90 protein-coding genes, 1 tRNA gene, 2 pseudogenes and 2 riboswitches (1 of these 95 only partly in view) are annotated in these 98324 nt (G+C 55.6%); of the genes and pseudogenes, 46 read left to right on the top strand and 47 right to left on the bottom strand.

Annotation, left to right across the window (positions count from 1 at the left end; genetic code table 11):
- Positions 1-358 precede the first annotated feature (358 nt).
- Positions 359-583: a helix-turn-helix transcriptional regulator gene (locus V8J85_RS18285; RefSeq protein WP_339955214.1), complete on the bottom strand. Its 225-nt coding sequence runs from the start codon at positions 581-583 to the stop codon at positions 359-361.
- A 457-nt stretch (positions 584-1040) separates the two neighbouring features.
- Positions 1041-1289, bottom strand: a complete 249-nt coding sequence (locus V8J85_RS18280) for a helix-turn-helix domain-containing protein (RefSeq protein WP_339955213.1) — start codon at positions 1287-1289, stop codon at positions 1041-1043.
- Between the two features lie 73 nt (positions 1290-1362).
- Between V8J85_RS18280 and V8J85_RS18275 the strand changes: the two genes are divergently transcribed.
- The 8 genes from V8J85_RS18275 to V8J85_RS18240 all read left to right on the top strand — a co-directional run bounded on the left by V8J85_RS18275 (position 1363) and on the right by V8J85_RS18240 (position 6575).
- A complete protein-coding gene (locus tag V8J85_RS18275) occupies positions 1363-1671 on the top strand; it encodes a hypothetical protein (RefSeq protein ID WP_339955212.1) in 309 nt (102 codons plus the stop codon).
- Between the two features lie 44 nt (positions 1672-1715).
- Positions 1716-2123 carry a hypothetical protein gene (locus V8J85_RS18270; protein WP_339955211.1) on the top strand — a complete coding sequence of 136 codons (408 nt, stop codon included), beginning with the start codon at positions 1716-1718 and terminating at the stop codon, positions 2121-2123.
- A gap of 54 nt (positions 2124-2177) precedes the next feature.
- Positions 2178-2417 carry a hypothetical protein gene (locus tag V8J85_RS18265; RefSeq protein ID WP_339955210.1) on the top strand — a complete coding sequence of 80 codons (240 nt, stop codon included), beginning with the start codon at positions 2178-2180 and terminating at the stop codon, positions 2415-2417.
- A 64-nt stretch (positions 2418-2481) separates the two neighbouring features.
- Complete coding sequence (locus tag V8J85_RS18260) at positions 2482-2679, top strand: hypothetical protein (protein WP_339955209.1); 198 nt, start codon at positions 2482-2484, stop codon at positions 2677-2679.
- A 374-nt stretch (positions 2680-3053) separates the two neighbouring features.
- Positions 3054-3271, top strand: a riboswitch (cobalamin riboswitch).
- Positions 3272-3390: 119 nt separating this feature from the next.
- Complete coding sequence (locus tag V8J85_RS18255) at positions 3391-3786, top strand: DUF1636 domain-containing protein (protein ID WP_339955208.1); 396 nt, start codon at positions 3391-3393, stop codon at positions 3784-3786.
- Positions 3783-4583: an ABC transporter ATP-binding protein gene (locus V8J85_RS18250; RefSeq protein ID WP_339955207.1), complete on the top strand. Its 801-nt coding sequence runs from the start codon at positions 3783-3785 to the stop codon at positions 4581-4583. Before V8J85_RS18255 ends, V8J85_RS18250 begins: the two co-directional genes overlap by 4 nt.
- On the top strand, positions 4580-5515 hold the full coding sequence (locus tag V8J85_RS18245; RefSeq protein WP_339955206.1) for an ABC transporter substrate-binding protein: 936 nt from the start codon (positions 4580-4582) through the stop codon (positions 5513-5515). The genes V8J85_RS18250 and V8J85_RS18245 overlap by 4 nt, the downstream gene beginning before the upstream one ends.
- 52 nt (positions 5516-5567) lie before the next feature.
- On the top strand, positions 5568-6575 hold the full coding sequence (locus V8J85_RS18240) for a FecCD family ABC transporter permease (RefSeq protein ID WP_445285928.1): 1008 nt from the start codon (positions 5568-5570) through the stop codon (positions 6573-6575).
- 397 nt (positions 6576-6972) lie between these two features.
- On the opposite strand, the gene V8J85_RS18235 is transcribed toward V8J85_RS18240, so the two are convergent.
- The 12 genes from V8J85_RS18235 to V8J85_RS18180 form a co-directional block, all read right to left on the bottom strand.
- Positions 6973-7854 (bottom strand): energy transducer TonB family protein, encoded by an 882-nt coding sequence (locus V8J85_RS18235; protein ID WP_339955204.1) that lies wholly within the window; start codon positions 7852-7854, stop codon positions 6973-6975.
- A gap of 2 nt (positions 7855-7856) precedes the next feature.
- Positions 7857-8255 carry an ExbD/TolR family protein gene (locus V8J85_RS18230; protein WP_339955203.1) on the bottom strand — a complete coding sequence of 133 codons (399 nt, stop codon included), beginning with the start codon at positions 8253-8255 and terminating at the stop codon, positions 7857-7859.
- Positions 8255-8626, bottom strand: coding sequence for an ExbD/TolR family protein (locus tag V8J85_RS18225; RefSeq protein WP_339955202.1), 372 nt, complete (start codon positions 8624-8626; stop codon positions 8255-8257). Before V8J85_RS18225 ends, V8J85_RS18230 begins: the two co-directional genes overlap by 1 nt.
- The gene (locus V8J85_RS18220) at positions 8616-9209 is read right to left on the bottom strand and encodes a MotA/TolQ/ExbB proton channel family protein (RefSeq protein ID WP_339955201.1); all 594 of its coding nucleotides are present in this window, start codon (positions 9207-9209) and stop codon (positions 8616-8618) included. The genes V8J85_RS18225 and V8J85_RS18220 overlap by 11 nt, the downstream gene beginning before the upstream one ends.
- Positions 9206-9589 carry a hypothetical protein gene (locus tag V8J85_RS18215; RefSeq protein WP_339955200.1) on the bottom strand — a complete coding sequence of 128 codons (384 nt, stop codon included), beginning with the start codon at positions 9587-9589 and terminating at the stop codon, positions 9206-9208. Before V8J85_RS18215 ends, V8J85_RS18220 begins: the two co-directional genes overlap by 4 nt.
- Positions 9586-9981: a bleomycin resistance protein gene (locus V8J85_RS18210; RefSeq protein WP_339955199.1), complete on the bottom strand. Its 396-nt coding sequence runs from the start codon at positions 9979-9981 to the stop codon at positions 9586-9588. The genes V8J85_RS18215 and V8J85_RS18210 overlap by 4 nt, the downstream gene beginning before the upstream one ends.
- Positions 9978-10793 (bottom strand): heme ABC transporter ATP-binding protein, encoded by an 816-nt coding sequence (locus tag V8J85_RS18205; RefSeq protein ID WP_339955198.1) that lies wholly within the window; start codon positions 10791-10793, stop codon positions 9978-9980. The genes V8J85_RS18210 and V8J85_RS18205 overlap by 4 nt, the downstream gene beginning before the upstream one ends.
- A gap of 2 nt (positions 10794-10795) precedes the next feature.
- Positions 10796-11875 (bottom strand): FecCD family ABC transporter permease, encoded by a 1080-nt coding sequence (locus V8J85_RS18200; RefSeq protein ID WP_339955197.1) that lies wholly within the window; start codon positions 11873-11875, stop codon positions 10796-10798.
- A gap of 3 nt (positions 11876-11878) precedes the next feature.
- Complete coding sequence (locus V8J85_RS18195) at positions 11879-12739, bottom strand: heme/hemin ABC transporter substrate-binding protein (RefSeq protein ID WP_339955196.1); 861 nt, start codon at positions 12737-12739, stop codon at positions 11879-11881.
- Positions 12739-13785: a hemin-degrading factor gene (locus V8J85_RS18190; protein WP_339955195.1), complete on the bottom strand. Its 1047-nt coding sequence runs from the start codon at positions 13783-13785 to the stop codon at positions 12739-12741. The genes V8J85_RS18195 and V8J85_RS18190 overlap by 1 nt, the downstream gene beginning before the upstream one ends.
- A 57-nt stretch (positions 13786-13842) precedes the next feature.
- Positions 13843-15909 (bottom strand): TonB-dependent receptor domain-containing protein, encoded by a 2067-nt coding sequence (locus tag V8J85_RS18185; protein ID WP_339955194.1) that lies wholly within the window; start codon positions 15907-15909, stop codon positions 13843-13845.
- 579 nt (positions 15910-16488) lie between these two features.
- Positions 16489-17514: an extracellular solute-binding protein gene (locus tag V8J85_RS18180; protein WP_339955219.1), complete on the bottom strand. Its 1026-nt coding sequence runs from the start codon at positions 17512-17514 to the stop codon at positions 16489-16491.
- Positions 17515-17872: 358 nt separating this feature from the next.
- On the opposite strand from V8J85_RS18180, the gene hemP reads away from it, so the two are divergent.
- From hemP to V8J85_RS18155, 5 genes are read left to right on the top strand one after another with little or no spacing between them, the layout of a single operon-like run.
- Positions 17873-18040 carry a hemin uptake protein HemP gene (gene hemP / locus V8J85_RS18175; protein ID WP_339955193.1) on the top strand — a complete coding sequence of 56 codons (168 nt, stop codon included), beginning with the start codon at positions 17873-17875 and terminating at the stop codon, positions 18038-18040.
- Positions 18037-18516, top strand: a complete 480-nt coding sequence (locus V8J85_RS18170) for a hypothetical protein (protein WP_445285924.1) — start codon at positions 18037-18039, stop codon at positions 18514-18516. Before hemP ends, V8J85_RS18170 begins: the two co-directional genes overlap by 4 nt.
- Before the next feature lie 15 nt (positions 18517-18531).
- Positions 18532-19794 (top strand): imelysin family protein, encoded by a 1263-nt coding sequence (locus V8J85_RS18165; protein WP_339955192.1) that lies wholly within the window; start codon positions 18532-18534, stop codon positions 19792-19794.
- Between the two features lie 56 nt (positions 19795-19850).
- Positions 19851-20108, top strand: a complete 258-nt coding sequence (locus V8J85_RS18160) for a DUF1289 domain-containing protein (protein WP_339955191.1) — start codon at positions 19851-19853, stop codon at positions 20106-20108.
- Positions 20105-20542, top strand: a complete 438-nt coding sequence (locus tag V8J85_RS18155; protein ID WP_339955190.1) for a hypothetical protein — start codon at positions 20105-20107, stop codon at positions 20540-20542. The genes V8J85_RS18160 and V8J85_RS18155 overlap by 4 nt, the downstream gene beginning before the upstream one ends.
- Positions 20543-20557: 15 nt before the next feature.
- Here the strand turns inward: V8J85_RS18155 and V8J85_RS18150 are convergent, their stop codons facing one another.
- A complete protein-coding gene (locus V8J85_RS18150; protein WP_339955189.1) occupies positions 20558-21028 on the bottom strand; it encodes a Dps family protein in 471 nt (156 codons plus the stop codon).
- Positions 21029-21133: 105 nt separating this feature from the next.
- The gene (locus V8J85_RS18145; RefSeq protein ID WP_339955188.1) at positions 21134-21562 is read right to left on the bottom strand and encodes a hypothetical protein; all 429 of its coding nucleotides are present in this window, start codon (positions 21560-21562) and stop codon (positions 21134-21136) included.
- A gap of 135 nt (positions 21563-21697) precedes the next feature.
- Here V8J85_RS18145 and V8J85_RS18140 point away from each other — a divergent pair, with 135 nt between their 5' ends.
- From V8J85_RS18140 to V8J85_RS18130, 3 genes are read left to right on the top strand one after another with little or no spacing between them, the layout of a single operon-like run.
- A complete protein-coding gene (locus V8J85_RS18140; protein ID WP_339955187.1) occupies positions 21698-23179 on the top strand; it encodes a di-heme oxidoreductase family protein in 1482 nt (493 codons plus the stop codon).
- Complete coding sequence (locus V8J85_RS18135) at positions 23176-24159, top strand: imelysin family protein (protein WP_445285923.1); 984 nt, start codon at positions 23176-23178, stop codon at positions 24157-24159. Before V8J85_RS18140 ends, V8J85_RS18135 begins: the two co-directional genes overlap by 4 nt.
- Entirely contained in the window at positions 24159-25235 is a 1077-nt protein-coding gene (locus V8J85_RS18130) for a DUF1513 domain-containing protein (protein ID WP_339955185.1), read from the top strand. The genes V8J85_RS18135 and V8J85_RS18130 overlap by 1 nt, the downstream gene beginning before the upstream one ends.
- Here the strand turns inward: V8J85_RS18130 and V8J85_RS18125 are convergent.
- Positions 25232-26044, bottom strand: coding sequence for a GNAT family N-acetyltransferase (locus V8J85_RS18125; RefSeq protein WP_339955184.1), 813 nt, complete (start codon positions 26042-26044; stop codon positions 25232-25234). The two genes, V8J85_RS18130 and V8J85_RS18125, sit on opposite strands and share 4 nt — an antisense overlap.
- The gene (locus tag V8J85_RS18120) at positions 26034-26495 is read right to left on the bottom strand and encodes an Rrf2 family transcriptional regulator (protein WP_339955183.1); all 462 of its coding nucleotides are present in this window, start codon (positions 26493-26495) and stop codon (positions 26034-26036) included. Before V8J85_RS18120 ends, V8J85_RS18125 begins: the two co-directional genes overlap by 11 nt.
- A gap of 341 nt (positions 26496-26836) precedes the next feature.
- On the opposite strand from V8J85_RS18120, the gene V8J85_RS18115 reads away from it, so the two are divergent.
- Positions 26837-29908, top strand: a complete 3072-nt coding sequence (locus V8J85_RS18115; RefSeq protein WP_339955182.1) for an RCC1 domain-containing protein — start codon at positions 26837-26839, stop codon at positions 29906-29908.
- A gap of 143 nt (positions 29909-30051) precedes the next feature.
- The gene (locus V8J85_RS18110) at positions 30052-30387 is read left to right on the top strand and encodes an antibiotic biosynthesis monooxygenase family protein (protein WP_339955181.1); all 336 of its coding nucleotides are present in this window, start codon (positions 30052-30054) and stop codon (positions 30385-30387) included.
- 477 nt (positions 30388-30864) lie between these two features.
- On the opposite strand, the gene V8J85_RS18105 is transcribed toward V8J85_RS18110, so the two are convergent.
- Entirely contained in the window at positions 30865-31077 is a 213-nt protein-coding gene (locus tag V8J85_RS18105; RefSeq protein ID WP_339955180.1) for a hypothetical protein, read from the bottom strand.
- Positions 31070-31570: a hypothetical protein gene (locus tag V8J85_RS18100; protein WP_339955179.1), complete on the bottom strand. Its 501-nt coding sequence runs from the start codon at positions 31568-31570 to the stop codon at positions 31070-31072. The genes V8J85_RS18105 and V8J85_RS18100 overlap by 8 nt, the downstream gene beginning before the upstream one ends.
- A 198-nt stretch (positions 31571-31768) precedes the next feature.
- Here V8J85_RS18100 and V8J85_RS18095 point away from each other — a divergent pair, with 198 nt between their 5' ends.
- A complete protein-coding gene (locus tag V8J85_RS18095) occupies positions 31769-32611 on the top strand; it encodes an ATP-grasp domain-containing protein (protein WP_339955178.1) in 843 nt (280 codons plus the stop codon).
- Positions 32612-33500: 889 nt separating this feature from the next.
- Here V8J85_RS18095 and V8J85_RS18090 read toward each other — a convergent pair.
- The 7 genes and pseudogenes from V8J85_RS18090 to V8J85_RS20105 all read right to left on the bottom strand — a co-directional run bounded on the left by V8J85_RS18090 (position 33501) and on the right by V8J85_RS20105 (position 40428).
- Positions 33501-33866: a hypothetical protein gene (locus V8J85_RS18090; RefSeq protein ID WP_339955177.1), complete on the bottom strand. Its 366-nt coding sequence runs from the start codon at positions 33864-33866 to the stop codon at positions 33501-33503.
- A gap of 80 nt (positions 33867-33946) precedes the next feature.
- Entirely contained in the window at positions 33947-34921 is a 975-nt protein-coding gene (locus V8J85_RS18085; protein ID WP_339955176.1) for a hypothetical protein, read from the bottom strand.
- The gene (locus V8J85_RS18080; RefSeq protein ID WP_339955175.1) at positions 34918-37113 is read right to left on the bottom strand and encodes a hypothetical protein; all 2196 of its coding nucleotides are present in this window, start codon (positions 37111-37113) and stop codon (positions 34918-34920) included. Before V8J85_RS18080 ends, V8J85_RS18085 begins: the two co-directional genes overlap by 4 nt.
- Positions 37110-37868: a hypothetical protein gene (locus V8J85_RS18075; protein WP_339955174.1), complete on the bottom strand. Its 759-nt coding sequence runs from the start codon at positions 37866-37868 to the stop codon at positions 37110-37112. Before V8J85_RS18075 ends, V8J85_RS18080 begins: the two co-directional genes overlap by 4 nt.
- Entirely contained in the window at positions 37865-39391 is a 1527-nt protein-coding gene (locus tag V8J85_RS18070) for a hypothetical protein (protein ID WP_339955173.1), read from the bottom strand. Before V8J85_RS18070 ends, V8J85_RS18075 begins: the two co-directional genes overlap by 4 nt.
- A 12-nt stretch (positions 39392-39403) precedes the next feature.
- A pseudogene (locus V8J85_RS20110) lies at positions 39404-39805 on the bottom strand (TniQ family protein); the annotation flags it as partial.
- 386 nt (positions 39806-40191) lie between these two features.
- A complete protein-coding gene (locus tag V8J85_RS20105) occupies positions 40192-40428 on the bottom strand; it encodes a helix-turn-helix domain-containing protein (RefSeq protein WP_445285922.1) in 237 nt (78 codons plus the stop codon).
- Positions 40429-40842: 414 nt separating this feature from the next.
- On the opposite strand from V8J85_RS20105, the gene V8J85_RS20100 reads away from it, so the two are divergent.
- Together V8J85_RS20100 and V8J85_RS18065 are read left to right on the top strand one after the other, a co-directional pair.
- Complete coding sequence (locus V8J85_RS20100; RefSeq protein WP_445285927.1) at positions 40843-41151, top strand: SH3 domain-containing protein; 309 nt, start codon at positions 40843-40845, stop codon at positions 41149-41151.
- Positions 41061-41387: pseudogene (locus V8J85_RS18065) on the top strand (SOS response-associated peptidase family protein); the annotation flags it as partial. The gene V8J85_RS20100 and the pseudogene V8J85_RS18065, both read left to right, overlap by 91 nt.
- 375 nt (positions 41388-41762) lie before the next feature.
- Here the strand turns inward: V8J85_RS18065 and V8J85_RS18060 are convergent.
- The 4 genes from V8J85_RS18060 to V8J85_RS18045 all read right to left on the bottom strand — a co-directional run bounded on the left by V8J85_RS18060 (position 41763) and on the right by V8J85_RS18045 (position 46825).
- Positions 41763-42482 (bottom strand): trypsin-like serine peptidase, encoded by a 720-nt coding sequence (locus tag V8J85_RS18060; protein WP_339955172.1) that lies wholly within the window; start codon positions 42480-42482, stop codon positions 41763-41765.
- Positions 42483-42501: 19 nt separating this feature from the next.
- Positions 42502-43197, bottom strand: a complete 696-nt coding sequence (locus tag V8J85_RS18055; protein WP_339955171.1) for a hypothetical protein — start codon at positions 43195-43197, stop codon at positions 42502-42504.
- Positions 43198-43283: 86 nt separating this feature from the next.
- Positions 43284-45119, bottom strand: a complete 1836-nt coding sequence (locus V8J85_RS18050) for a peroxidase family protein (RefSeq protein ID WP_339955170.1) — start codon at positions 45117-45119, stop codon at positions 43284-43286.
- Positions 45120-45208: 89 nt separating this feature from the next.
- Positions 45209-46825, bottom strand: coding sequence for an AfsR/SARP family transcriptional regulator (locus V8J85_RS18045; protein WP_339955169.1), 1617 nt, complete (start codon positions 46823-46825; stop codon positions 45209-45211).
- 263 nt (positions 46826-47088) lie between these two features.
- Between V8J85_RS18045 and V8J85_RS18040 the strand changes: the two genes are divergently transcribed.
- A complete protein-coding gene (locus tag V8J85_RS18040; protein WP_339955168.1) occupies positions 47089-48159 on the top strand; it encodes a phosphatase PAP2 family protein in 1071 nt (356 codons plus the stop codon).
- 63 nt (positions 48160-48222) lie between these two features.
- Here the strand turns inward: V8J85_RS18040 and V8J85_RS18035 are convergent, their stop codons facing one another.
- The 5 genes from V8J85_RS18035 to V8J85_RS18015 form a co-directional block, all read right to left on the bottom strand.
- Entirely contained in the window at positions 48223-50409 is a 2187-nt protein-coding gene (locus V8J85_RS18035; protein WP_339955167.1) for a S8 family serine peptidase, read from the bottom strand.
- A 536-nt stretch (positions 50410-50945) separates the two neighbouring features.
- Positions 50946-51170 (bottom strand): hypothetical protein, encoded by a 225-nt coding sequence (locus tag V8J85_RS18030; RefSeq protein ID WP_339955166.1) that lies wholly within the window; start codon positions 51168-51170, stop codon positions 50946-50948.
- A gap of 17 nt (positions 51171-51187) precedes the next feature.
- A complete protein-coding gene (locus V8J85_RS18025; protein WP_339955165.1) occupies positions 51188-51415 on the bottom strand; it encodes a hypothetical protein in 228 nt (75 codons plus the stop codon).
- Between the two features lie 170 nt (positions 51416-51585).
- On the bottom strand, positions 51586-52152 hold the full coding sequence (locus V8J85_RS18020; RefSeq protein WP_339955164.1) for a metallophosphoesterase: 567 nt from the start codon (positions 52150-52152) through the stop codon (positions 51586-51588).
- Positions 52153-52335: 183 nt separating this feature from the next.
- Positions 52336-53229 carry a hypothetical protein gene (locus V8J85_RS18015; protein WP_339955163.1) on the bottom strand — a complete coding sequence of 298 codons (894 nt, stop codon included), beginning with the start codon at positions 53227-53229 and terminating at the stop codon, positions 52336-52338.
- Between the two features lie 111 nt (positions 53230-53340).
- Between V8J85_RS18015 and V8J85_RS18010 the strand changes: the two genes are divergently transcribed.
- The 10 genes from V8J85_RS18010 (at position 53341) to tcmP (ending at position 70691) form a co-directional block, all read left to right on the top strand.
- Positions 53341-53592 carry a helix-turn-helix domain-containing protein gene (locus V8J85_RS18010; RefSeq protein WP_339955162.1) on the top strand — a complete coding sequence of 84 codons (252 nt, stop codon included), beginning with the start codon at positions 53341-53343 and terminating at the stop codon, positions 53590-53592.
- A 457-nt stretch (positions 53593-54049) separates the two neighbouring features.
- Positions 54050-54961 carry an HNH endonuclease gene (locus tag V8J85_RS18005; protein WP_339955161.1) on the top strand — a complete coding sequence of 304 codons (912 nt, stop codon included), beginning with the start codon at positions 54050-54052 and terminating at the stop codon, positions 54959-54961.
- A 156-nt stretch (positions 54962-55117) separates the two neighbouring features.
- Complete coding sequence (locus tag V8J85_RS18000; RefSeq protein WP_339955160.1) at positions 55118-60736, top strand: RecQ family ATP-dependent DNA helicase; 5619 nt, start codon at positions 55118-55120, stop codon at positions 60734-60736.
- 440 nt (positions 60737-61176) lie between these two features.
- Complete coding sequence (locus V8J85_RS17995) at positions 61177-62814, top strand: RNA-directed DNA polymerase (RefSeq protein WP_339955159.1); 1638 nt, start codon at positions 61177-61179, stop codon at positions 62812-62814.
- A 49-nt stretch (positions 62815-62863) separates the two neighbouring features.
- Positions 62864-63556 (top strand): hypothetical protein, encoded by a 693-nt coding sequence (locus V8J85_RS17990; protein ID WP_339955158.1) that lies wholly within the window; start codon positions 62864-62866, stop codon positions 63554-63556.
- A gap of 522 nt (positions 63557-64078) precedes the next feature.
- The gene (locus tag V8J85_RS17985; RefSeq protein WP_339955157.1) at positions 64079-66775 is read left to right on the top strand and encodes a hypothetical protein; all 2697 of its coding nucleotides are present in this window, start codon (positions 64079-64081) and stop codon (positions 66773-66775) included.
- A 157-nt stretch (positions 66776-66932) separates the two neighbouring features.
- Positions 66933-67226 carry a hypothetical protein gene (locus tag V8J85_RS17980; protein WP_339955156.1) on the top strand — a complete coding sequence of 98 codons (294 nt, stop codon included), beginning with the start codon at positions 66933-66935 and terminating at the stop codon, positions 67224-67226.
- Between the two features lie 40 nt (positions 67227-67266).
- Entirely contained in the window at positions 67267-68574 is a 1308-nt protein-coding gene (locus V8J85_RS17975; protein WP_339955155.1) for a hypothetical protein, read from the top strand.
- Between the two features lie 209 nt (positions 68575-68783).
- On the top strand, positions 68784-69539 hold the full coding sequence (locus V8J85_RS17970) for a DUF5131 family protein (protein ID WP_339955154.1): 756 nt from the start codon (positions 68784-68786) through the stop codon (positions 69537-69539).
- A 12-nt stretch (positions 69540-69551) separates the two neighbouring features.
- Positions 69552-70691 (top strand): three-Cys-motif partner protein TcmP, encoded by a 1140-nt coding sequence (gene tcmP / locus V8J85_RS17965; protein WP_339955153.1) that lies wholly within the window; start codon positions 69552-69554, stop codon positions 70689-70691.
- 474 nt (positions 70692-71165) lie between these two features.
- On the opposite strand, the gene V8J85_RS17960 is transcribed toward tcmP, so the two are convergent.
- A tRNA-Lys gene (locus V8J85_RS17960) sits at positions 71166-71241 on the bottom strand.
- A 97-nt stretch (positions 71242-71338) separates the two neighbouring features.
- Here V8J85_RS17960 and dapF point away from each other — a divergent pair.
- The 4 genes from dapF to V8J85_RS17940 are packed head-to-tail and all read left to right on the top strand — an operon-like array spanning position 71339 to position 74666.
- The gene (dapF, locus tag V8J85_RS17955; RefSeq protein ID WP_339955152.1) at positions 71339-72157 is read left to right on the top strand and encodes a diaminopimelate epimerase; all 819 of its coding nucleotides are present in this window, start codon (positions 71339-71341) and stop codon (positions 72155-72157) included.
- The gene (mtaB, locus tag V8J85_RS17950) at positions 72154-73410 is read left to right on the top strand and encodes a tRNA (N(6)-L-threonylcarbamoyladenosine(37)-C(2))-methylthiotransferase MtaB (RefSeq protein WP_339955151.1); all 1257 of its coding nucleotides are present in this window, start codon (positions 72154-72156) and stop codon (positions 73408-73410) included. The genes dapF and mtaB overlap by 4 nt, the downstream gene beginning before the upstream one ends.
- A 3-nt stretch (positions 73411-73413) precedes the next feature.
- Entirely contained in the window at positions 73414-74070 is a 657-nt protein-coding gene (locus tag V8J85_RS17945) for a glutathione S-transferase (RefSeq protein ID WP_339955150.1), read from the top strand.
- Positions 74067-74666 carry a glutathione S-transferase gene (locus V8J85_RS17940; RefSeq protein WP_339955149.1) on the top strand — a complete coding sequence of 200 codons (600 nt, stop codon included), beginning with the start codon at positions 74067-74069 and terminating at the stop codon, positions 74664-74666. Before V8J85_RS17945 ends, V8J85_RS17940 begins: the two co-directional genes overlap by 4 nt.
- A gap of 59 nt (positions 74667-74725) precedes the next feature.
- On the opposite strand, the gene V8J85_RS17935 is transcribed toward V8J85_RS17940, so the two are convergent.
- Positions 74726-75373 (bottom strand): outer membrane protein, encoded by a 648-nt coding sequence (locus tag V8J85_RS17935; protein ID WP_339955148.1) that lies wholly within the window; start codon positions 75371-75373, stop codon positions 74726-74728.
- A 391-nt stretch (positions 75374-75764) separates the two neighbouring features.
- Here V8J85_RS17935 and petA point away from each other — a divergent pair, with 391 nt between their 5' ends.
- From petA to V8J85_RS17920, 3 genes are read left to right on the top strand one after another with little or no spacing between them, the layout of a single operon-like run.
- Positions 75765-76334: a ubiquinol-cytochrome c reductase iron-sulfur subunit gene (gene petA, locus V8J85_RS17930; protein WP_339955147.1), complete on the top strand. Its 570-nt coding sequence runs from the start codon at positions 75765-75767 to the stop codon at positions 76332-76334.
- A 12-nt stretch (positions 76335-76346) separates the two neighbouring features.
- The gene (locus V8J85_RS17925; RefSeq protein ID WP_339955146.1) at positions 76347-77690 is read left to right on the top strand and encodes a cytochrome b; all 1344 of its coding nucleotides are present in this window, start codon (positions 76347-76349) and stop codon (positions 77688-77690) included.
- 17 nt (positions 77691-77707) lie between these two features.
- Positions 77708-78565, top strand: coding sequence for a cytochrome c1 (locus V8J85_RS17920; RefSeq protein WP_339955145.1), 858 nt, complete (start codon positions 77708-77710; stop codon positions 78563-78565).
- Between the two features lie 45 nt (positions 78566-78610).
- Here V8J85_RS17920 and V8J85_RS17915 read toward each other — a convergent pair whose 3' ends face one another.
- From V8J85_RS17915 to V8J85_RS17900, 4 genes are all read right to left on the bottom strand, one after another.
- Positions 78611-79318, bottom strand: a complete 708-nt coding sequence (locus V8J85_RS17915) for a thiamine ABC transporter ATP-binding protein (RefSeq protein ID WP_339955144.1) — start codon at positions 79316-79318, stop codon at positions 78611-78613.
- Positions 79305-80834 carry a thiamine/thiamine pyrophosphate ABC transporter permease ThiP gene (locus V8J85_RS17910; RefSeq protein WP_339955143.1) on the bottom strand — a complete coding sequence of 510 codons (1530 nt, stop codon included), beginning with the start codon at positions 80832-80834 and terminating at the stop codon, positions 79305-79307. The genes V8J85_RS17915 and V8J85_RS17910 overlap by 14 nt, the downstream gene beginning before the upstream one ends.
- Positions 80810-81799: a thiamine ABC transporter substrate binding subunit gene (gene thiB, locus V8J85_RS17905; protein WP_339955217.1), complete on the bottom strand. Its 990-nt coding sequence runs from the start codon at positions 81797-81799 to the stop codon at positions 80810-80812. The genes V8J85_RS17910 and thiB overlap by 25 nt, the downstream gene beginning before the upstream one ends.
- A 36-nt stretch (positions 81800-81835) precedes the next feature.
- Positions 81836-81937: riboswitch (TPP riboswitch) on the bottom strand.
- Positions 81938-81993: 56 nt separating this feature from the next.
- Positions 81994-83319: a dicarboxylate/amino acid:cation symporter gene (locus V8J85_RS17900; protein ID WP_339955142.1), complete on the bottom strand. Its 1326-nt coding sequence runs from the start codon at positions 83317-83319 to the stop codon at positions 81994-81996.
- Positions 83320-83468: 149 nt separating this feature from the next.
- On the opposite strand from V8J85_RS17900, the gene aroC reads away from it, so the two are divergent.
- Positions 83469-84581: a chorismate synthase gene (aroC, locus tag V8J85_RS17895; RefSeq protein WP_339955141.1), complete on the top strand. Its 1113-nt coding sequence runs from the start codon at positions 83469-83471 to the stop codon at positions 84579-84581.
- A gap of 63 nt (positions 84582-84644) precedes the next feature.
- The gene (locus tag V8J85_RS17890; protein ID WP_339955140.1) at positions 84645-85766 is read left to right on the top strand and encodes a polysaccharide biosynthesis/export family protein; all 1122 of its coding nucleotides are present in this window, start codon (positions 84645-84647) and stop codon (positions 85764-85766) included.
- A gap of 1 nt (position 85767) precedes the next feature.
- On the opposite strand, the gene V8J85_RS17885 is transcribed toward V8J85_RS17890, so the two are convergent.
- Positions 85768-87972 (bottom strand): calcium-binding protein, encoded by a 2205-nt coding sequence (locus V8J85_RS17885; protein ID WP_339955139.1) that lies wholly within the window; start codon positions 87970-87972, stop codon positions 85768-85770.
- 321 nt (positions 87973-88293) lie between these two features.
- On the opposite strand from V8J85_RS17885, the gene V8J85_RS17880 reads away from it, so the two are divergent.
- A complete protein-coding gene (locus V8J85_RS17880; RefSeq protein WP_339955138.1) occupies positions 88294-89685 on the top strand; it encodes a phosphomannomutase in 1392 nt (463 codons plus the stop codon).
- Here V8J85_RS17880 and galE read toward each other — a convergent pair.
- The 4 genes from galE to gmd are packed head-to-tail and all read right to left on the bottom strand — an operon-like array spanning position 89673 to position 94214.
- Positions 89673-90686 (bottom strand): UDP-glucose 4-epimerase GalE, encoded by a 1014-nt coding sequence (gene galE, locus V8J85_RS17875; protein WP_339955137.1) that lies wholly within the window; start codon positions 90684-90686, stop codon positions 89673-89675. The genes V8J85_RS17880 and galE overlap by 13 nt on opposite strands.
- Positions 90687-90694: 8 nt before the next feature.
- Entirely contained in the window at positions 90695-92107 is a 1413-nt protein-coding gene (locus V8J85_RS17870; protein ID WP_339955216.1) for a mannose-1-phosphate guanylyltransferase/mannose-6-phosphate isomerase, read from the bottom strand.
- A gap of 13 nt (positions 92108-92120) precedes the next feature.
- The gene (locus V8J85_RS17865; RefSeq protein ID WP_339955136.1) at positions 92121-93089 is read right to left on the bottom strand and encodes a GDP-L-fucose synthase family protein; all 969 of its coding nucleotides are present in this window, start codon (positions 93087-93089) and stop codon (positions 92121-92123) included.
- 3 nt (positions 93090-93092) lie between these two features.
- Entirely contained in the window at positions 93093-94214 is a 1122-nt protein-coding gene (gmd, locus tag V8J85_RS17860; protein WP_339955135.1) for a GDP-mannose 4,6-dehydratase, read from the bottom strand.
- A gap of 165 nt (positions 94215-94379) precedes the next feature.
- Between gmd and V8J85_RS17855 the strand changes: the two genes are divergently transcribed.
- From V8J85_RS17855 to V8J85_RS17840, 4 genes are all read left to right on the top strand, one after another.
- A complete protein-coding gene (locus tag V8J85_RS17855; RefSeq protein WP_339955134.1) occupies positions 94380-95135 on the top strand; it encodes a DUF2793 domain-containing protein in 756 nt (251 codons plus the stop codon).
- Positions 95136-95434: 299 nt separating this feature from the next.
- On the top strand, positions 95435-96001 hold the full coding sequence (locus V8J85_RS17850) for a F0F1 ATP synthase subunit delta (RefSeq protein ID WP_339955215.1): 567 nt from the start codon (positions 95435-95437) through the stop codon (positions 95999-96001).
- Entirely contained in the window at positions 96002-97540 is a 1539-nt protein-coding gene (gene atpA, locus V8J85_RS17845; protein WP_339955133.1) for a F0F1 ATP synthase subunit alpha, read from the top strand.
- Between the two features lie 22 nt (positions 97541-97562).
- A protein-coding gene (locus V8J85_RS17840) for a F0F1 ATP synthase subunit gamma (protein ID WP_339955132.1) crosses the window boundary here: on the top strand, positions 97563-98324 show its 5' portion. Its footprint extends 111 nt past the window's final position; the window shows 762 of its 873 coding nt (coding positions 1-762); its start codon is at positions 97563-97565; its stop codon lies off the right edge, out of view.

Genomic DNA, 98324 nt, shown 5'->3' with positions numbered 1-98324 from the left:
CCGCACCGTGATCTGATGCACCGCATCCCGCTTGAAATCGTCGCTGTAATTGCTTGTCCCCATGTCGGCCTCCTCGCCTCAAAGTTAGGGGGCAAAGCGTCTACAAATCTAGGGGCACCTCAGTGTTAGGCGTGAGGCCATTGGTTCGTGCGGGGCACAAGACATCTTGGTGATTCAACATGGTGTTTCCACTTCATTCTAGCTGTTGTTTGCCAACTGCTCCGCAGGGCCGCTGGCGGCTGCAAAACAGTTGACTTTTGAGGCTGAATGAGCGACCAAAGCGTAGAGATGGAAGTGGCTTTTGGTCACTCTTTGGGGGCTCAACTGTTGGCGCAGTCGAGCCTTCATTTTTTCTAACTCATCTTTTTTCCTCCTTGTCATAGCGCTCGGGAAACAAGCTCTCTGGTGTTGTGTCCAATAGACCCGCCAGATGGGATTGGACGCGGTGAGACGTACGTAAGCCGGCAATTACAGTTGAAACAGTTGGTCGAGATACGCCGATCTCATCCGCCAGAGCCTGAATTGTGTATCCCAAGTCCAAAAGTTGTTTCTTAATTCGAGAATGGCGGGCTTTGGGATCCATTTTCTCTCTTTCGATTGGATGCGTAGACTACGGAAGTAACGCCTTTGGCTATCACGAATCAGCTAGATAGAAGATGGCACAGACCGAATCATCGGGTCATCAGCGATGTTTCGAGATCGAGGCTGATGGCGTTAAATTTACTTCGAGGGTAATTGAAGTGATGCATTTGGTTGCATTTATTCTTCGTCTAATAAAGTTGACGATGAGACTTATCTCAGTAGGAATAAAATGAAAAAATGTCTGCAAAAAAGTCTTTATTGTAGTAGGCAATAAACTCGAAAAGATGGTTTATCGAAACCGATATAGTAAGCGGATTATCGCCGGTATCATTTTTGCTGCTAGTCACAAAAGTAACAGCATAAAATAAATCTCTACCACTAGTGTTATCTTTTTTAGATAGAGGCGCTATTGCCTGTGGAGGATAACCGTAGCTTTACACGTTGGCGGCGCATACATGCTAACAACCTTCATCTGCAGGGTTGCTTTCCGGTGACTGGCTGAAAAGATCAGAGGCCGGTACATTCAAGGTCTCGGCAATCTTAAGAATGACCTTTAAACCGGGGTTCCGTTCGCCGCGCTCAATCCCGCCTACATACGTTCGATCAAGTTCGACCAGAAGGGCAAATCCCTCTTGGGAGTGCCCCCGCTGTTTGCGTAGCGCCCTTAGTCGCTCGCCGAAGTCCTGAACTGTGAACCGCTTGTCCATACGTTTGTAGCGCAGGAAAGAGGTTTAATCGTCCACGGACTTATCGTATCATTTTGCGGTGGAGGCGCGTAAAATGAATGAAAGTGAGCAAACCTGCCCATTCTGCAAGTCTCAAATCGACCCGCAGGCAGTGGTCTGCCCTCAATGCAATGCCGTCAAAGGTTTCAAGACGCGTAACGGGATGCGCAGCAAGGCATATGTGATGGCCTATGCTGTCCTGCTGGGAGCCGTGTCTGTCTTCATATGCGTGTTGATGGTGCAGCTATCGCCAGCCGCGCCGCTGATGTGGGGAATGGCCGTAATGGCGCTCACCAGTGCGTTCGGCGGCTTCGTCACGTTTCGCGAAGCATCAAGTGGGCCACATTGGTACAAGGGCACTTAGGAAAAATCGATACGAGATGAGACTGATCAAAAATGGAGGTAGGCATGAGGATGTATGGTGATGTAGTGTTAGCAGCCGGCGCAGCAAAAACAGCTGTCCGTGTCTTGGGTGCCGAACTTGCCGATACGGATGTTGGCGCTGACAGAGCGCTGGACAATCTCCGCACCACGTTGGCGAGTGTTGATGCCGAGATGCATCCATTGAAAGGCCCCGAGGAATTCATGTTCGGTGACTTTAGGTGGCCGCACCGCAATCATTGGGACCAGTGGGCCTGGTCAATCGAACGCATTGCTGAGGCCTGCGGCGCGAAGGTGCGCCTAGAGGAGAAATATGATTATTTGCAGGTCGAGGTTGTTGAGAAACCGCAGTCTGAATTGCGGAGCAGAGCGCTTGGCGATCTGGCCAATTATGTCGAGTTGATTTCTGACTATGAAGTGCTTGCGGAAATCTAGAGACCCTGTGACGTTGAACTGATTTCCTCGGGCAAGGGATGCGGGCACCGCTGTATGGAGCAGAACAAGTCGATGACACCGATCAACGCAGACCATGGATCGATCCTGCCAGAGGGTGCTTCCGCCTTGATCGTGGATGAGGCCGGTGGGCTGAGCTTTTATATGCCAACCGACGATCCCGATAGCGATATGGCCCCAATGGCGCAGTTTCCAGCAGCCGTACTCATCAAGAGCAAAGACTCGAGCTGGGTGGACGAAATGATTGCTTCGTTCGAAGAGATCAATTGGAACTAGGACAAGCCCTATCTCAGATCTTTGGTATGAGATAAGAAAATAAAGACATATTTCGGAGGCATTCATGACATCAGACACTGACGAGTTTGCTCTGGCCAACGATGCTGATGCGCAGTTGGAGCTTATAAAGCGCAGCTATGCTTCCGGTGATGCCATGCAGATTGACAGAGCAATCGCAGAGGTGACCTGGGCGCGTCGTATGAAAAAACAAGGCATTGATGATTTCCTTGAAGAGGCCGACACCGCTGAAAGGGCGGGCTAGTGGGTCTATCCATCAGGGGCTGTTCCCTCAGCCACGGGAAATAGATCGGATCTGAATGCCAATCTCGCAGGAACGCACTGATCAGATCAAAGCCCAGCTCCGTGATCGCCTCGAGAACGGCAACGTAAACGAATGGGAGCGCTCTTTTTTCTCCGACATGCTGGAACGTTTCGAAAGCTACGGAACCTAGCTTAAGAGACATTCGTCGCAGTGACCGGTGCCGCACTGCAGCTTCACCAGACCGGCCATTCGCCGCGAGCGCAAAGTCTTACCACGGTCGAATATGCAGTTGGCGGACAAAGCGGGCTTTGCCATCGATAGCTCAAGTGGCAGCATCGCGATCCATTCCAGACATTGACCATCTGCATATTTTACGATTTTTTGACGCTGATGGTTCTCGGACGCCCCAAGTGCTGATGAGATGAAAAGGGAACACGGTGCGGCGTAGCCTTGTAGGCACCAAATCCGTGACTGCCCCCGCAACTGTGAGCGGAGAGCGACCCCGATGTTAACCACTGGACCCAGCGTCCGGGAAGGTTCGGGGAAGCCGTGACCCGCAAGTCAGGAGACCTGCCATCACCGGCATGTGTTGCATGTCGGCGTTTCAACACGATGCAGGCGGGGTGCCTGGTCAGGAGCATATGATGGCAAAGCGGTCTTTCCGCCCACAAAATGGTTCTTCCTTCGCCCGTCTGAGAGGCGGAGGGCCTGATGAATCATCGCATTACAATTTGTACATCCTGTCGGCACAAAGGGACTGAGTGTCGCCCCGGCTATGAACTGATCGAACGTCTTCGGCAGGCCATTGCCGAAGCTGGAGATGCCGTTCCGGAGGCGTTCGAGATATCCGGGGTCGCCTGCATGGCGGGCTGCGATCACCCGTGTACGGTTGCCTATCACGGCACGAAGAAGGCGACGTATCTCTTCGGCGATATCGACCCCGATACCGACATCAACGACCTTGTGACCTTCGCCAAGCAATATGCCTATCTGCATGATGGCTGGTGTTCGTCTGTGGATCGCCCAGGAAGGCTGCGGAAGTCCACACTGGCCCGCGTGCCCGCCGCGATCATGGCCATCGAAGAAGACGAGGTTCGGGCCTCGTGAGCGCTGCCACCCTTTCTGTGAAGGACCTTTCATGGTCACCAGGACGCGGCGCTGGTCCGCTGCTGCGGTCAACAAGTTTTGCGTTGGAGGCGGGGCGTGTACTCGGCATCGTTGGGCCAAATGGTGCCGGGAAAACGACGCTGCTGCGGTTGCTCTACCGGTTTCACCGCCCGACGACTGGCACAGTGTGCGTGGACGGAGAGGACATCTGGACGCTATCGGCACGGTCTGTTGCGCAACGCATCGCCGCTGTATTGCAGGAGCAGCCCAGCGACTTTGCCCTGACCGTGGGCGAGATCGTGGCCTTGGGTCGCACACCGCACAGGCGAGGGTTCGGTGCAAACACTGGCTCCCGTGACAAAGACATTATCAATGATGCATTGGACCGCCTGGACCTGCGTGGTCTGGCTGACCGCCATCTGGGCACCCTATCAGGCGGGGAACGTCAGCGGGTGATGGTTGCGCGGGCCTTGGCGCAAGAACCGCGCCTTCTCATCCTTGATGAGCCGACCAACCATCTCGACATTCGTCATCAGTTGGAGGTGCTGGACCTGATCCGCAACTTGCCACTGACCATCGTGACATCGCTGCATGACCTGAACCTCGCGGCAGGCGTATGTGACGATGTTCTGCTGATCCAACTCGGCCAAACTGTCGGCTTCGGTCCTCCAGAACAAGTGCTGTCAGAGGCCGCCGTCTCTGATGCTTTCCAAGTCGTCGCGCAGCGGGAACAGCTTTCCCGCAGCAATACTGATCACCTGACATTCCATCTTCAGAACAAAGGACCACACACATGAAGACGCTCTTCTTGGCATCGACCACACTGATTATTGCTGCCGGTGCCGCCGCTGCCGAAACGACCGTGCAAAGCTGCGACCGTACTGTCACTTTCGATGCGCCACCCGAACGGGCGATATCGAACGATGTGAACCTGACCGAGATGATGCTGGTGCTTGGCCTTGCTGATCGGATGGTCGGCTATACGGGTATCTCTGGATGGAAAACTCTTGATGAAGAAATGCGGTCTGGCGTTGAGGAACTGCCCGAACTGTCCGCGCAATATCCATCAAAGGAAGTGTTGGTCGGAGCCGATGCCGACTTCTTCTTTGCAGGGTGGAACTACGGCATGAAGGTGGGCGGTGAGGTCACACCAGAGACCTTGGCACCCTTCGGCATTGAGGTCTACGAACTGACCGAATCCTGCACCCACATTATGGAGACCGAAAAGGCCAGCATTGATATGATGTATGCTGACCTGATGAACCTTGGCGCTATCTTCGATGTTGAAGACAAGGCCGCCGAACTCGTGGATGGCTACCGTGCGGACCTCGCCGCTTTCACAGATGGATTGGAAACCGGTGAACCCCTGCGCGTGTTCGTCTATGACAGTGGTGAAGACACGCCCTTCACCGCTGGCCGCTACGCCATGCCGACCGCGTTGATTGAGGCAGTAGGTGGCGTCAACATCATGGACGATTTCGAGAAAAGCTGGGCGACCGTGACGTGGGAAGAGGTTGTCGAGCGCAACCCACAGGTCATCATGATCGTGAACTATGGCGAAGTGACCGCCGAACAGAAGCGCGAGTTCATGATGTCAAACCCGGCCTTCGCTGATCTGGACGCGGTTAAGAATGATCGCTTTGTGACCTTGGAATATGTCGAAGCCACACCTGGGCCGCGTAACATCCAGGCGATCAAGACCTTGGCCGAAGCTTTCTGGGTCGAATGATCTGATGAGTGAGATCACAAACCGCGTACAGGTTTCCCGCAGATTTGGCGGTATGTTCGCCTTTCTTGTCGGTGGGGTAATCCTGCTTGTGATCTCGCTCTCCCTCGCCATTTCAGTCGGAGCAGTCCCAGTTCCGTTGGGCACAGTGTGGGGCGTCATCCTCAACAAACTTTCACCGGGGATCATCGAAGAAACATGGTCGCGTAGCCGGGAGGCCATTGTCTGGGAAATCCGGTTCCCACGGGCATTGCTGGCCATGATGGTCGGGGCTGGTCTGGCGATGGTGGGGGCCAGCCTTCAGGCTGTGACACGCAACCCGCTGGCCGACCCGCATCTCCTGGGCATCTCCTCTGGCGGTGCGTTCGGGGCGATCCTGGCACTCTTGCATACTGGGCTGTTCATTGGCCTGCTGACCGTCCCGTTGCTGGCCTTTGTTGGCGCACTTGGCGCAACATTCATTGTCCTCGGTGTGTCACGGTTTGCAGATGCGACAAGCGCCGATCGTCTGGTCTTGGCCGGGGTGGCCGTATCATTCATCATCATGGCCTGCGCGAATGTCCTGATCTTTCTCGCCGACCCCAAGGCCACCCATATCGTTGTCTTCTGGATGCTTGGCGGTCTCGGCCTGGCGCAATGGAGCCAACTGATCTACCCACTATTTATCCTTGCCTTATGTGCAGGATGGCTGATGTGGAAAGCCCAAGACCTGAATGCCATGACAGTTGGGGACGAAACCGCATCAACACTTGGCATCCCGGTCTCCCGGTTCCGAATGTCAGTCTTTGTCGTCGGTGCACTGATCACCGGTGTCATGGTCGCGTTTTCCGGCATCATCGGCTTTGTCGGTCTCATGGTGCCCCATGTGGTGCGTATGGTGGTGGGCGGCGACTACGCCCGTGTGCTGCCCGGCTCAGCCCTGATCGGGGCTGTGTTCCTCCTTTGGGCGGACATTACCGCTCGCACAGTCATGGCCCCGGAAGACATGCCGATTGGCATCGTGACAGGACTGGCTGGCGGGGTGTTCTTCGTTTGGCTTCTGGGACGTAAACGTGGCAGCTGACAAAGAACCGAAAGCCTTGTTGGACGGATTAAACCAGACTTTTCTGGCGACCTCTCACATCAGAAATTGTGATTGAGAGCTTGGTTTGGCCCGGCGTTGTACAGGTGACCAAATGACCACTCTGGACTGCGAACGGCAGCTTCTTTGAGCGGGATAAGCTTCTTCTTACCAAAGACACACCACCCTTCCGCCGTAACACAACTGGGCTGGTTAGATCGGCCTTTTGGTGATGACAAGGACAGGGCTGTATTGACCTTCGCGTATTCAGAATAGGCGTGGTTTCTTCGTTGAACTCATCGTTGAGCATTCTTCTCAAGAAGCTGACGCTCCAATGTCGCAATCATCAGTTGGCAGCATCTAAGGTGTCAGTTGCCGGTCAATCTGGCCATCGGCTATCTCATCTTGAGACAAGTTGAACTGCGAAGGCAACCGACAGGCCTTGGCCAGTCGGTGTTGGATCAAAGGGCGCTGCGCGGCGGATCGCATCGAGTGCGATAGCGTCGGCTGTTGCATTACCCGAACTTTGGGCGATGGTCGCGGCTGCTAACCCACCGTTCGCCGAAATCTGCATGTTCACAACGACATTGCCCACAGAGCCCCTCGACCGCATTCGCTCGGCTACGCGGATGACGCGAGCTGCGACCCGAGACTTGTAGTCATTGATTGCGCCCTGACCAACGACCCGCGACGTCGTTTGTCGGGTCGCTGAGGATTGCGCTGTCGATCTGGTCTGATTGCCGGATTGTTGGCCGCTGGCTGCGCTAGCCTCAGCATTGCCCCGCCGCACCTGAGCCTCTTCGGTGGCGCGTTCGGCATTCTCCGCTGGCAATGGTCGTGCGGTCGGTCGTTGGCTAGTCGCAACGGCAAGCGCGTCCCGCGCTTCTGTTGGCCTGTTGGTATCCGTTGATGCGCGCGGGCTGATTGTTTGAAGTGCCACTGTATTTGCGACTTTAGGTGATCTGATCTGTTGCGTATTCTCAATTGTTTCTGCGTTCGCAGCGCTGATAGGTTTTATTGTTGCAGTAACATGCGGTCTTACGATCTCCCGCGGTTGCGGCTGAACCGGTTGGGCGGTCGTCGCGATGGGTGATATCTCACCATCGGGTGTCGCGCTTTCTAATGTGCCGGCGACGAGGTCTGCAAAGCTGGTGCCAAGCGCGACTTCACCTGCAACGTCGCCGCCAGCGACGACCATTTCATCATCTGACCACATACCGGCGATGACAGTGTGAACGCCAATGGATGCCAGAACGGCCAGAGCGAAGATCACCCGCCCCATGGCTAAAGCGCCTGTTCCGTTACGATAAACACGCTCTGCGCGCCTGCGCCCCGCAATTCCTGTGCGACTGAAATAACAAGCTCTGCAGGCGCCCGTCGGTCAGGCAGGATGCGCGCGTTGATATCGCCATCACGTTCCGCTTGCAAAATCGCTAGAACTGCATCGGCTGATAACGGCTGGCCACGAAATGTGATGTCGCCAGCGGCATCAATCACGATCGCATCTGGCGGAGGGACAAAGGCCGGGTCATCTGTGTTAATGAGTTGGATATCCGGGTCAAGCGGGCGCGCCATTTGCGCGGTGACGAGAAAGAAAATTAACATCAGAAAGACGATGTTAATCAGTGGAAGCGTTGGCTCCCCTTTCTCTCGGGTCGCTCTTATTGCCGATGGGGAGTACATTAATTGAGCACCACAATTTGCGCATCCGGGATCGCGCGCAACGCATGCAAAGTCTCGGCCAGTGATTGCGCCGATGCCTCTGATGTGGCCGTGACTAATATGCGGGGTGGGCTGTCTGATCGCTCCGATATCTGATCCGCCAGATCAGCGGAAGCGACGTTAGTGCCATTGAGGCTTGGGCCATTTACCGTGATGCGCACGAATAGAGGCGCGGTGTCGCTCGACGCTGCATTGGCGCCGGTCCCCCCAAGCGTGATCGGGATCTCGCCAAACCGCGAAAACGTTGAGGTCAGCATAAAGAATAATAAGAGCAGGAAGATAACATCGATCAGCGATGTCATCGGCAGGCGCGCGCGTGGTCTAACCTGCATGTTGCAAGGCCTGCCTGGCTGCGGATGGCGTTGGATTGCTGCCGCCCAACCGCGCCTCTAACGCGACATTCGCAGCAAGCCGATGTCGCATGAGGCTCGCATCGAACCACGCCAGTAGAACCGAGGCCGGGATGGCCACGCAAAGGCCCACGGCTGTTGTCATCAACGCAACCCAAATGCCCCCGGCCAACAGCGACGGATCGGCAGTGCTGCCGGCCGCCTGCAACTGCTGGAACGCCTCGATCATGCCCAAGATGGTGCCGAACAGCCCTAAAAGCGGGGCAAGTTGCGCCGTGAGATCAAGCACGCGCAGACCGCGTGCGACCTCACCAAATGCCGCATCAAGCCGGGCCGTCGCATCGGCACGGACGGTTTCCGTTTGGCCCGAGACAACGCGTAAGCTGTCCAAAATCTCAGCGACAAAGCCTTGCTCCGCGCCCCGCCCGACACCCACCATGAGGAAAACGATGGCTTTCCAGATGGCCACGGCCAAAGCCAAGATCGATAGTCCGACCAGAACCGCCACAACGGGCCCACCAAGTTCCAGCAGCTGCGCGAAACGCTCTTGCGCAAGTTTAATCATCCCAGCACCTCCACACTGTCGACGCGGGAAACGACCGATAATGGTTCACCGCATCCGACGCCTTCACAACTGTCGACCCCGTTGAACAGGATACGCCCCACCTCGGTGCAAGGTTGACCCGCAATATCGAACTGCCGCACGCGCAGATTGCCAGCGGGCAGATCAATGAAGTCAAACAGCGTCAGCATCATGACCGCGCCAGAGGTATCAAAGAGTGCCGTTTCCAGGACCAACCCATCGACGCCCGACGCGGATTGCGCCGTAAAGACAAAGCGACAGGCGTCATCTTGGGGTTGCAGACTGTTCAACTCGATGGTGACCCCATCTGCCAAGGCAAATCCTGGCAATAGGCAGGCGATGGCAAGCAAGAGCTTTCTCATGTGGCGTCTCCAGGATGGTTAGGCAGGAAAGATTGCGGCGGCGCTCCTTCGCTGTCCGACCGGCCGAATTTCATCAAACACCCATGCGGATCGCTGATATAAAACTCGTACATCCCCCATGGGCGATGATAGATCGGTGAAAGCGCCTTGATCCCAGCTGCGGTCCATTCCGCATGCAAGGCGTCGATGCCGCCGCCGCGGATATAGCAGCAGCTTTCCGTCTCGCGCCCGTCATCGTGATCAGGCGGGCAGAAATGCAGTTCGATCCCTGGCCTGCGCAGGATCAGGTAATCGCCAAAGCGCTCGGGCGTGAAACCAAGCGTGCCGTAAAAGGCCGTTGTCTCATCCAAATTCCGCGATCGCATGATCGGTATGGCTTCAACGTTAGTCATATCGCTGCTCCGTGATGGGTGAGTTGCGCGGCATGGGGCAAAAGCCACGGCGTCCCGTTTGCCGGCGCCGTATTGACCGCCAGCGCGCAGCCATAGGCGGTGCTGAGCGTTGCATCGGTCAGCACCTCGCGCGGTGAGCCGGATGCAAGGCAGCGACCTTGCGACAAAAGCGTGACGCGCTGGGCAAACATGGCCGTCAGGTTCAGATCGTGCATCACGGCGACAACACCGCCACCAGCCTGCGCGTAGTCGGCGGCGATCTGCATCACCATCAACTGGTGCCCGATATCGAGGGACGACACGGGTTCGTCTAGAAACAACCAACGGGGCTTGCCATCCAGGACCGGTAACCAAATCTGAACGAGGACACGGGCAAGCTGCACCCGCTGCTTCTCACCACCAGACAGCTCCGCATAGAACCGCCCCTCAAAGCCACCTAAGCCAACGCGGTCCAAGGCCTTGAATGGAAGATCACCGGCATGGGTTGGGTCCTCGGTCGCGACCCCGGCGGTTTGGCCCAGCCGGACGACCTCGAGCACGGTAAAGGGAAAGGCAAGCTGGGTGGATTGCGCGAGCACGGCGCGCTGCTTGGCGAGCACATCAGCGCTTGTTTCCCTGATATCCTGGCCATTGACCGACACAGCGCCGTCATACGCTATCTCCCCGGTCATCGCCCGCAAAAGCGTGGTTTTGCCCGACCCGTTCGGCCCTATGATCGCTGAGAATGCGCCAGCCGCGGCCTCGAAATCGACCGCGTCCAGGATCTGCGTTGTGCCGAAATGGACGCTGATATCTTTTGCAACCAACACCATAGTCAAAGGTCCACCAATGATCGATTGCGCATCAAAATCCACAGGAAGAACGGGCCGCCGATCACGGCTGTGATGATACCGATTGGCATTTCGGCGGGCGCGATAACACTGCGTGAAATGGCATCGGCAAACAGCAACATCACACCACCCAGCAAGGCCGAATTGATCAAAAGGCCGTTGTGATCCGGCCCCTGGACAAGGCGCAGAAGATGGGGCACGACGATGCCGACAAAGCCGATCCCACCGGTGACGGCGACTGCGGCGCCGACACTGCAGGCGACTGTCAGGATCGCGACCCGCTTCATCAATTGTACGCGGATGCCTAAATGACCCGCTGCGGCTTCGCCCAAGGCAAGGGCGTTGAGGCTGCGCGCGAGAAATGGCGCGGCGACAAGGCAGATGATGATCAAAGGTGCTGCCGACCAGAACTTTTGCCAATTGGCTCCGGCAACCGATCCTAACCCCCAAAAGGTCAGGTCGCGCAGTTCATCATCCGTCGCGTAGTAGACCAAGATGCCAGTAAGCGCGCCGGTCAACGCCGCAAGGGCGATACCCGCCAGCAGCATCGTCGCGACCGATGTCCGACCGTTTCGTGTGGCAACGCTGTAAAGCAACAAGGTCGTGATCCAACCGCCAAAGAAGGCGGCCAGTGGGACCATGTAGTATCCCACAATCGCCTGAAACCACAAAGGTGCGGAGCCGCCTAGAACGATAGCCAGAACGGCGCCGAACCCCGCGCCTGCGCTGACGCCGACAAGCCCCGGATCGGCAAGTGGGTTGCGGAAAAGGCCCTGCATGATCGCCCCTGACACGGCCAAGGCCGCGCCGACCAGCAACCCGGTAAACACACGCGGCAGGCGGATATCCCAGACAATCGTTTGATCGCGCAAAGAGACGCCATCGCGTCCCAGCATCGCACCAATCACATCCGTATCAGACGCCGCACCCCAGCCAAGACTGAGGAGAGCGGTGAGCAGTAAAAATACCGCCAGGAAAAGCGTTAGCAGACGCGCCAAAACCCGACGGTCGCCGCCACGTTTTGGCGCGTGTGATCGCGCGGAGAGCACTGAAGTCACTGCCACGCCCTACTCTCCGTTCGCCACGGTTTCCAATTGCGCGAGAAGTTCGCCAGCCAATTGCGGTGTGCGCGGCCCGAAGCCCAACGCGGCCCCGGGGATTGTGATAAACGCCTCGTTTTCCCCCGCAGGCGTTGATGACACAGCGGGTAGCGCAAGCACTTCCTCGGCCCGCCCACCATGGTCACCGCGCCCATCCATCATGATGATCACATCCGGCGCAGCCGTGATAATGGCCTCATCATTGACCAGCTTGTAGCCCTCAAAGGCGTCGGCCATCACGTTCACGCCACCAGCCAAGGTGATGATCCCGTCAGCGCCGGTTCCACTACCCGACGCATTTAGACGGCCACCGTCAATAGACAGTGCAAAGAGAACGCGAATGGGGGTGTCGCTGGCATCCCTTTTTTGTTCAAGGTCGGCGAAATCCGCCCGAAGTTGCGAGATCAAAGCGTCGGCTTTGTCTTCAACGCCCAAGGCCTCGCCCACGGTCCCGACCGATGCGATCACAGCATCAGGCGTAAAGCCATCTTCCACAAACACGATAGGGACAGCCGCCCCCCGCAGTTGGTCCAAAGCCTCTACCGGGCCCGAGGTTGACCGGGCGATGATCAGGTCAGGACCGACCGACAAAACACCCTCTGCCGAGAGGCGTCGCATGTAACCGACATCGGGCAAATCACTGACTTCATCGGGGAACACTGATGTCGTGTCGCGGGCGATGATGCGGTCCTCTTCGCCCAACGCATAGATGATTTCCGTGATTGGCCCGCCGACAGAGACGATGGCATCTGCTGACGGATATCGCTCGGCAAGGCTCATGACAGGCAGGCTGACCAAGATCGCAGCGAATGACGTGATACGGATCATCAGACTGTCTCCAACGTCTTCGTGGGTAAGGCGTCAACGATGGCCTCCCAGGCCTTGAGGTCATCATCTTCTCCGGCGCGCTGACCAAAGACCTGCGCGATCAGCATGCCCGCCGCATCGAACATCTCAATCGAAAGCGCGGCACCACGCTTGGTCGGTTTGGTGACGGCATAGACCTCAGCGACGTGGTCACCACGCAGGTGCAGATCAAACCGCTCATCCAGCACGTTCAGCCAAGGCCCCATTGGCTTGATGTTGATCAGCGGCCCCCAATGGATCTGGATCATCCCGCGATTGCCCACGAAAAGGATGACCTCTTGCCCGGCATCCGCGACCGCGTTCAGCAGTTGAGACGGTGCATCAGTCGACAACGGCCTGACCCAATCCGTGCCTGCGACGGTGCGGTACGCCCCCAACCGATTTATGCCCAGCTTTGACGTCAGCCGCATGAACTGATGCGTGTCAGTCATCTTGACCCATTCAGTCAAAAGCGCATCGCGCTTGGCTGGCTTCTCAATCGCCGCCTCGGTCGGTGTCCGCGCGGCCACGTCAAGCGTGTCGCTGCCTTCAACGGCAAGACTGTCAACGACCGACGCCCAGGCGTCGTGACTCGAGGTCTCCCGTAAAAACACTTTGTGAACAGCGTCCCCAGCTGCATCAAAGACCTGTAATGTCCGACGCCGCCCTTTGTCGGTCTCTTGATCAATCGCGAAACCATAGGTCCAGTGTTTGGGGAAGATACGCAGGTCAATCTCTTTCCCCAGCACCATCGCGGCATGGGCACCGCTGTGATATTCACCATAAGTCCCCACCCGCTCGTGAACGGCGCTTTCATTGCGGGTCAGCGCCATGACCTCGCCAAGCTGACTGATGGCGGGCATCAACTGATCTGGATTTGGCGAAATAGCCCGAACACCATCACCAAGATGAGCGGCGACAAGCTGCGCCTCGCTGATCCCTAGCCGGTCAGCAAAGTCCCGATCACGGGACTTTGGGTCTTCCTTGCGCGCCGCGCGGATCGCGTCTGCTGTCTGCTTTTGCGCCATGTCTTAACTCCCGTTTGCATGTGATGGCGAAGGGCCATCGTTCTTACGTCGCCTCAGTCAGAATGTGCGGGCGACCGACAAAGTGATGTTGCGGCCCTCGCCATTGCGAGAAGAGCCATATTGCCGGTAGCTTTCGTCAAAGATGTTATCGATGGATGCGCGGAACTCTGTCGCAGCAAGCGGACCGCGCGTCGGCGTGTATCCGATGCCCAGATCATAAAGCGTATAGGCATCCGATGGGGCCGTAGGACCGTCTACAGCCTCTGTTCGGTCATTTTCAAAGCTATGATCGATGGTGAAGAAAACGTTCAGCTCATCATCCAGAAAGCGCCGGCCAACCGTCAGTTCGATGTTGTCAGCGGTGCTTTCTTCGAAGAAATCATCGACATCTGTGCCGTCGGACAGTTCTTTAACATCGCCCCGGTTCGCAGCGGCTGCCAAATCCAGATAGAACTGCGGATGGACATAAGACGCCTCAATCTCGACGCCCTGCAGCTCAATCTCTGACTGAAAGCGGCCCATACCTGCCGAATAAGTCCGGCCATTACTGATCATCGTCTGATAAACCGTCAGCTTGGCCGCAAAGCTGTCGTCGCGGGCAAAAACATCAAACCCGTCATAAGAAACACCGACCTCAACCGTATCCGCCTGTTCGATTGTGTTCAGCGCAACCTCGTTATTGGCATCGTCAAGAACCGGAAGGTTTTCATTGCGCGCAACGGTTCCAAAGACCGCAAATGTCTCGGTGATGTCGTACATCGCGCTGATGCCGCCGGTCCAGCTTGTGTCCTCAACCTCGGTTCCGTTCGGAACAAGCGGAGAGCCGAAGGCGGTCGTTGGCGGGTTATTCTCGAATGTCAAACGTTGTGCTTCGAAGCGCAGCGCAGGGGCAACTGTCAGCCTCTCTCCGATCTGCATCTCGTTTTGGAGGAAGAGTGCAACGAAATCATCGGTGCCCCCGGGCGCGCTACCGTCATTGGTACCTGCATCGACGACAGAGCTACGCTCGCGGCGACCGACCTCAAGTCCGGTCAAAAGTTCGTGGCCAACAGCGCCCGTGTCAAAGCGGGATGTGTTTTCAAGCAAGAGCGACGTTGTCTCGGTCAGGTGGTCCGCTTGCAAAAGACCAGACGTTGAAGTGGGGTCGATCGGATCAATCGCGACCTCTTCCCGCTTGAATTGCAGGCGAGCAGTCAGGTCGATCAGAGCATTATCAACCGGATCAAATGCATATTCCAGATATGCCGTCGTATCCTCAATATCCCGATCGACACGCCCGAACGCACTGTCGATGTCCGGATCGAAGACATTGTAGTTAACGTCCCGCTCAGGGATCTGGTTTTGCTGATAGGCCAGGGTGAAACGGCTCGCGCTGCCTATCTGATAGGACAGCTTGGCCAACGCTGACGCTTGTTCGAATTCCGTCCCAAAGATGTCGTCGCCATCCCCGTCTTCGCGGTTTTCAGACTTGCGCCCACCCAAAAACAGCAGGGCCTCAAAGTCTTCTGTGGGCGCAAAGGACAGGATCGACGTCGCAAGCGGCGACTCGCCATTCACCTCGTATCCCAGCTTTTGCCGGAACGAGAACGTGTCGCCGTCTTCCAGAAAGTCGCTGGCATCCTTCGTTGTCAGTTCGATCGTGCCACCCACAGCGGAACTCGAATAACGGAACCCGCCTGACGGGCCACGGGTCACCTCGACCTCTTTGAACAGCTCAGGTTCCAGGGCGAGGATAGATCCATTGCGGTAAATCTCTTCCGACCCGCTGCGCACACCATCCACAACAATCGAGACCGTGCCGTCGCTCGAATACAGCCCCGCTTGGCTGCCCAAACCGCGGATCGACACACCGCCACCCTGCGGCGTGTTGCCGTTCAACAAGGTCACATTTGGAACGGTATCTAAAAGCTGCCCGGTCGTTGTGGCCTGCCGCGCATCCAGTTCTTCCTGATCGATGACGGTCTCCGGCGCCGCAGTATCCGTCGCGACACCGCGTAAACTGTCACCAATGATGGCCGTCCCGATCAGCTCTCCTTCTGGAGCGATCAAGTCCTGCGCGGCTGCACCGTATGGGCTCGCGACAGAAAGCACGGCAAATGCCGTAACCTTAATACTATTTTCCATTATTCCCTTCCAGCAACTGCCTCGTGGCAGTTTTCTCTGCAGACTTGGCTATCTTTATGAGTGCTTGGCTGGCGTGAACGCGGGCTCTGACCGATTGTATCTCTTACCTTACTTTTTTTGTCAAGATATTGAGCTTGGAGTCAGAGAGGTGTGAGAAGGCTTAGAGATTTGGCTAAAGCCAATCTCATTTTGGTTCATTGTCATTGCTAGGACACAAGCCCACATTCCGACCACAAAAGGACAAGTGCATCAAATGTTTGGTTGTGGGTGAACGGATGAAATCGCAACATGATCTTAAAACACATCTGCGAGCGTTAGCGTGTCGCTGCAAAGGACCCGGATATGGTAAGAGCCCATTGGTGGACATAGTAGGTGGATTGTTCGCTAAGAACCCGATCCAATAGAATGCCTTAGATATCTCCAGTCATCGGCGGGTCAATACTTCCACGGATGAGCAACAGGATCTCTGGGAAGATAGTGCTCAATCCTAGCACCGATATCGACAATTGAGTTAGGTATTGGGTAGCCAATTAAAGAGTAAGGGGCGTCGCCTGAGCCAACGCCCCGCTGGGGTCAGGATTACTCCCAACCGACTTCGTTAAAGATGGTCTGTGCCTCTGGCACGTTCTTCGCCACCTTGGTCAGATCCACCGCGTCGGGCCGGAACAGGCCAAGCGTCGCGACGGACTCGGACAGACCAACGCCCGGAACAGCCGGATATTCGTCGTTACCAGCGCTGAAATATTGCTGCGCCTGGTCAGAGGCGAGGTATTCGAGAAACGCGATCGCATTGTCCCGGTTCGGTGCATTCGCCGCCACACCACCGCCGGACAGGTTCATATGTGCGCCTTCGGCGTTCTGCGCAGGAAAGACCCAGCCGATATTGGCCAGCGCATCAGCGCTCAGCCCATCGACATCTTTTCGCAAAGCGCGGGCGAAATAATAGGTGTTCGAAATCGCGATATCGCATTCGCCCGACACCAGGCCGCGCAGCTGGTCGGTATCGCCACCTTGCGGATCACGGGCAAAGTTGTTGACCACGCCTTCGGCCCAGCCCTTGGCCGCTTCGGCCCCATGGTTTTCGATCACCGCTGACAGAAGCGTCTGTGAATACACGTTTGTCGATGAACGGTGGCAGACCTGACCCTCATAAGCGGGATCAGCGAGGGCAACATAGTCCATGGGCGGGTTGGTCACGTCGGTCTTGTCGTAAAAGATGATCCGCGCGCGTTGCGAAAAGCCGAACCACTGGTTGTCGGCATCCTGCAGGCTGACCGGGATGCGGGCTTCAAGCACTTCGCTGTCGATCGACTGCAGCACACCAGCATCCTTGGCACGCTCAAGACGCGATGTGTCAACGGTCAGCAGCACATCGGCGGGAGAGTTCGCACCTTCGGCTTCCATCCGGGCGATCAGCTCATCGGCGTTGCCCTCAATGCGGTTGATGGTGATGCCTGTCAGCTCGGTGAAGTCTGAATAAAGACGTTCATCGGTGTCATAATGGCGCGAGGAGTACAGGTTCAATTCCCCTTCGGCGATGGCCGTCGTGGCGATCACCGACGCAGTAGCGGCGATTACAAGCTTTGTCGAAGTTTTAGTTATCATCATACACTCCCCATTTTGAGCGTTTCGCTCAGGAAAGGGTTTTAGTCGCGCTAACACAGATGTCCAGCTATCTGACAGAAATTGTCGGATTGACATGACTTATTAAATCACTCAGGATTGCAGCCAGCAGTCTAGCCACCCCGCCGTTTGCATGGGGGAGCCCGATCTTCGACAGATTAGGAGGGACTCCTGAAATGCGACAACCGATACGTTCGTTTGCAGAAAAGCCGCGCGAGGATGCCTCAACCATTCCCAGTAAATCCGAGATAATTGCTGCGTTGGACCAGGACGGTAGCCGCGGTGGTTTGCAGCTCGAATGGGTCCTTGATCATTGTGACACGCGGAAGGGAGACCTGTGATGGCGACACATTCAATCGCACAGACGACCCAGCCGACCGCACCAAAACTACCCACCTACGATGCCGTTGATCTGACCCAAGATGGAGATCTTGCGCAGATCGTTCTAGGCAATCAAGTCTATGTCTTACGCATTACGCGCGCCGGAAAGCTGATCCTGACAAAATGATGACCGACGTAGAGAAGCGCGGCGGAGCGCCCGTTGGTTTGATTGCCGATCTTGAGGCGATACCGGCCGCATCAGTGATGTATCTGCGTATGTGGTTCAGTGGTCCCGATAAGCAGAGTGCTGTCTGGAATGATATGGCGCGCACCCTCGGATCCGATAAGGGCCGCCGGGCACTGCAGGCGTTTGAGTCGATCTGCAGTCTTTGCGGCCGCCATGGACGCAGGCCGTTGGTACGACATGCTATGTGCTGCAAATGTGTTGGCTCTGACGAGGCCTGTTTTGCCAATTTTATTTCAACTGCTGCTGATGGCGAACGCGAAGACACGTTGTTGATGGCAACCTTACTGGTGCGCCCGGATATGGCGCCAGCTCTTGCCTCGCTCGCCGTAGAATTTGGCATAGCACTTAAACAAATGAACCTCGCATCGCCGAAAGAGGCGGCTGCGATCCGTCCACTACAAACCACACTTCACTAAACAGGGAACGAGTATATGAAACCCAATTTATCAGCGTCAACAGCACTTTGTTTGGCGCTTGCGACGCCTGGTTTTGCCGTCGAAAAGGCCGAGGTCTTGGATAATTACGCCAATATCGCCGCCGCAAAATATGCGGACAGCCTCACAACCGCGCAGGAACTGCAAACGGCTGTGAACGCATTGGTGGCCGCACCATCTGCCGAGAACCTGCAAGCGGCAAAAGATGCCTGGCTGGCCGCGCGCGTGCCATATCAGCAAACCGAGGTCTACCGCTTTGGCAACGCCATCGTTGACGATTGGGAGGGCAAGGTGAACGCCTGGCCATTGGATGAAGGGCTGATTGACTATGTCGACACGTCCTACGGCGGTGCCACGGACGAAAATAGCTCTGCCGTGTTGAACGTCATCGCGAACCCGACATTCACCCTGTCCGGGACCGAGATTGACGCGTCTGCGATTACCACCGCCCTTTTGGAGGATACCCTGCACGAGGCGGACGGGGTCGAGGCAAACGTCGCCACTGGCTATCACGCCATCGAATTCCTTCTGTGGGGGCAGGATTTGAACGGTCACGGTGACGGGGCGGGCAACAGGCCATGGACTGATTACGCCAGTGGCGACGCTTGCACGAATGGCAATTGTGACCGCCGTGCTGAGTATCTTGTGGCCGCGACGGATTTGTTGGTCGCTGATCTGGAATGGATCACCGCACAATGGGCTGAGGGTGGCGATGCGCGGGCAGAACTAATGGCCGATGAAGATGCCGGGATTTCAGCGATGCTGACCGGGATGGGATCGCTGTCCTATGGCGAAACCGCCGGTGAGCGGATGCGCCTGGGTCTGATGCTGAACGATCCTGAAGAAGAGCATTCATGCTTTGCCGACAACACCCACAATGATCATTTCTTCAACGGTGTGGGCGTGCAGAACGTCTACATGGGTGAATATGTGCGGATTGACGGCACGGTGGTGTCGGGCCCGTCACTGTCCAACATGGTGGCCGAAACCGATGCCGATCTGGATGCTGAGATGAAAGCAAAGTTGACCGACACCGTTCTGGCTTTGGGCCGGATCAAGACAGCCGCCGAAGCAGGCTTTGCCTATGATGAGATGCTGGAACGCGGCAATGATGGCGGCGAGACCCTGATCATGGGCGGCGTGAACGGCTTTATCGAACAGACCCGGTCGATTGAGCGCGTCGTTGCCGCCTTGGGGGTCGCTCAGATCGAATTCGAAGGATCAGACAGCCTTGATAACCCGGATGCTGTTTTCCAATAATCATCATGACCAAGATAAGGGGCAGCCTTTCTGGCTGCCCTCTCCACGTAGATAGAATGGCCAAAACACCCAGTCCCTGTATCGATGTTTGTAAATTCAGACGGGAAGGTCATTGCATCGGTTGTTCGATGACAAAGGCTCAGAAGTCGCTCTTTAAATCCTTGAAAAAAGGAAAACATCGCGAAGCATTTGTCCAGATGCTGATGGGTCAGCAATCCCGACTTGGCAAGTATGGCCACTGGAAGGTGGCGTACCTTCGAAAATGCCTGAAGAAAAAGGTTAAGCCGATTCCAGCTGTGCGAGATGCCGCATGACCCGGCTGACAGACAAGCGACAGTTATTCGCCTTTCTATGCTGTGTATGGGCATCGGGGTCGGCTTTCGGTGATTATGCTCTGGACCTTATTGAGACGGGTAAGCGCGACTACTACTGTACAATCACCGTTGCGCTCACCAATGACAGCAGTGAAATGTTGACCGAAATCAACGCGTTCTTCCTGAATTACGTAGGTGCCGAAGAGGTGGGTAGATCAAAGGGCGCGTCGTTTATGAATGTGGCGCCGGGCGAGACAGTGGAAGCCACATTTGAAACCCCCAATGCGCCATGTTCATCGACCGAAACCCTGGTTGAAAGCTACCACATGGTCATTGGAGCATGCCGACTTGACAGCGGGTTTGCCGACAAGTCGTTTTGTTTGGAGCGGATGGACCTCGCTCCACCATTCGTCGGTGCATCCGCTTTTAACTGAATACCAATTGTTCTGTCAGGATAAGTGCGACCGCAAGAACCATGCGAATTTTTCATGCGTTTGGCCACGGGCAATGCAAAGGTCCTCGGTCAGGGTATCGCCATGATTAGCAGCCAGTTCCCCGCAGCCCGCCAGCGTGGCCGCAAGCGTTTCTTGCGCATCAAGCATTGTCTTGATCATCTCTTTGTCTGACGCCGTGCCCTCGAATTCATTGACCTTTGACCGGTTCAGCATCCCTGACAACGTGCCATCGGCATGTGCATCAAGGGCTTTTACACGTTCGGCCAAGTCATCTTGCGCTTCAAAATGATCCTCGTAGATCTTCTGGAACAGTTCGTGCAGAGGGCCAAATGCCATACCTGTTACATTCCAGTGGAAATTCTGTGCCAGCATCGTCGTCACGGCGGTTTCCGCGACGGATTGGTTTAGCGCTTCGGCAATGGCTGATTTGGCATCGGTGTCCAGCGACATCGCTGTCTGGGTCATTCATTCTCTCCCGTATCCAATATTCTGCTGGCTGGCTTCATGCTGGCTTGCTCACCAGACACATAAGCCATCAATTTAGCGGGGCAAGAACTTTTTAGAATTATTCTAATTCTGATCGAGCTGCTCGGATATGCCTTTGATCAGAAACGCGATGTTCCGCTGATACAGTTTCGGAACGCGTGACCGGATCAGGAAGGACAGGCTATCCGCATCGCCCGATTGGGCCGCAGTGATCGCCCGCATGAGCCACGCTTCGTCGAACGAGATGTCGGTCACGCCAGGCCGGAAGAATACCGGTCGTGTGTACACCGCCTGCCGCAGGCATTTCAGCAAGGCCCGCGCATGGGCGTCGCGTGCAGTGTCTTCCTTGATTGAGAGCATCGCGCAGGCTTTGAACAGGTCCGCGCTGGCGGCGGATCGACACTCTAACGCGATCAGGCGGAGCGTATTCAGCGGTTCACGCCAAGCCGCAGGTAATTTTGGCGCCTCTTTTGGCTGAACCACTGTGTTGGTAAGCAATGCCAGTGACGCCATGTCGCAACTTTCATCTTCTCTGCCAGCAAGGAAAGACTCGCTGTTGTGATATCCTGAGTATAATTATAGGGATTGTAGGGAAATGAAAGTCTTGGTTTGCGCAATATACTGAAAAGACACGCCATTGTGGTTCTAATGCTATCTTCGGCTGCGCACGCTAAGCCGCTTGAAGATGTGCATCTGAACGTCGTGCCCCGGACAGCGGATGAGATCGCCCGCATCACAGCGGTCACGACGCCGACGACGGATTTCTCAGACGTTGCTCGGTTTGAGGAAATGCCAGCAGGGGCCGCCACTGTCCGCGCCAGCCGCACGGCAGATGCGTTTTCGCAACCGTCGGGCAACATCCCGTTTGAGGATGAGTTGACCTTTAGGGTCGGCAACGGTCTTTTCCGCAAGATATGGGTGTCGGCTCCGTCATCGACGCTTGCCTCGGATGGGTTAGGGCCGCTCTTCAACGCACGATCCTGCCAGCGCTGTCACATCAAGGATGGACGCGGTCATCCGCCTGAACCCAACGATGACAGTTCCGTTTCGATGTTCCTGCGCGTGTCGATCCCGGGCAGCTATGAGGACAAGATCGCTGATATCGAAGGCTATATCGCCACCTTGCCCGACCCGCATTACGGTAAGCAATTGCAGGACTTTGCCTTGCCCGGCCACGCAGCGGAGTATGAGCTGGGGATCACCTATAAAGAGGAGGTGATTTCGCTGTCTGAGGGGGAAACTGTCAGTTTGCGCCACCCTACCTATACAACGGAAGAACTGGGTTACGGGCCGCTGCATCCCGATGCGATGCTGAGTCCTCGTGTAGCCAATCAGATGATCGGGCTTGGCCTGCTCGAGGCGATTCCTGCTGCGGATATTCTGGTTGGTGCTGATCCAGATGACGCGGACGGTGATGGGATCTCGGGACGGCCGAATATCGTCTGGTCCCACGAGTTCGACCAACCCATGCTGGGCCGCTTCGGTCACAAGGCCGGCAATCCGACGGTGCGGCAGCAATCGGCAGAGGCGTTTGCAGGGGATATCGGGATTTCTTCTCCGCTTTTCCCGAATGGTGCCGGCGAATGCACTCTAGCACAGACGACGTGTCAGACCGCGCCGCATGGGGACGGCGACGATCGGGGCTTTGAGATCGATGATGAAATCCTCGATCTGGTCACCTTCTACAGCCGCAATCTGGCCGTGCCTGCACGGCGCAACGCGGATGATCCGGATGTGTTGCGGGGGAAACAGGTCTTTTATGAAACGGGCTGCATAGCCTGTCATACGCCGAGCTTTGTAACCCATCGGTTGGAGGATCAGCCAGAACAGAGTTTCCAGCTGATCTGGCCGTATACGGATATGCTGCTACACGATATGGGCGAAGGCCTGGCTGATCACCGCCCCGAGGCGCGGGCGACGGGGCGCGAATGGCGGACGCCGCCCCTTTGGGGGATTGGGCTGACGGAACAGGTCAGTGGGCATACATATTTTCTTCATGATGGGCGCGCGCGGTCTTTGCTGGAGGCCGTCATTTGGCACGGCGGCGAAGCGCAAACGCAGCGCGATGCGGTGATTGCAATGCCGAAAGCGGATCGTGAAGCGCTCATCAAATTCTTGGAAAGTCTATGAAACATATAATTTTATCCGTAGCTCTTAGTTTCACTTCTTTCCCGGTGATGGCACAGACGCAGGATATCGTTGACGGTCATATCCTGCCGCGTTTCGCGGCACTTGCCGAAACGGGTGCGGCATTATCAGACGCGGCAACAGCCGATTGCGCCGCGACATCAGCGCCTCTGCGCGACGCCTACAATACCGCTTTTGACGCATGGATCGCGGTCAGCCACCTGCGCTTTGGCCCGGCAGAGGTCGATGATCGTGCCTTTGCTATGGCGTTTTGGCCGGACAGTCGCGGATCGACCCCGAAGGCGCTTGGTGCTTTAATCCGCGCCGCGGACCCGATTGCTGAGAGTGCGGAGGCTTACGCTGATGTCTCAGTTGCGGCGCGTGGGTTCTATGCGATGGAATTTCTGCTTTATGATGAGCCGATCAGCACTGCCGGTGATGATGCCTATCGCTGCCAACTGACACAGACGGTTGCCGATGATATCGCGCAGGTGACCGCGGCGATCTATGCCGATTGGGAGGCGGATTACACGGCGAACCTGACCGGCCCGTCGGATCTCTATCGGACAGAGACCGAAGCGCTGCAAGAGATGTTCAAGGCTCTCAGCACCGGCCTGCAATTCACTTCAGAAAGCCGGTTAGGCCGTCCTTTAGGAACATTTGACGCGCCGAAGCCGCGCCGGGCCGAGGCTTGGCGGTCGGGCCGATCTGCACGGAATGTGGAGCTGTCGTTGGTGTCATTGCGCGACTTGGCGGAGCGGTTGTCGGAAGGTGATGCGACCTTGCTTGCGGCCTTTGATGTGGCGCTGACCCGGTTGGAGACGTTGGATGATCCGATATTTGCGGGTGTGGCTGAACCACAGAACCGCTTTAAAGTCGAAGTCATACAGCAGGCGGTCAATGATATCCGCGACATCGCCGCGCAGGACCTTGGTCCAAAACTGGGTGTCGCGGCCGGTTTCAATTCGCTGGACGGTGATTGATGGCCAACCGGCGGCAGTTTCTGGCGGGGCTACTCGCGACAGGCCTCACCCCGAAGACCACTTGGGCGGATGCGGGTGGCCCGACCTATCTGTCTGCCGCCGCAAAGCCGGACGGGTCGTTTGTGCTGTGTGGGATTGATGCTGCCTGCAACATCCTGTTTGAGCTTCCTTTGCCGACCCGTGGCCATGCCGCTGCCGCTCATCCATCGCGGCCCGAGGCTGTGGCTTTTGCCCGCCGCCCCGGCACCTTTGCGATGATCATCGATTGCGTGACCGGTGAGTCCTCTGCGCTTTTGGATGCCCCCGCTGGCCGCCACTTCTATGGTCACGGCGCGTTTAGCGCTGATGGGACGTGGCTATTCACGACCGAAAACGACTATGAGGCGGGCGAAGGTCGCATTGGCGTTTGGGATGCGACGCGCGGTTATGCCCGTGTGGACGAGTTCAGCAGTGGTGGCATTGGTCCGCATGATATCAAGCGGTTGTCGGGCAGCGATATGCTTGTCGTCGCCAACGGTGGGATCGATACGCATCCCGACAGTGGCCGGACAAAGCTCAATATTCCCACAATGGTACCAAACCTCGCCTATGTCGCAGATGGAAAGGTGCTGGAGACCGCCGAACTGCCGCCTGAATGGCATAAGAACTCCATCCGTCATCTGGCTGTTGCGCGCGATGGTCAAGTGGCGTTTGGGATGCAATGGCAGGGTGACAAGCTGGAACCGGCGCTTGTGGGGGTGCATCAAACAGGCGCTGAATTGCGCTTGCTGTCAGCACCAGCAGACGCATTGCGTGAGATGCAGGCCTATGTGGGCAGCATCGCATTTACCGATGACGACCGGCAAGTCGTGGTGACGTCGCCCCGCGGTGGGATCGTGCAGACTTATGATGTGGATGCCGAAGCCCTGATCGGCGAGACCCGCCTGACCGATGTCTGCGGTGTCGCTCTGGCTGACGGCGGCGTTCTGACGTCGACCGGGACCGGGGCGCTGGTGCATTTGAATGGCACTCGGGCAGAGACGCGCAGCATCGCGCAACTGCAATGGGACAACCACCTGGTGCGTCTGGACGCTTAACCGAACGCCTGGCTTATTAGCGCGATGACACCGCGCTTGTCCGGCGGGCCGCTATCGCCGCGCGCCATCGCAACGGCGGTATCGACGGGGGTGAGACCATGGGTGTTTAACCAATCTGCCAGGTCATGCTGCGTTGGCGTATCGATCCGCATGATTTCGCCTTTGTAGCGCCGCAGGAAATGCGCGATCAGCGCCTTTGCCGCCTCTTCGTCGCTTGCCATAACAGGGCCAATCACCCGGCCCGGTCCGAACGGACGGCAGAGCGCATAGCCTTCGCCACGGATCAGCGCGACGTCACTCACCTTCATCAGTGCCGCCAATAGATCCCGTCGATCTAACCCGCTATGAGAGCAGTCAAGCACAGATATGGCGTCAAGTGTTGCGTCCGTGATGACCTCACCTGTCTCTGACGCACCAAGCGACTGACCTTGGCTCTTTGTGATTTCACCGCTGACCCGAAAACCGCATTTTTTGTATAGTGGCTGTCCCTCACGCGTGGCGATCAGACTGAGCTGACGGTCGGGCAGTTCCGCAAAAGCGTGATCCATCAATTGCTTCCCAATCCTCCGCCGCTGCATGTCGGACCGGGTCATGATCATCCCTAACGCGGCTTGATCACGCCCATATGTCCAGCACATGAGCGTCCCTAACAAATCGTCGCCCTGTGCGACTTTCCAGCCTGTGCCGAGGGCGAGCATAAAATCCCAATCGCTGGGCTGATGTGGCCAGAGGAAGCTGCGCGACAGGGCGGCGGCTTGCGGTATGTCCTCTTTCCCGAGGGACGTGATTTGCCAGTTCTCAATCAGCATCAACAACCTCAAAGAGCGCAGGAACGGCCGGACAGGGGGCGAGGTCATTGCGCACCACATCGGACAATCGCGCCTGATGCAGGAAGACATAGACATGCGCGCTGAGCCCTTCCCAGAGCCGGTTGGTCATCGACTGCGCACGTGAACCACAGGTGCCGCCTGATGCACCGGCCCCCGTATGCATGGCAGAAATGGTTTCATCAACCGCTGCCAGAATTTCGACTACGCGGATCTGTGATGGCGCGCGCGCCAGTTGGTAGCCGCCTCCCGGCCCGCGCGATGAGTGGACAAGGCCGGCGCGGCGCAGCTTGACGAACAACTGTTCCAGATAGGTTAGCGAGATGTCCTGGCGTTTCGAAAGCTCGTTCAGGTTAACGGGACCCTCGCGCGCCTCAAGAGCGAGATCGGTCAAAGCGACCATTGCATAACGCCCCTTCGTCGTCATTTTCATACAGCACTCCTTTTCATCACCTTGATCACCGATCCGTGAAACGGCGAACGATATGTCTGTGCGGGGGCTGGCGCGAGGCGTACGCGGTAGCTGCGCTTTGATGAGCCGTCCAAAAGCTGATCAAGGCATGCCCTTAGATGGCCAATCGTGGATAGGAAGGTTTGTGATCGGCTATCAAATGTCAATTGCCAATGCACTTTTGCAACCAGACATTGGAATAGGTCTTCACCTTCTCACAATCATCCGGCAAAAGACCGGTAGATGCATCGCATCGGCAATCGCATTTCTTGAATCCCCAGCACCGCGCCAGGCTTTCTCTTTCAGATGAATTGGGGGGCCACATGGCACGTATATCTGGACGTACAGTAAACGGTATTCTTGTTGCGGATCAACGCAGGGATCAGGTTCTGCTGTTGCAAGACCTCGATGGTGATGGCAGCGCTTCAGCGCCTGCTGAGACGACGGTTTTCTTCGATGGCGCGAATGAAAGTGGCCTTGCGGTTCCAACAAACAATGTCTTCACCGTCCATCAGGCACAGGACAGGTCGGTCTATATCGGCGATGGCGGCACGGACACCGTTTACCGGCTGACCGACCTCAACGCAGACGGCGATGCGCAAGACGCGGGCGAGGCCGCGATCTGGTTTTCTGCCGACAATGCCGCCGGCCTCTCCACAGTTACACCAAACGGGATCGCCGAAGGTGCAGATGGCGCGATCTACATCTCCAACGCCGGTACCAGTTCTGCCCCACAGGACGCAATTTATCGCACTGTCGATCTGAACGGTGACGGTGATGCGAATGACGAAGGTGAGGCGATCCTCTGGCTGGATGTGCAAACCATTGTCGATACCGCAGTTCCGTTTGACCTCAGTTTTGACGGGGATGTCGCCTATTTGAATGATCTGGCAGGCACAGCGACAGATGTGATCTACCGGATCGAGGATATCAACGGCGACGGCAGCATTCAGACCGATGAAGTCACGACTTTTATCTCGGATGAGATGAGCTTTGGCGCGCCCGTCGATATCTCAAGCGCCGTCGCAGTCGACGGCTCGCTCCATACGCTGACCTGGTTCCCCGACGGTGACGAGCTTTTGAAGATCTACCGCCTCAAAGACCTTGATGGGTCCGGTCAGATCGACAGCGTGTTTGAGGCGGTCGAGGTCTGGAATGCCAGTCTGATGCCCGATGGTATCCCCGCTGATATTGGGTTCTCCATAGCGACGGACGGGGACGGCGATCTTATTCTGACAGCTAACAGCTTTGGTGGCGACGCGAATGTCCTCAAGCTGACCAACCTGAATGGCGACGGCGATTTCTTTGACGCAGGCGAGACGGTCATTTTCGGGTCGGATCAGTTCGACGGCCAATTGATCCGCCCCCGCGCGGTGGAAGACTATGAGGGCGTCGCCCAAGTCGTCCCAAGCACGGTTGGCGCGGGCAACCACTTCTCGGTCTTTCTCCAGGACGGGGTCCTTTACAGCTCTGGCGAAAACATCGTCAGCCAGTTGGGCAATGGCAGCGTCGGGTTTGATGTCAAAGCACCTTTGCCGGTTGAGCTGCCGGAAGGTTTTGACGCGACGATCACCTCTGTCTCGGCGGGTATGTTACACACGACGTTCCTGACAGATGAAGGCGACGTCTACGCCTTCGGCTTCAATAATCGCGGGCCGCTGGGGCTGGGCGATGAAGAAAGCCGCCAATCAGCGGTCAAGATCGACGCCTTGGATGATGTTGACGTCATCGGGATCGAGAATGGGAACGGGGTGTCCTATGCGCTTGGGGCCGATGGCACGCTTTACGCCTGGGGCAGCAATACCAACGGGCAGCTTGGCACAGGCGATCAAGAGGAACGTCTGGTCCCAACCGCCGTCGAAGCGCTTGCCAACGAAACCGTCGTCGCAGTGTCCTCCGGCACGTCGCACACACTGGCCCTGACGGCAGATGGGGAGGTTTATGCGTTCGGCAGCAATACCGACAGTCAGGTCAGCCCCTCTGATGACCGCCGGGTGATTGAACCTGTGCGTGTGGAAGGTCTGCCAGAGAACATCCTCGCCGTGACGGCTGACGGCAAAACCTCCTTCGCTGTCACAGAAGACGGACGCGTTTTTGGCTGGGGCCAGAGCGACAAAGGTCAGCTTTTGCAAGGCACCGAAAATGGCGACGGGACGTTCACGCCCGACCCAGCAGATGTCGCCACCCCGGTCGAACTGACGGGTCTGCCCGATAACGTGATCGACGTCAAAGGCGGAGCCCGCTGGGCTATTGCCTTGACAGAGGACGGCGATGTCTATGCCTGGGGCCCGAATGATGAGGGGCCGACCGGTGGCCTCGACGGTGATCCGGCAGCCGAAAGCGATGTCAGCTTCCTGCCGACCAAGATCGAAGAACTCGACGATATCAACATCGTCGAAATCCAGACCGGGCCTAACTCGATCATTGCGGTCTCCGACACGGGCGAAGTCTTCACCTGGGGGTCAAACTCCGATGGGCGGTTGGGCTATGCCTCTGACGGGTCGGTCTACTTCCCGCAGCAGGTGGATTTCGATGCAGACCCCGCACCTTTCCTGAAAAGCGCTGATCCGTCTGACAATGGACGGGACGTGGCGAATGACGCGGTACTGACGTTGACATTCACTGAGGCCGTGGAGGCTGGCGAAGGCGTCATCACGCTCGTCAACCGCGACAGCGGCGCGCGGACGCAGATCGACGTAACCGACACGCGCCTCGTCAGCTTTGATGGGGATACCGTCACCGTAACCCCGCCTGCACATCTTGAGGCAGACGCACGCTACGCCATCGAGATTGAGGATGGCGCCTTCGTAGATGATGAAGGGCAAGGGTTCGAAGGGGTTACCGAAGGCGACACATCCACCTTCAACTTCACAACCTCTGACGTGCCAGCATCTTCAGAAGACCGCTATCGCGGCACGTTTGATGACGATCTGCTGCGCGGAGGTGCTGATGATGATCGGATCAATGGACGCTGGGGCAATGATATCGTCTCGGGCGGTGGCGGAGAGGACAATCTAAGCGGCGGCTTTGGCAACGATGATCTGCTGGGTGGCGCCGGGAATGACCGGATGAGCGGTGGCTTTGGCAACGACATTCTGGATGGCGGTACGGGCAACGACGTAATGCGCGGTGGTTTTGGTGTTGATACGTTCGTCTTCAATACGGGCCACGACACCATCCAGGATTTCGACACTGGTTTCGACTTCTGGTTCTTCAGCCTTCCGTCGGACATGATTGTGATCGATATTGCAGGGGTCGAAACCTTCGACGACTTGATGGCCAGCGCCAATCAAGACGGACGGAATGTCACGTTCCAGTTTTCTGACGAAGACAGCCTGACAATGCGTCGAACGGACCTGTCAGATCTCGAAGCTGACATGTTCAGTTTCGTTTGACGAAAAAGCTGAGGTTTTTGAAACGACGGCCTTGCGGATAAATTAAAAACGCAAGGCCGCTTATTGGCAATGGTGCCTATTGGTTCACCCAATTTATCAGAGTTTACCCATATAGCATCATTGCAACCACTGGAGGAACGAACATGTACATTGCAATGAACCGCTTTACGGTTGCAAAAGGTGATGCCGCAGCCTTTGAAGAACTGTGGCTGGGTCGTGAAAGCCACCTCCACAAGATGGACGGATTCGTCGAATTCCATATGCTCAGGGGGGCAGAGCGGGAGGACGGCACGCTGCTTTATGCATCACACACAGTGTGGGAAAGCGAAGAGACCTTCCTTAGCTGGACGAAGAGCGAAGCGTTCCGCGCCGCCCATCGTGATGCGGGGCAGACGCAGAAACTGCATCAGGGACACCCACGATTTGAGGGCTTTAACGCCATCCAGCACATCGACGCTCAGGGAAACGCTGTCGCCTAGCTAACGGCCCGTAGCTTGGGACGAAACGGTTGCTTGGGCCTGATATCCCCCGCCCCAATAGGCAGCACAGTTCAAGACCGCTATGGACGATGGCAGTATCAATCTTGCCGCCTATTAAGCGCGCAATAATGTCTCGTGCAGCCCCAGTCCGATCTGCACGCATGTTAACGATGAGAGCCATGAGGTCGATTTCATCCGAGGTCAGGCCTCCACGCGCAAGGATATCCAAGGGGTCGTTGTAGGCTACCGGTACGGGACGCACCCTAAGTACCGCCGAAGTAAAGGCCTGCATGCTGCAGGCGATAGCCAGCCCACGACCCTCTCCCCATGTGCCTATCGCCGCAGTTAGCGCGGACCGCCAGCCAAGGCTTTCGGGGTATAGAAACGCATTCAGGAAATGGCGCATGACCGGCAGCATTGCCTTATTAACCGGGTCAAGTTGACTGACGCGTGGGAGGTCATCTTGAAATTCTGCGGTCATGCCTTTTTCCTTTGATTGGATGACGAAGTCGGGAACAGGGTCACGTTTTCGGGAAGGTTTTCTGGATCGACCTCGACAATCGGTCCAGCGGTAACAGCGTTAAAGGCAAGGTCTGCCTTGATGGCCGTCCGCAAAAGCGGGTGCAATCCACTGCCTGTGCGTTGCGCGACGTCGTCAATCGCGAGCAAGTCATAAAGCGTTTTACACATAAGCAGCCCTCGCCCGTGCAGCTTTTGATGAAGGAAGTGCAATGGATAGACGGGTCATCGCTCCCATGACTTGCTTGATGTCATTCCCTTCGCACAGCATGAGTAGTTCGGTTTGTGCGCGTCCGATCTGCCCGCCGCGGATCGCTTGCAATGCGGCGATCAGCCGCCGTTCCTGCTCTGTCAGAATGGCCGCACATGTCTCGCAGCTTTGGCAGTTGAATGAGAAAACTGAGCGGCGTGCATACCGCACGGCGCGCATGGTCGTCAGCAAACGGGTTGCAATGATCGGACCATCAAGATCACCAAATGTCGCCTCAGCAAGATCAAGCGCCGCCATCCATCCTTGTGACTGCGGCGCCGCGAAACTCTGAAAGAAGTAACGAGCGATGGCCAAGATGCTCTTTTCGACGTCATCGAAATGCGCTTCTGCCAGTGGTGTCTCTTTCGCTTCTGGCAAGCGCCCGCAGCATGAGCGCGCGTGAGTGCGGGACATAGTCGTTCTCCTGTTCCGTTTTGGTGTCACCTATCTGGCGTTTCAAAGAACAGGCTGGACAAGTCGTACAATTAAAGCTGATTGTTTTTGTCAGAAAAAGCAAGTCTATTGTCTGGACAGGTTTAGGGGAGCAAGACACTGGACCGATTTCAAATCCGGTTCACTGCAGAACAAACTGAGCAAAGAACGACGAAACGCATGGCAAAAATCGTCCTCGCAACCAGTCTGCTGTGGCGCGAGCCAATAAGTGATGCGCCTCTTCGAGAAGCGCTGGCGCAGTCTGGCCATACTTGCATTTCAGTCCCATGGAATGGTGATGATCAATCTGCATTTCTTACCGCAGACCTGGTCTTGTTGCGGTCATGCTGGGACTATTTCAAAGCACCTCGTGCGTTTTTGGAATGGCTAGCAAGCCTCGAAACTGTTCAGGTTCGCAATCCGCTTGCGCTGGTTCGCTGGAATTTCGACAAGTCCTACCTCATCGAATTGCGCGCGGCCGGCTTCAATGTACCGGAAACGAAATTGGTCAACCCGAAGGACCACGATCAGGTTCAATCGGTCATGAAACAGCAGGGGTGGCACCGCGCGGTTCGTAAACCTGTTTCGGGACAAAGCGGTCACTTTGTTGATGTTCTGGATCTGGCCAATCGTCGTGATTGGCCAGAAAGTCTCATGCCGACGGAACACGCATTGCTGCAACCGTTTCTGACAGATGTTCAGCAACTTGGTGAAACGCTGCTGTACTTTTTCAAAGGTCAGTTTGCGTATGCGGTGCAACGACTGCCAAAGCCCCAACATGGGCGTGACCGCATCGAGATTTCTGTGTCGGACGAGGTGATCAGGCAGGCCGAAGAAATATTGGCGTTCCTTGACGACATGCCGCTTTATGCGCGGATTGATGGTCTTATGCAGAATAACACGTTTCTACTTATGGAACTGGAACTGATTGAGCCGAGCTTTGCCTTCGAGGCTGCACCAGACAAAGCGATTGAATTTGTTCGTGCTATTGAGGACGAGCTAGGCGAGCTTGGTGGCGCCTAAGAGTTTTTGAGTTTGTTACAGAATCGGGCCGTGAGCGCCTACAATCAATGCGATCACAGCAAGCGCGTCATTTTGGCACCTTAAAGTAGTTGACTCTTTTGGTCGGAGTTGATTGGTCGTGTGATGAACTCGGGCGCGATACGTTTTCACCCAGCATTTGCCAGGCAAATGCGACATGGGCAGAGGCGACCATCACCGATGATGTGGGCCGCATAGTCAAACCAACAAGATGAGCTAAACTCTCTCTTGGCTCAGCCTCCCATTGGTCCCAAAACGCCTTACGACGGACAACTATTGCGACACGCAGAATTGGACAACTGGATCGCACAAGAAACCGGATTGACTGCGATTGTATAGAATGTCTGCTTCGTCGTTCGTGGCGAGGCGCTTGCTATCCGCAGCGAATGACGGCTTCCCGCCCTTGGTGTCTTTCGCTGCAAGCGCGCTGTCTTGAGATTGATGTGACTGGGTCGGGGCTAACACGAGCTTGTGAGGGTCAGAGGCGCCGCGGCATCTAACTGGTAGCCGAAATTTGGCAAAGTTCAAAACTGAGTGTCGATAAGTTCAAAAACTGTGTCGAAAGTTCACAACTAATTGTCGTTCGACAAATTGTTGTCAGTTGACCATAAGAGTGCAGATTTGGATTTAAAGCTTGACCCACATACCCATAAGTAATTGTAATCGTTAAATTTTCAGAACTTCTGGATTTTAGATGCTATAATCATGCGGATTTGGAGCATAAAGCTGCTAAAGACGCTCAGCACAGCCAGGGCTTCGGATTGAGTAAAACTGCTGTGCAGACAGTCATTGCCTGAAGGCTACCGCCGCCAGGCAATCCACAAAATGTCTAGAATCCTACTTTGGTGAACCTGTTTGGCCTACGAGTTTCCTACGCCAAGACTGCTCGCGCCACTTTTCGTCCTAGTATAAGCGAGAAGGCGAGTAGATTTCCAAGTAGGAACAACCCGATTGTGGAGACACCAAGCGCAATGTATGCGACATGAAAGCTGGCACCATCGCCAAGAGCAACTCCGATCAATCCTGCTGTAGCACATGCCGCAACCAATATTGGCTTGATGAGAACCCAGGTTAGCATCTCTTTGAACGAATTTTCTTCGAAATCTGGTAAATCCATTGCGGAAAAGACAGCATACATGACCACTAATACAAAAGGAAACGCGGCTGATGTGGAGTGATAGGCAACGATGTACGCTAAGGCCAAAGTGAACAGTACGCCCAATGCATTAATATTCATGAAGTCCTCCGTTACTATACTATATATTGATATGACCTTAGGGGAGTTTATCAAGTGGTAGTGGCGTGGTATCTTGACACTCAGATGGAGTCTTTCTCTGTCCAAAGGCGGAAGATGGCATCAGCCTCGAAGTATTGCCGATAGTCTTGCAGGGTGAATGGAGAGTATCCGGATTGAAGTTCGAAGCGATTGGTGAATGCTTGGCAAAAATGCTCTGCTGTGATCGCGGCTGACTTAGCTTTCTTGGCGACGACCGCGGTGCGGATCACCAACTCAATGACCAATCCCCATCTGTACGAACAAGCAAACGCCAGGCGTTGATGAAAGTCCGCCGAGCTCAGAGTAGAGATATCGAGACCAGCTTTTTCAGCGTAGGCAAAACAGATACTGTTCATCTCGAACAGATCGCTCGCCTGTTGAGGGTCAATCTTGGGGAACGTAACTGTCTTAACCAGGTTGCCGAGCTGTTCTTCTCCCAGGATATACTGCTTCAGTTCGTCAACACCTGAAAAAATCAGCATCAACGGCCACTCTGGCTGCTTAAGCAGAGACTTAAAGCAGCCCCTAATTTCATTTTGGATTTCGGCCGATCTCCTAATAAAGATGTGCTGGCACTCGTCGTAATGAATACAGACCACGCCATTGGCCTTTGCATGAAACACCACCTGGTTCCAGATTTGGGTCTGGTTCACCGCACCTCGGATTTCTTTATCGTATCCGAGCGCTCGAAGGGTCAAAACGCCAAGTTCCTTCCATTTCGACGACCCTCTTAGCATGACCTTCACCATCATGGCTTGCCGTCCATCAGGCATCTTGATCTGCGCATCGTTGAATAGAACTCTCTGGTGGTCGATCTCCGATGTCTTTCCTATTCGAGAAGGACCAACGACCAGGACGGCAGTTGCCTCGAAATCATCGGCAAGACCCGCTTCGGCGTAGTATTTGGTTGTCATGTCGGCGATTGCAGCACGCAGCCGCTCAGCACGCGGAAATTGATAATGAGCCCCCTTGAGGGTTCTAATCACTTCTGCCGCTTCAAAATCGACGAAGCTCATTTGAGTTTTCCGCGAATGTCCGGCCGCCCTAAATCAATATTTTCAGGCTTTGAGACAACATCGGGTTCATGACTGCCGGTGGACTCGATCGGCGGCTGAAAACCTTCTCCTACTTTGCGACTGCCTTCGATCTCTTCGGGTTGCGCAATTTGCCCGGGCTGGGCAGTTCCAGGGATCTTGGCGCTTTGGACTTGTTGACCTCGCATGACAATCGCGGCTTTTGCCTTAGCTGCTGCGAATGTCGTGTAACTCACGGGAAGTTTGTTTTCGAGGGCAATGGTGGCCATGTGGTCGGCGCGTTCGTCACGCACACGCGCAACCCTTGCTTCGAAGTCAAACGTCTCGCTTGGATCTTCGGCGCGAATTTCTGCAACTAGATTTATGGCTTCGGTTGCCGAAAGATCCTTCATGGTAGTCATTGTCAAACGTCCAAGAAACGGATCAGGGTTACCTTTTACAAGGATAGTTATCTCATTCATGCAGTCTGGGTCAGAAAACACCGTGACTTTGCGATCGATCTTTTCGCTGATCTGCTGAAGCTCATCACACTGGTAAGGCAGTTCTAGGGCTTTGACTCCCTCATTTGTCAATGTGCACTGATCTTTCCAGCCAAGGTGAATTCGCCGATCATGATCAGATGGCGGCAGAATTGCGCCATACTGATCATTCACCCGCTCATAGACTTTCAGCGGGCGAGCGCCCCACATGTTTGTTCCGTAGTGCTTTTCGGATGGATATTCATCGACTAGGTATCGAGTGATGATGCCGTAGAGCTCGTTCACATCGATGACACCGTTCTTGATGGGGTCATAGTTCTTCAGTTGCCCTGCTTTCCGACCGGTGTAGCCATGGATCAAGTTCAAAAGCACACTCTCCATGGTGCCGAACATGCGCTCCACATAGGGTTTGTCGATTCCGTGATAGGTGCGGGCATCAATTGTTTGAGCGAATATTCCCAGTGCGGCGGTCTTCACTGGAGAATTTCTCAACCCTGATCCGTTGTCTCCTTTGACAGATCCCAATCCCACTGCTGGCATCGGGTCGGTTTCGCAGCCATAAATGATCTTTTCTTTGGTTTTGTCACGGGTGGCCATACGAAAGAGCTCGCGTGTAGCATCCTCAGATGGTGCATCAGTTATGACCCAAGCAAGGGGCATCCGCGTCGCAACATCAATCATAAGCAGCAGCCACAACCGCTTGCGTATGATCTCTTCAATTTCTGTAAGAGCAGTTCTTTCGTCTTCCGAAAGCCTTTGCCACCATCCCTTTTTCTTACAGACCGTAATGAGTGACATCTTGCATTCGTCGATTTCGACGTATTCGCCGATCATCAAGGATCGAACGTCTGTCTGCCCGCGTGAAAGATTGTTTGCGACCCATCGTTCGCCATCTCTGGCAATGGAGGTGGCCGTGGCACCCGCTGCCACGATATGTCTACTCAAGGTCTTATGACTAACTGCCACAAGAGGGTCTAGCCCGGATGGGATACGGAAGATATTCTCTTTGTTGACCAGTGTGGTCAATCTTCGCAGCGCACTGGCAACGTTTGGTCCTGTCGGAGTAAGGTAGGCTTCTTCTACTGCCTGAGTCATCAACTCGCGCATGCGTGTTGGCACACCATGGTTGCTGCGATTGCCTTTTTTCCAGTCTTGATCCGCCAAGGCCATTTCATCGAAGTCTGATGTGATCCACCTTTCCCAGTAGAGAAACAGTGTTCGCCCATCAGGCATAAATGCCGCTCTTTTGACTGACCCACCACGCACACTGTCACTAATTGGACGTCGGACGTAGTGTTGTCGTGCCACCTCTTTGATTGCATTCCGGTTCTCAGGTTTGTCTAAGCCGGCCGCATAGATCGGAACGTTATTTTGGTCTAAATCCCTGATCCCGTACATGAGTGCTAACCTGAAATCCAAAATATCGTCTTGTCGGCTCGATAGCTGAGATCTGCATCGTAGACCGCCATCGCGAATTCGCGCAGCAGACCTTGAAACCGCCTTTAACGGGTCTTTCCGCCGTGTTTCTGACATTTTCAAAAGACTAAGCACTTCCGAATACGACCAAATTTCCTGACTATCATCCTCAAGATCAGTTAGCTGATACGTATCATCACCTAATGGCTGCACAGATTGCGTTCGGCCCATGTATGACAATTCTAAACGCTTTGGAATTTGATATCGGACCACCTTCATGCGCCTGTTCTCCAAATTCGCGATTGTTGACAAATCACAGCATCAAAGTCGGCCCCCAATCTCTGTTGTGCGATCAAACGCATGCATGATTGGAAAATTTGATTTTTAGGGAGATCGAGGACTTGATGGAGATCTGACATCCGCCAAAGGGTCTTGAGGCTGTTGGCGGCCTTGAAGACCAGCTCATCGGCGCACTGATCCCGCTGAAATGACACCAACCTATGCATGCGGCGCAGGTTTTCCCGTCGGGCACGCGAATAGCTATCTGCATCGACCGTTATGAATTCGTGTGCCTCATGACGAGGAACAGCTTCGTAGATCGCATCAATTTCTTCCTGAACCCATGGCTTAACAAGGCTCGACCTGTTCCTAACAAAGACAAAACGTTTCAAGCCGCTCCCGAATGTAAGACGAAGGTCGATCGTATGTGAACGCCGGGTGCCGGAAGGATATTCATAGTCAAATTTCACCGGTTGAAATTCCACGTCATGAATACTGGGCGAGACCAGTGCTTCCTCGGCGACTGCAGCTTCTGCCAAGCTCTCAGCAGCACCGACGCGTGGCACCCAGTCATTGGCGGCAGTCCGGTAGGTCAACATCACTTTTTGAGAGACGCTGCTTGCCGTGATCGGGTTTCTAACACCTGAAAATGGCAAGACGCCATGGATGTCACCAACTTCGACCTTGCTGGCAGCGCGCAGCCTAGGCAGATGATACGCCCATTCGTCATGATCAATATCCAAAGGATCGTTCATCGAGCGGCCTCTGCACTATCAAGTAGAATAACAGGGGCTGACGTTCGGGCTCGACCATTCCTTGAAACCGGTGTGGTTCCAAGTTCGGATATCGCGTCGAGGTAATGATGGAGCCATGGCCTGATCGGATGACCGGTCGGTTCAATTTCGCATCTGCGATACACCTTGCAGCAGTTCTTACCCAGATTGATCGGCAGAACGCCCAATTTTTGTAGCTCTAATTTGGCACGATATGCTTGACAATTATTGTCGCGGACGATCATGCCGAGGGTAATGTATTGCTTTAGAAAATTTTTCATCACCGGCTTGGTGATGAGCGCCAGTTTGTTTCGGCGACGGCCATGTCGTATCGATCGTGTTTTCAGAATGCCAATTTTAATCAGCTTGTTTGAAGTGGGAAAGGTTAGCCCAAAAATAGACTTTAGCTGCTCTTTAGTGAAACCATCTGGTGGATCGACACTAAATTGGTTTCGAATCTCCCGTGGATCTGCGTGAAGGCTCCAAAGGCCGTTCAGTCCGCTTCGAAAACAAAGGGTATGAAGCTGACCCCATTGTGCAAGCCGAATGACATGCTCTACCTTTATCTGCGAAGTGACACTAATCTGGTTTAGAGGTTTGTAGCCCTTCGGGATTCTGTCAACTGCTGCGGCGTGTTTGAATACTGACTTCTTGAACTGATTAATGTCGTCAGGGTGATAGACGGGGCGTAGCTCAGCCAAGTTGTACCTTGACGTTATCAACCCTGATCGCCTCAATCGGTCCAGCATGTCAAAACTTAGACCAAGCTCTTGTTTTGCCTCTGAACAGGTGACGCAATCGGCAAATTCTTGAATGAGCTGCAGACATTGATTGCCCTCAAGAAAGACCTTTCCGTCGCGACCGCGACTGCCAATCGCTTCAGCCGCGACAAATTTTGCAACGCGCGCGTTTGATAAGCCGGCAACTTTCGCAACTCCGAGAATAGAGTGAACACGGCGTGATGGTGAAGATCTGCCCAGTACAATCTGGCTGTCATCCAGCGCATAGTTCTCGAAGACAAAGCTCGTAAACACCTCAATGATCTGGGTATATCTCGGATCACTATGATCGACTCTACGGAGCCAGCGAGTGAGCGCTCCAAAGTCAGAGAGATATCCTTTGACTGTCCCTGGAGAAGCCATTTTGACAACATGGAAAGCTTCACGTAACCCGGCTTTGCCTTCTGTTGCGGCACAAAAACCAGCGGCTGTTGCACGTGCCAACTCGACAGAGCTAAGACCTGATCTAAACGCTTTCGGACCATGCTCGAGGACTATGCCAAGCCCCTCGCAAAGACGGCATACCACGTCCAACTCAAGCTGGTCGAGCCAGCTCCAGCCATCATCACCGACAAGACGCCGGACTACGTAATTTTCAAACTCAACGCCAATTGTTACGCGACGGGCGTCGTTGGCGGATCTTTGTATATGTTGGTCCCAATGACCGTCCGTGCGCTGCCAGAAATCATGAGGAGATATCGGTGACTCGGGCTGTGGTAGCGCCATCAAGGGCGTACGATGCTTGGGGCAGACACGAAATGATAGCAGCTGCCATTCCAACCTACCGAACCGTCCTAAAGGCCCATGACTGCAGTCGTCATCGAGCAAGCAGCGTGGGCAATACCGCAATACTCGGCGAAACATAGTCCCGTGGGACAGCACTTGGTCGTTGATGGCGTAACGACGGCTTTCAAATTTCCTTACAACACATCTCTGTAGATCATCCAAATCGGCAGCGGCGAGGTACGCAAGTCTGCAAATTGCTTCCGGTGATCCGCGCGTCATATCAAGCCATCTGATCCCCATGTCGCCGCAAAAATCTTGGACGCGACTCAGGCCGTTTCGCTGAGCTAACCGTGATGCGAATGACAGTGCAGTTTCACGTTCGTGGTGTCTAACTATCAGAGAGAGAGGTGACATTTTGAGCCTTCCTGTCGGATCCATTGAGAAGCCGGTTCATCGTCGCCTTGCTTGAGTTTTCTCCGCAGACCAAGAATGAATGGAGAGGCTAGAGTGCCTCGTTCCTTGATCGCGAGTGTCTGTGTCAGTTCTTGTCCTCGGCGTTTCGTAAAGGCGTCTGGCGAAAACCCAGACTCTTTGTAGCTCAGCGCACTGCATTGATTCCTGTCCATCGTCATCCTTGGTGTTGGAGTCAGGCATTTGGGCAGCCCAAAAGGGCAGGCAAACACTTGACTGCGTCTGTGAAAACGGGGATGAAGGACTAGATTGGAGGGTGTCCTAGATGCCCCGACTATGTGGAGAGCTCAGAGGCTGCAACCTTTGGGCTCTTTGCGTTTTGACCTAAATTATTCCTCCTCCGCTCCTTTATTCTCATAGCGTTCAGGCCATAGGTCACCTGGTTCGCACTGGAGATGCTTGGCTATCTCCTTTTCGACCAGGGAGCTCTTGGTTCGTCCTTGGCAGGTTGCGGTTATGTGGGATTTCGACTTCTTAAGATCACGACTGATCATCCCTAACGATACACCGCGTTCGTGAAGGCGCTCAATAATGCGCTTGTGACGGTCTATATCTAGTACCAGCAAAGTTTGAATTCCCCCAAGAAATGCCGTTCAGCTACACCCGTAGAAACTACTTGGCACAGACAAGAATCGCTAAGCAAGTCCTTTCTCTCGTCTGCGACGTATTTCCGCGATCCCGTTAAGTTAATAGTAAAAACAACAGTTTACATAGCATTGAGATCGTTGCGATAGCCATGTTTCCGGCCGACCGAATACGCTCGACTTAGGTCCTTGAAATCCATCGGTTTGTTGGCTTCTTGGCTAAAAAGGGAGGTTAGTGAAGTGCTACCGGCTGGCACAATATTTGGTAGCATTGCAAAGACTGGATCGCGGATTCCTGTCGAACAGAAAGTTCTGCCGTAGGAGGTTTCAGGCATAGCACTCGGCATCAAATGAACTGAAAGTCGTCAGAACTTTCAATTCTCAGCGCCTGCCTACCTGATCGTCACTAGCAGCAGCGTCAATCAGCGTTCCGGTCCCAGCACTAACAACGCTGTAATGGGCCAGCTGAGCGAAGGCACACGTGTCCGCAGGTTAAATGAGCGTAACGGGTGGACCCAGATTTCGTCGGAGTTGGGAACAGGATGGATGTCGTCCCGATATCTGCAACCGCAGCGAAGTCGGAACGCTAACGCAGAAAGCGTGAGGGCAAGCCTTCCGAGCCAGTGTGGTTTGCTCTGCCCGAAGATCGACCAATCGCGTTCTTTGCCGGCATCTGGACAGAGTGGACATCAGTGCAAAAGTTGAAAGACGGTGAGACAACGGACAATCTGTTTGGGTTTCTGACGACCGAGGCAAATGCGGATGTCGGCGTGATCCATCCGAAGGCGATGCCAGTGGTGCTGACTTCGGTGGACGAAGTTGAACGATGGTTACAGGCGGATGTCGATGAAGCATTGTCGTTGCAGAGACCGCTTGCCGATGGGCGCCTGCGGATTGTGGCGCGGGGAACAACTCAAGACGACTTCGGGACTTCGATCTAGGGCTCTCTATTCGGTTTCGGATTTTGCTATCACGAATTGTGATTTCAAAATCCGACACGGAGATGTACGTGACTTGACGCCCTTTTGCCGACATTGGCGAGTTTGGAGTGCACGCCTCGCTGCTTGTCGAATACGGGCATTCGCGCATGGCGTAGCAATCGTGTAGGTGGATGACTGAGTCGCGGACAAGGCGAACCTTGATATCCGAATATTTAAGCTCCGCTCCTAGCCGGATCAGTGAGGTTCCGCACGACCTCCGATTTCAGGAGCTCGTTCGCATGATCCGCTCGTTCATCTTAACCGTGCCAGCCAAATGAGGGTGTTCTTTCCTTGATTACCTTTCTCTTTCGTGCACAATTTGAGTGAGGAGGGGCCTCACCAAGCACCGACGCGATCAATGAACTCTTGAGTGAGATCGGACGCCTTATTGTCGCAGCCACCATAGTTGTGAATGCCGATTGCCGTCGCTGAGTTCGCAAGTAAAGGCGCCCCACTTTGTCCACCAAAAGTGTCAATCTGATAGAAGAAACGCCCGTCATCCTCGCGTACCATATCTCTCATTCGGTATTGAAAAATCCCGGTATCGCGATCACTCGGATAGCCACAAACAGTCGCCTCATTCGCATCTGTTGTTGTCGTGGAAAGAACGTCGGAATGGCTTACGGATGACCTGAGTTTGATGGCCCCCATATCATGGCGAACGGAGCGATTATTGATCCATTTCGCAGATGCGTAGGCACGTTCAGCCGTGTAGCGACCATAAGGCTCCAGTAAGCCGGACTTTCCGGGAACGACGATAATGCTCTGCATCCAACCACCGGAACTGTGGTCATAAACGCAATGGCCTGCCGTCATGAGTTTATTCTGATGCGTGAGAAAGCCGGTCCCGATGAAGTTGGAACCATTCGCTGCTTTCATGTAGAGTTTGCAAATTGCTTTATATGGCAGGCGTGATGTGTCGACCTGCTTGATCCGTTGATCAATACCGCAATGCGATTCAGGTGTGACTCGTTCATCCGTAAAGAACTTTGGCGTGATATTCTCAAAGTCATAGTCTTCGGTATCGTTTGACAGGTCTTGTTCTTCCAGTTGCATATTCTTATCCGGTCTTGGTTTACTTTGAGGAAATACATGCGCCCAATTTGGCGGCAAACGCCTCTAGGGGGGCTGGTGGTGTATCGTCAACGACGCGCCCGAGTTCGGCCTCGTCATCAACAGTCGGCAGGACATTGGTGAACGTTTGGAGGACCTCACCGAACCCTTCCACATCGCGCACCAAAGCGTTGCGGGTGGAGATGCGCACATCTTGCATCGCCGCATTGGCCAGATCCTGTGCGATCGGGCTATCAGCAAGATCTGAGGACGTGCTGCTGTAGATACTGGTGACACTGCCGATACAATTCAGCTGTCCGGCCCCCATAAACAGCGACTGGATTTCGGATTGCTCTAGGCCATTCTGGCCAATGGACTGTAATCCGACGCCCGCCAACGCGCGGTTTGTCAGAGCTGTGTCGGTTGCACCGCCAAGCGCCCCGATCGCGGTCGACCCCGCAGCAAGATACACACCCGTATTCACAAGATCTTGCGTCCGCGAAGCACGGATACCCGCTGTGAAATATGCAGATGACAGCTCACTCGCCAGTCGCGACGCTTCCCCAAGCAATGAATCGTCTTGCCGTTTCGGGGCGACCGACAAGTTTGTGGCCGCATCCGCCCCAATCACAAGAACCTCTTCCTGCGATAATATCTGTTCAGCGCAGCCAGCAATTGCAAGCGGTGCGAACACCATTAGAAAGAGTTTGTTTTTCATTTTCTGGCTCCGTTTGGTTCGATTGCCAAAGTTGAAGTCGTGTCAGATTGGTGCCGACGCAGGGGAGTGGCTGCGTCGGCTTTGCGTTACAAGAGACCGGCAGCGGCCATCATGCTTGGCATGTCTGTGATTTTGACGCCGTTTGGTTTGACGGTGTCCTGCGGTTTCCAGCTATGACCGCCGGGCGCCGCATTAACGAAGCTGTCCGGGCTTTTGTGGATCAATCCAATCAAGGTATCTGCGACCAACAGGCTGCCAAGCGGACCCAGACGATTGCCATCAGAGAGATGCTCGGCCTCTTTCAACACGTAAAACCAAAGCGGTGTTGCTGTCTCAAAACCGCCTTGCTTTACGGCGTCGCCTGTGTGACCGGACAGGAGATCAGCCTTACTAAGACGCGGAAGATTGATGTTGAAATCCGCAGCGAGCGCATTCAGGCATCCTTGCGCTGATGGAATGTTCAACCGATAGCCGCGGCGCAGGTTTCGTTTGGCAAGGTGGCGCATTACACCACTGTCGCCCGGGCTTTCGTTCGCCATTTTCCCCAGATCAAGGTTCAGATGCGTATCAATCTTGCGCGCGGAGCGATCCGGCATTGCTGCTGGCACTGGATGAACAAAACGATCCCAGGCAATTGGCCAGTTCGCGGGCAAACGAGGCTGATTAGCCAATCCGCCACTACCAGTGAAGAGGAACAAGAGATCGAACCTTGCGCGCTCTTCGCTGCCGTCCGGACGGCGACCGAAAATCCGGTTCCAGTCATAGGATTCGCGCGCCATGGAATGACCAAATCGGAAGGCTGAAACCGAAAATTCCAGCGGCATTGGCATCAAGTCAGGCTCGCTCGCAGGGTGGGCCTTAATGAGCGCGTCATAAAGCCTAGGGCCCTCACGTTTGACTTGTTCCAGAACGTCTGGATCGCACACTGCTGGCAGATAGGCGTTCACCACGAGCCATTGATAGATCCAGCGCGTTGTCTTTTTCGCCCATTCAAAAACAGCATCACGATCCTCAGATGGAATGCTGTCCGGCGCATTGTCCACCAGCTCATTGTGGAGCCGTTGGATAGACAGATGAAACTGCGCGACGGCTAGGTTTTCGTCATTTCGCGCGTCCCCAATGATTGCGCGCTGCACGATCGGCTTCTTGGCATCGGTATCGGCATCCACAAAGAACAGCTCGCGAATTTCTTTCGACCCTTTCCTGAGCAGCTCGATGTCGAAATCTGCGCGTTTGCTGGCATGGCCAAAGCGCAGCAGGTCACGGTTTGCGTCTTGCGCAAACGCCGCACGCTTTGGATCATTAAAATGATCGGGATTGATGTCGGGCAAGTGCGTCAGCTCATTGTCAGCTCCGCCTTCTAACTTTGCGGGATCACGATGCCAGCGGAGCCTCTTTTGCAGCATTTTGGCGATATCACCCTGTTCAGGATTGTCACCGTACACACTGTCCAAGTTCAACGATGCAAAGCGCAGATTGCCGAGACCTTTGACGACGGCATCGCGTTTGAGAGGCGTGACAACATCTACGTCGATCTTTGAAATCTCGGTTTCGCGGTCCGTATTGGCCGTAATGTCATGGTCAATGAATTGCCCCATATAGGTAAAGACCGGCGGAATTGATGAGTTTTCTTTGTCTTTCGGGTCGTGCTGGATTGTCGCCTCTGCCAGCGCGTCCAAAGCGGCGGTCATTTTTTTCCCGTCAGGATCAACGTCTGGCGCGCTGTCAAAATGATAGTGGAAATCGCCGGTCTTGGGTTTGTCCGGGTAGGTGCCATAGGAAAAACCACAGGCGGCTTCGGCAGACATGACTTTATTGTCGCCATATGCCTCCATGTCTTCGGATTTGACGGCGTGGGTGCCGTGCCCCTTCATCAAGAACATATCAATGTTTCCTCCATGTTGATGCGCAGCGAAACGCATGCCATGAAGAAATACATTCATTTTCAGATATTTACGCGTCAGTAAGGCGTCAGTTTAACGTCAAACTGTGTGGTGATCGTCAAACAGTGTTAACTGAGGCGACGTGCCAATTCACGGTTGGCAAGGCTGGATCGTTTGAGCGCCGCAGCTGGATAGGATGGGTCATCCACCATACGCAACACGCTGAAGTCGATTTCAATCTTTTGCAGTCGGTCCATGACGTCAAAAGCATCTTCCTCGCGGTCTTCATTGGCATACAGCGCGGTCAGATATCGCAGGGGTGGCCTAAAATTTGGTGCCAACGCGGATGCGCATTCTGCGAAATGGCGGGCTTCATCGAAACGACCGGTTACCGTCGCCGTCAGCGCGCATCCCATATCCCACCAGTGTTTGCATCTTGGATCGCTTGAGATGGCGCGCGCCTTCAATTGCATGGTACGGGCACGTTCAAACTGACCCGCCAACAGATTCCAGATACTTTGGCAATCCCAGGCAAACGGGTTGGCGGCATTGGCAGCAATCGCGCGGTCGGCAAGTTCGCGGGCCGCAATCATGTCATTGTCAATCAACATCGCCGCATTGGCGGCCGCCGCGAGCACCATCGAATTTCGCGGCTCCCAAACGAGCGCCTTTTGCGAGAATTCTGCGGCTTCTTCCATTGTCTCAGCCGCGGCATCATCATGAAGTTCAATGACGCGGATGACCCGCAGCATAACTCTCCATGCCAGGTAAACACCGCGCGGGTTGGTCTTGTAAGCGAGCTCAAATAACTTGTCGGCTTCGTCCTGTTGGGCAGCATCAAACGTAAACAGTTTGCCAATGGCCAATTGACAAGCGACGGTCGCATCCAGCGGGGCCTGGCCTTGCCGCCACCGATTCAAAAAGTCAAAAGCGAGGCGTTCCGCCGCCTCATTGGCCAACGCCAGCAAGATTTCATTATCGTCGAAGTCATGTGGCGTTCCCGGCTCGGATATCGGGCTGGAGTGGCTCCACATTGCATGTCCAAGCCGTCTGTCTTTCAGACGAACCTGAAGTCCATCGGCCCCGTTGAAGGGCAGGTATTCTGCGAACAATGCAATTCCTGCTGCGGATGCGTCAGACTCTGAAAAATGAATGTCGAGCGATGTACGCTCTGACAAGCCCTGGGCCACCGTGTCCAAAAACTGGACCGCAAGCGCACCACCAGCTTTCGAGGCCCCTTGCACCCGCAAAAGAACCGAAGATCTGTGTGGAGCGTCCATTTTGGTTGGCAATTCGGGCGGCTGGGTTGTTCCTGATGTACCTCTTTGTATGCGTTGTTCGACCAACCATTTTCGAAATTCCGGATCGCGAACACGGAGCCCTTCGAGAAATTCAACATCATGATCTTCTACTTTTTCACCATCAAGCACATCGATGAAAAGGTTATCCCTCGACAATTGAACGCTATTGCGGTCGGTGCGGAAGACAAGTTCAGCCGCGGGGCCAAACGATTTTCTCAATTCGCTCAAATCCTGACGAAGGCTTGCGGCGGCCTGTGCGGTGCCGCGATCGCTCCACAACCGATTTTGTAACCAGACACGCGATCTGGCGTAATCTGGTGCAACAGCGATCATGGCCAGCATTGCCTGCATTTTTGCCGATCGGGGTGTGACGTCATTACCGCTTGGGCATTCCAAACGGAAACGCCCTAACAATGTCATTCGGTACTGATCAAAATCTTTCAATCCTCACCGCCCTATTTGGAGTTCGAACGAAACTGATGGGCACAAATACAGGTGCTCTTTGCAATTAACGTCAGACTATCGTCAATAATTCTTCCCATGTCGATATTCGATTGACCCCGCGGCATGTTCCCGTGTCACTGAAGGGTAAGCATTGGGAGGAACACGGTATGAGTAGTAGCGGAAGATCAGGACGGTCGGGACGATCCGGTAGATCTGGGCGGTCAGGTCGATCAGGAAGATCAGGTCGATCCGAGTATAGCGGGATGAGCAGTGATCACGCGGGCGGTGTGACCTCCCCCGTTGTTTCTGACGCCCTTGCATCAGCGCGGGATGGGATCATTGGATATTGGAAACCTGACAACCAAGACGTTCCGTCTCCAGTCGCCGTTCTTGAGAACTTTCTAGACCTTGAATACCTTTTGCCGGAAAATCGGGCTCTGTTGTTTGACACGGCATTAATACGCGGGGTGACCGTCGCAGGAGTGTTTGCAGACGAGAAGGATGACAAGCCTGTTTGTGAGAGAAAGACGAGCGCGGCTACTTTGAAAATTGACGGGGCCGACATCCTCACGATTGAACGCCCTTCGCAAGGTGCGTTTCAAAAGCAATTGGATCATGTCCGTACCCATGCCGACCTGCGGGCAGATCGCCTGAATGAGATTCAAGTTCAGATCGATGATATCTTGTCGTTCTTTGGGGCGATTCATTATCTTGACCCTGAGTTTCGAAATTATACGCAGGAATTACTGGAGGCCGCAGTTCGGTTCTGTATTTCAGTCGAAATGCAAATCAAACATTATTGCCGCTCAGCACGGCCGGTGCATTATTCAACAAAGGTGCAGCCGCTCATTCAAACGCCGGACCATTCGACGTTTCCCAGTGGACATTCCACCGAGGCCTTTACGGTTGCGGCCCTGCTTTATCGGTTGGCCAATGGGCCGTCGGCTTCAGATGGTCTCGACGTTGGGGGAACGGATCCGGTTTTCCGGATGGCCGAACGTATTGCGGCAAATCGCGTCGTGGCGGGGGTGCATTTTCCGGTCGACAGCGCGGCTGGCGCGTTGCTGGGGCTGACACTTGCCGATCATATCGTATCATTAGGCACAGGTCAGACCACAACAAAGGTCGAAAAAGTGACGTTTCGCACCATGAAAAAAGAGGATGGTGCGGTAGCGGACGATAGACCAGACAGCATCCAAACGTTCGATCAAGAAGACAATTTCGGACTGCCTTGGTTGGGCAAAGCCCAACCAACCCAATCACCGGGTGTCAAAGAGGAAAGTTGCGAATTTCAGGAACTTTGGCAAAAGGCCAACGAAGAGTGGCGTCGCTAGAGCTTGATGATCGTTAGGTAGAATAAATGGTGGGGGCAGAAATTACCCCCGCCATTTTGCTATCTAGATGCGGGTACGGCGTGCCGTTCGACCGGGTTCTTTTTCAAATGGCGCGGTGCCAAGACCCAGCCGCAGATCAGGCGCTGAACCGGAAGACCCCTTTTCCAAAACGGCCGCTATCAGCGCGCTTTTGTCCAGCGTCGGATCTTCTGAAAGAGCATCCACAATCTGGCGCGTGACCAAAGCCGCGGCTGTCGATGTCCCTGAGAAAGCCGTCGTTGATCCGGAATACAGGCCTGCGCCAATGCGTCCGGTATGAATTCTTGTTTCTTCGCTGACGGCGGACACCTCGGGCGCGGACCGCCCGCCCAACCCGGGACCGGAGGCTGTATAAAGCGCCGCCCGTGTCAGAGTATCTTGCTCAATCGCGCCACCTACGGCAAGCACCTGATCATCGTTCGCTGTGCCATAAGACGATAGCGTGTATTCACGCTGCACCGGTTCACTGGCCTGCATTGGCGCAGTGTAATCCATGGTATCTCGATCAACCGCGCCTATATTTGGCCCATCAAAATACGATTGGCGACCATAGCGGGGGAAGCCATCTGGTGTGTCGTCGCGTTGCACATCCAGATGCACAGCAAACCCATCCTGTTCGGCATAGGCTTCGATCACCCAGGCCCCGGATGGTGCGGCCGCATCAGGGCGATCCGGTTTCGACGTTGGCGCAACAGCAATCGTGATCCGCACCCGTCCCTTCACATCCTGACGAAAAACGCGCGCTAAAGGCTTACCGTCAACGCAAAGATCCCAAACCTCATCTTCGACTTTAACTTCAATAAGTTGCGCGCCGTAGCCCGGCGGCTTAATGCTGATCACGCCACCTTCAATTGGATCAGTCCAGATTTCCACATAGCTAGGTGTTTGGTCATCCGGCTGGATGCGCCATTCGACCTGTTCTCTCTTGAAGGCTTTAGGTGAAAGAGAAGCGTGGCATTGTTCTCGAAATCCATTGCCCGATGGCAAGATGAGCCATGTCGGCGCGCCGCTTTCGTGGCGATCCCGTACGAGGCGCGCCATTTCTGCTTCGGCAAATCCAGTCCCGTCTTTTGGCCCCGCCCGCAAAGCGTAGCTGAAGTTGATGACAATTGGTGCATTGCCTGCGCCTTCCAGGAACGGTGTCACCCCGGTCATGAACATAACGGCCATCACGCTGTGTACGTCCAAACGCGCGCCTGATGTATCGCCCGTCGACAACCGGCTGAGATCAAATGTCAGGATGGGCCGCGTGCCTTTGACATCGCTGTCTATGCCATGGCCCGCCGCGATATCCGAGATGAATGTTCCGTGCGATGCACGATGTTCGCGCAACGGAACAAACCCTTTCTCAAGCAATGGATCGAAAAAGAATTTGATTAGTTCTTTCAGTATTTCGACCCCCACATCGCCTAAACCACTTGCCGCCTTTTCATCAACCTTGCGGTAAATTTCGACTTCGTCTTCGGTTCTCAGCAGGCTGTTAATAGTGTCCGGCGGAAAGATTCCGCCGATATGAATAAGCGAGAACTCTTCTTTGAGGGCTTCCAGAAACGACTCTTGTTGATGGACGAAATGGCCGATCATGCGCGTTTCGTGTTCAGACCTGCGAAACCGCTCGTTGGCAAAGCCTATTTGGTCATCAACAACCGCAGTGATGACCCGCGGATCGCCATTGCTTAGCTGCGAAGTTGTTGCTGCGCGACTAATGGCCCGGATCACGTTACGCAGTGTCACATCTGACTTTTTGGGAGCCTTCCGCTTTTTGCGCGACTTCTGCTTTTCGGGCGCCACAAATGGGTCGCAGAGAACAGCACTTGCGGGACCGACATGAACGACTTCAAAAACACCATCCACGTGATCATAGGCTCGACCGGACTGGCGCCAGACGAAAAATGACGCGAACCGCGCGTTTGTTGCGTCCAAGGTCTGGGCCAGGAAGAAAACCGAAATCATGTCGATTGCCAGCTTCTCATCGCCCGGCAAGTTGCTTTGACCAGGGGTCAAAGCCATTATGACCCTGGCGGCCGCACGACAATAGGGGTGCGGACTGCGACTGTTTGCGACAAGCCGAATGTATACAGGATACCATTCATCTTTCTTTTTGGTCGTAACGACCTCCGGATTGCGCGTTTCGCGGTCCCAGTCCGCATACGGGTTCGCGTACGCTCTATTCTCACCAAAAAAAATGCCCGACGATTTTCCCCAAGTCATAGTGTTCTCTCCCTTTGCACACCAAGACTAGCATCGAAAATCGCAATCGGAACAAAACGAATTCAGATTGACGGTTAATTGACGAAACATTTGGAAAGCTCATCAGCTAAGCGGCCCTGAATGACCCTATCCGAAATGTTGCTTACGCAATCTGCGAAGACAAACTTCTCTTAAATAACTGGGATAGAGCGCAATCACGATAGCACCTAGATCTGAGTATCATTAACCGAGGGACATCTGGGCCACCAACCAAACCTGATTGAGTTAACTAAACCAATGGTGGCGGGGAGTTAGCCCTAGGGTCACACGACCACAACCAAGATGATTTCATGTGCGATTTCAAATCGGACGTTCGTGGGCCCCGCAGCATCCGTGACAATGGGCTCTTTGCCGCCATTCTCCGCAAGCATCCTCAAGGTCGGCTTGTATCAGTGATCGCGCTCATCTTGGCTGTAGATTCTGGAACGCGAATTGTGTGCTCTCATCAACCTTTGAGGGCGCTTTTGCCAAGTGCGGTTGCCGGGAATGACGGATGGTCATTCATCTGCCTTTTGCTTCTTCAGCCAGTCAAGCATCTCACCGACCCAAGCGGCGTCTTTGCTTCGCAACAGGACAGCGACCAGCAGCTGAACGTTGGGCGGTACCTCGGCATCATCAGTGCCATTCGCCAAGACAAGTTCAAATCCACCAACAGCGGTTGCAACCAGCGCTGTCGCATCGGCGGGAAGTGTGGTTTCGCCATTCGCAGATTTATCGGTCATTGGATTTATCCTTTGATTTATTTCCGCATGATCTCAGGCCAAGATTTCTTGTTGAACCAGCGTTTGCCATCCTTTGGCGCACCCCACGGATTGCCGAATGCCTTGTCCGCCGGCGGTTCTTCCGTGGTCAAATCGCGGGCATTCAAAGCCCGTCGAGCGCGCTTGTGCGCGGCCTTCTTGAAGGGTTTGTCGCTGTCTTTCATGGTCATCCCGCAGATCGGTGTTTTGCGATAGGAACGAGACATTTTAGAACTCCTTTGTTATCAGGCGGTTGTTGTGATCCACGGGCATCTGCATGAGTAAGGGTTTGCCATAGCGTGTGATCGGGATCGGCCGCTCTCCAGCGCGTGCCAGCAGCTCCATTGTCTTGCGTCGAACGCTGCTGATGCTGACAGTTGGCATGTCATCAATGATCTCAGAGCTCCTTCACCTTGTGCTCGACATCGGCCCAGTGTTTGTTCACGGGCAGTGTCTTCGCACGGCGCGCAATGTCCTCGAACCGCACGGGCATGTAGTCCCAAACATCGACACCGGCGTTGACGCTGTTCCGCGAGCCGCGCCAGTTGTTGTGGACATGGCCGAAGATCTGGAGTGCATCCCGGCGGGCGTGGTTCCAGGTAATCATCGGGTAATGGCAGAGCGTGTGTGCCTGGTTTTGCGGTCCGTCCCGGACCTCGGCCAGATGGGTGACGCTCGTCCAGGGTAGTGCTTGTGTCGGTTCCAGATCATGGTTGCCGACGATGAGGTGTTTTTCTGCGCCGGGCAGCTTGTCGAAGAGCTTGCTGAGCCACTCCGTGTCCTTGGCTTTTGGCCCGTGGGCGAAGTCGCCAATGATCCACAGCGCATCCTTTGGCCCAACCATGGCCCAGAGTTTCTGCATCAAAACCGCGTCCATATGGTTGGCCGAGCGGAAGGGGCGCTTGCAGAACTTGATGACATTTTCATGCCCGAAATGCGGGTCTGCGGTGTACCAGTTGGTCATGTCGTCTCTCCGTCGTCTGTCGTCGGCGGAGCGGCAATCTGGCGATGCGGAGATGGGAGTCATCAAAGGCGAACAGCGCGATGCCGCCCGCCATATGTGCGAGCGCTAGGTTTGGGTGATATGTTTGCGCTTGATGTTCATGCGGGTGCTATAGCGGCTCCCATGTTGTTTGGCTATCCACGATTATAGGTCCATGTCCGAGGCTTCGACCTCCTCGCCGGTCAGAGACTCGACGATCTGGCGATCCAGTTCCGCCATGTGCTGACGGCCGAGTTCATAGTCTTCCAAGGAGAAGCCGATGACGGTGCTGCCGGGTTCGCCACGATAGCGGACGGTGAAGGTCGCAATGCACCCCGTCTTGATGTCCTCGTCACGTGGATAGGCGAAGCGGTATTCGATGTTGTTGCGGTAGTGTTGGGCGTTTCCGCACAGCTCGTATTCTGAACGGCGAACGCTGCCCGAGGCGAAGGTTTCTTCGTGGACCAAAGGAGGCAGGGCGTCCAGATCGGCAATGAACCCGTCTTCGCCCCAGGCATAGGTCAGCGTCATCTCACGACCGTTGATCTCGACTCGGGATGGCGGACCATAGGTCTCCTCGATCTGGGCCTTGAGTTCCAGCGGTTCTGGTAACTGGTCGCTCGGTTGGCGGACTGACCGATGGATCGCCATCGGGCGCTGTTCCATCACATCCGACGACAGCATCGCTGTCACCTGATCCTGATCCGCTTTTGCAAGCCGCCCGTTGATGCCGACATCACCGATCCGGATGAACTTCTGATAGGTGAATTCAAAGACATTGCCATCAGGCGACTGCACACGGAGAACTTCACTCTCGCTTGTTGGAGCAGTGTCGGTGCGCTCGGCGTAGACAGCGAGAACATCCTCCAGCGAGTCTCCTGGTTGCAGGCCGAGGATTTCATACGGGTAAGGTCGCGCTTCTGGCGCCGGCATCGGCGTCAAAACGTCTTCTGCGGTGGCTGGCTTAGCCAGTGAGGTCAAAGCCAAGCAAAGAACAAACGATGTGGGAGACCGGCGATTGCAGCAGTCTCTGTTCGCGAAATAGGTGATCTTGTACATCGGATCGGGCCTTTCAACAAAACCAGAACGGATATCATTATATCACCCCCATTTTGGGGGTAAACCCATAACAGGAGTAGCCGTTTCGCTGAATTGCAAGCGAGACGTCCATTGGCAGGAACCGTTCATACCGAGGCTTACAAGAAGATGCTCAACGCGCTGGTGGAAGCGCGTCGCGATGCTGGCTTGTCTCAGGCCCAGCTTGCGCAACGTATTGGGAAGCCCGCATCGTTTGTTGGAAAATACGAGCTCGGCGAACGGCGGGTCGATGTTATTGAACTGCTGGTTGTGCTGAAGGCGATTGATGCCGATAGCCAGAAGCTGATCAGAAAGTTACAGGTAAACCTTCCTGATACGCTCTGAATCTGCAGACCTGCGCTTGATCCATCGTTACCGCAGAGAATACATGCTGTCGCAATTGACATTGCTCTGCCAAACGAATGATGCGCGACCGGGGTGCTGCCTTTCGACTAATGATCAATCAAGATGCCGAAGCTTCTGTTTCGGCCTAAAGGATTTGGTGCGTCATAGGAAGAATTTGACAAAGACGGCCGTTACCAAGCAGAAGGCTGCACCTTGAAAGAACGGTATGAGTGGTCCTCCAACTCTACTTTTGCGTATTTCATCAAATTGGGCTGCGATCTCCGTACGCATTTTTGCATCAGCAACTGCTTGGTCTTGAGGCGTCATGGGAGTGCTCCTCCGTTAGCTGCGGCATCAGGTGGGTTGGTCTGTGAGGTCCATCATGTAGCCATTCGATATCCCTGACCAGAGCAAAGAACTCCAAAACCGGAGGTTGGCAGCCCAGACCTTTCCAGTCATGTTTTCAATTATGGCGTTTGGCGTTTTCATTCACCGGACTGACTCGATTTACGACGACGTGCCGTCGGAGCGATATCAGTTTCCAGAGCAATACCTGACCCGCGTTCAACAATGTGAGGGTGACTGGATTGTATATCTCGAACCCAGCAAGGTCAGAAGCACCAAGGGCTACTTCGCCGTTGCAAAAGTGCAGGAGGTTATTCCTGATCCGAGGGGAGCAGACATGCACTTGGCAGTAATTGAACCGGGCACATATCTCGACTTTGGCGATCCAGTGCCGTTTCGCTATGAGCACGAGGTTGTCGAACAAGGTTTGCTCAATGATTTCGGTAAAATCTCCGGACGGGCTCAAGCGGCAGTCCGGCCGCTGTCGCCAACTGATTTCGCCCGGATCGTGGAGCTAGGCCTCGGAACAGATCACGATATCCTTCCTCGGCTTGGTCTGGCCAATGAAACTCGCGGGTTCAGAGAAGATCAAATGCCCTTCCAATTCCCGACCGCGAGAGAACGCATCAATCAGCTAACCAACAGGGCGGTGCGCGACCGCAACTTCCGCAAAGCCGTCCTCCGTGCTTATGGCGAACGCTGCGCGATCACCGGTCTGCGTCTGATCAACGGCGGCGGACGCGCTGAGGTGGAAGCTGCACACATTAGGCCAGTTGAACGTGATGGTCCCGACATTGTCAGCAATGGGATGGCGCTGTCGGGTACAGCACACTGGATGTTCGACCGGGGGGTGGTTGGACTCTCTGACGACTTGTCGGTTTTGGTATCGAGACAGACCAACGATCCGGATGCGGTGAAATCGATGATCAATGCATCGGGAAAGCTTTTGGCGCCGGAACGGGCGGCGGAACGACCACGAGCAGAGTTTGTGTCGTGGCATAGAGAGCACTGCTTCAAGCACTAGCAGTGAACCACGCCAAATCTGAGCTACGAGCGGCAGCCCTTAGACTTAGACCCGAAAGAAACTATTGAAATATATTTGTTGCGCAGTTCGGCCTGCATTCGGCAGAAATAACGTTCTAGTTGCACACATCCTAAGATTTGTATTCCATCTTGCCAAATGATTGACTCAAAAACCCCATCTTCATTGCCCGAGAAGCATCGCGCTTTTTTGAAGCGGTGTTTGTCGGTTGATTTAGAAGTCAACCCAAAGACGGCGCGGGTCTTTGCGTTCGCAGCGGTTCCATTCGACCAAAGCCCATCAATTGTCTCGAAAGATGGACTGATTGAAGCAGGGTTTGATCGCTTGGAACAGGCGCTTGATGGCATTGAACATCCGATTGGCCACAACTTCCTGCAACATGATATGGCGCATCTTTTGGCGCGACGACCACGCCTGGCGCGGACAATGCAGGCACCCATTGATACACTTTGGCTGAACCCGCTCGCCTTTCCGCGCAATCCATATCACCACTTGGTCAAACACTACCATGACGGGCGATTGCAGGCAGGTCACCTGAATGATCCAGAGCTCGATGCAAAGCTGGTCTTTCAGGTTTTAGCGAACCAGTTGGAGGCCTTCGATCAGCTCAACCGAGATACTCCCGATGCAATGTTGGCTTATCACTGGCTCACAACGCGTGGGGATCTATCGCCCGGATTTGATGCCGTGTTCGGTCACATAAGAGGAACGGAGAGGCCAACGCAGCCGGAAGCGCTTGCGGCAATTGGCCGCCTGGTCAACAACAAGGTTTGCGAAAAACGCCTTGAACAGGTTTTCGGTCGCTTGGATGACGCAAACATAGGTTGGCCGATGGCCTATGCGTTGTCTTGGATTTCCGTCGCAGGTGGCGACTCCGTTATGCCGCCGTGGGTTCGCGCCCAATTTAGGGAGGCGTCTCTCATCGTACGGCATCTCCGCGATACCTCTTGCAAGGATCCGAGCTGCAAGTGGTGCGCTGAGCAAAATGATCCGGTTGCAGCACTCCAAAGGTGGTTTGGTTTCGAAGCATTCAGACCAAAACCACAAGATCCCAGCGGGCAATCGCTGCAAGAACGCATCGTCGATGAGGCCATGGGCGGGAACAGTGTTTTGGGTATCCTGCCAACAGGCACAGGTAAATCCGTTTGCTATCAGATCCCAGCGCTAACTAAATTTGACAAGACAGGTGCCCTGTCCGTGGTGATATCACCCCTTGTGGCGCTCATGTCTGACCAGGTTCAAGGCATGGAGCGCGCCGGCATCTCGTCGTCGGTGACGATCAATGGCATGATGTCCATGCCGGAACGTCAGGACGCGCTGGAGAAAGTCCGTATGGGCGATGCATCCATCCTGATTATCTCCCCGGAGCAACTCCGGAGCACCTCGATACGCACCACGCTAAAGCAACGAGAAATCGGCCTGTGGGTTCTTGATGAAGCCCATTGCGTCTCAAAATGGGGACATGATTTCAGGCCCGACTACCGCTATGTCTCGCGTTTCATAAAAGAATTCTCTGGCAATGCGCCTGCACCCATCCTTTGCTTGACCGCCACGGCGAAGCCTGAGGTCGTGCGCGATATCTCGGAGCATTTCAAAAGCCGCGTGGGTGCTGATCTGGCTTTATTGGATGGCGGGGCGGCACGCCACAACCTTGCATTTGATGTACGCCCAACACGAAGAGAGACAAAGCTGGGTGACATCTATGATGTGATTGCAGAGATGCTGCCGCAGGATGGGCGATCAGGCGCTGTCGTTTATTGTTCCAGCCGGAAATCGACGGAACGTGTCGCCGCGTTCCTGGCGCATCAGGGGATGGCAGCGGCGCATTTCCATGCTGGGCTAAGCCCCGATGAAAAGAAAGATATCCAAGAGAAATTTCGTGTGGGCGATCTGCGCGTTATCGCAGCCACAAATGCGTTTGGCATGGGGATCGATAAACCTGATATTCGACTTGTGGTCCATTGCGATATTCCTGGATCGCTCGAGAACTACCTGCAGGAGGCTGGGCGCGCCGGGCGCGACCGAGAGGATGCAAATTGCGTTCTTCTTTACGCGGTCGATGACGTGGAGCGGCAATTTCAACTGTCGGCCCGGTCGCGACTTGCACGCCATGAGATCGCTGCAATCCTGAAGGCGATCCGGCGCATTGATGAACACACAGGAAAGACCGGCAAAGTCGTGGCGACCTCTGGGGAAATCGTCCAGGAAGAAAAGGACAGGGATTTCCAGCGGGACAGCACAACTGATGACACGCGGGTCAAAACGGCGGTGTCTTGGCTAGAAGAGGCGAGGCTGCTTTCACGGGAAGAAAACCGCGTCCAAGTTTATCCGTCATCGCTCACGGTCAGCACGGTTGCTGAGGCAAAGCGGAAGCTGAATGGGTCTCAGGTCACAGAGACCAGACGCAAGGCTTTATTGGCTATTGTCCAACATTTGATCGATGCGCCCGCTGACGAAGGTATTTCCACCGATCAACTTTGTGGGGTCAGCGGCCTATGGCCCAAAGACCTGAACAAGGCGATGGCAGACTTGGAAACCTTCGGGATCGCCCGCAACGACATGGCCGTCACGATATTTGTACACGTCGGCGTTGAAGGGCATTCCTCTGCACGTTTTGCCGCTGCCGCGGAGCTCGAAAAGAGCTTGATCGGTGCCATGCGTGAAGCTGCGCCCGATACGGGGCAGTCCGATGTTGTTTCACTGCACTTACCCGAGATGTGCCAGCACCTCCGCGACAAAGATCATAAAGGCGCACGTCCGGATGTCGTAGAGCGGCTGCTGCGCGGCATTGCACGAGATGGCAGAGAGCAAGACGGCGGGCTTGGCAATCTGAGCATTAGAAAGGCCTCGCGCAATGCGCTATCGGTTACACTCAATCGGTCGTGGGGCATCATTGACCAAACGGCTGAAGTTCGCAGGAAAGCCGCTGTACGCCTGCTTGAGTTTTTGACGGGTCTGGTGCCCGGCGGTACGCGCGGTAAGGACCTTCAGGTCGAAACAACAGTGGGTGATCTTCTCCAAATCATCACCGGTGATATCGAACTCAAAACATTCGGCATCCGCGACACGACGAAGCTGCTTGAGCGCGCGTTGTTATGGCTGCATGAGCAAAGCATCGTCACGCTTGGCAAGGGGCTGACTGTTTTCCGGCCAGCAATGACTGTTTACCTCAACCGCGAGACAGCCCGGTTCACGCAGGCGCATTTTGCGCCGCTCGAAGAGCATTATGCGGAACAGACAATGCAGACGCATGTCATGGCGGCTTATGCTGAACGTGGCTTGGTCGAAATAGATGAAGCGCAGAAATTGTCGGCGGATTATTTCGCCAGTGACAATGATGCGTTTCTAGATCGCTGGATGCCGGGCAAATCCCGCGACATTAAGCGACAGACCACAAGCGCCTCTTGGAAGGCGATTGTTGAGGTGCTGGGAAATCCGGCGCAGCAAAAGATTGTCACTGACGAACGTGAGCAAACAAACGTTCTCGTGCTGGCCGGGCCGGGCTCTGGCAAGACGCGGGTGCTTGTCCACCGGATCGCATACTTGCTGCGGATCAAGCGTGAAGAAGCGCGGGGAATACTGGTCCTGACTTACAACCGTCATGCGGCAACGGAAGTGAAGGCACGCTTGCGCAATCTGGTGGGTGATGATGCGAACGGGGTGACAATCTCGACCTGCCACGCCTTGGCCATGCGTTTGGTCGGGGCCAGCTTTGCGGGCCAACGATCCGATGACCATGACTTTGATGCTGTGATCTTGGAGGCGATCGACCAGCTAAAAGGGGAAGGCCTGAGTGCAAGCGATGCAGAGGCGCAGCGGGATGCGCTGATCCAAGGCTACCGCTGGATTCTTGTCGATGAGTACCAGGATATCGGACCACATGAATACGAGTTGATTTCAGCCGTCGCTGGGCGTTCGCTTGTCGATCCCGATCTCAAGTTGAGCCTGTTTGCCGTTGGCGATGACGATCAAAATATCTACGCCTTCAAAGGCGCGTCGATCAAGTACATCCGCAAGTTCGATGAAGACTACAGCGCGCGCCCCGCATTCCTGACCGAGAACTATCGATCAACCCAGACTATCATCACCGCGGCGAATGCCGTGATCCGGCCCGGCAAGGATCGCATGAAGGCTGAGCATGACATCATCGTCAACCGCGGCAGACTGTCTGAGGAGGCCGGTGGTAAAATGGCTCAGCATGATGCCGTGGCGCAGGGTCGGGTCCAGCTTCTGGATTGTGCTGAGGGGTTAATACCTCACGCCATCGCGGCGGTTGATGAATTGATCCGAATATCAAAGCTAGATCCTGATTTTCGATGGGATCGGACCGCAATCATAGCGCGTGAATGGAAACGGCTGGGCCCCGTCCGTTCCTACGCTGAAAAGCTGGACATACCGGTTGAGTTGGCAAACGAGGCCTTGCCCAGCATTTGGCGTCTGCGGGAAATGCAAACTCTCATTTCGGATATGCGGCAGGATCCGGGGATGCTGCTGTCGGTTGAAGCGATCATTGCGTTGTTGAACAGGCAGCCCAAAAACCGATGGATCGACATCATCGCCGAAGGCATCGCGGCGCTCGCGCGCGAGCTTGGCAAGGGTGCGATGCCGGCCCTGGATGTGATTGAGTGGTTGGCTGAGTGGTCACGCGACACGCGCGGGGACCAACGTGGTTTGCTCTTGCTCAGCGCCCATCGTGCGAAGGGACTGGAATTTGATCATGTCGCCATTCTGGATGGTGGCTGGCAAGCGAAGTCAGACAATGAAGACGCGGATGCGCCCAGGCGTCTTTTCTATGTGGCCATGACCCGTGCACAAAAGACCTTGGCCCTGACGACCACAGGCCAACACCTCTTCCTACAGCCGGAAGGTGATAGTGTCATCCGGCGGCCAATAGAAGCTGACATGCGCACAGAATTACCGACCGTCAAGCATTACCAGTTGCCGGACACAGCGTCGGTAGATCTGTCCTTTGCGGGACGTCTCGGCCAACACCACCCTGTAAACCGTGCCGTCGCTGCCGCAAAGGTGGGGGATGAAATCCGATTGATCCATCGTGATGGTCGATGGATGTTGGAAGACCTGGAAGGTCGACCACTGGGTCGCATGGCCAAAGCCTGGCAACCCCCAGCAGAGCATGTCTTTGTGTCGGGACACGTCGGCGCGATCATTCACTGGAGCAAGGCGGACAACGACAAAGACTTCGTTCAATATCTCAAACAAGACAACTGGGAAACGGTGCTGGCCGAAATGACCTTTGAATTGGAGGGTTCCTCGAACAGTAATTCTGCAACGGCCAGCGTAATCAACGCAGTCCAAATCGTCACTGAAAGAAGTGTTTCCAACGATGAGAGCGTTGATACAACAAAAGCCGAAACACTGGAAACAAGCGATGCGGACGATACCCAATTGGATGTTTTGAGAGGAATCCTTGTGGATGCTGTTGCCCAAACAAGGACATGGGGTGAGCTTTCAGAACGGTTAATTCACCATCAGATCAAACTTGCACCAAAAGGTGGCGGCTTGGTGGTGAGTAATTCAGACAGCGGTAAAGAACTCTGTAAACTATCAGCGCTGAAGTTCAGCTATATCAATCTGATCCGTCACTACGGTGAGGGCTTCCCCAACCACACCGCGACATGGCTTGTCGAGCGTGCATTGAGCGATGAATACGTGCCGAAGGGCCCCAGGCGGTCGAAAAGGAAAAAGAGCTCTAGAAAGCAGTCGAGTGGGGACGATTTCGATCTGGTCGAAGACTAAGAGTGCGAGAAGATGTGTGTTTCAGCAATGCGCGAAGAAGTCTTGAACAGCCGTACTATTGCACTTGCTGAGATTGATGCCCAACTTGCGCAGTTGAACGCATAATACCTGATCGACAAACCCCAATGCTGACCTTGATCGACAGAGGTTATCCACTCATACCTCTACTATGAGGCTTGCATCCATGCGCCACAAGCCAAAGATGTGTGGAGACTTTAATTGACTCACATACAGCTGAAGCCGAGAAACGGCAGGTAGTTGGGTGGCATCGGCCGCCGACGAAGGTACATGTTTTGTGGTCCTATTTCGAGCAAACCCTGATCGCGTTCTAAGGGTGGCGCAGAGGGTCGAGGCCATCAAGGGCGCTGGACAACTTCTACCATAGCTTGCACTGTCCTAGCCAAGCTGGTTGGTCAGGCTGGCAAGAAATTTGAATTGAGGTGCAATTTTTGCAGGTATTACGTGACCATTTCTTGAGAGCTGCGCATGAGATTGGACAGAGTGGTGAAAACGACACGCTTCCCTATGATATTGATGCCGGTTTCATCAGGGACAAGGCAGAGGACTTTGCCGACATATGCTTTTCGCTATTTCAACTTATTGATGTTCGCCCACCGGCAAAAGCCGCGGGCTATGTCAGTGAACTGACCATTGGAGCCGAGAGGCTGCTGGTTCCCTCTGGTTCGAATGGTTTCAGGATAACAACGAGAATTCACCCTTTCTGGAATCTATATCTTAATGGCCTTGGTTTGGCGATTGCGGAAGCAAATGAACCACATCGTAGTGAACGGGTGCATTCCTATCGCCTCGACATGACAGGTGCCGCCTACTTCGACCGCTCCCGCTCATGGCGAAGCTATAAAGAAGCCACGCTAGCTGAATCTGCTTTGAAGGATGGCGGTTGCGTTGTCGTCCAAACTGACATCTCAAGTTTTTATGAGCACGTATACCATCACCGACTTGAAAACGCCCTTGGCGACCTGAGCGATACGGGCTCCACTGTAGCAGCCCAAGTGGACCGCATATTGAGCAAACTCGCGGCAGGGCGATCGTTTGGCTTACCAGTTGGCGGTCAATGCGCGCGTGTGCTGGCTGAAGTCATGATGACGCCTATCGACCGGTCATTGTCAGATGCCGGTATTACTTGGCACCGCTATGTGGACGACTTCACATTGATTTGCACATCACAGCAAGATGCCTACCGGGCACTTTCTGTCCTGTCCCATTCGCTCGCGGACTATGGCCTGTCTCTCAACCGTACAAAGACAACAACACTAAGTGCAAAGCACTACGCAGACTACATCGCTGCGCAGCTAGGTCATGGTGAAGATGCGAGTGTTGCGCTACGGGAACTGGATTTGCATTTCGATCCTTATTCTGATGCTGCGCAAGGCGAGTATGAGCTGCTCAAGAAGTCTTTTGAGCAAATTGATGTGCAGTTCTTATTGGACCTTGAGAAAGAGAAGTCGCAACCCGACAATTTCGTCCTCGCCCAAATCGGACGGGCGCTAAAATTTCAAGAACCGAAGGTCGCAGCTCAACTATGCGCAACTCTGTTAGACCCAAAGAACCTAGACTCCTTCCGCGCGTCCTGGTCAAAGATCATGCGAGGAGTGTATTCAGTTCGTGCGAACGAAGAATTCGAGGCCGTCTTTGACCAAGTCGACAGCCTGCTTGATCGGGTGCCAGCTAATGTGCCCCACCTGCTTATGCCAGAGGCTAACAACTTGCATTATCTTCGTGCGATCAGGTTTTCGCGGACCGACGCTCGGGGAACATATGTAAGGAATGCATTTGACAACAGCTCGTCACCAGCGGTGAAGCGCGCATGTATTGACTGTTGGCGGCATTGGCGTGACAGACCCAGCTTCACTCGCTTGAGGAACCAATGGGAAAACCTGAGTCCCGATGAACAAAGGATGCTCTGGGTGGCGGCAGCGGAGTTCGGCGATGAAGGCGGCCATGCGAGAAGCCAATTGCGGAGGTCGGTTGGATCAGCTTGGAGGCTAGGCTTTGAATCCAAGAGGGGACCAACATTTGCGGCATCGTTCATCGACTGGGCAGAGAATGGCGCTTAATAGACTTCCGTTCCGTGACCCGCGCACAGTCGCAAGGGACATCCCGGGTGTGCTGGACATTTTGTTCCCTCGTCTGACAGGAGGTTTGGTTGCCTCAATCAACCGATGTGCTTTCACGTTTGACGGGCTTGAAACTGTTTCAAGCGAGTTGATTGAAGAAAGCGAACTACAGAAGGCTATGCTGTTTGAAATAGCCGTAGCACGCGTGGAGTTGATTCTTGCGGGGCATGGAGATCCGCGATGGGATGATTGCATCCAGACGGCAGCCCAGCGACAAAGCATGCACTACGATGCAAAAGTTCCAGTTGCTGTAAGTGAGAGTGACATTCTGATTGCAGAACATGCCGCTGACAACCTTGTACAGATGTTGCGGCGAACTCAAGAGCAGCGGCCGGGCAGCCAACTTGAGGCCGGTCCGGTCATCCCCGGAATGGGATGGATTGCAACAGGCAAAGGGGACTTTTCACTGGGGGAAATTCTGATTGAGGTGAAGCACACTGACCGAAATTTCGTGTCGGGTGACTTTCGGCAAGTTCTGATGTACTGGATCCTCAAGTATGCTTATGCCATCGAACATAATGATGACGTATGGTCCGACTGCCTGCTTCTGAACCCACGAAGAAATTCCGCTCTTTTGATCAACTTCAACAAGCTATTGCAGTCGGCCTCTGATAATTCCAACCAAGTTGAGATTTGCGAATTGCTGCGATCTATCGTGGGGCAAGACTTGGAAAGGCGATAGCGTCACCGTCCTAAAAGACGTCCTAGCTGACCGTCTTGGGCTTAGATCTCCCGGTAAGTGATTGATATATATGGTGCGCTCAGGCGGACTATCTTCGAACTCAAGTCTGGCCAGTTTCGTAGATGTCGCAATCGGTGAGATTGAACCGCGCCGAGTTTGCCGGGTGTTTTTGTCCTAGCTATCTTGGCATTAACTCAGCCGAACGGTACGGAACAACACTGCTGTTTACATGATTGTCACCGGCTGCACCGTCAGCCAACGTTCCGGCCCCAGCACAAGTAACGCCGTCATAGGGCAATTGAACGAGGGTGACTAACAAACACACATAATCCAAACAAAGTGGACCTCGAGCCTACGTCCGCTTTAGAGCTTGTAATCAGCGGAGAGTTGCCGTTCTCGTATCCTTTGAAGGTTTGCGATGCGCCTCAGCAGCCAGTCCAGTTTTCCGGCGCCACTTCAGACAGTGCTTTGCTTTCCTCTCATTCTATGCATGATCAACCTAGGGTATTTTAGGGATCTTTTGTGACTACCGATTTTATCAAGTATCGTACCAGCCTAGCTAGACGCTTCCAGACGATCACTCTGACTAGCACTGAAAGAGACAAGGCACGTAAGCAAAATCCATTTTCGCTGAACTACTTGCTCAGCTATTCCGACGGCGACTTTGAAACATTTGATGTAGTCGTAGCGAAGGCCGCACTGAGTGTGGCAAGAAGGGATACACGACAGTCTGGCATATTGGTTGTAGAACGCTTCCTGGAAGAAGACAGGGCCGACCTAATCAAACAGGTCATACTTGGCAAACGAGGGAGTAGCATAGGTTCTGGGCTTGGAGTAGCAGACAGATTTTTGCTTGGAACACCTGCAGACTTTGATCTGACTAGTAGGGAGAAGCGTGAGTGCTATGATGAAATGTTCAGAGCCCTGCAAATACGCACCCCTTTCGACAAAAAGGGAATGCTGCGTCTACTTGAAGCTATCAATCCTGACTACGATGGACGGCCCGTCAATAGTTTTGCTCAGTTAAGCGAGCTTATTTGGGAGTTTGTGCGTAGCTCATGGCCTCTGTTTGAGGCATCGGTCCTGCACATACCTCTAACCTACTTCTCTAGAGATCTTCACTTTAGCCATGACGAGATAGAGGAACATCTTGAGTTAATGAGGGCATACGGCCTTGAGCGCCTTCTTGGCCGTCTGATCGTGCTGCAAGCAGTCAGTGGCAGCGCCTCAGCAAGAACCGCCGTGTCGAGCTATGACGTATTGTCTGAATGCGAGTATTCTGATGAGCAAATATCTGAGCTTTCATCGTATTTTGAGAGCAAAAGAACAGGTGTCGAAAAGGCTGATCTTTCGAATATTGGACGGGGAAATCCGATCCAAAGAGCAACCTACCTGATCATCTATCTTAATGAGAGCACGGGGCCATTCAGTTTCCTTGAGCGATTGATTGACGTCTACAACGTCGACCCAAGTATACTGTGGCTCATTGATTGGCAACCATTTCTACCACTGATCGAACAAACCTCAGACTACCACTACACCCCAGAAATAGTTGCTATGGCTGCAATACTCAGCCAGGAAGGCGTACTCGACAAGGCTCCTACTGTGAAGGACTTATACATCCCGACAAGTGCGAATACTGACTTCTTCAATTACACGAGGTATTGTAGAGAAGAACTGAAGATGTCACCTCACCGCTACTTTGCGAGTTTTTCAAAGCTCCCGATTAACGTTCAGAGTGCTGTCTTCGAGTATATGCTCAGTCCTGGACAAATGGATTCAATAGCGAATATTTTTCCATCTTCACAGAAGATTATTGAACAGGTCGACAAAAGCTACACTGTTAATGCTCTCACCATAAAGCTCGATTGCATCAGCTATCTGAAAAAACGAGGACTTCTAAAGAAGAGTCTCTTAAAGTCCGCGGAAGAAAGCACAAGGCAGCGCCTCCGTCAGATCAAGTATGAAACCGATACGAGCGAGGGACGGATTCGGTTGAGCACAACAAAGCTGGCCTCAACAATTATGGAGTTCTATTTAGAGGAATTCAATCAAGTGCAGTTTGAACCAACAGTAGAAGACCATCGGCAATCGGCGCTGCACGACTTTCTCGAAGACAGAGCATATGACACTTTCTCCGAAGCACTTACACAGCACATATGCTTCGAAAGTCGTGTTGCGTTGGACTATTTGCTCAGCAATCTTCGACACAACTTTCTTCGCTTTAAGGTTGAGAGCGGAATAGATGCTGCATTTCATCGGCTTAACGAAGACCTCACAAGTTACAAATCCGTGATTTCTGACACTCTGGAAGATTACTATCGAAAATGGCTCACACTTTATGATGATCGTTCCTTTTTCAAAGGACTAATGTCGCAGATAAACGACGTTTTGCATGAGGCACACTCGGTTGATAGCTTACCCCCACGGATAATATCTGAGAGAATCGCAAAGATCACTAAAGACCGCTTTGACTCGCTATTGCTTACTTGCCGTGAGGTCTGGATGGGCGAGGTAAGACAGGAGGTAATCGACCTCGTAAAGGGCGAGTTGTCATTTGGAAATCATGCAAACGATACTGCTCTGGAGGATGCTATTGAAACCGAATTGGGGCGCGTCTTTGAAGATGCCGAGGGGTGGTTAACTGTAAACAATAACCCAATAAATAGGGAATTTGGACTGAGAGATCTTTTCTTATTCGAATCAACAAACTTCTCTTCAGCGAGAACTCGCATCAAACCGCTTCAAGTCGAGTGCTATGAGCACGGACCAGAAACTAAAGTGCCGATCTTCACGGGCAGAGATGTCAAAATACCTGGTCATCTATTTGATGCAATGGTGCAATTGGTACAAAATTTGCTCGAGAATGCCTTCAAGTATAGCCTCCTGCCACTCTCGGAGATATCCATCAGTGTATCGATAATTGATAGATTCGAAGACGGCATATCTATTGAGTTTCGCAATAACTTTGATCGTGAATACAAAGATGAAGTGCGTAGGAACTTGGTCCATTTCAACGAAAAGATCAAAACAGCAAGTAAAGTTGTGGCAGACGCCCCATTGGATGTAGGTGGGTCAGGTTTGCGAAGAATATATTTCGAGTTCTTCACTGTGTTCGGAGAGGATTTCGACCTAGCGGCGGATAGCTCTGAGTTCAGCAAGGATACATTTTTGGTTGTGTGTACTTTACCTCATCAAAATGGCTTTCACGATGGTTAGGCATGTTCTTTTCGTAGACGATAAACGTGAAAAGTATGTGGTAATGCGTCGGTTCGTTTCGTCGAACTACCCAAACTGGAAACTTGAATGGAACAAGCATTTTCGACAGGCTCAGAACAATTTGCGAGGGTCACATTTTGACCTACTCCTATTGGATATGTCGTTCGAAATTCACGGAGCAGCGTCGGAAGAGTTGACTTTCAATGGTCTAGCTGGCCTGCATGTACTTCAGTTTATGTGGCGGTCGAAAATCGAAATTCCGACGATTATTTGTACATCGCATGAGAACTACAGCGATCCTCGTTTCGGAACTATCAATGGACTTGATGAATTGACCGCCTATGTCCACAGAGTTTTTGGACCGACGGTTTTAGGTTGTGTCCTTATGACTGCCGACGAACAAGCCTGGAATAATGATTTAACGAGGTTACTAGAAGATGCGCCCATCTAGCGAAATCAACATCCTCCTTGTCGAAGATGTACAAACTAAGATGGACGAAGTTCTTGCGACTTTGCGAGGCATGGAATTTTCTTCCGTTGACGTCACCTTGAACATAGAAACAGCAACATGCTTTTCTGAGGCACAGACAGAGCTATCAAAAAACTTCTTTGATGTTATTGTCTTGGACCTGAAGATCCCCGTCATGCCAGAAGATGATGCGAGTCTTGAGCACTCAAAATCTTTGTATAGTTTCGTAAGAACATATGCGCCATCGAAGCCATTCTATATTTTGGGCTTGACGTCGGAGCCACTCGACAAAGTAGACAAGGTATTCACTGAGAACTCCAACTTCGCCATTCGCAAGTATGATGCTGAAGGTGTTTGGGTTGAAACACTACAGAATCGCATCGAGTTCGTTGTGGGTGCTAAATCAGGGCTTGCAAACCACTTGAATAACAATGTGGGGATTGAAGTGCTGATAGTGACAGCCAGAAAATCGAACGAGTTCGATCCGATTTATGACTCAATAGACTGGCTGGGAGGGCGAACCAAGAAGTCTTCGAAAGTGAACGGCTTGCACAACGCATTTGGCCATATCAGGCTTTCGACGGGCAAGGAAATATCCGTAGGAATGGTTTGCCTGGAAGAGATGGGACTATCGCATTCAGCAGCGGTTGCGTCGAATTTGATCAACACATTCCGTCCGAGACACTTGGCAATGTTAGGTATGTGCTGTGGCTTGAAGAAAATAACTAATCCTGCAAGGAGGAAGCCATCAGGCAGCCAGTGTAAACTGGGAGACGTAATCGTTGCTCGTGAAACTTGCTGCTGGGATGAAGGAAAATATGAATCAACAGATCCAAAGCTGCTCGATAGTCCGTTCTTTTACAACCGCGCAGTTGATAAGAAACCCGAGAGTGAGTTTTGGCGATCTGTTGATCGATTTCTCGATGAGAGCCAAAAGGGGATACAAGATGAGGTTTCGGAGTATTATCGGTCCCAAGATTTGGAAAAGATCAAAAAGGGCTTGAAGGGGAAGGTAGCCTTTTCTCCAGAGGCCGAATTGCATTGGGGTGGTATGGTTTCAGGTGCTTGCGTGATTGACTCTCAGGAATTGATTGGAAACATCGAAACACGCTTTCCCAGAGCGTTGGCACTCGAGATGGAAGCGCATTCCATCTATGCAGCGGTTGAATGCACAATGGGTGTCAAACCAAAAACCCTTGTGATAAAGGGTGTCGCCGACTTTGGAGATGGTACGAAAGCAAAGCCTGTTCAGGGCATCGCTTCGGTTGGAGCTTACTTGACCTATAGAGCAATTTTAGAGAACCAGTATATTAAGGATAGCATAGCTTAGTAGCTACCCAAAGGGGCTCCCTGCGGCCATTAGATTGGTCGTACACTCCACCCCATCGCGGGCACAGCCACAAGCAAAGACGGCCCCGAGGTGTCATTTGCTACTATTGCGCCAAGGCCCGCTTTCCTGACCAGTTCATTGAAAGGAAACTTGTTCACCGTCTGTCTATTTCTAGGTATGTTTGGCTGCAAAAGAAGAGGTCGAGCAGGATGGCACAGAATTCTGAGATCGAGTGGACCGATGCGACGTGGAATCCGGTAACGGGATGCACGAAGGTCGGGCCTGGGTGCGACCACTGTTACGCGGAAAGGTTCGCTGAACGATGGCGCGGGATTGAGGGGCACCCATACGAACAGGGCTTCGATATGCGGCTCTGGCCGTCGCGCCTTGGGCAGCCTGCAATGTGGAAGAAGCCGCGCATGATCTTCGTCAATTCGATGAGCGACCTTTTCCACAAGGACATCCCGCGCGACTTCATCGACCGCGTGTTCGATGCGATGGAGGCGGTGGATTGGCACGTGTATCAGGTCCTGACTAAGCGGTCATCTCTAATGCGCAACTACGTGCGCCGTCGGTATGATGGTGATCGAGTGCCGTCGCATATCTGGCTCGGTGTGTCCGTCGAGGATGCTGCGAACAAGGGGCGGATCGAGCATCTTCGGCAGATCAACTCGGACGCACGTTTCATCTCATTCGAACCGCTGCTAGGTCCAATTGGCGAGGTTGATTTAACGGGTATCGCATGGGCGATTGTCGGTGGCGAAAGCGGACCAGGCGCACGTGCGATGGAAGCCGCTTGGGCGACCGAAGTGCGCATCGCCTGCGTGCATTACGACGTGGCTTTCTTCTTCAAACAATGGGGCGGCGCGCGACCGAAATCCGGCGGTCGCCTCCTTGAGGGCGAGGAATGGAATGGGTTTCCGTGGCAGATCGTGCCTAAGGCGATCATGGCTGAATTACAGTAACGAAAGACCCATATGGCAGCAGATTTAGACCTTTACCGTGACCGTGAACAATCATTCATCAAGCATCAGTTCTTGACGAGATATCTTCAAACGGCGGCTTACAAGACCCTGCAAGGTCACTCGCCGACGTTCAACTTCGTGGACGCCTTCGCCGGTCCTTGGCGCGTGTCGGACGATGCGAAATATTCGGACGCCTCGTTCGATCAGGCCATCAATACACTGGAAGCCGTTCGTGCCGATCTCGGCAAGCGCGGCGTCGGTGGGCTGAAGATTCGCTTCTGTTTCTGCGAGCAGCGGCCAGAAGCAGTTGCGCGCCTGCGTGAGTACGCTGCGTCCAAAGGTCGGTTCGAGATACACATTTTCGAAGGCGCGTTCGAAGACAACCTCAACGCCATCGCGGCGCAATTGACAGACGGTTTTACATTCACCTTCATCGACCCAACGGGCTGGAACATTCGTACCGAGGACGTGTTTAGTTTTCTACACGCGCAGAATGGCGAGTTCATGCTGAATTTCATGTCGGACCACATCAATCGACATGCCGAGTATCATGAGGTAGCTGCATCGTTCGGACGGTTCCTAGCGGACGCCGAATGGGCAGATGAGTTTACGCGCCTGCCGTCCGAATGGAGCAACGAGCGAAAGATGCTGCACTTGATGAAAGCCGCAATTCGCGCGAACAAGGCGGCATCATACCTACCAGATTTCTCGATCATGGTGCCGAGGCGTGAACGATTGAAGATGCGGCTCATACTGGGGACGCACAGCCCAGCCGGTTTGGAGGTGTTTCGCGACGTTCAAGAGAAAGTCGAGAAGCAGGAATTGGAGATGAGGCACAACCTTCGAGAAGGTGACAGCCTGCAGGTCAGCCTGTTCTCATCCGAGGACATCGCGGCGATCCAACAGGAGCAGAAGGGGGTTGGTTGCAAGACGAACAGGGCTCGGGCTGAGGAGATCATAGTGGATTTTCTGAAAGGTCGGACACGGGCGTTCCCCGGTCCAATGTTCAATCTTGCGATGGAGGAAGTTCCAATCCGTCGTACGCATCTGAACAAGGTTCTCTTGAACATGCGGGAACGGGGCGTCGTCCGCTTCGAGCTTCCAGCTAGGAAACGGGTGCCCCAGGCAAACACTTCCATTTCCTTGCCCTAACGGGTTCACGAGGCGACGAATGACCGCTCCCAAAGCAACCCAATGACCCATGGCACCCGCAGTAAACGGACGCTTTCCGCCGTTGGGTGCCACACTTATCGGGGGCAGTTCTTGGAAACGAACAAAAAAGCCAGTTCTGTCAGCAGAACGCCCCAAAAGTCGGCAAAAATGGTGGAAGTTGCGTTCTTACCCGACAAAAGTTGCAAGTCTCGCCGGACAAGTTGCGATTCATACCGGACATCACAATAGGAAAGCTGGCTGGGGTGTTAGGATTCGAACCTACGGTACACGCTACCAAAAAGCGTTGCCTTACCAACTCAACGGTCCACCGAGATTATCTCCGCTAGCCCAATGCGAGGAGTCATCTCGATTTCAGTCTCAAATTGGTCTTGAAAGCTAACCAAACGGACAGATCAGCAAGCTTATGCTCCAAATCTGCACTCTTATGGTCTACTGACAATTGTTTGATTTTATTGGTGAGCCGTGATGGGTTCGAACCATCGACCTACTGATTAAAAGTCAGTTGCTCTACCAACTGAGCTAACGGCCCACAACGTAGCGTACTTAGAAAGGTCGACCGTCAGGGTCAACCCCTCAAATCACGTGGTGGCTGGCTAAGTCGTCCGCCTTTGATTATATGCCCGGCCATGACACCGACTGCGCCAACATATCTGCCGTTCATGAAGATGCATGGGCTGGGAAATGACTTTGTCGTCGTCGATTCCCGCGACGCTGGCGTACAGATCGATGCCGCGCTGGCCGTCGCCATGGCGGATCGTCATCGGGGTGTGGGATTCGATCAGTTGGCGGTGTTGTCCGATGATCCCGAAGCCGATTTGCATCTGACGTTCTGGAATAGTGATGGCACGCTCTCTGCCGCCTGTGGCAACGCCACACGCTGTATCGCACGGCATGTGATGGACATGACCGGGCGGGATACGCTGATCTTGCGTACCGATCGTGGTTTGCTCGAGGCGCGCGATGCGGGCGGAGGGCTGACCGCAGTGAATATGGGCCATCCGATGCTGGATTGGGCCGATGTGCCGTTGGCGTCAGCCCATGATACGTTGTCGCTCCCCCTTGACGGAAGCCCCGTTGCGACCGGCATGGGCAATCCGCATTGCACGTTTTTCGTTCCGGATGCCGAAGCCGTCGATCTGGAGGCGCGGGGGGCGGAGATGGAATGGCATCCCCTGTTTCCGCAACGCACCAACGTGCAATTCGCCAGCTTGCTGGGTCCTGATCACCTGCGCATGCGCGTGTGGGAAAGGGGGGTAGGTGTGACGCTTGCATCCGGCTCCTCCTCATGTGCGGTTGCGGTGGCTGCGGCCCGGCGCGGATTGACGGGGCGCGATGTGAAGATCACCCTCGATGGCGGTGAGATCGCGGTGCGTTGGGCGGATGATGGTGTCTGGATGACGGGCCCGACGGCGCATGTCTTTGACGGAAAGTGGTGGATCGGATGAGCGGTGCACCACTCTTTTCCAACCATGGTTGCCGGTTGAACGCCTATGAGACCGAGGCGATGAAAGAGCTTGCCCGACAGGCGGGGCTGCGGGATGCGGTCGTCGTCAATACCTGTGCGGTCACGGCAGAGGCCGTGCGCAAGGCCCGGCAGGACATCCGCAAGCTGCGGCGTGAAAATCCCGGTAAGCGCCTGATCGTGACCGGATGTGCGGCGCAGACGGAGCCCCAGACATTCGCGGCGATGGATGAGGTCGATGTCGTCCTGGGTAATACGGAGAAGATGCAGCCGACGACTTGGCAAGGGCTGACCCCCGATTGGGTTGGGCAGACAGAGCCTGTTCAGGTGGACGATATCATGTCGGTCACAGAAACAGCTGGTCATCTGATCGACGGTTTTGGCACGCGCAGCCGCGCCTATGTGCAGGTGCAGAATGGGTGCGACCACCGCTGTACGTTTTGCATAATTCCTTACGGGCGCGGAAATTCGCGTTCGGTCCCTGCCGGTGTGGTTGTTGATCAGATCAAGCGGTTGGTGGATCGGGGTTATAACGAGGTCGTTTTGACCGGTGTTGACCTGACCAGCTGGGGGGCGGATCTGCCTGCGGCGCCCAAGCTGGGTGATCTGGTCATGCGGATTTTGCGACTCGTCCCGGATTTGCCCCGTCTGCGGATCAGTTCGATCGACAGTATTGAGGTGGATGAGAACCTGATGCAGGCCATCGCCACCGAACCGCGGTTGATGCCGCATCTGCATTTGTCGCTGCAGCATGGCGATGATCTGATCCTGAAGCGCATGAAGCGTCGGCATTTACGTGACGATGCGATCCGCTTTTGCGAGGACGCCCGCCGACTGCGCCCTGACATGACATTTGGCGCTGACATCATCGCCGGATTCCCGACCGAGACCGAGGCGATGTTTGCCAATTCCGAGGACTTGGTTACGGCCTGTGATCTGACGTGGCTGCATGTTTTTCCTTATTCGCCTCGCCCCGGCACGCCTGCGGCGCGCATGCCGCAGGTCAAGGGGCCTGAGATCAAGGAACGGGCCGCCCGCTTGCGCGGGTTGGGTGCGGCGCAAGTTGCCGTCCATTTGAATGGCCAGCTTGGCAAAGATCATGATGTGCTGATGGAAAGCCCACGTATGGGACGGACGACGCAATTCGCCGAGGTGCGTTTTGCCTCGGACCAGCCTGAAAGCCGGATTGTGCGTGCAAAGATCGCCGGTGTGGCTGACGCCCATCTTGTTGCCTGAGTGATGGAAACGCAGCCCATTCTGTGGTCATTTCGACGCTGCCCTTATGCGATGCGCGCGAGATTGGCGATTTTGGCCAGCGGTGTGCAGGTGACGCTGCGCGAGATATTGTTGCGCGACAAACCTGCGGCGTTCCTTGCGACCTCACCCAAAGGAACCGTGCCGGTGCTGGATACGGGGGATAAGGTTATTGAAGAAAGCCGCGATATCATGTCGTGGGCTTTGGGCCGCCATGACCCGATGGATTGGTTGAATATGCCCGCCGAAGCGGTTGACCTTATCGATCATTGCGACGGCCCGTTCAAAGCTGCGCTGGATCGGACGAAATATGCAGTTCGTTATCCTGACAGCGACCCCGAGAAGGCGCGAGCGACGGCAATGGAGTTCCTGCGTATTCTGGACGCCCGTCTTGAGGGGCAGCCCTGCCTGACCGGCGCATCGCCCCGCATGGTGGATATGGCGATCCTGCCCTTTGTCCGGCAGTTCGCCCATATCGATCGGGTTTGGTTCGATGCGCAAGGCATTGGAAATGTAGCGCGATGGCTTGATCGTTTCTTGTCGTCATCGGAATTTGCGGCGATCATGGTCAAACATCCGCCATGGCGGCCGGGACAGGCCCCCGTTCAGTTCCCTGATATGCAAAAGGACCTCGCGTCGTGAAATTGCTGATATCGCCCCCGTCGCCATTTGTCCGCAAGGTACGCGTGTTGCTGCGCGAGGCCGACCTGATGGACCGGGTGACCGAGGTTGAGGTTTCGACGACGCCGCTTGCCACTGATCTGGTGGTGATGGCGGCCAATCCCGTTGGTAAAATCCCCACATTGATCCGTGACGAAGGCCCCGCCATTTACGACAGCCGTGTGATTTGCAGGTATCTGGATACGTTGGCTGAGACGGATTTCTATCCCTCCAGCCGTTTGTGGGAGGTTCTGACGTTGGAGGCGACGGCGGATGGGATCATGGATGCGGCCGTCGGTATGGTTTACGAAGCGCGGTTCCGGCCGGAAGCGCAACAATCACCTGAATGGTTGGAGGCGCAATGGGAGAAAGTCGATCGGGCGGTCAGTGCGCTGAACATGCGATGGATGAGCCACTTGGCCGGTCCGGTACATACGGGGCAGATCGCTGTTGGTTGCGCGTTATCCTACCTTGATTTTCGTCATGAGGGACAAGACTGGCGCGCGGGTCATGATGCGCTTGCCGCATGGCATGCCGCGTTTGTCGCGCGGGATAGCATGGTCGAAACCCGACCATAGGAACTGTTGATGACGAAATGGGTCCCGCTCCGGTGACAAAGGATAAATGTCAGCAGATTCTAAAAGTTGAAGCTGAGCCCGAGATTGACCGCGTTGGTCACGATGTCCGTTTCCAGCGTCCCACCGGTGTCGAGATCGGCGGTGTTGGACGAGAACGTCCCCTTGTATTCGCCGAAGACGGACCACTGGTCATTGATCGGATAGCTTGCCCCGGCGATCCATGTCGCGGCAGGACCGGTCAGTTGGTAGCTGAAAGTTTCTGAATCGCTGTTCGCCACCTCGACATATGGCACCGAAACACCCACGCCGCCGCCGATATAGGGTGACACTTCGCCAAACGCGCTGGACCACCGACGATAGGCATTGACAGTCAGCGTGTTCAGGCCATCGGTAAATTCTAGCACGTCATAGCCCGCCGGAAGTTCATCATTCTCGGGGTAAACCTTGTTGTGCGTGAAATCGAGACCGTACCCGAATTCCGGGGATCGCCATTTGGTTGCCCGGATGCCATAGTAAGGGGGCGCTTCCAATGAGCGTCCTTCCCAAGCGATCGAGAAGTCACCGTCCGGAATACTGTCATCATCGCGAATCGACACGTCCGACGATGGGGCGGACTGCACCCCGCCATAAAAGCTCAACTCGACCTCAGCCGCGGCGGCAGAAGTCGCGAGAATGACACATATGCTGGTCGCAAATATGCGGTTCATGTTCTTTTTCCCGAGGCGAGCAGTTCGTGGTCCACAGGTAGGCTGGTCATTCGTATATAACAAGGAAAGGTTAACCGAACTCTAATCAACATCCTGTGCTTGTGTCACTGCTGTCACAAAACTGCGAAAAACCGGGTCTAACTGCCCGCTTTTAGGCCGAAATTTGCCTATTCGGTCAAAAATTTCCACCGCTGACTTGTCGGACGTGACAGTTGGTTAACACAGATTCTCTCGTCTGACGTGTGGCCATCGTTCGTCCATCCTCCTGCGTGATATTGTCCGCTGGACTGATCCGCATTTGGTGGCTAAACAGCGCAAAATTGGAACGATGCGCCTATCGTTCTATGTGTTTGTGCGGGCGGTCAGCCTGATAAGTTTGGAGAAGCATCCAGTGTCACACACAGATGAAGCGCACGGCACGCGCCGAGATTTTTTATATTACGCAACTGCAGGGGCTGGTGCTGTTGTCACGGGTGCAGCGGTTTGGCCGCTGGTGAACCAGATGAACCCTTCGGCGGACGTTTTGGCGCTGGCCTCGATCCGTGTCGATGTGAGTGCTGTCGATCCCGGAACGCAGATTACGGTGCCATGGCAAGGCAAGCCGGTTTTCATCCGCTCACGGACCGAAGAGGAAATATCCGAGGCGCGCGCCGTCGATGTGGATAGCCTGCCCGACGCCGAAGCGTTCAATGCCAACCTCCCCGAAGGTACACCGGCGACCGACGAAAACCGGGCTCTGTCAGAGGATGGAAAATGGCTGGTGCAGATGGGTATCTGCACCCATCTGGGCTGCGTGCCATTGGGCGAAGATGGTGAGTTTGGCGGGTGGTTCTGCCCTTGTCATGGGTCGCACTACGATACGTCGGGCCGCATCCGCAAAGGACCCGCGCCCCGCAACCTGCCCATCCCCATTGCGACATTCGTAGATGAAACAACCATTCAACTTGGCGAAGCCGGTTAAGGAGAGAGCATTATGGCTGGTATCCCCCACGACCATTACGAGCCCAAGTCCGGCGGTGAAAAGTGGCTGCATAGCCGCCTGCCGATCCTCGGGTTGATGTATGACACATTGATGATCCCCACGCCCAAGAACCTGAACTGGATGTGGATCTGGGGCATCGTTCTGACCTTCACGCTGGTCCTGCAGATCATCACCGGCATCGTGCTGGTGATGCATTATGTGCCGCATGTGGATATGGCGTTCAACTCGGTCGAGCACATCATGCGTGATGTGAACGGTGGCCACATGATCCGTTATTTCCACATGAATGGCGCATCGCTGTTCTTTGTCGCTGTGTACCTGCACATGTTCCGGTCGCTCTACTACGGGTCCTACAAGGCCCCGCGTGAGGTGACGTGGATCATTGGGATGCTGATGTATCTGATCATGATGGGCACGGCCTTTATGGGCTATGTTCTGCCTTGGGGGCAGATGTCGTTCCACGGAACGGCCGTGATCACGGGCCTGTTCGGCGCGATCCCGTTCGTGGGTGAGTCCGTGCAGACGTGGCTTTTGGGTGCATCGGCTGTGGGTCAGCCTGCGCTGAACCGCTTCTTCTCATTGCACTATCTTTTGCCCTTCGTCCTGCTGGGCCTGACCATGGTGCATATCTGGGCTTTCCATACGACCGGCAACAACAACCCGACCGGGGTCGAGGTGCGCCGGACCAGCAAGGAGGATGCGCAGAAGGATACGCTGCCATTCTGGCCTTACTTTGTGATCAAGGACCTTTTCGCGCTGGCCATCATTCTGGCCGTGTTCATGGCTGTGGTCGGCTTTATGCCGAATTATCTGGGCCACCCCGATAACTATATCCCTGCCAATGCGCTGGCGACGCCCGCACATATCGTGCCTGAATGGTATTTCCTGCCGTTCTACGCGATCCTGCGTGCGTTCACCGCCGACGTCTGGTTGGTGCAGATCGTGGACTTCATCAGCTTCGGCATCATCGACGCCAAGTTCTTTGGTGTGTTGGCGATGTTCGGTGCGATCGCCGTAATGGCGCTGGCCCCGTGGTTGGATACATCTACGGTGCGCTCGGGCCGCTATCGCCCGATGTTCAAATGGTGGTTCTGGCTGCTGGTCGTCGATTTCATCATCCTGATGTGGGTCGGCGCCCGCCCGGCAGAATTCCCCTATGATTGGATCGCGTTGATCGCGTCGACCTATTGGTTTGCCTACTTTCTGGTGATCCTGCCGCTTCTGGGCGTGATCGAGAAACCGATGACGCCGCCCGCCACGATCGAAGATGACTTCAACGCGCACTATGCGCCGCATGCAAGAGGTAAAAAACCTCTTGCGAGCCCGGCCGAGTGAGAAAGGACGAAAGACTGATGTTCCGTAAATTCACTCTCAGCGCCGCTGCCGCGCTTGCCCTGACGACCGGGCAGGCCATGGCGGCGGAAGTCGAAACCGAAATTCATGATTTCGCATTCTCGTTCGAAGGACCGTTCGGTAGCTTTGACCAGATGCAGTTGCAGCGCGGTCTGCAGGTCTACACCGAGATCTGCGCGGCCTGCCACGGTTTGGAATTGGTGGCGTTCCGCAATCTTGCCGATGACGGTGGGCCCGGTATGCCAAGCGATCAGATGCGCGCCTATGCCGAGTTCTACGAGATTTTCGATCCGACCCTTTTCGATGGTGAAGGCGATTTTCGGACCGCGACACCCGCGGACAAGTTCCCTGGTTCACAGCTGGCCAACGCACCTGACCTGAGCCTGATGGCCAAGGCGCGGGCTGGTTTCCACGGTCCCTATGGCACTGGCATCAGCCAATTCGTGAACGGTATGGGTGGCGCGGAATATATCGCGTCATTGTTGACCGGCTATCATGACGAACCGGAATGCGCGTTGGAAGGCGAGCCGATGGAAGGCTATTATAACGTGGCCTTCGCCGCTGGCGGTTTTCCTGAAAGCTGCAAGGATGAGAACGGCAAACACAAGGTGCCTGGCAGCTGGATCGCGATGGCACCGCCGCTTTACGGTGATGACGTCGATTATGCCGATGGCCATTCGACCGAGTTGGAAGAAGTCGCGATGGACGTTTCTGCCTTCCTGATGTGGACGGCAGAGCCGAAGATGATGGCGCGCAAGCAGGCCGGTTTGACCGGTGTGATCTTTCTGACGGTTCTGTCGGTGCTTTTGTACCTGACGAACAAGCGTCTGTGGGCGCCGCATAAGAAAAAGGACTGATCCTCTGGTCGACCGAACCCTGAAAGGCCCGCATTTCGCGGGCCTTTAGCTTTTGCTCGTCTCACCCAGATAAGCGGCCAGCGCAGGTGGTGGTGTCGCGAAAAGCGTTTCCGTGGCCAACGGCGGTGCCGCCCGACCGTCGGCGACCAGAACGGTCTCATCCGCCACCCGCCTTGCATCGGCCGGGTCGTGGGTGACCATGATGACCGTTCGTCCGGCGCCCGTCAGCGTGTCTTTGACCAGATCCAGCATATCGCGACGCAACGCCGGACCAAGGGCGGCAAAAGGTTCGTCCAGCAACACCACAGGTCGGTCGGCGAGCAACACCCGGGCGAGCGCTGCCCGGCTTTGCTGTCCGCCTGACAGTGCGGCGGGCCGACGACTTTCCATGCCCTCAAGGCCGACACGGGTCAGAACTTCCGATACCCGTGCCTGATCAGCGACGCCAAGCCGCAAGCGGGGCGCGATGGCAAGTCCGACGTTCTGGGCGATGGTCAGATGCGGGAACAGGTTGTGATCCTGAAACAGGATGCTGATTGGGCGACTGCCGGGAGAAAGTTGCGTTAGGTCCTTGTCTTCGTAGAGGATGCGCCCTTCTGCCGGGGCCAAAAACCCAGCAAGAGCGGCGAGAAGCGTAGATTTACCCGCGCCCGACGGTCCGACCAAAGCGGTGATCACTTGTGGTACAAATGCAAGGTCCATCGACAGTTTGAAGTTGCCTTGTTCCAACACGAGCGCTTTACACTGCAACATGCGCGCGCCCTCCGCGATCGCAGATCCAGAACATCGTAAGGCTGAGCAGCAAGAGCAGCAGACCCGTGCTTGCCGCGGCCTCAATCTGGTAAGCTCCCATTAGCCGATACATGGCAAGTGGCAGCGTCGCCTGAGATTCGCCCGCGAACAGCGTGATGACCCCTAGATCACCCATGGAAAGCGCCGCGGCGATACCTGCACCAAAGCCGAGCGGCCGCCTGATCCGTGGCAGCACCACGATACGAAGCCAAGGCCAAAGCCCGAAACCCAGCGTCGCGCCAAGCCGCTGATAGTCGCGGTTCACGTCCGCGACGGCCGGCAGGATGGCCCGCAAGACAAAGGGCAGCGCCAGTGTCGCGTTGACGAGTGCAGTGACCACAAGGGCCAGGCTGGATGGTCTGACGAAGGGGAAGACGATCAGGAACGCGCCCGTACCGACCACAAGGCCAGAGGCAGCGAGGGGCAGAGCACCGATCAGCGTCGCCCAACGATGGCTGGACAGGGCCAGCGCGACGGACATCATGATGCACAGAATTGCCGATATCGTGGCAACAAGGACGGACCGCCAGGCCGCGGCCCAGACGACACCGGGCATATCGAAAATACCAGGCAGGCCATTCAAGAAGACCATGGCGAGTGGTAGGATCAGGAACAGCGCCGCGGCTGCCATGACGATGCCGTCCCACAGTGGTCTTGGCAGGTCCCAGCGCTGCACCACCCGGTCCATCCCACCGCTGAGCCCGTCATGTCCTGTGACCCGCCATGTGATGATTGTTGCGATACCGCAAAGCCCGAATTGGACCGCCGCCAGCATCGCTGCCCGCCCGAGGTCGAAGTCGAACCGTAGCGCTTGGTAGATGGCTAGCTCGACCGTCGTGGCACGGGGGCCACCGCCGAGGGTCAGCGCTACCGCAAAGCTGGTCAGGCAGATCAGGAAGATCACCAGAAAGATGCCGGGGACGACCGCGCGCAGCATGGGCTTTTCCAGAAAGTGCCACACGGGCGTGTTGAGCGTCGCGGCGAGCCGGAATCGTTCTGCCGGGATGCTAAGCCAGCCTTGCAGGATCAGCCGCGTTGCGAGTGGCAGGTTGAAAAAGACATGCGCGAGAATGACGCCGTGGAAACCATAAATCGAGATGGGTGGCAGGCCGAGCATGGCCAAGCCGTCATTGACGACCCCGCCGCGTCCAAAGACGGCCAGCAGCCCAAGGACCGCCACGATCACCGGGAGCAGAAATGGCGCGCCAAGGAGCGTGATCAGCGCGCCGCGCCCCTGGAATTGCCGCCGCGCAAGCGCGCGCGCGACGGGTATCGCGAGAATGACGCTTAACCCGGCTGAGACAAGCGCCTGAGTGACCGTGAACCGGATCGCGGCCCAATCTGCCGCGGACAAACCGCTCGCCCATTGTGCCCGCCACGCGACGGCGGCGAGCGTGCCCAGCGTCAACGCGAGCACCAGCGCGCCCGAAAGCGCACCGGGCCAACGCGGAACTATTGCGACAGCGCGTTGCGCCATTCATCCAGCGCCGCGTCGCGTTTTTCGGCTGCGTCCTCTGCTGACAGCAAAAGCGGTTTTTCAGGGTTGATCAGCGTCTCGAACCCATCGGGCAGCCCACTTGCGGGTGTCACCGCGGGATACATCCAGTTGGTTGTCGGAATGACACTTTGGAAGGCTTCGGACACCATGAATGCCATGAACTGATCGGCCAATTCCGGTTGATCTGTCCCGGCGAGTTTACCCGCGACCTCGACCTGCACGTAGTGCCCTTCGTCGAAGGCCCATGCGACCTTGCTGGGGTCCTCTTCCGCGATCAGGTGGTAGGCAGGCGATGTCGTGTAGGACAGAACCGCATCGACTTCTCCATCTACGAATAGGCCATAAGCCTCGGACCAACCGGGGGTAACGGTGACGATGTTGTCGGACAGACCGGTCCAGATCTCGGCGGCGTCATCGCCATAGGCCGTTTTAACCCACATCAAAAGGCCAAGGCCGGGTGTGGATGAACGGGGGTCCTGGATCGCGATCTTGATGTCGCTTTCGGCCAGCGCTTTCAATGAGGCGGGCGCTGGGTCATCCGCGTTGCCGACGAAGGCGAAATAACCCCAGTCGAACGGCAGGAAATCCGCATCTTCCCAGTCAATGGGTAGATCGAGTGCGGCATCCACGCCATGCGGTGCGAACAGGCCGGTTTTGCGGGCCACGGCAGTCAGGTTTGTGTCAAGGCCCAGCACGATGTCTGCATCGGTCCGGGGTCCTTCAAGCTGCAGTCGCGCGAGCAATGCCGCCCCGTCGCCCGCGCCCAGAAATTGCAGATCGCAGGCGCACGTCTCTTCGAAAGCGGCCTCGATCGCGGGGCCGGGGCCCCATTCGCTGACGAAGCTGTCATAGGTCAGGACTTGCAGCACCGGGGTTTCGGCCAAAGCGCCTGTGGCACCAAAAGCAAGTCCCGCGACAGCTGGCAGATAGGTGAACTTGGGCATCATATCCTCCAAATGCGACGGGCGGATTGGGGGATAGCTTACGCGCTAAACCTTCCCTCCGCCGGTCTTAACCGGTTCAGGTTCAACGGGTCCGCGAAATTGCATCTCAGCCTTTGGAAGGCCCCCCGAGGTGACACTTTAGTATCGTTGGATTTCAGGAATGAAAAGGGGGCGCTGTCGGCCCCCTTTCCAAGTCAGGTTGCCGCGTGCGGTATCTCGACCTCATGATCGTCGATGATCCCGGCATCGGGGTCTTCGAAGGTCGTCATGTCGATCTGACCTTCACCCTTCGCGACGATGGATGTCACGACAGCATCGCCGGTGATGTTGACCGCCGTCCGGATCATATCCATCAACCGGTCGACACCCAGAATGATGGCGATCCCTTCGATCGGCAGCCCGACCTGGCTGAGCACCATGGTCAGCATGACCAGCCCGACCCCCGGAACGCCCGCCGTCCCGATCGAGGCGAGTACAGCCATACCGATCACGGTCAGATAACCCATCAGTCCCAGATCAATGCCGTAGACATTGGCGAGAAACACGGTCGCGACGCCTTGCATGATGGCCGTCCCGTCCATGTTGATCGTCGCACCGAAAGGCACGCAGAACGAGGCGACCGATTTCTTCACCCCGACACGTTCCGTCACGCACCGATATGTCACGGGGATTGTGGCGTTCGAACTTGCCGTTGAAAAGGCAAAGACCTGGGCCGAGCGCATCTTGCGCATGAAGGTCAGAGGGTTCAGCCCCGACAACAGCTTCAGCATACCCGGCAAGGTGATAAACAGGTGGATGCCCAAAGCTGCGACCAGCGTGATCACGTAGGCCAGCACGGGGATGAACAGACCGATCCCTTGTTCGGCAAAGGTTTTCGCGATGAGGCAGAACACACCGTAAGGCGCGAAGGCCATGACGATGGATACGACCTTCATCATCAGGTCGTTCATAAAGGACACCGCCGCGTTGAATGGTTTCGCCTCGTCGCCCATCATCAAGACGGCGATCCCCAGAATGACGGTATAGAAAATCACCTGCAGCATCTCGCCATTGGCGAAGGCGGCGATCGGGTTGGTCGGCACGATGGCTGCAAAGACCTGCCAGACCGTCGGTGCCTCGCGTCCGGTGACACCGCTCGTGTCGATTCCGGTCATGTCGAACCCTTTGCCGGGGCCGACCAGAGTTGCGAGTGTGATCGCCACCGCGATGGCGATCGCCGTCGTCGTCAGATAAAGCGCGAACGATTTCGTCCCGACGCGCCCCAGAACGCGAATGTCGCCGATGCCGGTCACGCCACCCAGCAGCGAGAAAAAGACGAGCGGAACGACCAGCATTTTCAGAGCATTGACGAACATGGTGCCGACCATGCCGAAGAAACCGGCGACCAGATGCTGGTTCAGAAATTCAATGTTGATTTGGTTAAGGATCACGCCAAGGACGACACCAGCCCCCATCGCGATCATGATTTTCATCGTCAGCGACATCCCCGTGTCGCCATGACGTGCCGTTGTATCCGCCATTCGAAATCCCCCGTTTTTTGAATACCCGAGGTTGAGTGTCTCACACCTTTCTCAATTCTCAAAATTTTGGGGCTACCGCCCCCGGAACGGAGGAATTGAACAATAGGCGGGCCTCCTGTAATCGCGTGCCAGTCAAAGAGGCAGTGCACATGTCGTTCAACACATTCGGTCATTTATTCCGGTTCACCACATGGGGGGAAAGCCACGGCGCTGCGCTGGGCGCGACCGTCGATGGGTGTCCGCCGGGTGTGGCACTGACGCCTGCGATGATCCAGCATTCGCTGGATAAGCGGCGCCCAGGGTTGAACAAGAACACGACACAACGAAACGAGCCCGACACAGTCGAGATTTTGTCGGGCGTGTTCGACGGCCGGACGACGGGCACGCCGATCCAGTTGACGATCCGCAACACTGATCAACGGTCCAAGGATTACGGCGAGATCGCCCAAACCTTTCGCCCGGGCCACGCCGATATCACCTATCACCAGAAATATGGCATTCGCGATTATCGCGGCGGCGGGCGGTCCTCAGCACGTGAAACGGCCGCGCGTGTGGCGGCGGGTGGTGTAGCACGGGAGGCGATCAAATCGATTGCCCCGAACGTGCAGATCAAAGGCTATATGGTGCAGATGGGCGAAAAGATCATCGATCGCGCCCGGATGGATTGGGCACAGATCGATCAGAATGATTTCTTCTGTCCCGATGCCAGGGCGGCTGCCGAATGGTCCGACTATCTGGCTTGGCTCCGTAAGGACGATCACAATTCGGTCGGCGCGATGATCGAGGTCGTCGCCCGCGGTGTGCCGGCGGGGATCGGTGCACCGATCTATGCCAAGCTCGATACTGATCTGGCGGCTGCGATGATGTCCATCAACGCGGTCAAGGGCGTGGAAATCGGTGAGGGCATGGCGGCTGCCAGCCTGACAGGGCGCGAGAATGCGGATGAGATTTTCATGGGGCAGGGCGGGCCGGAATACAGTTCGAACCATGCCGGCGGCATTCTGGGGGGGATCAGCACCGGTCAGGATATTGTCGTGCGTTTTGCGGTGAAGCCGACATCGTCCATCCTCAGCCCTCGTCAGTCGATCCGCATCGATGGGTCACCGACAGAGGTCGTAACCAAAGGCCGACATGACCCGTGCGTCGGTATTCGCGCAGTGCCAGTGGGCGAGGCGATGATGGCCTGCGTGATCCTTGATCATTTGTTGCTGGATCGCGGCCAGACCGGTGGCGCACGGGGTGCGATCGGCCCGGGTGCGTGATTTGTGGGAGTTGTTGTTCGTCTTAACCAACTGCTACGGTGTCGCGACTAAACTGGGGGAATCATGCTGCCGCTTTTCCGTATCCTGTTGATTTCTGCATTCTCTTTCGGTCTGGCCAGTTGCGGCATTCCAAGGGGGGCCGGCTTCCAATCAGAGGTGCTTGCCGCATCCAGCGTACAACAGACCGAAGACGGTGCAGAGCCGGTCTATGACTTTGCGGTCTATCCCGTCACCCGCGAAAGTCTGCGGACGCTTAACGCATGGCCTGTTCAGGGTGCCACGACCGAACGCTGGTTTTCAGATCAACAGGGGGCCACCTCGCTGATCATCGGACCCGGCGACAGATTGCAGCTGACGATCTGGGACGCTGAAGAGAATTCGCTTTTGGCCGGTACCGGTCAGCGCGCGACCCCGTTGCAAGAGATCGAGGTCAGTTCCGGCGGCACGATTTTCGTGCCGTATATCGGTCGGCTGAAGGTGTCCGGCATGTCGGCCGAAACGGCGCGGGACCGGATCGAAGAACAACTGACGCTGACGATCCCGTCGGCGCAGGTGCAGTTGACCGCCACGCCGGGTCGCACCAATACCGTCAACGTGGTGACGGGTGCAGGCGCGCCGGGCATCTATCCGCTTGAGTATCGCAACACGCGCCTGCTCGATCTACTGTCGACGGCGGGCGGGGTGCCCCCAGAGATGCCGAACCCGCAGGTCAGGCTGGCGCGCGGTAACTCCGTCTATAGTATCGCCTATTCGCGCCTTCTCGAAAATCCGGCGCTTGACGTGAATGTTCGCGGGGGCGATCGCATTATCGTTGCGGCCGATGAGCGTGCATTTCTGTCGCTTGGGGCGACAAGCAGCCAGGCGATTCATCCTTTTCCGGACGATGACGTATCGGCGCTGGACGCCATGGCCATCGTCGGTGGCGTCAACTCCGGAAGCGCCAATCCGGAGGGTATTCTGATTCTGCGGGAATATCCGCCTGACCAGGTCCGCGCGGATGGCAGCGGCCCCCCGCAAGAGCGGGTCGTGTTCACGCTTGACCTGACATCTGCCGACGGCCTGTTTTCGGCAGCACAGTTCCAGATCCAGCCCAATGATCTCGTCTACGGCACAGAAAGCGTTCTTGGGCCGGCATTCACCCTTTTGAACGTCTTCAATACGGTGTCGTCGCTTAGCAATTCATAGATCAGAACAGGCTCAGGTCGTTGGCGAAAGTGCCGTAATCCTCGACGCCGATGATCGTCAGAATGTCGCCGCTGTCAAAGCTGATCGTGACGCGATCGTCCGCGTATGATCCATAGATCAAAAGGACATCGCTGGCATTGGTCAGCCCGGTCCAAAGCGCGCGATCCAGTATGACGTGATCCTCGCCTTGTACGAAGTCATGGATCACGTCATCGCCACCTTCGAAGATGAAAGTGTCGGCGCCAGCATCGCCGAACAAAATGTCATCGCCAGGACCGCCGCTGATCCAATCATCACCGTCGCCACCGCGAAGTGTATCATGCCCGGCGCCGCCGCTAAGGGTATCGGCACCGCGTCCGCCGACGATCAGATCGCCGTCGCCCTCTCCGTTCAGCGTATCCGTCCCGGCGCCGCCCAACAGGACGTCGGATCCATCGCCGCCATGAACGATATCGTCGCCATCCCGGGCAAAGACTAGATCGGTGCCAGCGCCGCCGACGATCGTATCTGCGTTGGGCGTTCCCACAATCGTATCGGGCTCCGCCGAACCGCTGGACGCTGTGCCGTCGACCCCACCGCGCAAACCGTCCAGATGAACGCCACCAAGCGCGCCGATGTTGCGGCCCATATCGATGGGGGTGCCGGGGTCGTCCGGTTCATCCGGTGGCGGGTCAAAGTCGGGGTCGGGTCGGGTGGGCCCGGGATAGCCGGGCGTGATCGTGGTCGACAGCCGGATGCCCGTGCCAAGAAGATCGGTATTGTCCCACAGCCGATAATCGATCGGAGCACCATCGACGCTTTGAATCACCAACAGTTCATTGCCATAGACGATGTCGACCCCGTCCTCCCGGATCGTCATGGTCAGCTGGCTTAAATCACGTAGCCCCTGCCATTGTGACAGGTCCAGCTTGTCCTCGCCCATGGTAAAGTCGGTGACCCGATCGGTCGTCGCATCCGCCGAGAGGATGAATAGATCAGCGCCGTCGCCACCGGATAGCGTATCGCTGCCAGCGCCGTCGCGCAGGATATCGTCGCCATCGTCGCCGGTAATCTGGTCATCGCCATTATGTCCTTGCAGAATGTCGTTGCCGGTTGTGCCGGCGAGAAGGCCACCCGACAGCACAGCGGTCGTCGTGATACCGGTACTGCCCGTGTCGTAGCGTAGTTGGGTTATCCCGGCTTCGCTGCTGCTGGAGACGAAGAGGTCGAGCCCATTGTTCCGGCCGATCGCGGCCAAGTCGCTGATGTTATCAAGACCAATCTCGGTTGTATCGGCGAAGTGGTCCTGCGCGATCAGGTAGCCCCCTTCGAGAAGTTGGAAGATGGACACCCCGTCATCCGCACCACCCGCGATGACGTAGGTCCGCCCGTCCAACTGCACGATTTCAAGCGCGGTGATCCCATCGAAACGGCTGTTGCGGTCATCCGTCAGGTGATCGCGCATGGTCAAAGCGCCATCGTGACCCACCTCTATCACGCTGATCGTGCTGCTGCCCGCCGATCCGAGGATCAGGTAGGTTATCCCGCCAATTTCGACAGCCTCCATGACCTGTGGCGCGCTGATCCAAAGCCCGCCATCGGCATCCAGTGTCGTACCGCCTATAAGCCGACCATCCGGTGCGACGGTCGAGACGCTGATCGTGCTCAACGTGGCATCGGCGGTGAAAAGGTATGTCTGGCTGCCGATCGTCACGGATGCGACGGCGGTGATGTCACCGGACGTCGCTGTCAGCAAGGCATGGTCCTGATAGGCACCGGCAGCGGAAAACTGGATCTTGGCAAGCCCGGGTTCATCGGCGATCGCGCCGTAAAGCACTTGCCGACCGTCGGGCAACGAAACTTTGGCGCCCTTTTGAAACGCCCGAAATTCCGCTGGAAGGACGCTTAGTGGTGTCGGGGTGACAAATTGCCCCAAGTCGTCGATACCAATCGTCTGCGGCGCGCCCGCGACGCCACCGCCGATCTGGATACCGGGTTGGCCGTCGATGTCGAGCATCACAACCGTCGGCGTCATACCGGCGCGGTCGCCGCCATCGAACGTCAGCGTATCCTTCAGGGTCAGTGCGGATGCACCGATGTCCCAGCTTTGAATAACCCCATCATAACGTGTGGCGCTGATCAGTTGGGGAGTGCCGTCAACATCGACGATCGTCAAATCGGTGATCCGGGATCGATTCTGATCTTCTTCGGCTACACGATACGCCACGACGGAAAATGACACTGCTGGTCCCCCAAAAGACCTGGATTTCACCCCTCGCATCATCTGATGCGAAAGGACCACGAGATCCGGTCAATGGGCTACCCATCCCGGTAACCGGCGCGCGGGATTGCAGGAAAGTGTTAAGACCAATCCGTTGACAAAGGTTGAAGCGTCGGCAGGGGCAATGCACAAAGCGCCGAGGATTTTACATAAATTACAAGGCTTTGCTATCAATTCTGGTGAATGATCCGTTGCCGCGCTGCGTGTATCAAATTATCATCAAATTCAGTAAAAGTGTTAATTTTCGGCGGAAGGCGAAGCGGCGACATGGCACCAAAATTCGGGACAAGCGGCCTGCGGGGTCTGGTGAAAGAGCTGACGGGAGATTGCGTGGGCGATCACATCCGCGCTTTCGTCGCCTCGTGCGACATCGGCTCGGGCTTGTTCGTTGGTCACGATTTGCGCGACTCTTCCCTATCGCTTGCCGAAATCGTCAAGAACGCCGCCCGCGGGCAGGGCGTCGATGTGGTGATGTGTGGCACAGTACCGACGCCGGCCCTGGCGCTTGCCGCCATGCGCGCTGGTGCGGGTGCCGTGATGATCACGGGCAGCCACATTCCGGCGGATCGCAATGGTCTGAAGTTCTACACACCCGGCGGAGAGATCACGAAAGCCGATGAAAAAGCGATCGTCGCAGCCGTGGGTGGTTCGGGGCGCTCGTCCGCACAGGGTGCCGTTTCACGGAACGACATGGTCGGCAATGCCTATGCCGATCGCTATATCTCCGCGTTCGGGCCCGCGCTGGGCGGCATGCGCATTGGGATTTATGCGCATAGTGCTGTTGGTCGTGATCTGATGTGCGACCTGCTGCGGGTTCTAGGGGCCGACGTGATCGAACTCGGACGCTCGGATCATTTCGTTCCCGTCGATACCGAGGCTGTCAGCGCGGACATCCGCACACAACTGCGGGTTTGGGCGGCGGAAAATCCCGTCGATGCCATCATATCGACCGATGCCGATGGGGATCGTCCGCTTTTGACGGATGCTGAAGGTGAAATCGTGCCGGGTGATATCCTGGGACAGATCACCGGCGAAATGATAGGGGCCAAGACCGTCATCACCCCGGTTTCATCCAATACCGGCGTCGAGGTCGGTGGCAGGTTCGCCGATGTCGCGCGGACACGAATCGGATCGCCCTATGTGATCGCCGCTATGGAAGACGCCACCGGTGCTGTGGTCGGCTATGAGGCGAATGGCGGATTTCTTTTGGGCTTTGACGCAATGGGACCGGCGGGGGCGCTGCCTGCTTTGATGACCCGCGATGCTGCGTTGCCGATCTTGGGCTGTCTCTCGGCGGCGCGGGGTGTCGGTGTCGCTAACCTCGTCGCCAGACAGCCCGCCCGCTTCACCGCCGCAGATCGTCTGCAAGGTGTGGACACCACGCGATCGCATGATTTCATCGCCGCACTTTGCAAAAGCGCCACGAAGCGGGCCGACTTTCTGATTTGTATGGACGGCGCCGAGGCGTCGCTGGACGATTTGGACGGGTTGAGGATCACTTTGGTGGATCAGCGGATCGTACATTTGCGGCCATCGGGAAACGCGCCGGAGCTACGTTTGTATGTCGAGGCCGGCAGCAAACAGGCAGCGTCAGAAACTTTGGCAAGTGGTCTGACGGCATTGCGCGAGATTTTCGGATTGGGCGGTCAGTCGTCGTAACCGTTCGGGTTCGCCGACTGCCATGCCCATGTGCTGGCCGTCATGTCGTCCAGCGTATGACTTGCGGTCCACCCCAGTTCATCCTTTGCCCGCGTCGCATCGGCGTGGATCGCCGCGATGTCGCCCGAGCGACGACCGGCGATCACCGTCGGAATGTCCTTTCCACAGGCGCGACTGAACGCGGCGACCATGTCCTTTACACTATAGCTTTGGCCGGTGCCGATGTTGAAAGGTCGTGCGCCCGCCTTGCGCGCGGCATAGTCCAGCGCCGCGACATGGGCCCGCGCAAGATCGACCACATGGATATAGTCGCGCAGGCCGGTGCCATCCGCAGTGTCGTAGTCATCGCCGAAGATGGTCAGCTTGTCTCGCTTGCCGACGGCGACCTGCGCGATGTAGGGCATGAGGTTATTGGGGATGTCCTGCGGATCCTCACCGATCCGCGTCGAAGCATGGGCGCCTACCGGATTGAAGTAACGCAGGATGACGGCGGAGGCCGCTGGATGGGCTGCAGCCCAGTCTTTCAGAATGTCCTCGACCATCAGTTTGGAGCGTCCATAGACCGACATCGGCCGTGTCGGGTGCGCTTCGTCGCATGGCAGATAGTCGGGTTCGCCATAGACCGTCGCCGACGAAGAAAAAACGATGCGCCGGCAGCCAACCCGGCCCATCGCATGCAACAGCGTCAGCGTGCCGCTGACATTGACATCATAGTAGTGCAGCGGCTTTTCCTGACTTTCGCCAACGGCCTTCAGGCCGGCGAAATGGATCACGGCTTCGGGGCGGAAAGTTGCCATGATATCGTCAAGCGTCTTGGCATCCCTGATATCCCCTTTGAAATCAGCGATGGTGCCGTTCGACAACGCCCGCACGCGAGTCAGAACCTCGGGTGAGGCATTGCTGTAGTTATCAAGCACGCAGACGTCGTGCCCCTGTGCCATCAATTCCAGAATGGTGTGGCTGCCGATATATCCGGCCCCGCCAGTTACGAGAACGCGCATGTCATGTCCTAATCACGTGCATAGACGTCTTCGTAGCGCAGGATGTCATCCTCGCCCAGATAGGCACCGGTCTGCACCTCAATCAGCACCATGGGCAATTTTCCCGGATTTTCCATCCGGTGCACTGCCCCCAGCGGAATGTAGACGGATTCGTTTTCGGTCACCAATTTGACCTCATGATCGATCGTCACGCGCGCGGTACCTTCGACGACGATCCAATGTTCGGACCGGTGGTGATGCGATTGCAGGGACAGCGCGGCACCTGGATTGACGACAATGCGTTTGACCTGAAAGCGGTTGCCGATGACCAGACTTTCGAACCAGCCCCAAGGTCGGTGATCTTTGGGAAATGCTTCGGCTTGTGGGGCCTTTTTGGTTTTCAATTCCTGAACGGCTATTTTGACGTCTTGTGCGCGGTCTTTGTGGCTGATCAGAACGGCGTCCGGCATGGCGACGGCCACGATATCCTCAAGCCCGATACCGACGATCGTCTGCTCTGGCACCTCGGAACGCAGGAGCGTATTTTGGCAATCGATGGCGGTTGCGGTGTCTGACAGGGCAAGGCCGTCCGCTTCGGTCTCGCGCCAGACGGCGGCCCAATCGCCAAGGTCGGACCAGTTGCCACGGAAGGGAACGACGCTGAGGTTATCGGCCTTTTCCATGACGGCGTAGTCGATCGAAATCGCCTTTGCCTTGTTCCAGGCGTCGGGGTCGAGCCGGAGAAATCCCAGATCGGCGTGGGCGTTTTCCACCGCACTGCGCACGGCGGCCAGGGTGTCGGTGGCCTTGTCTTCGAAGGCGGCGATGATCGTTGCTGCCTTGAACAAAAATATCCCGGCATTCCAAAGATAACGACCTTCGGTCAGCATCTGGGCGGCGCGGTCCGCCTCCGGCTTTTCGACGAACGATCGCAGCGGGGTCGGTGCGATGTCATCGCTTAGCGGTGCCTCCAGCTCCAGATAACCATAGCCGGTTTCCGGCCTGTCGGGGGCGATGCCGAATGTGACGAGCTGTCCGGCCTCCGCCGCTGGGATCGCCGCCGCGACGGCCGCATCGAACGCAACGCGATCGGGGATGACGTGATCGGACGGTGCGACGAGCATGAGCGTATCGGGCGTGGTTTTGGCGATATGCAAGGCGGCGGACAGGATCGCGGGGGCCGTGTCACGCCCCTCGGGCTCGATCAAAACGGCGTCAGGCGTGATTCCCGCAGCGGCCAGTTGCTGCACGACAATAAAGCGGAAGGGATCTGCGGTCACCACGACCGGCGCCGTGTACTGATCGCCCTGCAGCCGACGCGCGCTGGCCTGAAAAAGGCTTTCTTCTCCGACGAGCGGAGAGAATTGCTTGGGGTAGCTTTTGCGCGACAACGGCCAGAGCCGCGTGCCGGAGCCGCCGCACAACAAGACGGGCGTAATCATCACAATATGTTCCTTACCTATGCCGCAAACCCTGGCCAGAAATAAGCTGGCGTCGATACCAGTCATAGGTTGAAACGATCCCATCGCGCAATGGGATACCGGCGGACCAGCCCAAGCGGTTCAACCGGCTGGTATCGAGGACCTTGCGCGGTGTGCCGTCTGGTTTGGTCGTGTCGTAAAGGATATCGCCGGTAAATCCGGTGATATCGGCGATCATACCGGCGAGATCGGCAATGGGGATATCGTGACCGGTCCCGACATTGAGATGGCTGCGCATGGGATTGGTTTCCTTGGCGTAGATGTCCTGATCCAACGAGAGCACGAACAGGCTGGCTGCGGCCATGTCATCGACGTGCATGAATTCACGGCGGGGCGTTCCGCTGCCCCAAATGTCGATCTCCGTCGCTCCACGGTCGACAGCTTTATGGAAACGGTCGATCAAGGCAGGCAGGACATGCGCGTTTTCGGGGTGAAAGTTGTCGCCCCGTCCGTAAAGGTTCGTCGGCATGACCGACCGATAATCTACCCCGTATTGCCGGTTGTAGCTTTCACACAGTTTGATTCCCGCAATTTTCGCGATGGCGTAAGGTTCGTTCGTGGGCTCCAGCGCACCGGTCAGCAGCGCCTCTTCCCGGATCGGCTGTGCCGTGTCGCGCGGGTAGATACAGGATGAGCCAAGGAACAGCAGCTTTGCCACATCGGCCTTGAAAGCCTGATGGATCACGTTGTTCTGGATCATCAGGTTTTCGTGTAGAAAGTTGGCTGGATAGGTGTTGTTCGCCATGATGCCGCCCACACGCGCCGCGGCGAGGATCACGGCGTCGGGCCGTTCATTCCGCATGAAGGCAGCGACCGCCGCCTGATCCGTCAGGTCCAGCCAAGCCCGGTCCGCAGTGATCACATCATGCGCGCCTTCCGCTTCCAGTTGCCGCACGATCGCGCTGCCTACCATGCCACGATGGCCCGCCAGATAGATACGCAAGAATCAGGCCTCGACGGCCATGGGCCGGTCTAGCCCATGTTGTTTGAGGATCGCCTGTCGCCGGGCAGCCGTAAGGTCAGCCGCCATCATCTCGGCACACATTTCCTGCGCCGTCGTTTTCGGTTGCCAGCCAAGCACACGCCGCGCCTTGGACGGATCGCCAAGCAAGGTCTCTACCTCTGCCGGCCGGTAATAGCGCGGATCGATCCGCATGATGACATGGCCCACATTCACATGCGCCGCCATGTCGCTGGTGACCGCGGCGACGGTTGCGGTTTCATTCTCACCTTTGCCCGAAAACTCCAGTTGCAATCCAACCTCACGCGCGGCCCAGATGATGAAATCGCGCACCGAATGCTGGATGCCGGTGGCGATCACGTAATCCTCGGGCCGGTCCTGTTGCAGCATGAGCCACTGCATTTCCACGTAGTCACGCGCATGACCCCAATCGCGTTTCGCGTCGATGTTACCCATATACAGGCAATCCTGCAGCCCAAGGGCGATATTGGCGAGGCCACGGGTGATCTTGCGCGTGACAAAGGTCTCCCCCCGCCTTGGGCTTTCGTGATTAAACAGGATGCCATTGCAGGCATACATCCCGTACGCCTCTCGGTAATTCACGCAGGTCCAGAAGGCATACATCTTGGCCACGCCATAGGGCGATCGGGGGTGAAACGGCGTCGCCTCGGTCTGTGGTGTTTCACGGACCTGTCCGTAAAGTTCCGAGGTCGAGGCCTGATAGAACCGGGTCGTGTCCTCCAACCCTAGAAACCGGATCGCCTCCAGCAGGCGCAACGTACCGATCGCGTCGACGTCTGCGGTGTATTCCGGCGCTTCGAAGCTGACGGCGACATGGGATTGCGCGCCGAGATTATAGATTTCATCCGGCCGCACCTCTGCGATGATTCGCGTCAGATTCGAGCTGTCGGTCAGGTCACCGTAGTGCAGGCGGAACCTGGCATGATCGGTTTGCGGATCCTCATAGATGTGATCAACCCGGTCGGTGTTGAACAGCGAGGCGCGGCGCTTGATGCCATGCACTTCATACCCCTTGTCCAGCAGGAATTCGGCCAGATAAGACCCGTCCTGCCCTGTGATACCTGTGATCAATGCGCGTTTCGTCATGGATCGTCCCTTGTCCGCGTGCCCCGCCTTTTCGTGTCGGACAAAGGTTACGGTCCCATTAATGACAACGATTTCTTAATGGTGGCGCGGTGGAGCAATAGGCGATTCATCGACGTCTGCCGATAGTGCGGATCATTTCATTCATCACGGAAGGTGCGCGTTTCCATGTCCGAACAGACCCCCAATCTATCCCTACCCTTCATCATGCCGTCCCAGGCGCAAAAGCATGTGACACATAACGAGGCGATCGAGTTGCTGGACATGATCGTCCAACTGACGCTGGAAAGCGTTGACGAGACGACCCCACCTGGTTTGCCAGAAGAGGGGCAAGCATGGGCCATCGGTGACGGCGCGACCGCAGGTTGGGCCGGGCAGGATGGCATGATTGCCACGTGGCGCGGCGGCGGCTGGTTGTTCGTCGCGCCGCGGAATGGGTGGCAGGCGTGGGTAAGCGATGCGGAGGCGCCTTACATTTTCGTCGATGATGCCTGGACACGGCAACCCGATCTCAACAACCTGCCGGGCGTCGGTGTGAACGCCACGGCGGATACGACAAATCGTCTCAGCGTAGCGAGCGCCGCGACTTTGCTGAATCACGAAGGTAACGGCCACCAAGTCAAAATCAACAAGGCAGCGCCCCCCGATACCGGTTCGTTGCTATATCAGACCGACTTTTCCGGTCGGGCCGAGATGGGGCTGTCCGGCAGCGACGACTTCAGCATCAAAGTCAGCGCGGACGGGTCATCATGGACGACACCGATCACTGTAGCGGCGGCATCAGGCAAAGTGCGGATCGGGGATATACTGCAACTGACCCCCGGCGAAGCGCCGGCGATGGCGGTGATTGGTGACATTTACTTTGATTCGACGTCGGCCAAATTGCGCTGTTACGACGGAACGGCTTGGCAAGATCTTTTCTGAGGACTCGTTGCTAGATCGATCGCTTTGGGCGTGTGTCTTCAGTCGGACCCACGCCTTTTTTGCATGTACGGCCCTCAGTTTTTTTGACGTTTGCAACGAACAAAAACGTGCCATGTGCGACCCGTGCCCCATATGCAAAGCGACAGCGCTGATTCTTGGGTCAGGGTGCTTGCGACACCATAGGACCTCTGCTACATCGCGCAGGATTTTGCCGCTTCCGCGTAAACGGGGGCGAAATGACTTGCCCTCTTGCTGCCCGCCACTCCGGGTTCGTGAGGCCGGGCCCAAATATCGGAAGGCTGCTTGTGTCCGAAACTGCTGGTATCTCGACAGGCATTGCGCAACGCTATGCGACGGCCATGTTTGACATCGCCAAGGAAGAAAACGCTATAAAGGCAATCGAAGCCGACATTGCCGCGTTGGAAACCGCCATCAACGACAGCGACGATCTGCGTACTTTGCTGAACTCACCGCTATATAGCCGGGAACAGCAGGCCGACGCGATCGGCGCGATCGCGAAGAAAATGGAATTGTCCACGACGACTGGCAACGTACTTGGCCTTTTGGCCAGCAAACGCCGTTTGTTCGTTTTGCCCCAGCTTATGCGTGTGCTGCAGGAACGTCTGGCCGAGGAACGTGGCGAAGTGACCGCAGAGGTCACAACCGCCAAGGCCCTGACCAAGGCGCAGTCCGACAAGCTGGCGAAAACACTCAAGGCCCAAGTCGGCAAATCAGTCACCATCAAAGAAACCGTCGATGAAAGCATTATTGGCGGTCTTATTGTTAAAGTGGGCTCCAAGATGATCGACACGTCGATCGCGTCCAAGCTCAACGCACTCCAGAACACTATGAAAGAGGTCGGGTAAATGGCGATCCAAGCGTCTGAAATCTCTGCGATCCTGAAGGACCAGATCAAGAACTTCGGTCAAGAGGCCGAAGTGGCCGAAGTGGGCCGCGTGCTCAGCGTCGGCGACGGGATCGCCCGTGTTTACGGGCTGGACAACGTGCAGGCCGGTGAGATGGTCGAATTCCCCGGCGGTATCCGCGGGATGGCGCTGAACCTCGAATCCGACAACGTGGGTGTGGTTATCTTCGGTTCCGACCGGGACATCAAAGAGGGCGACACCGTCAAGCGGACCAAGTCCATCGTGGACGTCCCTGCCGGTGACGAACTGCTGGGTCGCGTCGTTGACGCGCTGGGCAATCCGCTGGACGGGAAAGGCCCGATCAACGCCTCCAAGCGTCTGGTTGCTGACGTCAAAGCCCCCGGCATCATCCCACGTAAGTCGGTTCACGAACCAATGGCGACTGGCCTGAAATCCGTTGACGCCATGATCCCGATCGGTCGTGGCCAGCGCGAACTGATCATTGGTGACCGCCAGACCGGTAAGACCGCCGTTGCGCTCGACACGATGCTGAACCAGAAGTCCTATAACGATGCGGCTGGCGACGATGAGTCGAAAAAGCTGTACTGTATCTACGTCGCCATCGGCCAAAAGCGTTCGACTGTTGCGCAGCTGGTGAAGCGCCTTGAAGAATCTGGCGCCATTGAATATTCCATCGTTGTGGCTGCGACCGCGTCCGAACCGGCACCGATGCAGTACCTCGCCCCTTACTCTGCCACCGCAATGGCCGAACATTTCCGCGACAATGGCCGCCACGCGCTGATCATCTATGATGACCTGTCCAAGCAGGCCGTGTCCTATCGCCAGATGTCGCTGTTGCTGCGCCGTCCGCCCGGGCGCGAAGCCTATCCTGGTGACGTTTTCTACCTCCACTCCCGCCTGCTGGAGCGTTCGGCGAAGTTGAACGAAGACAATGGCGCTGGGTCTTTGACCGCCCTTCCGATCATCGAAACGCAAGGCGGTGACGTGTCGGCGTTTATTCCGACCAACGTGATTTCGATCACCGACGGTCAGATATTCCTTGAAACTGAACTATTCTATCAGGGTATCCGCCCAGCTGTGAACACCGGTCTGTCGGTGTCGCGGGTTGGATCTTCGGCCCAGACCAACGCGATGAAATCGGTGGCTGGCCCGGTGAAGCTGGAACTGGCGCAGTACCGCGAAATGGCGGCTTTTGCGCAGTTTGGTTCCGACCTTGATGCGTCCACACAGCAGCTTTTGAACCGCGGTGCGCGTCTGACCGAATTGATGAAGCAGCCACAATATTCGCCACTGACCAACGCGGAAATCGTCTGCGTGATCTACGCGGGCACGAACGGCTATCTCGACAAGATTGACGTGAAAGATGTCGGTCGGTTCGAGGCCGGTCTGCTCAAGCATATGCGCACAAACGCCTCTGACGTGCTCGACTATATCACGAAGGAAGATCCCAAGGTCAAAGGCGAAGCCGAGGAAAAGATCAAGGCAGCCATCGACGCTTTTGCCAAAGACTTCGCCTGATATTTGGACATAGGAGACCCTTATGCCCAGTCTTAAGGACCTGAAAAACAGGATCGAAACGGTCAAATCGACCCGGAAGATTACCAAGGCCATGCAGATGGTCGCCGCCGCAAAACTGCGGCGCGCCCAGGATGCGGCAGAGGCCTCGCGCCCTTATACGGAACGGTTCAATGCCGTGATGGCAGGGCTGGCGGCGTCGGTTGGCGGTTCCGACAGCGCGCCGAAGCTGCTGTCGGGCACTGGCAGCGATCAGGTGCAGTTGTTGATCGTGATGACCGCCGAACGTGGCCTTTGCGGTGGCTTTAACGGCAACATCGCCAAGCTGGCGCGCACCCATGCGCAAAAGCTGATTGCCGAAGGTAAGACGGTGAAAATCATCACGGTCGGCAAAAAAGGCCGCGACGTGATCAAACGTGACCTGTCAGACCACTTCATCCACCATGTCGACCTGACCGAGGTCAAGCGGGTCAGCTATGCCGATGCACAGGGCATCGCGCAGGATGTACTGGATCGCTTTGATGCAGGTGAGTTCGACGTCGCGACGATCTTTTTCTCGCGCTTCGAAAACGTGGTCAGCCAGATCCCGACGGCGCAGCGGATCATCCCGGCTCAGTTCGAGCAGGAAGACGATGCCGCGACCACGCTATATGATTACGAGCCCGGCGAAGAGGAAATCCTTGCCGATCTGTTGCCACGTGGTGTCGCGACCCAAATTTTCGCAGCCCTGCTTGAAAATGGCGCTTCAGAACAAGGTGCTCGGATGTCGGCGATGGATAACGCCACC

The organism is Yoonia sp. 2307UL14-13 (genome assembly GCF_037572755.1).
Lineage (GTDB): Bacteria > Pseudomonadota > Alphaproteobacteria > Rhodobacterales > Rhodobacteraceae > Yoonia.
Note: the sequence above shows the minus strand (reverse complement) of the source record. Positions and strands in the feature narration are given on the sequence as shown.

Excerpts from the sequence above, each read along its gene's own strand:
- V8J85_RS17855 (WP_339955134.1), top strand. The coding sequence starts at position 94,380 with ATGTCCGAACAGACCCCCAATCTATCCCTACCCTTCATCATGCCGTCC.
- V8J85_RS18260 (WP_339955209.1), top strand. The coding sequence starts at position 2,482 with ATGACATCAGACACTGACGAGTTTGCTCTGGCCAACGATGCTGATGCG.
- V8J85_RS18030 (WP_339955166.1), bottom strand. The coding sequence starts at position 51,170 with ATGACCGATAAATCTGCGAATGGCGAAACCACACTTCCCGCCGATGCG.
- V8J85_RS18185 (WP_339955194.1), bottom strand. The coding sequence starts at position 15,909 with ATGGAAAATAGTATTAAGGTTACGGCATTTGCCGTGCTTTCTGTCGCG.
- V8J85_RS18025 (WP_339955165.1), bottom strand. The coding sequence starts at position 51,415 with ATGTCTCGTTCCTATCGCAAAACACCGATCTGCGGGATGACCATGAAA.
- V8J85_RS18095 (WP_339955178.1), top strand. The coding sequence starts at position 31,769 with ATGGCAAAAATCGTCCTCGCAACCAGTCTGCTGTGGCGCGAGCCAATA.
- V8J85_RS18050 (WP_339955170.1), bottom strand. The coding sequence starts at position 45,119 with ATGCGTTTCGCTGCGCATCAACATGGAGGAAACATTGATATGTTCTTG.
- V8J85_RS17920 (WP_339955145.1), top strand. The coding sequence starts at position 77,708 with ATGTTCCGTAAATTCACTCTCAGCGCCGCTGCCGCGCTTGCCCTGACG.
- dapF (WP_339955152.1), top strand. The coding sequence starts at position 71,339 with ATGACACCGACTGCGCCAACATATCTGCCGTTCATGAAGATGCATGGG.
- V8J85_RS18005 (WP_339955161.1), top strand. The coding sequence starts at position 54,050 with ATGTTTTCAATTATGGCGTTTGGCGTTTTCATTCACCGGACTGACTCG.
- V8J85_RS18210 (WP_339955199.1), bottom strand. The coding sequence starts at position 9,981 with ATGACTAACGTTGAAGCCATACCGATCATGCGATCGCGGAATTTGGAT.
- gmd (WP_339955135.1), bottom strand. The coding sequence starts at position 94,214 with ATGACGAAACGCGCATTGATCACAGGTATCACAGGGCAGGACGGGTCT.
- galE (WP_339955137.1), bottom strand. The coding sequence starts at position 90,686 with ATGCGCGTTCTCGTAACTGGCGGGGCCGGATATATCGGCAGCCACACC.
- V8J85_RS18100 (WP_339955179.1), bottom strand. The coding sequence starts at position 31,570 with ATGTCCCGCACTCACGCGCGCTCATGCTGCGGGCGCTTGCCAGAAGCG.
- V8J85_RS18130 (WP_339955185.1), top strand. The coding sequence starts at position 24,159 with ATGGCCAACCGGCGGCAGTTTCTGGCGGGGCTACTCGCGACAGGCCTC.
- V8J85_RS17945 (WP_339955150.1), top strand. The coding sequence starts at position 73,414 with ATGGAAACGCAGCCCATTCTGTGGTCATTTCGACGCTGCCCTTATGCG.
- V8J85_RS18015 (WP_339955163.1), bottom strand. The coding sequence starts at position 53,229 with ATGTACAAGATCACCTATTTCGCGAACAGAGACTGCTGCAATCGCCGG.
- atpA (WP_339955133.1), top strand. The coding sequence starts at position 96,002 with ATGGCGATCCAAGCGTCTGAAATCTCTGCGATCCTGAAGGACCAGATC.
- thiB (WP_339955217.1), bottom strand. The coding sequence starts at position 81,799 with ATGCCCAAGTTCACCTATCTGCCAGCTGTCGCGGGACTTGCTTTTGGT.
- V8J85_RS17915 (WP_339955144.1), bottom strand. The coding sequence starts at position 79,318 with ATGTTGCAGTGTAAAGCGCTCGTGTTGGAACAAGGCAACTTCAAACTG.
- V8J85_RS18170 (WP_445285924.1), top strand. The coding sequence starts at position 18,037 with ATGATGACCGACGTAGAGAAGCGCGGCGGAGCGCCCGTTGGTTTGATT.
- V8J85_RS18000 (WP_339955160.1), top strand. The coding sequence starts at position 55,118 with ATGATTGACTCAAAAACCCCATCTTCATTGCCCGAGAAGCATCGCGCT.
- V8J85_RS18040 (WP_339955168.1), top strand. The coding sequence starts at position 47,089 with ATGAGCAGTGATCACGCGGGCGGTGTGACCTCCCCCGTTGTTTCTGAC.
- V8J85_RS18155 (WP_339955190.1), top strand. The coding sequence starts at position 20,105 with ATGACCCGGCTGACAGACAAGCGACAGTTATTCGCCTTTCTATGCTGT.
- V8J85_RS18080 (WP_339955175.1), bottom strand. The coding sequence starts at position 37,113 with ATGAAGGTGGTCCGATATCAAATTCCAAAGCGTTTAGAATTGTCATAC.
- V8J85_RS18240 (WP_445285928.1), top strand. The coding sequence starts at position 5,568 with ATGTTCGCCTTTCTTGTCGGTGGGGTAATCCTGCTTGTGATCTCGCTC.
- V8J85_RS18075 (WP_339955174.1), bottom strand. The coding sequence starts at position 37,868 with ATGAACGATCCTTTGGATATTGATCATGACGAATGGGCGTATCATCTG.
- V8J85_RS17870 (WP_339955216.1), bottom strand. The coding sequence starts at position 92,107 with ATGATTACGCCCGTCTTGTTGTGCGGCGGCTCCGGCACGCGGCTCTGG.
- V8J85_RS18160 (WP_339955191.1), top strand. The coding sequence starts at position 19,851 with ATGGCCAAAACACCCAGTCCCTGTATCGATGTTTGTAAATTCAGACGG.
- V8J85_RS18140 (WP_339955187.1), top strand. The coding sequence starts at position 21,698 with ATGCTATCTTCGGCTGCGCACGCTAAGCCGCTTGAAGATGTGCATCTG.
- V8J85_RS18105 (WP_339955180.1), bottom strand. The coding sequence starts at position 31,077 with ATGTGTAAAACGCTTTATGACTTGCTCGCGATTGACGACGTCGCGCAA.
- V8J85_RS17935 (WP_339955148.1), bottom strand. The coding sequence starts at position 75,373 with ATGAACCGCATATTTGCGACCAGCATATGTGTCATTCTCGCGACTTCT.
- V8J85_RS17910 (WP_339955143.1), bottom strand. The coding sequence starts at position 80,834 with ATGGCGCAACGCGCTGTCGCAATAGTTCCGCGTTGGCCCGGTGCGCTT.
- V8J85_RS17975 (WP_339955155.1), top strand. The coding sequence starts at position 67,267 with ATGGACGAAGTTCTTGCGACTTTGCGAGGCATGGAATTTTCTTCCGTT.
- V8J85_RS18205 (WP_339955198.1), bottom strand. The coding sequence starts at position 10,793 with ATGGTGTTGGTTGCAAAAGATATCAGCGTCCATTTCGGCACAACGCAG.
- V8J85_RS18070 (WP_339955173.1), bottom strand. The coding sequence starts at position 39,391 with ATGGCGCTACCACAGCCCGAGTCACCGATATCTCCTCATGATTTCTGG.
- V8J85_RS18110 (WP_339955181.1), top strand. The coding sequence starts at position 30,052 with ATGTACATTGCAATGAACCGCTTTACGGTTGCAAAAGGTGATGCCGCA.
- V8J85_RS18060 (WP_339955172.1), bottom strand. The coding sequence starts at position 42,482 with ATGCAACTGGAAGAACAAGACCTGTCAAACGATACCGAAGACTATGAC.
- V8J85_RS18270 (WP_339955211.1), top strand. The coding sequence starts at position 1,716 with ATGAGGATGTATGGTGATGTAGTGTTAGCAGCCGGCGCAGCAAAAACA.
- V8J85_RS18145 (WP_339955188.1), bottom strand. The coding sequence starts at position 21,562 with ATGGCGTCACTGGCATTGCTTACCAACACAGTGGTTCAGCCAAAAGAG.
- V8J85_RS18230 (WP_339955203.1), bottom strand. The coding sequence starts at position 8,255 with ATGTACTCCCCATCGGCAATAAGAGCGACCCGAGAGAAAGGGGAGCCA.
- V8J85_RS18215 (WP_339955200.1), bottom strand. The coding sequence starts at position 9,589 with ATGAGAAAGCTCTTGCTTGCCATCGCCTGCCTATTGCCAGGATTTGCC.
- V8J85_RS18235 (WP_339955204.1), bottom strand. The coding sequence starts at position 7,854 with ATGGGGCGGGTGATCTTCGCTCTGGCCGTTCTGGCATCCATTGGCGTT.
- V8J85_RS18150 (WP_339955189.1), bottom strand. The coding sequence starts at position 21,028 with ATGACCCAGACAGCGATGTCGCTGGACACCGATGCCAAATCAGCCATT.
- mtaB (WP_339955151.1), top strand. The coding sequence starts at position 72,154 with ATGAGCGGTGCACCACTCTTTTCCAACCATGGTTGCCGGTTGAACGCC.
- aroC (WP_339955141.1), top strand. The coding sequence starts at position 83,469 with ATGTCGTTCAACACATTCGGTCATTTATTCCGGTTCACCACATGGGGG.
- V8J85_RS18220 (WP_339955201.1), bottom strand. The coding sequence starts at position 9,209 with ATGATTAAACTTGCGCAAGAGCGTTTCGCGCAGCTGCTGGAACTTGGT.
- V8J85_RS18085 (WP_339955176.1), bottom strand. The coding sequence starts at position 34,921 with ATGAGCTTCGTCGATTTTGAAGCGGCAGAAGTGATTAGAACCCTCAAG.
- V8J85_RS18120 (WP_339955183.1), bottom strand. The coding sequence starts at position 26,495 with ATGAAAATGACGACGAAGGGGCGTTATGCAATGGTCGCTTTGACCGAT.
- V8J85_RS18055 (WP_339955171.1), bottom strand. The coding sequence starts at position 43,197 with ATGAAAAACAAACTCTTTCTAATGGTGTTCGCACCGCTTGCAATTGCT.
- V8J85_RS18195 (WP_339955196.1), bottom strand. The coding sequence starts at position 12,739 with ATGATCCGTATCACGTCATTCGCTGCGATCTTGGTCAGCCTGCCTGTC.
- V8J85_RS18280 (WP_339955213.1), bottom strand. The coding sequence starts at position 1,289 with ATGGACAAGCGGTTCACAGTTCAGGACTTCGGCGAGCGACTAAGGGCG.
- V8J85_RS18265 (WP_339955210.1), top strand. The coding sequence starts at position 2,178 with ATGGAGCAGAACAAGTCGATGACACCGATCAACGCAGACCATGGATCG.
- V8J85_RS17970 (WP_339955154.1), top strand. The coding sequence starts at position 68,784 with ATGGCACAGAATTCTGAGATCGAGTGGACCGATGCGACGTGGAATCCG.
- V8J85_RS17980 (WP_339955156.1), top strand. The coding sequence starts at position 66,933 with ATGTCGTTCGAAATTCACGGAGCAGCGTCGGAAGAGTTGACTTTCAAT.
- V8J85_RS18275 (WP_339955212.1), top strand. The coding sequence starts at position 1,363 with ATGAATGAAAGTGAGCAAACCTGCCCATTCTGCAAGTCTCAAATCGAC.
- V8J85_RS18165 (WP_339955192.1), top strand. The coding sequence starts at position 18,532 with ATGAAACCCAATTTATCAGCGTCAACAGCACTTTGTTTGGCGCTTGCG.
- V8J85_RS17890 (WP_339955140.1), top strand. The coding sequence starts at position 84,645 with ATGCTGCCGCTTTTCCGTATCCTGTTGATTTCTGCATTCTCTTTCGGT.
- V8J85_RS18020 (WP_339955164.1), bottom strand. The coding sequence starts at position 52,152 with ATGACCAACTGGTACACCGCAGACCCGCATTTCGGGCATGAAAATGTC.
- V8J85_RS18090 (WP_339955177.1), bottom strand. The coding sequence starts at position 33,866 with ATGAATATTAATGCATTGGGCGTACTGTTCACTTTGGCCTTAGCGTAC.
- V8J85_RS18035 (WP_339955167.1), bottom strand. The coding sequence starts at position 50,409 with ATGACTTGGGGAAAATCGTCGGGCATTTTTTTTGGTGAGAATAGAGCG.
- V8J85_RS18285 (WP_339955214.1), bottom strand. The coding sequence starts at position 583 with ATGGATCCCAAAGCCCGCCATTCTCGAATTAAGAAACAACTTTTGGAC.
- V8J85_RS18135 (WP_445285923.1), top strand. The coding sequence starts at position 23,176 with ATGAAACATATAATTTTATCCGTAGCTCTTAGTTTCACTTCTTTCCCG.
- V8J85_RS18125 (WP_339955184.1), bottom strand. The coding sequence starts at position 26,044 with ATGCTGATTGAGAACTGGCAAATCACGTCCCTCGGGAAAGAGGACATA.
- V8J85_RS17880 (WP_339955138.1), top strand. The coding sequence starts at position 88,294 with ATGGCACCAAAATTCGGGACAAGCGGCCTGCGGGGTCTGGTGAAAGAG.
- V8J85_RS18255 (WP_339955208.1), top strand. The coding sequence starts at position 3,391 with ATGAATCATCGCATTACAATTTGTACATCCTGTCGGCACAAAGGGACT.
- tcmP (WP_339955153.1), top strand. The coding sequence starts at position 69,552 with ATGGCAGCAGATTTAGACCTTTACCGTGACCGTGAACAATCATTCATC.
- V8J85_RS18190 (WP_339955195.1), bottom strand. The coding sequence starts at position 13,785 with ATGGCGCAAAAGCAGACAGCAGACGCGATCCGCGCGGCGCGCAAGGAA.
- hemP (WP_339955193.1), top strand. The coding sequence starts at position 17,873 with ATGGCGACACATTCAATCGCACAGACGACCCAGCCGACCGCACCAAAA.
- V8J85_RS18115 (WP_339955182.1), top strand. The coding sequence starts at position 26,837 with ATGGCACGTATATCTGGACGTACAGTAAACGGTATTCTTGTTGCGGAT.
- V8J85_RS18225 (WP_339955202.1), bottom strand. The coding sequence starts at position 8,626 with ATGCAGGTTAGACCACGCGCGCGCCTGCCGATGACATCGCTGATCGAT.
- V8J85_RS18245 (WP_339955206.1), top strand. The coding sequence starts at position 4,580 with ATGAAGACGCTCTTCTTGGCATCGACCACACTGATTATTGCTGCCGGT.
- V8J85_RS17925 (WP_339955146.1), top strand. The coding sequence starts at position 76,347 with ATGGCTGGTATCCCCCACGACCATTACGAGCCCAAGTCCGGCGGTGAA.
- V8J85_RS17900 (WP_339955142.1), bottom strand. The coding sequence starts at position 83,319 with ATGGCGGATACAACGGCACGTCATGGCGACACGGGGATGTCGCTGACG.
- V8J85_RS18180 (WP_339955219.1), bottom strand. The coding sequence starts at position 17,514 with ATGATAACTAAAACTTCGACAAAGCTTGTAATCGCCGCTACTGCGTCG.